Consider the following 111,324-nt stretch of genomic DNA (forward strand, 5'->3'; position numbering starts at 1 on the left):
GAAATCCACATCAATCACGCGGTATGACACGCCCGTGGCCCGCGCTGCGGTTTCAACCTGAAATTCGGTTGGGTCTTCCCGCCCGTCCGTGTCGATCAAGATCACCATGGGCGCGCGATCCAAGAGCGCGCCGTAAAACAAGGCCTGTTGCAAACTGTCGAGGGACGAGCGGCGATCATCCAGCCCGATTTCGATGGCATGGGTGTCTGTGACGCAATCCACCCGCACATAATGGGCGCTGTCGTTCAAGCTATAGGGCAGGCGCAATTCGGCCTCGCCGCCAAGCAGCATCGCGCAAATAATCGGGATCAGGTCAGCCTCGGTCATGGAGAGCATGTTAACATTTATTAACAGGCACGGCGAGGGCAATTGCCCGCTTTGGTTAAAGGGTTAACAGCCGCGCCGGCAGGTCGGCAAAGCGGCGCGCGCCAATCTGTGCCATGTTCGAAATCATGTCTTTGCGCAAGAGGTCAACCAAATGGTCAGGGCCATCCGCGCCAAGCGCACCTAGCGCGTAATGCCACGCACGGCCCATCATGACGAAATCTGCGCCAAGGGCCAAGGCGCGCAAAATATCCAATCCCCCTTCAATCCCACTGTCAAAAATGAGGGGCAGGGTGGTGGCGCGGCGAATGGCGCGTAGGGCGTCAAGCGCCGCAGGCGCACCATCAAACTGACGCCCCGCATGGTTCGATACCCAAATCGCATCGGCTAGATCATCGGCTTGGGCTTGGGCCGCGACCTCAGACTCCATCACGCCCTTCAGGATCAACGCGCCCTGCCATTCCTCGCGCAAAATGCGCAGATACTCCCAGTCGGGCGCGGCGCGCAGAAGGTAACCGATATGCGCGGTCGAGGGCAGGGTGCCGCCCGTCATTTCCTTGGGCGCATATCCATCCATCAGCCGCATCCGGGGCATCCCGTGTTTTAGGGTGCCAAATGCCCAAGACGGGCAGCGCGCCACCTGTAGCGCAAGGCGTGGGGTGAGGCGCGGGGGCTGTGTCAGCCCGCCCCGCGTCTGCCTTTCTCGGCGGCTGGCGGCAGGCACATCCACAGTCAACACCAGCGTGTGAAGCCCTGCCCCTTTTGCGCGTGCAAGCATATCGCGCCGAATGCCTGCATCGCGCGGCGGATACATCTGAAACCACCCTTGATCTCCAATGTGATCTGCCACCTCTTCGGGGGTGCGGGTGGCCACAGTCGAGAGGCAATAGGGCATCTGCGCCCGCGCGGCAGATGCCGCCAAAATCCGCTCTGCATCGGGCCAGACAAGGCCTGACATCCCTACGGGCGAGATGCCAAAGGGCTGGGGATAGTCCCGCCCCAAGAGGCGGCAGGACAGGTCAGGTGTAATTTCCCCGCGCAAGGCTGCGGGCTGCATCAAGACGGCATCAAGCGCGGCACGATTGCGCCGCAGCACGGACTCGCTGCCAGTGGCGCTGTCGAGATATTCCCAAACGAAATGCGGGATCCGCGCACGGGCACGCGATTTGAGATCGCTCAGGGCGGGATAGCGGCTGTGGAACTGTGTCATGGCGGCGATCCTGTGCGCAAAATTTAACCCTTGTAAACCCTGACATAAGGTTTTGCGAACAATTACAGAACATATCTTTTCGAGCCGCGCGAATATCGTTATGGTTCCGCTCATGAGCAGTTCTGAAAATAACACCCTTGCCGCCACCGTTCCCCTGTCGCAGAGGGCCGCTGCCCTGCGGCCCATGCCCTATCTGGAGGGGTTGAACCCAGAGCAACGCAAGGCCGTAGAAACCTTGGACGGCCCCGTGTTGATGTTGGCGGGCGCAGGCACGGGCAAAACCCGCGCCTTGACCGCGCGGATTGCACATTTGATCTCCACAGGCCGCGCCACGCCGCGCAGTATTCTGGCCGTGACCTTCACCAATAAAGCCGCGCGCGAGATGCGCGAACGCGTCAGCGCGGCCCTTGGTCATCCAACCGAAGGCATGGCCTGGCTTGGCACGTTCCATTCGATCTGCGTTAAACTTTTGCGCCGCCATGCAGAATTGGTTGGGCTGAAATCCAATTTCACGATTTTGGACACAGATGATCAAATCCGCCTGCTGAAACAATTGATCGAGGCCGAGGGCATTGACGCCAAGCGCTGGCCGCCACGGATGTTGGCGGGGATCATCGATCATTGGAAAAACCGCGCATGGCGTCCCGATACGCTGCCCGCCGCTGAAAGTGGGGCCTTTAACGGCAAGGGGCCAAAGCTATATGCGCTTTATCAACAGCGCCTTGTTGCGTTGAATGCCTGTGATTTTGGCGATTTGCTGTTGCATATGGTAACCATCTTTCAGGCGCATGAAGATGTTTTGCAGCAGTATCAGCGCCAGTTCGCCTTTATTTTGGTCGATGAATATCAAGATACCAATGTGGCCCAGTATTTATGGCTGCGTCTTTTGGCGCAGGGGCATTCCAATCTTTGCGTGGTGGGGGATGATGACCAATCCATCTACGGATGGCGTGGGGCCGAGGTGGGTAATATTCTGCGCTTTGAGGCAGATTTCAAAGGGGCCGCTGTGATCCGCCTTGAGCAGAATTACCGCTCGACTGGCCATATCTTAAAAGCCGCCTCTGCGGTGATCGCGGGCAATTCGCAGCGTCTTGGCAAGGAGTTGTGGACAGAAGGCGAGGACGGCGCGCCTGTGCGTCTGATCGGCCACTGGGATGGCGAGGAGGAGGCGCGCTGGATCGGCGAGGAGATCGAGGCGCTTGGTATTGGCACGCGCGGATTGCGTGCGATTGGCCCCGAGGAAATCGCCATTCTCGTGCGCGCCAGCCATCAGATGCGCGCCTTTGAGGATCGTTTCCTCACCATTGGCCTGCCCTATCGCGTCATCGGTGGCCCGCGCTTTTACGAACGGTTGGAAATTCGTGATGCCATGGCTTATTTCCGCCTTGTGATCAGCCCTGAGGATGATCTGGCCTTTGAGCGGATCGTGAACACCCCCAAACGCGGGCTTGGCGACAAGGCGCAGGCCACCATCCATGAGATCGCCCGCCGCAATGGCGTCAGCCTTTTGCAAGGGGCGGCGATGGCGGTGGAAAGTGGTGCGATTGGCGGCAAGGGGGGCAAGGAATTGGCCCGTTTCGTGCTGCAGATTGCCCATTGGCGCAATCTAATGCGCGAGGGTGTGGTTGCAGGCCCCGCCACCGATGATCTGATCGAGCGCGAAAATCCCGAAGGTCTGAGCCATATCGAATTGGCCGAAACGATTTTGGAGGAGTCGGGCTACACCGCCATGTGGCAAAACGACAAAACCCCCGAGGCCCCAGGGCGGCTTGAGAACCTCAAGGAATTGGTCAAGGCGCTTGAGCAATTCGAAAACCTGCAAGGCTTTCTCGAACATGTCAGCCTGATCATGGATAATGAGCAAGATGATGGTCAGGCCAAGGTCACCTTGATGACTTTGCACGCGGCCAAGGGGCTGGAATATCCCGCAGTCTTTTTGCCGGGTTGGGAAGATGGCCTGTTCCCAAGCCAGCGTGCGATGGATGAAGAAGGGATCAAAGGATTAGAGGAGGAGCGCCGCTTGGCCTATGTGGGTATCACACGGGCCGAGGAGCTTTGCACAATTTCCTTTGCGGGCAATCGCCGTGTTTACGGCCAATGGCAAAGCCAGATGCCCTCGCGCTTTATCGATGAATTGCCCGAAGCCCATGTCGAGATTTTAACCCCGCCAGGGCTTTATGGTCATCAAAGCCACGGAATGGGGCAGTCAGCGTCACCTGTTTCTCAAATGCAGATTGCCTCGAACCTGCCAGACCGCGCAGCGCAGGCAGATGCCTATAATTCACCAGGGTGGCGGCGCTTGCAGGCGCGGCAGGGGGAATATGGCCTCAGCCAACCCCGCGAAAGCAAGCGCGCGGGTTTTGACGAGGCGGCAACGGTTCCTTTTGATCTGGGCGAGCGCGTCTTTCACCAAAAATTTGGCTATGGGGCAATTACCGCGATTGAGGGTGACAAGCTTGATGTGGCTTTTGACAAGGCAGGCGTGAAAAAAGTGGTGGCGCGCTTTGTTGTTGCGGCGGACAGCGCGGGCGATCAGCCCTTTTAAACGCAGCTCATCTCAGCATTTCGAAAATAAAAAAGCGGTGATGCCAAGGGAGGAGGAGGCATCACCGCTTCTTTTTTTCAACCACACCCCCAAGGGAGGAGGGAGAGGGCGCAGTTGTGGCGGCGCGGATCCTAAGGGAGGAGCGGATCCTTGCCGTGATACGGCCCCAAGGGAGGAGGAGGGGCGCGTCCTTGCGGGTCTTTTGACCCTTGTTCTTGCGAGAACCACTAAGGGAGGAGGAAGTGGTTCCCGCTAAATCCCGCGCTTCAAGGGAGGAGGAGAAGCGAGAGATGTTCCCGTGTTTCAGGCGTAACGCCCGTAAGCAGCCTCAAGGGCGATGTTGCGCAGGTTGCTGCGCGCGATGCCCAAATCGGCCAGCTCGCGGTCGCTCAGGCTATTCAGCTCATCAAATGTGCGCTGATAGACGCGGCGGGCTTTGATCGCTGCGGTCAGGTGGGATTTCATTTCCCCCAGACGTTCGGCGAAGCTCAAGCTCGGTGCGTGGCGTGTGGCAAGATAGGCCATTTCAGTAATCCTTAGTTCATATTCATAACCGCTCGCGCTGTTGGGTTATCCGAAGCGCTTTGGTTCCAAGCCATGTTGGCCTGACACGGATGAATGTAGGTAATTGCTGCGATTGCACAATAGGCCTTCTTGTCAATTCTGCTATGCAGCAAATGCATGGCAAATGCTGACCTATTTCATAATTTTGTCACTTTCGTGTTTTTTGCCTATTTTATGAGCAAAAGAGGGGGTTGCAGCCGCGCATGCGCCGCGCGACATAAGGACGAGTGAGCCAAAACGTGGAGTTGCCACCCAATGTCGGACGGAAAGTCGCAGATCACCCGCGCAGAAGTTGATGCATTTTTGGCACAGTTTGCCCTTCCAGACGGCGGAAATCTGATTTCCCGCGATATGGTTCGGGCGTTGCGAGTCGAAGATGGCCGCATCACATTCATTATCGAAGCAGAAACGCCGCAGGCGGCGCGGGCTCTCGAGGGGTTTCGGGCCGCGTTGCAACAGGCCCTTGAAGCGCAGGCGGGGGTGAGCGCCGTTTCAATAGCCCTGACCGCACCGACCCAAGCCCCGCAACAAGCCCCCCAGCAGGCCCCGCACTCTGCGAAACCTGCGCCCGATGGCCCCCCAAGTCTGAAAATCGGGGGCCATGCCAAGCCGCAATCGGAGCCGATGAACCCCAAGGGCGTTGCGCGGATCATCGCGATTGGATCGGGCAAAGGGGGTGTTGGAAAATCCACATTATCTTCAAACCTCGCCGTGGCCCTTGCGCGGCAGGGGCGCAAAGTGGGCCTGTTGGATGCAGATATCTATGGGCCTTCACAGCCGCGCATGATGGGTTTGACCAAACGCCCCGCTTCGCCTGATGGCAAAACCATCCTGCCTTTGCACAATCATGGCGTCACATTCATGTCGATTGGTCTGATGCTGCCCGAAGAAAAGGCTGTTGTTTGGCGCGGGCCGATGTTGATGGGCGCGTTGCAGCAAATGATGACCCAAGTTGAGTGGGGCGAATTGGATATCCTTTTGGTCGACCTGCCGCCTGGAACGGGGGATGTGGCGATGACGCTGTGCCAGCGCTCAAAGCTGACAGGTGCGATTGTTGTCTCTACCCCGCAGGATGTGGCCCTTCTGGATGCGCGCAAGGCGCTTGATATGTTTGCCACTCTCAAGACCCCCGTTTTGGGTCTGGTCGAGAATATGTCGGGCTTTGTTTGCCCCGAATGTGGGCATGAGGCGCATATCTTCGGGCAGGGCGGCGTGGCGGCTGAGGCCGAAAAGATGGGCGTGCCGTTCTTGGGTGCTTTGCCGATCTCCCTTGAAACACGCTTGGCGGGGGATGCCGGCACGCCGATTGCCGCCAGCGAGGGCGCAGCCGCCGAGGCCTATGCACAATTGGCCGCCCGTCTTGTGGCCGGTGGCATGGCATAATCACCTAAAAACCAAAGGTGATTCGTGTAATTGGGCGCGAAAATGCGCTGATTTTGCGAGATCTGGCGCGGTTGGGTGGAAATTTCCCCCATTTCGCCCCAAATCGAAGGCCGCCCCGAAAATCAAGATATTGTGGTTGAGATTTTCCAAACCACCCCATGCAGGGGTGGTTTTTCCATTTTGGCACAAGATGCTGCAATTTTCAGACCTTTAGAGGCACATCTTGGGGAAAATTCCCAAAAAAAGGGATTGATTGGGAAATATTTCCATGAGACAAAGATGGCACAGCAAAAGAGACGCGCCCAGAACCTGAAACAGGCGGGCGCATATAATAAAAAAAGAACTCTAGGCAGGTGTTCATACAGGCATCTCAATTGCTGAAGCGCCGTTGCGTAAGCGAGCAGACCATCCCCCCAGATGTGCTGCGCAATCGGCCCCCGATGACGGGATGAGGGCGGCGGATCGGGCATAAAACTGTCTCGGTCCGCCGTTGTCGTTTCACGGGTCGGGAAAATTTGAAGATGTGACGGGGAAACGGCCATTGGGGCCATAACGAGGGCAGGGCAGTGGAGCGCAGGTTTCAGGGCGAGAGCCTGAACAAGGTGGACGGGAAGGGCCGAATTTCGATTCCGGTCAAGTTTCGCCGTGTGCTTGCCAATTCCGATGCCAAGGCAACGGCGGGCGCGTCTCCGCGCCTTTATATTGCCTATGGCGACAAATCGAAGAATTACCTTGAATGTCTGTCTGGTGACGCCTTCGACCAAATTGACGCGATGATCCGCCGCGCGCCCTTGGGCACGCCTGTGCGCCGCGCCTTGGAATTTCTTTATTATCAAAAATGTGATGAAACCACCGTGGATGACACGGGCCGTTTGGTTCTGCCTCAGGCCGCGCGCGACAAGATTGCGCTTGCCGATGAGGCGCTGTTCCAAGGCATGGGCGACAAGTTTCACATCCTCAACCCAAGCGATGCAAAAGACGCCGAGGCGCAAATTGATGCGCTGATTGACAGTCTTGCCCAAGGTGACGAGTTCTTTGATCCGCTGTCCCTCGTGGCTGGTGGTGTTGGAGCGATGGATCATGACGGGGGCGTATGATCATGGCGGCGGCCAAGCTCAACGAACCCGCGAGGGCAGAGGGGCCGCATATCCCTGTTCTATTGGATCGGATCTTGGCCGAGATCGCACCCGTGTCTGGGGACTGGCTCGATGGAACTTTCGGCGCTGGTGGCTACGCCCGTGGCTTGCTTGATCGGGGGGCGGCATCGGTGATTGGTGTCGACCGCGATCCTCTGGCGCTTGAGATGGCCGAAGCGTGGCGCGCTCAATATGGTGACCGTTTGAAATTGGTTGCGGGCGAGTTTGGCGATCTTGATGATCATGCCCGTTCTGTGGGCTATGATGCGCTTGACGGCGTTGTGCTGGATCTGGGCGTTTCGTCTATGCAGCTTGATTTGGCCGAACGTGGCTTTTCATTCATGCGCGATGGCCCGCTTGATATGCGCATGAGCCAAGCAGGGATGTCCGCCGAAGATCTGGTGAACGAGGCGCCCGAGGCGCATTTGGCGGATATTTTGTATCATTACGGCGAAGAACGCGCCGCACGGCGCATTGCGCGCGCGATTGTCGCCGCCCGCAAGGGCGCGCGCATCACCACCACTGCCGCCCTTGCCAAAATCGTTGAGGGCTGCCTGCCGCGCCCCAAACCCAATCAAAGCCACCCCGCAACGCGCAGCTTTCAGGCTTTGCGCATCGCGGTGAATGATGAATTGGGCCAATTGGTGAACGGCCTTTTGGCCGCAGAGCGTATCTTGCGCGAAGGCGGAATTTTGGCGATGGTCACCTTTCATTCGTTGGAAGATCGGGTGGTCAAACGCTTTATGCAATTGCGCAGTGATACGGGCGGCGGCGGGTCGCGCCACGCCCCAGAGCGCGCGCGCCAGACCCCCAGTTTCCTGCAAAATAACCGCAAGGCCATCGCACCAAGCCCCGAGGAAGCCGCGCAGAACCCCCGCGCGCGCTCGGCCAAATTGCGATTGGCTGTGCGCAGTGGGGAAGCCGCTCCCGCCCCCCTTGATTTTAGTGCTTTGGGCCTGCCCCCGTTAGAGGTGACATAATGCGCGCTTTGATGTCCTTATTCACAGCAATTGCCGTTATTGGCCTTGGATTTTGGGCCTATCAACAAAATATCCTAACCCAGCAAGCCGAACGCGAAGTGGCGCGCCTAGAGGCCGAGATTGCCGCCCATCATGAACGGCTTGCCATTTTGCGGTCGGAATGGGCCTTTCTCAATCGTCCTGATCGCTTGCGCGCGTTGGTTGATATGAATTTTGATCGCTTGGGGCTGTTGCCGATGCAGCCAGATCAGTTTGCCACCATTCATGAAGTGTCTTTCCCTGATCCTCTGGCCGCGCTGACGGAGGCAAGCCTTGTGTCGGATGAGGCCGTGCTGGAGGATCAACCATGAGCGGTCAACGCATCCCCTTGCGCCCGTTGTCACGGGTGATTGAAGCGCGCCAAAAGGGTGAAAACCCCGATTACATCGAGCGCGAAAACCTGCGCCAACGCCACGAAGCGGAGCGGGACAAATTGCGCCTGCGGGCCGAGGGGCGGATTTTGGTCGTGGCTCTGTGCTTTTTGCTTGGCTTTGGCGCGGTTGGCGTGCGCATGGGCGCCTTGGCCGCCTCCGAACCGCAAGAGCCTGGTGTGACCTCTGTTGCAAGCGCAATTCAGACCGCCCGCGCGGACATTGTCGATCGGCAGGGGCGCATTTTAGCCACCAATCTTTTGACCAATGCGCTTTACGCCCACCCCCATGAGATGGTCGACCCGCTTGCTGCGGCTGAAGGTTTGGTCGAAATCTTCCCTGAGATGGATTATGACCGCTTGGTTGCGCAACTGACCTCTGAGCGCCGCTTCCTTTGGCTGCGCCGCTCCATCAGCCCCGAGCAGGAACAAGCTGTGCATGATCTGGGCGAGCCTGGCTTGCTCTTTGGCCCGCGCGAAATTCGGCTTTACCCTAATGGCGCGATTGCGGCGCATGTTTTGGGTGGCGCAGGGTTCGGGCAAGAGGCTGTGAATGCCGCAGAAATCGTAGGTGTTGCGGGGCTTGAGGCGCAGTTTGACGCCGAATTGCGCGATCCTGCTCGCGCACATACGCCGCTGCGCCTGTCGATGGATTTGGCCATCCAATCCGCCACCGAGGAAGTTCTCGCCTCTGGCATGGGATTGATGAATGCGCGCGGCGCTTCGGCGGTGTTGATGGATGCCCATACGGGCGAGGTGATCTCCCTTGCAAGCCTGCCTGATTTTGACCCCAATGCGCGGCCCCGTCCGCTGACATCGGGCAATGATCCGAGCCAAAGCCCGCTCTTTAACCGCGCGGTGCAGGGCGTGTATGAGCTTGGGTCTGTGTTCAAAATCTTCACCATGGCGCAGGCTTTGGAATTGGACATGGTGACGCCTGAGACATCAATCGATACAACCAGCCCGTTGCGGATTGCAGGGTTTAACATCCGTGACTTCCATAATTACGGGCCACGCCAAACCGCGACTGAAGTGATTGTGCATTCGTCAAATATCGGCACGGCGCGTATTGCTGATGAGATCGGACCAGATCGCCAACGCCTGTTCCTCGAAGATTTGGGTTTGCTTGAACCAACCCCCCTAGAGATTGTCGAGGCCCCAACGGGCCGCCCGATGATCCCTGCGAGATGGGAACGCCTTTCAACTATGACTGTGTCCTACGGGCATGGTCTGTCGACATCGCCTTTGCATTTGGCGGCGGGATTTGCCGCGATGGTCAATGGTGGCACGCGGGTTGCGCCGACATTGATCGCACAGCGAGGCGCGCCGCAGACGGGGGCGCGCATCATTTCCGAAGACACCTCTGCACAAATCCGTGCCATGATGCGTGCCGTGGTCGATGGCGGCACAGCCAGCCTTGCCGAAGTCGAAGGCTATGAGATGGGCGGGAAAACGGGCACGGCCGATAAACCCAACCCATCGGGCGGCTATTATGAGGATCGCGTGATTGCGACCTTCGCAGGGGCCTTTCCAATGAGTGACCCGCAATATGTGATTGTCGTCACCTTGGACGAACCTGAAATTGTTGCCCTTGGCGAGACGCGCCGCACCGCCGGATGGACGGCTGCGCCAGTGGCCGCAGAAATCCTACGCCGCGTAGGCCCTTTGCTGAATCTGCAGCCGCGTGGTGCAGCAGAGATTGCGCAAAGTGGGGTTTCTCAGCTATCGAGCCATATCGAGTGATTTTGCCAAACCGACCAAAGGACTAACCCATGCCTGCGTCCCATCGCGATGAGACAATCCGCCTTTCATCGCTTGGGTTGACCCCAACGCGGGGTGGGGATGTGGCGGTGACGGGTTTGTGTCTTGATAGCCGCAAGATCAAGCAGGGCGAGGTCTTCGCGGCCCTTTCAGGCAGCCATGCCCATGGGGCCAGTTATGCGCAAGCGGTTCTTGCCGCGGGGGCTTCGGCGATTTTAACCGACCCTGAGGGCGCCAAGATCATTGGTGATCTCGCCGCTGACCAAAATGCCAGCCTGATTGTCGTGGCCGAGCCGCGCGCAGCATTGGCGCAGGCTGCTGCCCTTTGGTTTGGTGCGCAGCCCGATACCATGGTCGCAGTGACAGGCACCAATGGCAAAACCAGTGTCGCAAGCTTTACCCGTCAGATTTGGAACGCCTTGGGTTTTGATGCGGTGAATATCGGCACCACGGGCATGGAGGGCAGTTTTGCCGCCGCAGGCACCCATACAACGCCCGATCCTTTGACCTTACACGCCTTGTTGTGCGATATGGCCGAGGCGGGCGTCACCCATGCCGCGATGGAGGCCTCGTCACACGGGCTTGATCAATATCGCCTTGACGGTGTGCGCTTGGCCGCGGCGGGTTTTACCAATTTCACCCAAGATCACCTCGACTATCACGGCACGATGGAGGCCTATTTCGAGGCCAAAGCCCGCCTCTTTCGCCAAGTTTTGGATGAAAATGGCACTGTTGTGGTCAATCTCGATGATCCCAAAGGGGCGGCCATTACCGCCATCGCGGAGGCGCGAGAGATTGAAGTGATCACTGTGGGTGAGGATGCGCCAAATGCACGCCTGCGTATTACGGCGCGGCGCTTGGATGAACGGGGGCAGGATTTACTCTTTTCATGGCAAGATGACCCCTATCGCGCGCGGCTCTCCCTCATTGGTGGGTTTCAGGCCATGAATGTCTTGGTCGCGGCGGGTTTGGTGATTGCGGCAGGGGCCGCCCCTGACGCGGTTTTTGCTACGCTGCCGCGCCTAGAAGGCGTGCGCGGGCGAATGCAGCTTGCAGCAACCCGTGCCAATGGCGCGCCTGTTTTTGTCGATTATGCGCATACGCCCGATGCGTTGCGCACGGCGCTTTTGGCGCTCAGGCCGCATGTTATGGGGCGGCTTCATGTCGTCTTTGGTGCAGGCGGGGATCGCGACCGCGCCAAGCGCCCTTTGATGGGGGCCGAGGCCGCCGCCCATGCAGATTGCATCACTGTCACCGATGATAACCCCCGCAGCGAAGACCCCGCCGCCATTCGGGCCGCCATTCTTGAGGCCTGCCCGCAGGCCCGCGAGGTCGGCGATCGCGCCGAAGCGATTTTGCGCGCCGTGGCTGATTTGGCGCCAGGCGATGCGCTTTTGATTGCGGGCAAGGGGCATGAAACAGGGCAGATTGTCGGTGACGTTACCTATCCGTTCGATGATCTCGAACAGGCAAGTCTTGCCGTGAGCGCATTGGAGGGTCAGCAATGAGCGCGCTTTGGACATCAGCCGAGATTGCCGCCGCCACCCATGGTCGCGCGCATGGGCCAGATTTTGAGGTCACAGGCATCTCAATTGACACCCGCAGCCTTATGGCAGGGGATTTCTTCGTGGCCTTATCTGCCGCGCGCGATGGCCATGATTTTGTGGCGGATGCCTTGGCCAAAGGTGCCGCAGGCGCGTTGGTCAGCCGCATTCCTGACGGCGTTGCACAAGATGCGCCCCTGATCCTTGTGGAGGATGTGCAAACCGCGCTTGAGGATTTGGGGCGCGCAGGGCGCGCGCGGATGATGGGGCAGGTGGTCGCCATTACGGGGTCGGTTGGCAAAACCACCAGTAAAGAAATGATGCGCGCAGCCCTCGCACCCTTGGGGCGGGTGCATGCTTCGGTTGCCTCCTATAACAATCACTGGGGCGTGCCTTTGACCTTGGCGCGGATGCCGCGCGAGACAGATTTCGCGGTGATTGAAATCGGCATGAATGCGCCGGGCGAAATCGCCCCCTTAGCGCGCATGGCGCGGCCCCATTTGGCCATTGTGACCACTGTTGCTGCCGCCCATCTAGAGGCATTTGGCAGTCTTGAGGGGATCGCCCATGAAAAGGCGAGCATCTATGAGGGGCTTGAGACAGGTGGGATCGCCCTTGTTAATGCCGATGTTGAGACGCGCGCCATTTTGCAAGACAAAGCGACCGCCTGTGCCGCCCGCGTCCTTCGTTTTGGCGAGGCCAAAACCGCTGAGGCGCGCTTGGTTTCGGTCGAGATTATCGAGGATCGCACCATTGTCTCAATGGTCTTTGACGGGGAAACGCATCTGTTCAAGCTGAACACCGCAGGGCGGCATTTGGCGCTGAATGCGGTGGCCGTTATGGCCAGTGTTGCTGCTTTGGGCGGGGATGTGGCGCTTGCGGCCCTTGGTCTGTCGGATTGGCAAGCGGTAACAGGGCGCGGCACCCGCGAGCGTTTGACCCTGTCAAATCGTCATGCCCACGCAGGCGAGATTGAAATGATAGATGATGCCTATAATGCCAATCCCGCCTCTATCGCAGCGGCGCTTGATGTTTTGGCGTCTGCAGAGGCACGCCGCCGTGTGGCGGTTTTGGGCGATATGTTGGAATTGGGCGCACAAGGCCCCGCGATGCACGCAGAATTGGCTGATCTGCCGAGTATCGCCAAGATCGAGCGTATTCATACAGTGGGCGGCTTGATGGAACATTTGCACGAAGCCCTGCCAAGCGACAAGCGCGGGCTGCATTGCGAAACCGCCGATGAGATGGCGCGCGCCCTGCCCAAGACCCTAGAGGAGGGCGATATTGTCCTTCTGAAAGGTTCAAACAGCGTAAAACTTGCGCGCGTGGTTGACGCATTGCGCAATCTCGGGCAATCCGTTGAGGAACGCTAAGGGGAGAACCGCCATATGTTGTATTGGCTCAGCGAATTGTCAGATGGCGGCGACCTCTTTAACCTGTTCCGCTATATCACCTTCCGTGCAGGGGCCGCGTTTTTCACGGCGCTGATCTTTGGCTTTATCTTTGGCCGCCCGCTGATCAACGCGCTGCGCCGCCGCTATGCCAAGGGACAACCCATTCGCGAAGATGGGCCTGCGCATCATATCGCAACCAAGGCAGGCACGCCCACAATGGGGGGCTTGCTGATCCTTGCGGCGCTGACGCTGTCCACGCTGCTTTGGGCGCGGCTTGATAATGGCTTTGTCTGGATTGTCTTGGGGGTGACTGTGGCCTTTGGCCTGATCGGTCTGGCGGATGATTGGGCCAAGGTCAGCCGCCAAACCACGGCGGGGCTTTCGGGCAAATTGCGCTTGGCGCTTGGCTTTGTGATCGCGGCTGTGGCCAGCATTGCGGCCTCAGTTTTGCACCCTGATGATCTGACGCTGCAACTGGCCGTGCCTGTGTTCAAAGATGTGCTGATCAATCTGGGCTATGTCTTTATCCCCTTTGCCATGATTGTCATTGTGGGCAGCGCCAATGCCGTCAACCTGACCGATGGTTTGGATGGCTTGGCCATCATGCCCGTGATGATCGCCGCAGCCACGCTTGGCGTGATTGCCTATGCGGTGGGGCGGGTCGATTTCACGGAATATCTTGATGTGCATTACGTGCCGGGAACGGGCGAATTGCTGGTGTTTTGCGCGGGTCTTATCGGCGGCGGTCTTGGGTTCTTGTGGTATAATGCCCCGCCCGCAGCCGTGTTTATGGGGGATACAGGCTCGCTCGCCTTGGGCGGGGCTTTGGGCGCCATTGCCGTTGCCACAAAGCACGAAATTGTTTTGGCCATCGTGGGCGGCCTGTTCGTGGCCGAAGCGATGAGCGTGATTATCCAAGTTCTCTATTTCAAACGCACAGGCAAACGCGTGTTCTTGATGGCCCCGATCCATCACCATTTTGAGAAAAAAGGCTGGGCTGAGCCGCAAGTGGTGATCCGCTTCTGGATCATTTCCCTCATCCTTGCGCTTATCGGCCTTGCGACATTGAAACTGCGCTAACAAAGCAAGGAGCGGTCAGATGATCCCCGTCACTGGGTTTTCAGGTCAAAAAATCGCTGTTTTGGGCTTGGGCCGTTCGGGTCTTGCCACCGCGCGGGCGCTGCAAGCAGGTGGGGCCATTGCGCTTGTTTGGGATGATGGGCAAGAGGCGCGCGCGCGCGCCGAGGCGGATGGGTTTGTGGTCACTGATCTAACAAAGGCAGGCGCTTTTGAGGGCGTGTCGCGCCTGATCACCTCGCCCGGTATCCCCAATCTCTACCCTGCGCCGCATCCCGCAATTTTGGCCGCCTATCGCGCCAATGTGCCTGTTGATAATGATGTGGGCCTGTTTTTCGCGGCGCTTGGTCAGGCGGATTGGGCGCAATTTGACCGCCCCCCACGCGTGGTCGCGGTGACAGGGTCAAACGGGAAATCGACCACCTCGGCACTAATCGCCCATATTTTGGATGTTGCGGGCGTATCTGTGCAGCTTGCGGGCAATATTGGGCGCGGTGTTTTGGATATTGATCCGCCCGAAGATGGGGGGGTGGTCGTGTTGGAATTATCCTCCTACCAAACCGAGCTTGCCCGCGCCCTGACACCCGATATCGCGGTCTTTACCAACCTGTCAGCAGATCATTTGGATCGTCATGGTGGGATGGGTGGCTATTATGCGGCCAAGCGCAGGCTCTTTGCCGAAGGTGGCCCAGATCGCGCCGTGATCGGGATTGATGAGGTTGAAGGGCTGTCCTTGTCCAATCAACTGACCCAAGGGGCAGGGGATGATCGGGTGATCCGCATCTCCTCTGCGCAGAAATTAGACGGCACGAATTGGGATGTCTTTGCCCGTAAAGGCTGGCTGTCGGAATGGCGCAAGGGGCGTCAAGTGGCCTCTATTGATTTGCGCGATATCGCGGGGCTTGCGGGCGCGCATAACCATCAAAACGCCTGCGCGGCCTATGCGGTGGCGCGCGCGCTTGGCCTTGCGCCGCGCGTGATCGAGGACGCGTTGCATTCCTTCAAGGGCCTGCCGCATCGCAGTCAGGTTTTGGGCGAACTGCGCGGTGTGCGTTTCGTCAATGACAGCAAGGCCACCAATGCCGATGCCGCCGCCAAGGCGCTTGCCGCTTATCCTGCCATCCGTTGGATTTGTGGCGGGCTTGAGAAAGAGGGCGGGCTTGATGTGGCACGGCCACATTTCGGCTCGGTCAAAAAGGCCTATGTCATCGGGCGCGAAGCTGCAAAATTTGCCTTGAATTTGGGGGATCTTCCCAAAGAGATTTGCACCGATATGGCCACCGCCGTGGCCCGCGCTGTCGCCGAGGCCGAGGCGGGCGATGTAGTTCTATTGGCCCCTGCCGCCGCTAGTTTTGATCAATACGACAATTTTGAGAAGCGGGGCGATGATTTTGCCGCCCAAGTTGCGCAAGTTCTTGCGCAATTGTAAGGCTGATGCGGCTTTCTCTGGCTTTCGGGAATAAATTTCGCTAATTTGCCAATGAGACCCGAAAAATCGGGCGGTTGAGGCAGTATCGGGCGGTATATCCCATGACAGAAATGGCGCATGGCACAGTTCTTGTGCAATCAGGCGAAGCGGTTTTGCCCCGTTGGTGGCGCACCGTTGATCGCGGCACAATAGGCTGCATTTTGGCACTTTTTGCGATTGGCCTGTTATTGGGCTTTGCCGCATCGCCACCTTTGGCCGAACGCAATGGTCACCCGCCCTTTCACTATGTAACACGCCAAGCCATCTTTGGCGGCGCGGCGATGATCGGGATGCTGTTAGTGTCGATGCTGCCGCCGCTCATGCTACGCCGCTTTGCGGTGGTGGGGTTCGCTGGCGCGTTTCTATCCCTTTTGGCGCTGCCGATTTTCGGCACTGATTTTGGGCAAGGTGCTGTGCGGTGGTATTCGCTTGGGTTTGCTTCGGTGCAGCCATCCGAATTTCTAAAACCCCTCTATATCGTCACAGTCGCTTGGATGGTCGCCGCAAGCCAAGAATTGGCAGGCCCGCCAGGCAAGCGCCTGTCCTTTGGATTGACCATTCTCATTGTTGGCATTTTGGTGATGCAGCCTGATTTCGGTCAGGCGGCCCTGATCTTGATGGGGTGGTGCGTGATCTATTTCGTTGCAGGCGCGCCCATTATTCTCATGGTCAGCGTTGTGGCGCTTGCAGGGGTCGGGGGCATCTTTGCCTATCACGCCTCCGAGCATTTTGCGCGCCGTATTGATGGGTTCCTCAGCGCCGAAGTGGCGCCAAACACCCAGCTTGCTTATGCGGCCAATGCAATCCGTGAAGGTGGGTTTTTTGGCGCAGGCTTGGGCGAGGGTGCCGTGAAATGGACATTGCCTGACGCGCATACCGATTTCATTATCGCGGTCGCTGCCGAAGAATATGGTGTGATCCTTGTGTTGATCATCATTGCCCTCTTTGCGGCAATCGCCTTTCGCAGTTTCCTGCGTTTGCTCAAAGAACGCGACCCGTTCATTCGCCTTGCAGGCACGGGTCTTGTGACCATGTTCGCGCTACAGGCCTTCATCAATATGGGCGTTGCGGTGCGGCTTTTGCCTGCAAAGGGCATGACCTTGCCCTTTGTGTCCTATGGCGGCTCTTCTATCCTTGCAACAGGTCTTGCGATGGGGATGATTTTGGCCTTTACCCGTGCGCGGCCACAGGGTGATTTGGCCGATATCTTTAGCAAACGGGGGCGTTGATCCGATGGGGACTGGAGGCGCGCGTCACGCAATCATCGCGGCAGGGGGAACGGGGGGGCATATGTTCCCCGCCCAAGCTTTGGCCGAGGCCTTGGTGCGGCAGGGGTGGCAGGTGACGCTTTCGACTGATGCGCGCGGCGCGCGCTATGCGGGGGGATTTCCCCATGTGGTGTCTGTGCAAACAGTGGCGGCGGCCACATTCGCCCAAGGGGGGCTGGCCGATAAACTTAAGGCGCCCTTTAAAATCTTGGGGGGTATTCTATCGGCCTTGATGCTGCAGCGCCGCCTTCAGCCCGATATTGTCATAGGCTTTGGTGGTTATCCCACCATTCCCGCATTGGCCGCGGCGTGGATCGCGCGGCGTCCACGGGCCTTGCATGAGCAAAATGGCCTGCTTGGCCGCGTCAATCATCTGTTTGCGCGGCGCGTGGATCGGGTGGCCTGCGGCACATGGCCCACGCGCCTGCCGGAGGGCACAAGGGCGGATCATATCGGCAACCCTGTGCGGGCTGCGGTGATGGCGCGCGCAGGCGCCGTTTATACACCGCCCGGCGATTGGCCCCTGTCACTTGTGATCATCGGTGGCAGCCAAGGCGCGCGTATCCTGTCTGAAATTGTGCCAAATGCGGTGGCGAAACTGCCCAAAGGAATTTTGGCGCGCTTGCGCGTGGCCCAACAGGCCCGCCCCGAGGATATTGATCGCGTCATCCGTGCCTATGATTATTTGGGTGTCACCGCCGAGGTGCAGCCGTTTTTCGATGATATCCCTCGCCGGATCGCGGAGGCGCAATTGGTGATCAGCCGCGCAGGCGCGTCCTCGGTTGCGGATATTTCGGTCATTGGGCGGCCTGCGATTTTCATCCCCTTTGCCGCCGCCACCGCAGATCATCAAACCGCCAATGCCCGCCCTATGGTCGCCGCAGGGGCAAGCCTTGCGATTGCGGAACATGAGCTGAACGCCGACAGCCTATCAGAAGCTATGCTTGAGGTTTTGGCCGACCCCGCACAGGCCCAAGCCATGGCAAATGCCGCGCTTGCGCAATCCGTGCCAGATGCCACCGATCGTCTTGTTGCGATGGTCGAGGAAATTGCAGCGAAAGGAAGATCATGAACGCCGCCGCCACAAAACTGCCCACACAGCTTGGGCCGATCCATTTCACAGGCATTGGCGGCATTGGCATGTCGGGTATTGCTGAGGTGCTGTTGAACCACGGCTATGCGGTGCAAGGCTCTGACCTGAAAGAGAGCAAGATCACCGAACGTCTTGCGGCATTGGGCGCGCGGATTTTTATCGGACAGGCGGCAGAAAATTTGGATGGGGCCGAGGTGGTTGTGATTTCCTCCGCCATCAAACCGGGCAATCCTGAATTTGACGCAGCGCGCGCGCGGGGCTTGCCGATGGTGCGCCGTGCCGAGATGTTGGCCGAATTGATGCGCCTGCGCTCGAATGTGGCGATTGCGGGGACGCATGGGAAAACCACCACCACCACCCTTGTGGCGACCCTGCTTGATGCGGGCGGCATTGACCCCACTGTGATCAATGGCGGTATCATCCATGCTTATGGCTCAAACGCCCGCGTGGGCCAAGGCGAATGGATGGTGGTCGAGGCCGATGAATCGGATGGCACCTTCAACCGCCTACCCGCCACCATCGCCATCGTCACAAATATCGACCCCGAACATATGGAACATTGGGGCACAATCGAAAATCTGCGCAAAGGCTTTTACGATTTCGTCTCGAATATCCCCTTTTACGGGCTCGCGGTCTGCTGCACCGACCATGCCGAGGTGCAGGCACTGGTTGGGCGCGTCACGGATCGCCGCGTGGTGACATATGGCTTCAACGCGCAGGCCGATGTGCGCGCGGTGGGCTTGCATTACGTCAAGGGTGTCGCGCATTTCGACATCGCACTGCGCGGCGAGGATCGGGTGATTGCGGGCTGCACCCTGCCTATGCCCGGCGATCACAATGTCTCAAACGCGCTGGCCGCCGTGGCTGTGGCGCGTCATTTGGGCATGAAATCGGATGAAATCCGCGCGGCCCTTGCGGGGTTCAAGGGGGTCAACCGCCGCTTCACCAAATTGGGCGAGGTCGATGGCATCACCATCATCGATGATTACGGCCACCACCCCGTGGAAATCGCGGCCGTTTTGCGCGCCGCAAGGCAGGCCAGCGAGGGGCGCGTGATCGCGGTGCATCAACCCCATCGCTATACTCGCCTGTCCTCCCTGTTCGAGGATTTTTGCAGCTGCTTTAACGATGCTGATGTGGTGGGCATTGCCGAGGTTTACGCCGCAGGCGAGGCGCCCATTGCGGGCGCATCCCGCGATGATCTGGTCGCGGGCCTCACCCGCCATGGCCACCGCAACGCGCATGCAGTCGACAGCGAAGACGCGCTCGAGGCGCTTGTGCGCGCCGAGGCCAAAGCGGGCGATATCGTGGTCTGCCTCGGCGCAGGCACGATCAGCGCATGGGCGCATGGCCTTGTGGGGCGGTTGCAGAAATAGGTTTGCTATTTAGATCTGAATTGGGCCACTCTTGACTCGGGTAACGGAGTCAGGGGTTTGGCTGCATGGAGGCGGAAGATATTCAATCGGCAGATGATCTAGAGGCGTGGTTGAATGGGCTGCCTGACGATGCAGAGCGTGTCAAGCTTGTGACGCAAATAGTCTATCGCCAAGCTTGGACCAATTTAGCAAGGCTGTCCCACCAACTGGATTACGTGAAGGGCGCACGCCCAACGCTGATGCCGTTTTCTATAATGCTGTTTGCAACAGTAGCTTTGTATCAGTCAGCAAAAATTGTGAATCACAAGTCGTTAGAACTGGCGACTACCCAAGTGTTGTCTAGCCTCGATAGGATTAGCAACGCTGACGAATTAAATGTTTACTTGGCGCTATATTGCATATTGAAGTCCGCGTCCGCTGATACGCAATACGCGCTTTCCGATACTGATTTTGCCGTTTCCAAAGCGCTCATCGCGGGCAGAAACATTAATCCTGCGGCTCACTCGGAGAAAGAGCTGTTTTTAAGCAGTTATACCGATCACAGAAACATACCCGAAGAAATTCGTGCAGACTTACGTAGGTTTGAAAGTGGCGATATCCTATTGAGTCGGCCTCTCTGGGCATTTGATAATACTCATTTGTGGCCAGACAAAGCCCTTCCATCGGAGCTACTTTCCCGTTTCCCCGCATGGTCTGTCTTCAAAGACCTCTACGAAAACGCCCTAAACGCGCGCCCGCAAAACTGGCCGCTTTTGACTGCATTGGCGCAGAAGGACGAGGCGTTTTGGACGGGGACGGATACGGAGGTTCTGGATCGAATCGCGGAGGTGATGGAGGGGTTTGCTCTATCCGCCACCTATAATGGCGAACGCATTGAAGTTAATCCTCCCACTCAAAAGCTGATGCTTGTTGGGGAAGGCGCGCTTCCCGATGATCTGGGACATTACGCGCGCAGGAAGATGAGGCGGGCGATTGATTTGTTCGCTAAAAAACTGAGCAATCAATACAACCCCTTGACAGATGCTGTCATTACCGTTCGCACCGCGATTGAAGATGGCGAAAACATTCCTATGGAATTGTTTGACGCTTGCGGGAGCGCAACGCGCATGGTTGCGACTTTGGCTCGTTCAGAATCGATTCCGCGCCCCGAGGATGATCCACTTATTGGAGAGTTTGTTCAGATACTTCGCGAAGTTGCCGCCTATATTATCGCCAATGATCCAAAGTCTCAGGAAACCTTAGCGCGGCGCAACGCCATAGAAGGAAATAACGCCCTACAAGTGAATGCTCGGGTGATAAACATTACGGTTGGGCAGATTGTAAATGTTTCTGAAGGCGCGCTGGCGCGTGAATTGACGCTGAATGCCAAAGATGCACTTGAAAAAAATCCCGAGAGCGAAGATGCGAGAGACGGGGCATATAAGCTTTCGGGACGAATTATTCGGGCTCTTCGTGTCCTGCGTGAGTCCGCCGCCACATTTAAAGAATTCAAAGAACTGTATCCTGCGGCCATAGAAATTCTAAATAACCCACAAGTCCAACAGGCCGTGCAGGTGATATTGAAGTATCTCAGTATCGGCTAACCACAAAACCCGCCCAAAGCGGGTTTTGTCGCGCACGACCCGCCCCCACGGGGCGGGCGCGGCAGTGCCGCTCCCACCCCTAGGGCCGTGCGAGACAAAACCCTGACGGGGTTGCGCGATGGCCCACCCCTCGGGCCGTGCGCGACAACACCCTTGCGCGGGGGAATCGCAACCGCTACTTCCCCGATATGACCCACAGCCTTCCAACCCGCCTTCCAACCCCCCGTGGCCCCTTGACCCCAGATCGCCCTTTGGCGGATCTGACATGGCTGCGTGTGGGTGGGCCTGCGGAGTATCTGTTTCAGCCTGCGGATCTTGACGATCTGCAATCCTTCCTTGCCGCGCTTGACCCTGCCATTCCTGTTTTTCCCATCGGTGTTGGCTCCAACCTCATCATCCGCGATGGCGGGATGCGCGGTGTGGTGATCCGTTTGGGGCGCGGGTTTAACGATATTCGCATCGAAGGGGATCAGGTCATTGCGGGGGCGGCGGCATTGGACGCCCATGTTGCGCGGCGCGCGGGCGAGGCGGGGTTAGACCTGACCTTTCTGCGCACCATTCCTGGCACTATCGGCGGGGCCTGCCGCATGAATGCGGGCTGCTATGGGGCCTATGTGGCGAATCATTTGACCACGGCCCGCGCGGTGACGCGGGCGGGCAGGGTGGTCACGCTTGCCCCTGATGATTTCCAATTCGCCTATCGCCAGACGGGGCTTGACCCTGATCTGATCTTGATCGAGGCGCGGTTCACCGCGCCGCGCGCCAATCCCGATGATCTTGCCGCCAAGATGGACGACCAACTGGCCCGCCGTGATGCCAGCCAACCGACCAAAGACCGCACCGCAGGCTCGACCTTTCGCAACCCTGCGGGGTTTTCCTCGACTGGGCGCGCCGATGACAGCCACGAGATGAAAGCGTGGAAGCTGATCGAGGAGGCAGGTCTGCGCGGGCATCGTCTGGGCGGCGCGGTGATGAATGAGAAACATCCCAACTTCCTGACCAATGCAGGCGGGGCCACCGCCAAAGAATTGGAAGATTTGGGCGAATATGTGCGAAAAAAGGTTTTCCAAAACAGCGGATTGCAGCTAGAATGGGAAATTATGCGCGTGGGTGATCCGTAACGGATCAAAAGCGCGCCAATAACAGCCCGCCGCATAGATGCGGGCAACGCGGTGGCCAAGGGGCGCAAAGACCCTGAAGGCTGATTGAGGCAAGAGGCAAGATTTGGGCGGTTCTGCTGCAAAAGCATCCCCCCGTATTGCGTTATTGATGGGTGGCCCCTCGGTAGAGCGCGAGGTGTCTCTTTCATCGGGGCGCGAATGTGCCAAGGCACTGGCGGGCGAAGGCTATGAGGTGATCGAGGTCGATGCAGGCCCCGATTTGGCTATGCGTCTGTCTGAAATTTCCCCTGATGTTGTGTTCAACGCGCTTCATGGCCGCTTTGGCGAAGATGGCGTGGTGCAAGGCATGTTGGAATGGATGCGTCTGCCCTACACCCATTCGGGCGTTTTGGCCTCTGCGCTTGCCATGGATAAACAGCGCACCAAAGATGTGTTGCGCGCCGCAAACCTGCCCGTGATGGACAGCCAGATCGTGGCGCGAGACGATGTCGCGCGCGCCCATGTGATGCCGCCGCCCTATGTGGTAAAACCCAATAACGAGGGCAGTTCTGTCGGGGTGTGTCTGGTGATGGACGGGGCCAATAGCCCCCCCGTGCTTGGCCCTGAGATGCCAGATCAGGTGATGGTGGAAACCTATGCGCCCGGTCGTGAATTGACCACCACAGTGATGGGGGATCGCGCCCTTGGCGTGACCGAGATTATCACGACAGGGTGGTATGATTACGATGCCAAATACAAACCCGGCGGGTCGCGCCATGTGATCCCTGCCGATATTCCCGCCGAGATTACGCAAGCCTGCCTTGATATGGCGATTGCCGCGCATCGCGCGCTGGGTCTGCGGGGGCTGTCACGCAGCGATTTTCGTTGGGACGATACGCGCGGCTTAGAGGGTTTGGTGATGCTTGAGGTCAATACACAGCCCGGCATGACCCCAACCTCACTGGCACCCGAGCAGGCGCAGGCCGCAGGGATCAGTTTTGGCGCTCTGTGTCGTTGGATGGTGGAGGATGCCTCATGCGACCGCTAGGCCCCGCGCAGCGCCCAAGCGCGCCGCAACATGGCGCAAGCGCCCCAAGCCCGCGCCAAAAGCGCGACCCCGCCCCATCGGTGATGGCCTATCGTTTTCAGCGCCTTTGGCTGACCCCCGTCTTTCGCGTTTTTATGCGCTATGGTCTGCCTTTGATCATCGTCGTTGGGGGCAGCGCCGCCTATCTGTCGAACCCGCGCAATATGGATCAGCTGACCGCGCAGGTGGAAGATCTGCGCCGCACCATTGAGGCGCGCCCAGAATTTCGGGTGACGCTGTTGTCAGTGAATGGTGCCAGTCCCGCTTTGGCGGATGAAATCCGCGGGCGTTTGTCGCTTGATTTCCCGCTCTCCTCCTTCGATCTCGATTTGCCCCAGATCAAGGCGCAGATCGAAGACATGCCCGCAGTGCGCAACGCCCAACTGCGTATCGCGGCAGATGGGGTCTTGCAATTGGACATTGAGGAGCGGCGGCCTGAATTGATCTGGCAAACGCGCGAGGCGTTCTTGTTGATTGATGGCGATGGCGTGGTCATCGATGATTTGATCAGCCGACCCATTTCGCAGGCCTTGCCGTTGATCGGCGGGGAAGGGGCGGATCTTGCCGCGCGCGAGGCCTTGAACCTTGTGCGTATCGCGGCCCCTTTGGCCGATCAGTTGCGCGGTTTCGTGCGTGTGGGCGAGCGGCGCTGGGATGTCATCCTTTCTGATGGGCGCAAGATTATGCTGCCCGAGGAAAATGCCAGTTTCGTCTTAGATCGTGTGATCGCCTTGGATCAGGCGCAGGATATCCTGAGCCGCGATATCCTCAGTATAGATATGCGCAGGCCAGATCGGCCCACATTACGCCTCAGCGCAGGGGCCAAAGATAATTTCGACATGTTGCGTGGTCAGTTGGTGGTGAGTGGAGAACGGCAAGGATGATGAACAATCTGTATCATATGCAGCGCGCAATGCGCGCCAAACGCCAAGAGGCGCTCAAGCGCGGTGTCATGGCGGTTTTGGATGTGGGCAGTTATAAAATCTCCTGCCTCGTGCTGCGGTTTGATGAGACGGGCATGGCCTATTCCACAGATCGCCAAGCGGCCCTTGCGGGGCAGTCTGCCTTTCGGGTGATTGGCATGGGCACAACGCGCTCGCGCGGTGTGCGTTTTGGCGAGATCGACACGGTTCAAGAAACCGAACGCGCCATTCGCACCGCTGTCCAGACCGCGCAAAAAATGGCCCATACCCGCGTGGATCACGTCATGGTGGCTTTTGCAGGGGCGCGTCCGCGCTCCTATGGCATGGCGGGCGAGACGATTGTTCAAGACAAGACTGTGCAAGATGATGATGTGGCCCGCGCTTTGGCCAGTTGCGATTTGCCTGATTTGGGCGAAGGACGCGAGGTTTTGCACGCGCAGCCTGTCAATTTCTCATTGGATCATCGCACTGGCCTGTCCGACCCCCGCGGTCAGGTGGGCGAACGTTTGGCGGTGGATATGCATCTTCTGTCGGTCGAGGCCAATGCCTTCGAGGCGCTGCTCTACTGCGTGAAGCGCTGTGATTTGGAACTCGCGGGTCTGGCCTCTTCGCCCTATGTGGCGGGGGTGTCGAGCCTTGTTGAGGATGAACAGGAATTGGGCGCGGCTTGTGTGGATATGGGCGGCGGTGCCACGGGCCTGTCTATTTTCATGAAAAAGCATATGATCTATGCCGATACCGTGCGCATGGGCGGGGATCATGTCACCTCGGATATTTCGCAGGCGTTGCAAATTCCCATGACTCATGCCGAGCGGATCAAGACCCGTTTTGGGGGGCTTGTTGCCACGGGCATGGATGATCGTGAAATGATCGAATTGCAGGGCAATACAGGCGATTGGAATTACGACCGCCGTCATGTCAGCCGTGCGGAATTGATCGGCGTGATGCGCCCGCGCGTTGAAGAAATCCTTGAAGAGGTGCGCGCACGGCTTGATGCGGCAGGGTTTGATCACCTGCCCAGTCAGCGCATTGTTTTGACAGGTGGGGGCAGTCAGGTGCCGGGCCTAGATGGTTTGGCCTCACGCATTTTGGGCAATCAGGTGCGGCTTGGCCGCCCGATGCGGGTGCAAGGCTTGCCGCAATCGGCCTGTGGCCCCGCGTTCTCAACATCGGTTGGTCTGTCTCTGTTTGCGGCTTATCCGCAAGATGAATGGTGGGATTTCGACATTCCTGCCGAAAGCTATCCTGCCCGCTCGCTGAAGCGCGCGGTGCGTTGGTTCCGCGATAATTGGTAAGAAACCGCCCCGCTTGACGCGTCAAACCCTAGCGAAATTGCCCCCTCGCACCACAGAATGCGGGGGGTGTCAGCAAGATCACGCCGAATGTCACAGATAAGCCACTCTATTTTGTGGTAAATTTGCAATTTTCTGATGACGCGGCGCAGATTTATCGTTACTGTGATCCAAAAGAAACACGAGGCAGTCAAACCCCAAGATATCTGGCGCAAGATCAGATCAGGGACGACAAAACAGGTGGACCGAGCAGATGACCTTGAACCTTTCCATGCCCGACACAGGGACAGAGCTAAAACCACGGATCACCGTTTTCGGTGTGGGTGGCGCAGGCGGCAATGCCGTGAACAACATGATTGAGCAGGCCCTCGATGGCTGCGAATTCGTTGTCGCGAATACCGATGCCCAAGCCTTGCAGCAATCCAAAGCACCGCAGCGTATCCAAATCGGTGCGCGCGTGACCGAGGGTCTTGGGGCAGGCGCGCGCCCTTCGGTTGGGGCAAGCGCGGCAGAAGAATCCATCGAAGAGATCGTGGATCAATTGGCAGGCTCGCATATGTGCTTCATCACCGCGGGCATGGGCGGTGGCACAGGCACGGGTGCGGCGCCAATCATCGCGCAAGCGGCGCGTGAACTGGGTGTTTTGACTGTGGGTGTGGTGACAAAGCCCTTCCAATTCGAAGGCGCCAAGCGGATGCGCCAAGCCGAAGAGGGCATTGAGCAGCTGCAAAAGGTTGTTGATACGCTGATCATCATTCCGAACCAAAACCTGTTCCGTTTGGCCAATGAGAAAACCACCTTCACCGAAGCCTTCGCGATGGCGGATGATGTTCTCTATCAGGGCGTCAAAGGTGTGACGGATCTGATGGTGCGTCCGGGCCTGATCAACCTTGACTTCGCGGATGTGCGTGCCGTCATGAACGAGATGGGCAAGGCCATGATGGGCACGGGCGAAGCCGAAGGCGAAACACGCGCCATTCAGGCCGCTGAAAAGGCCATCGCCAACCCGCTCTTGGATGAAATCAGCCTCAAAGGTGCAAAAGGCGTCTTGATCAATATCACAGGCGGCTATGATCTGACCCTGTTTGAATTGGACGAGGCCGCAAACCGCATTCGTGAAGAGGTCGACCCTGATGCGAATATCATCGTGGGCTCGACCCTTGATACCTCGATGGAAGGTCGGATGCGTGTGTCTGTTGTGGCAACAGGTATCGATGTTTCTGAAATGCAACTTTATCAGCCAGAGCGCAGCTACACAGCCGCGCCTCAGCCTGTTGCAGAAGTTGTTGAAGAACAGCCTGCACCTGCCGAAGAATTCGCAGCAGATCAATCGCCTGAGCCGTTCTTGTTCGATGATCTTGAGCGTGACGTTGCCGCTGAGCCCGCCCCGATGATGGAGGCGGATCACAACGAGGTTCCCGCGCCTGTGTATGACAGCGCGATGAGCAGCCCCGCCCCTGTTGCGGCTGACCCTGAGCCTGTTTACGAGCCTGAAGCGGCCAGCTTTACCGCCCCGATGCGTCCTGCAGCAGGCACGCCAAGCCCGCAGGCCTTGGATCGTCTGAAAAATGCAATCGCAACGCATAATGCAACGACAGCCCGCCCAACTGCGCCGCGCCCCGCATTGACGGAGAAACCCGCCGCGCCCCGCCGTGCCTTTGGGATTAATTCGCTGCTTGAGCGGATGACGGGTCAAAGCAACACAGACTCCCCCGTGACTCGCAGTCGCCCTGACCTCAGCGCGCAGCATCAGCCGATGATGGAGGATGACGCAGTCGACCCAGAGCAGGAGCGCATCGAAGTTCCTGCATTCCTGCGCCGCCAAGCGAATTAAATTTTCGAAAATATGACAGCGAAAAGGCCGATCTTGCATCGGCCTTTTTCGTTTCTAATCAAATGATTAGATGAGTGTCCTGTGGTTTTTGGCAAGATTCTGCCGATGCGTTTTTGCATTGTTGCAGAGAGTCACAAAGCTTGAATTGTCTCGCCCCCGCTCAGTTTGTATCACAAGCTTGCGGTCAGATGGGGTGGCTGCATTGGGGGCGCCCACGATTGTGGGCACAGGACGACAGAAAGGTTTGCTGTGCAAGCAACGCTAAAAAAATCTGCAAGTTTCAAAGGTGTAGGCCTTCATGGGGGAAAGCCTGTTACCTTGACCATCCATCCAAGCGTGGCCGATAGCGGCATTTGGTTCAATCGGGTGGATGTGCGCGATGCGGATCCGCTGATCCCCGCGCGCTATGATGCGGTTCCAGAAAGCCGCCTTTGCACAAAGATTTCCAACGCTGATGGGGTTTCCGTCTCGACCATTGAACATTTGATGGCGGCACTTGCTGGCTGTGGTATCCACAATGCGCGTGTCGATATTGATGCCGAGGAAGTGCCCATTTTGGATGGCTCGGCGGTTGAATTTGTGCGCGGCCTTCTTGCCGCGGGTATCGCGCCGCAAGATCGCCCCATCTATGCGATTGAAATCCTTAAGAAAGTGACTGTGCGTGATGGCGACAGCGAAGCATCGCTTGCGCCTGCCTCGCATCTGACAATGGCCTTTTCGATTGATTTCCCTGATCCCGCGATTGGGGTGCAGCATCGCCACGCGGATTTGGCCAATGGGCGTTTCGTGCGCGAACTCTGTGACAGCCGCACATTCTGCCGCCAATCCGATGTTGAGGCGATGTGGAATGCGGGTCTGGCCCTTGGTGGATCCTATGACAACGCTGTGGTTGTGGATGGTGATGATGTGCTGTCCCCCGGTGGTTTCCGTCATGCGGATGAGGCTGTTCGCCACAAAATGCTTGATGCTCTTGGTGATTTGGCCTTGGCAGGCAACCCGATCCTTGGCCATTACGAAGGCGTGCGGGCAGGCCATATGTTGACCAATCGCCTGCTGCGCGCGCTTTTTGCGATGCCTGATGCGATGCGTTTGGTGCAATGTGACGCCCAGACGGCTGCCCGTTTGCCCGGTATGGGGGTCGGCCAACATGATTTGGCGCATGTTGCGTGAGGCAATCTGACGTTTTGCCCTTCCGATTAATGTGCTAACACCCTAGGAATAAGATACCCAAGATTTGGGGTTGGGCGGATTTCTACAGGGTAGATAGATGAACGACACGTCACGCGCGCATGGATTTTCACGAAAGCTTGGGCTTGGTCTGCTGATCCTGTCGCTTGGGGTGACGGCCTGTGGCCCGCGCGCCGATGGTGAGCCGCGCCGTGGTCTCTTTGGGCCGCGTGTGGTGGAACAGCCCCTTGAGGCCCTGACCGCCGAAGAAATTTACAACCGCGCTGAGTTTGAGCTTGAAAATAACGATGATCCAGAGGCAGCCGCGCCTTTGTTCCTAGAGGTTGAACGCCTGCACCCCTATTCGGAATGGGCCAAGCGCGGGTTGATCATGGCCGCATTCAGCCATCACGAGGCGCGCCAATACGAAGAGGCGCGGGTTGCCGCACAGCGCTTTATCGAATTTTACCCTGCCGATGATGATGCCGCCTATGCGCAATATCTTTTGGCGTTGAGCTATTATGATCAGATTGAACAGGTGGGCCGTGACCAAGGTTTGACCTTTCAAGCCCTGCAAGCCTTGCGCGCGGTGATCGAACTTTACCCTGATAGCGAATTCGCCAATTCCGCCGCTTTGAAATTCGATTTGGCTTTTGATCATTTGGCAGCAAAAGAAATGGAAATTGGCCGCTACTATTTTGAGCGCCAACATTACATGGCGGCAATCAACCGCTTTCGTGTCGTTGTCGAAGAGTTCCAAACAACATCGCACACGCCTGAGGCGCTGATGCGCTTGGTTGAGGCCTATCTTTCTTTGGGTCTGACGGATGAGGCGCAAACCGCGGGCGCGATATTGGGCTATAACTTCCAATCTTCGCCCTTCTATGAAGATGCCTATCGTCAATTGCAGGGGCAGGGCCTCGAGCCTGAACCGCAAGGTGAGGGTTGGTTGCGCGGCATTTGGAACAACACGATCCGTGGGGCGTGGCTCTAGGTCACTGAACGGGGGCATGGCCGATGCTGCGGCATCTCGAAATTCGCGATCTTCTGTTGATTGATCATCTCAGCCTTGAGTTTCAGGCGGGGTTGAATGTTTTGACGGGGGAAACGGGCGCGGGGAAATCCATTCTTCTTGACGCGCTTGGCTTTGTCTTGGGCTGGCGGGGCCGTGCCGATTTGGTGCGCCAAGGTGCAGAACAGGGCGAGGTATCCGCCGTATTTGATCTGCCCATGGATCACCCTGTTCAGGCGATTTTGGCGGAGGCGGGCCTGCCCTCTGGCCCCGAATTGATCTTGCGCCGTATCAACACCCAAGACGGGCGCAAGACCGCATGGGTGAATGATCGCCGCGCAAGCGGTGATGTTCTGCGCGCCCTGTCGGAAGTTTTGGTCGAATTGCACGGCCAACATGATGATCGCGGTCTGCTTGACCCGCGCGGACATCGTGCGCTGCTCGATGAGTTTGGCGACCATGGCGATGATTTGGCCGCGTTGAGCGCGCTGTGGCGGGCGCGCAGCAAGGCCGCATCCGCCCATAAATCGGCGCTAGACGATCTCGAAAAAATTCGCGCTGAGGAAGATTTCCTGCGCCACGCCGTAGCCGAGTTCGAATCCCTCGCCCCTGTAGCGGGTGAGGAAGATGCGCTTGATGCCAAGCGCCGCCTTATGCAAGGGGCCGAGCGGTTGCGGGAAGATGCGGCGCGGCTTGTCGCCACTTTGTCGGATCAGGGGGCAGAGCGGCAGATTGGCGATGCGCTGCGCCTTGTGGCTGGGTTGTCGGATCGTAGCGATGGCGCCTTGGACGAGGCACTGGCCGCCCTAGAGCGCGCCAACCTCGAATTGGGCGAAGCGCAACGCGTTGTGGGCGATTTTGCAGATCGTTTGATTTTCAATCCGCAGGATTTGGAAGAAACAGAAGATCGTCTTTTTGCCTTGCGCGCTTTGGCCCGCAAACACGGCGTTCTATGTGATGCCTTGCCAGAGATGTGGCAGGATTTGCAAACCCGCCTGAGCGCGATTGAAGGGGGGGATGCGCATTTGGCTGCCCTTGCCGCCGCCGAGGCCGCTGCAGATCAGGCTTATCACGCGGCAGCCGCCGCCTTGCGCAGCAAACGTGAGGCTGCGGCGCGCGCTCTTGATGCGGCGATGGCGGGGGAATTGGCCCCGTTGAAAATGGAACGCGCGGTCTTCACCACCGCGCTTACTGATGCCCCCGCAGGCCCAGAGGGGATTGACGCCGTGACCTTCACTGTGGCCACCAATCCTGGCGCGCCTGCAGGGCCCTTGAACAAGATCGCCTCGGGCGGGGAATTGTCGCGGTTCCTCTTAGCGTTAAAGGTGTGCCTCACGCGGCAAGAATCTGATATCACGATGATTTTTGATGAAATCGACCGCGGTGTTGGCGGGGCGACCGCCGATGCCGTAGGGCGCCGTTTGGCTGCGTTAGCGCAAGGGGGGCAGGTCTTGGTTGTGACCCACAGCCCGCAGGTTGCGGCCCTTGGCGCGCATCATTGGCGCGTGTCAAAGGCGGTTGAAAATGAGACCACACTCAGCACCGTGACGCCGCTTGATGCCGATGCCCGTGTCGATGAGATTGCGCGCATGATTTCTGGGGATGTCATTACAGATGCCGCGCGCGAGGCGGCGCGTGCCTTGGTGTTCCAAGCCCAGCTTTAGCGCGCTGCCCGCGCGCCAAGCCCCGCGCGCATCAAGATTTGGCGCACAGGTTTCACCGAGTAGAAACTGTTCAGCGCCTTCATCCGCAAATCGCGCAAGCCTTGATCATCGGCCATCGAGGCGCGATTGAGCGCATCCACCCCCGCCACGCGGGCGGCAATCTCGGCATGGCGTGCGCGTTCATATTTTTGCAACATGGCAGCCTCACCCAATCGGTCAGGCGCGGCCTTGGCCAAATCAAGCAGGGTCGCCATATCGGCAAGGCTCATATTGAGGCCCTGCGCGCCAATCGGGGGAACCACATGCGCGGCCTCGGCCACCAAGGCCAGACGCTCGCCTGTCAGGCGATGCGCCACTTGCGAAATGATCGGCCAGATCGTGCGCTGTGAAATCAGACGCAACGGCCCATAAAGGTCGGCAGAGCGCGTGCGCATTTTATCCTCAAATGCGGGTTGGGGGAGGGTATAGAGGCGTTCTGCCTCTGGCCCGCGTTCCATCCAAACCACGGCGGAGGAGGGTTTGCCTTCGTAATTTGGCAATGGCACAAGGGTAAATGGCCCGCCCGAGCGATGCACCTCGGTTGAGATATTATCATGCGGGTGATCATGGCTGACCGCAAATGCCAAGGCCTTTTGGCCATAGCGCAAGGTCGTCACAGGGATGCCCGCCGCCTTGCGCATGGGGGAATTGCGCCCGTCTGCCGCAATCACCAAACGCGCGCGCACACGGGTGCCATCGGTGAGGGTGACGCGCGCCTCTGCGCTGCGGGTGAGTAAGGATTTTGTGCCAACGCCCGCCCGAAAGGTGACATGATCCAATTCGGCAATCCGTGCCAAACCTTCACGGCGCAACAGCCAATTGGGCAGGTTCCACCCAAATGGCAAATCCGAGATATCGCTTGCGTTGAAATCATGCGCGCTGCGCGCCACGGCCTCGACCCCGCCTGCGTCCACGATGCGCATGATTTGCAAGGGCATTGCATGCGGTGCAAAATGCCGCCACAACCCCGCCTGATCGAGAAAGTCGCGCGAGGGCTGCAAAAACGCGGTGCTGCGCAGATCGGAACCTTCTGCATCGCGGGTGGTAATCGGCGCGCTTGGGTCTACGCAAAGAACGGAAAAACCTGCCGCATCAAAGGCAGAGGCGGCAATCAGCCCTGCAATGCCGCCACCCGAAATCAGAATATCTGTGTCGATCATATCGCTCATGATCTCTTAAATAGGCCGCACCCTGCCGCGCGTCCAAGCGTCATTTTCGCGCGGCCCATCGTGCCGCCCGCGGATCCATCACCCGCCGCCACAGCGGCGGCACCGTTGCCAAGGCGGCCATGACAGGAAGGCTGTAGGGCAGGCGCGGGTGATCTGGAGCATAGCTCAGTTCTACATAGCTGCGGTTGGGATTGAGGTGGTGGTCTTAATGCAGCGGCGCGGCCAAGAGCATTTTGGTGCTAAAGGGGCGCGGTGCGTTCCAGCTGTCTTGCGCAGATTGCGGCGCGGGGCGGCCATCTGTGCCAATGGCGCGGCGCAGCCCGTAATGTTGGATGTAATCGGATAACATCACTTGGATATGGAAGAGGGCGGCCACCAACAGATATGCGCCCAAAGCCAAACCACCCCCTGCGGCGAAGGCATAGATCAGGAACAGTGCCGCAAGCGCGATATGCCACGGATAGGGATGCGCCCATGTGACACCGCCACGGCGCGCGGTCTCGCAGCCAAGCGCTCCGTGAAAGGAGCCCCACCATGCCCTCGGAAGATAAGCCCAAAACCCAAGCCCAAGCGCGGGGCTATTTGGGTCGCGCGCGGTTGCAACATAGGGGTGATGGATCAACAAATGGGCCGAGGCGTGATGCCCCATCCCAAGGCTTGCATAGAGACCATGCCCCAAGCGCCGCGCGGCACGGCTGGGGTGGTGGATCAATTCATGCGCATTGGGGTGCGTGATTTGTCCTGCAAATGATGCAAGCGCGAGCGTGAAGATCAGGGACGCACCCCCCCCCCCGTTGCACCACAAAAGGCAGGGCAAGGATAAGACCAATATGACCGATCCCCAAAATCCATTGCAGGGCCAGTGCCCCATTTCGGTTGGGGCGCGCAGATACGCCGCTTGGGCGGGAGAGCTGCGGACTGAGATGGTCAACCAGACCCGCCACCACAGTCAGCACAATCAGCGCAAACAGCCCAAATGGGCTTCGTGCGAAAACCTCAAGCCACAATAGCCCAAAAGGCAGCAGCGTTGCGCCTGCGAATAGAACAATGGGCGGAAGTTTCATTCCCGCAAAACCCCGTTTGTGATCTGGCCAAATCAAGTGCTGAAAACTTACCCGCGGGGGCCAATCAGTGCAAAGCCTTTGCAATGCCCCGCGCGGCGTATTAGGGGAAGGGACGGAAGGTAAAAGGCGGTTTTTGAGCGAATGTCATTTTTCAAGAAAATGAAAGAACGGCTCTTTAAGTCTTCGTCCAAGATTGACGAAGGGTTAGAGGCTTTGGTGGCCGAAGGCGCCACTGATGATATGGCCCCTGAGATAGTCGAAGAAACTGCCGAAGCAGCCGAGCGCGGAAGTGAGGGGCAGAAGGCACCAGAGCTAGAACCTGCGCTAGAACCTGAACCACAAGTCGAGCCAGAGCCAGAGCAAAGCCAAGACCCTGAAGGTGCCCCTGAGGATGCTGCAGAACCTGCCGCGGTGGAAGAACCGCAGCCTCAACCAGCAGCCCGCCCCGCGACTGAGGGCGCGCAGGCAGAGGCGGCGAAAGCACCTGAATCTGCGCCCGAACCCGCACCCGCAGCGAAGCCAAGCCTGTTGCGCCGCTTGGTGGGGGGGGGCGCTGCGCCCGTTGCCAAGCGCGTGATTGATGATGAGATGATCGAGGAATTGGAAGAAATCCTCATCAGTGCGGATTTGGGGGTGGAAACCGCCCTTGCGCTTTCGTCAAATCTGGCCTCCGAACATTTTGGCCGCCGCATGAGCGTGGCCGAGATCAAAGCCGCGCTTGCCCGCGATGTGGCCCGCGTTATGGAAGCTGTGGCCAAGCCGATGCCGATTTACCCCAAACGGCCGCAGGTGGTGTTGGTGGTTGGTGTGAACGGGTCTGGCAAGACCACAACCATCGGTAAATTGGCCAGTCAATTCAAAGCTGCGGGGAAATCCGTTGTCATTGCCGCCTGCGATACATTTCGTGCGGCAGCGGTTGAGCAATTGGAGATTTGGGGCAATCGCGCGGGCGTGCCTGTGCTGCGTGCAGAAACGGGGGGCGACCCCGCGGCCTTGGCCTTTGATGCAATGGCACGGGCCGAAGCCGATGGGGCCGATTTGCTGCTTATTGATACGGCGGGGCGGTTACAGAACCGCGCGGATTTGATGGAAGAATTGGCCAAAATCGTGCGGGTGATCCGCAAAAAAGACCCTGATGCGCCGCATAACACGCTGTTGGTTCTTGATGCGACCACGGGCCAAAACGCGCTCAGACAGGTCGAAGAATTCCGTAAAATATCGGATGTCAGCGGGCTGATCATGACCAAGCTTGATGGCACGGCCAAGGGCGGTATTCTTGTGGCATTGGCTGATAAATTTGGCCTGCCCATTCACGCCATTGGCTTGGGCGAGCAGATTGACGACCTCGCCCCCTTTGATCCCGAAGAATTTGCAAACGCGCTTATGGGGTTGGAGAGCAATGCGTAACAGGGTGGAGGGTCGCCCTTGGGGGATCTGATCATCGCCCTTGAGGGCACGGCGGCGGGCGAACAATTGGCCCTGATCTTTGCCTTATGCGCGGCGCTGCTGCATGCGATTTTCGGCGCGCTGCAAAAGGGGCGGCATGACCCCCTGTTGTCACGCGGTGCGATTGATGCGGCGATGGTGGTTTTGGCAGGGCCTGTTGCCCTGTTCATCGTGCCATGGCCCGAGCCGCATATGTGGCCGATTTTTGCGGGCATGTTCATCATCCATGCAGGCTATAAATGGGCGGTGCTGTCGGCCTATCGGCGTGGGGCCTATACGGTGGTTTATCCCGTGATGCGTGGCACAGGCCCGCTCTTTACTGTGATCGGGGCGGGCATCTTGTTTGGCGAGGTCTTTACCCTTGGCCAATGGATCGGGGTGGGCGTTTTGATCACGGGGCTTTATGGGCTTGCCGCCTATAATATCGCCACGGTGACGATTGACCGCGAAACGCTGATCCCTGCCTTGGGATTTGCAGTGCTGACAGGGTTATTTGTGGCGCTTTACACCAATTATGATGCCTATGGCATTCGTGCCACCGCCGACCCTTTTACCTTTCTGGCATGGTTTTTCTTTATTGATGGCTTTGCCATGCCCAGTTTTGCCTATGTCGCGTGGCGGCGTATGGCAAACCCGCCCGCGCTCTCAGGGCTGGCTTTGCGCGGGGTCATCGGGGCCTTGGTGGCATTCGGGTCTTTTGGGTCTGTCATGTTGGCCACGCGCCTTGATCATGTGGGCGAGGCGGCTGTGCTGCGCGAGACATCCACCGTGTTTGCCGCGCTGATTGGCTGGATTTTCCTCAAGGAAACCGTTGGCCCGCGGCGTTTGGCCCTTATGGGGTTGATTGCAGCGGGCGCGGTGATAGTTGAGGCAGCAGGCTAGAAAAGGAACAGACCCATGCAAAACGGAAAACCCATCGCGCCATGGTTAAAAACCACGCTAGAGCTTGGGCCTGTTCTGGGGTTTTTCGTGCTGTATCTGTGGATCAAAGAGCAGACCTTCACCATTGCGGGGGTGGAGTATTCGGGCTTCATCATGGCGACCGCGCTGTTCATCCCTGTCATTGGGGCGGCAATCGCGGCCCTTTGGTATCTGACAGGGCATATCTCGCGCATGCAGATTTTCACCTTGGTTATGGTCGTGTTCTTTGGGGGGCTGACCATCTGGTTCAATGACGAGCGGTTTTTCAAGATGAAAACCACGCTTGTTTACACAGTGTTTGCGGCCTTGTTGGGGATTGGCCTTCTGCGTGGGCAAAGCTGGCTGAAGGTGTTGATGGGTGAATTTCTCAAGATGCGGGATGAAGGTTGGATGATCATCACCCGCCGTTTGACAGCCGTTTTCGCCGCAATGGCAGTTGCTAATGAGATCGTCTGGCGCAATTTTTCGGAACAGTTTTGGGTAACCTTTGAAACCTTCGCGCTGCCCGCCTTTTTGTTCGTGGCCTTTATGGCGCAAGCTAAGGTGATTGAGCGCTTCAGCGAGCCTTCGGACGAGGCTTGAACCCGCCCCGTTTGGCCGTCCCACCATCGCGCGTGGGGGGCGCAGATTTTTTGGGCGGCGCTTTGCGCAGCTTTCCCGTTTTGGGGCCAGTTTTGGCCTTCGCGTGCCCCTCAACCCGCACTTCTAGGCCCAGTTGATCCGCCAAGACGCGCGGTTTGATCTCTTCAACCTCGCCCGCTTTGAGTTCGCCCAAGCGAAACGGGCCGTAAGAGATGCGGATCAGCCGGTTCACCTCAAAACCAATCGCCTCCATCGCACGGCGAATTTCGCGGTTCTTTCCCTCGCGCAGGCCAATGGTGAGCCATGCATTGGCCCCTTGTTGGCGATCCAGTGAGACGCTCATGGGTTGAAATGTTTCGCCCTCGATGCTCAGGCCCTTGCGCAGAGGGGCAAAGGCCTCGTCATTGGGTTTTCCCTTAATGCGCACGCGATATTTGCGAAGCCATCCCGTAGAAGGCAATTCAAGTTTGCGCTTTAGGCTGCCATCATTCGTCAATAAAAGCAGACCTTCGGAATTCAGGTCGAGCCGCCCCACGGACATCACCCGTGGTAGTGTATCTGGCAAAGCGTCAAAGACGGTCTTACGCCCCTTTTCATCCGCGGCGCTTGTGATCAGCCCCGCAGGTTTGTGATAGAGCCACAGGCGCGGGGCAGCGATCTCGGGCAGGGGGGCGTTGTCCACCTCAATGCGATCTTGCGCGGTCACATTTAGGGCAGGGCTGTCGATGACTTTGCCATTCACGCTGACGCGACCCTCGGCAATCATCCGCTCCGCCTCGCGGCGCGAGGCAATCCCTGCGCGGGACAGGCGTTTGGCGATCCGCTCGCCCTGTGGTGTGCTTGTGTTCATGTGCCCTCCCTAAGGGTTTGGCTTCTGCTTGGAAAGAGGCAGAAACTGAGGCATGAAGGGAATATGAACGAATTTCATAGCCATATGCCCCGCGCGCTTGATCTGGCGCGACAGGCCGCCTTGCAGGGTGAGGTGCCTGTTGGTGCCGTGATCATCAAGGATGGTGTTGTGATCGCCGAAGCCCGCAACGAGATGCGCGCGCGCCATGACCCGACCGCCCATGCCGAGATGCTCGCCATTCGTGCCGCTTGTGCCGCATTGGGGCAGGAACGCCTTACGGGCTGCGATATTTGGGTCAGTCTTGAGCCTTGCCCTGCCTGTGCAGGGGCCATTGCCGCAGCGCGCCTGTCGCGTCTTTATTATGCGGCTTCTGATCCGAAATCGGGCGGCGTGGCGCAGGGGCCATGTGTCTTTGACCACCCCCAATCGCATTGGAAGCCTGAGATATATTCCGGCATGATGGAGAATGAGGCAGCCGCACTCTTGCGCGCGTTCTTCGCAGCCAAGCGAGACGGGTGATGGCCGACAGAATATGCGCGGAGGGCCTATAAGCCGGATTCTGTCTTGCCCCTTGCGGGGCATGGATGACCATTCCTCTGGGCGATCTGTTGCCAGATCACTCTAGCTGCCAACCCGGATCGCACGGGGCAGAAGCGGCCCTGAAAGGTTGCCCTTTCCAACGATCCCTATTTGGCATTGCTCCCGGTGGGGCTTGCCGTGCCGCCCGTGTCACCACGCGCGCGGTGGGCTCTTACCCCACCGTTTCACCTTTTCCCAAGGCCGAAGCCTTGGGTAGTTTCATTTCTGTGGCGCTTTCCGTCAGATTGCTCTGCCTAGGCGTTACCTAGCACCGTTGCCTCTTGGAGTCCGGACTTTCCTCGAACATTGCTGCCCGCAGTCATCCAGCCCTCCGCGCAAGAGGCGCTTTAGGTGACGCGGCCCGCGCGGTCAACGCCAAAGCGCGCCGCCAAATCAGCCGCAATCGCGCAATCCCATCCGTCAAGCGGCCCGGCTTTTGCCAACGCATGGGGGCGATACCTGCGCCGTAGCGTGTCGCGCATGAGGTCGAGATCATCCACATGGTATCCAATTTGCGCGCAATCCCGCATAAAGCGCTGCGGGTCAATCGCCAAAGCCCCGCGCGCCTTTGGCATAATGGCGAGGCCTTCATGCGCAAGCCGTGCCCAGTCAAATCTTGGGCCTGGGTCAATCTTGCGCCCTGCGGCCAGATCAGAATGGCCGATAACGTCTTCGGGCGGAATATCCCAACGGGCCATGATCCCGCGCAGCAGATCACCGAGGCAGGCCATTTGTGGTTCGGAAAACGGGCTAAATCCGCAGTTGTCCAATTCAATTCCGATAGAGTGGGAATTTACGTCCACGATCCCGCGCCAAGCCCCTGCGCCCGCATGCCATGCCCGCATCGCCTCATCCACCAAAGCGTGGCATGCGCCGTCACGCCCAATAAGATAATGCGCCGAAACCTCGCGGGATGGGTCGCAGAGCGCGCGCGCTGCCCCCTCGCAATCCTCCATCGCGGTATAATGGATTACGATCAAAGAGGGGGTTGCCCCCTCGCGCCTTGGCCCGAAATTCGGGCTTTGGCGGGGCAGGCTCATTGGGTCGCACGCGCGGCTTGGGCCGCCGCGCGATAGGGTGCAGGATCCCATCCGCAGGCATAGCCATCCCCATCAGGGTCAAGCACCATTGGGTCGCGATTGGGCCCGCCGCGCGCTAAGAAATCTTCTTGCGCGAGATCATCCCCGCGATAGGCCGCACAGTTTTCCGCATGTCGCCCCCGACCCAAGGGGGAACGGGCATAAACCCGTTGCCCCATCGGATGGCTCGTTGCCAAGGCGTAATTCAACACCGATGGGCCAACCGTTTGGGGGCGCTCAGGCACGGGTTCAGGTGCCACCACTACCAATTGTTGCTGCATCCGTGCGCGCCGTTCGGCGTCTGATTCAACAGTCTCACGCGCGGAGACCGCGTTGAAATCCTGTTCGTCAGAAATCCCACGGGGTGTTGCAGATCTCGGGGGTGCAGATACGGGTGCCGCCGAGGCAATGGGTGTCACCGCGACAGGTGGCGTGGATGCCGCAGGCGCGGGGGCGGCGATAGCGCGCGCGCCCTGTTGCGATGCCGCCTGTGGCGCGGCGGCGTCAATGGCCGCGCGGGCGCGGGCCGCCAAAATTTGATCTTGCGTCAAAACGGGTGCTGCGGGTGCGGCAGCATTGGCCACGATCGGTGCCGTTTGCGGCGCGGTGATTGCCTGTGGCGGTGTTCGCAAGGCCTCGCGCCGTGCAGCCTCGGCGGCGAGATAGCTTTGATAATCGTTGAACCCAACCCCTTGGGCGACATCATTGGGGGCAGAGACGCATCCAGCCCCCCCAATTCCTGCGGCCACAAGCAATGCCCCCACGCGCAGCTTGTCCCGCAAATTTGCGGAATGCCCGACCTTAAACCCCATCACTGCCTCATAAGCTTTTTGCATATTTATGCAGAAAGCTTACCACCATTTATTGGGTTTGGCTACAAATCCCGCCGCAGTTTCCAGCGCATAGGCGGTGTTGAGCAAATCACCCTCTTCAAAGGGGCGGCCGATCAATTGCAGACCCAAAGGCAGGCCTGCACTGCTCAACCCTGTCGGCAGGGCCACACCTGGCAGGCCCGCAAGGTTCACGGTGACTGTGAACACATCGTTGAGATACATCTCAACAGGGTCCGCCACCTCTTTCCCCAACTCAAACGCCGCCGATGGTGTGGCGGGTGTGAGGATTGCATCAACGCCTGCGGCAAATACCTCGTCAAAATCGCGTTTGATCAGGCTGCGCACACGGCGCGCGCGGTTGTAATAGGCATCGTAAAACCCTGCTGATAGCACATAGGTGCCGATCATGATCCGCCGCTTTACCTCGGCACCAAAGCCTTCGGCGCGGGTTTTCTCGTAGAGTTCTGTAATGCCGTCCCCTTGGGACAGTTCCGCGCGATAGCCAAAGCGCACCCCATCATAGCGCGCAAGGTTTGACGAAGCCTCGGCTGGTGCGATCACGTAATAGGCGGGCAGGGCGTATTTTGTATGCGGCAGCGATATGTCGCGCAGTTCCGCACCTGCATCTTTCAGCATCGCAGCGCCATCGGCCCAAAGTTTCTCAATCTCTTCAGGCATCCTATCAACACGATATTCGCGCGGGATGCCGATGGTTTTGCCCCGAATATCACCCGTCAGAAATGCCTCGAAATCGGGAACGGGCAGATCGGCGGATGTGCTGTCTTTGGGGTCATGCCCCATCATCGCGGCCCCCATGATTGCGGCGTCCCGCACCGTTTTGGTCATTGGCCCTGCTTGATCAAGGCTAGAGGCAAAGGCGACAATCCCCCAGCGCGAGCAGCGCCCATAGGTGGGTTTCAGACCTACTGTGCCCGTGAAGGCGGCAGGTTGGCGGATTGACCCGCCCGTATCCGTGCCAGTGGTCCCAAGGCAGAGGTCAGCCGCAACCGCGGCGGCCGATCCCCCAGAAGACCCACCGGGTGTCAGGTTTTGATCGCTGCCGTTCGCGCGCCACGGGTTGACCGCTGGCCCGTAAACAGAGGTTTCGTTGGACGACCCCATGGCAAACTCATCCATATTGAGTTTGCCCAACATGACCGCGCCTGCATCGCGCAATTGCGCTGAGACGGTCGATTCATATTCAGGCCGAAAGCCTGACAGAATTTTTGACGCGGCTTGGCTCTCGACCCCTTCGGTGCAGAACAGGTCTTTGATCCCAATAGGAATGCCGCAAAGGGCGGGCGCATCGCCCGATTTGATCCGCTGATCTGCGGCCTCGGCGCGGGCAAGCGCAAGATCGGGGGTGTTATGGACGAAGGCGCCAAGCGCGCTGCTGCCCTCAATCGCGCTGAGGCAGGCATTGGTCAATTCAACCGCTGTGGTCTCGCCACGGCGCAGGGCATCGCGCGCCTCGGCGATGGTCAATTTGTTCAGATCAGACATCACTCAACCACCTTTGGCACGGCAAAAAATCCTTCGCGCGCATCAGGCGCGTTCGACAAAACCTTGGATTGTTGATTGCCATCCGTCACCTCATCTACACGCGCCTTAAGGCGCTGTGGCGTGACCGATGTCATCGGCTCAACATCGCTGACATCCAGTTCTGAGAGTTGCTCAATAAAGCCCAAGATCGCGTTGAATTCGGACGCTAGGCTTGGCAATTCGGCAGGGTCAACCTTGATGCGGGCAAGTTTCGCCACGCGGGCTGCGGTGTCGGTGTCAATTGACATCGTAATATCCCTTCTGTTCTGTCAGGCGCGGGTTTAGCGGGGCAGGGGCAGCACTGCAAGCGGCCACGCGCAGAAAACCTGTTAGGTAAACCGAACACTTGGCGGGTCGTCATCTGCCTGTCACAGTGTCACGCCATAGCCGTGATCCGTAGTATAGGTGCGCCAGCATGAGCGAAAATCAACACCCCCCCAGTCTGAGCGCGCTTTTCGCGGTTTTTGCGCGCATTGGGGTTTTGTCCTTTGGCGGGCCCGCCGCGCAAATCGCCCTGATGCATCGTGAGTTGGTCGAGCAGCGCAATTGGCTGAGCGAACGACAATTTCTTGCGGCACTGTCCTTTACCATGCTTTTGCCGGGGCCAGAGGCCATGCAACTGGCGACCTATGCAGGGTGGCGCTTGCGCGGCACTTTGGGTGGCTTGATCGGTGGGGGGCTTTTCGTCTTACCGGGTGCTGTGGTGATCATGGCCTTAAGCGCGCTTTATGTGGGCTTTGGTCAGCTGCCGCTTATGGCGGCGCTGTTCTTGGGCATCAAGGCAGCGGTGATTGTGATTGTCATCCAAGCCTTTTCGAACCTGTCAAAGCGCGCCTTAAAGGGGGGCGTTGCCATCTGGATTGCGGGACTGGCATTTACGGCGCTGTTCGTATTTGATCTGCCCTTTCCTTTGGTGATCGCAGGGGCGGCGCTGATTGGCTATTTGGGTTGGATCACGCCAATTGCGGCGGCGGCAGACCTGCCCCAAGGGCGCCCGTCCAACAGCCTTGCTCATCTGGCGATCTGGGGCGGGTTGTGGGCCGCGCCCTTGGGGCTTTTATACCTGATAGCGCCTGAGGGGCTCTTGTTGGAGGTAGGGCTTTTCTTCTCGAAACTGGCGCTTGTGACCTTTGGCGGGGCTTACGCGGTCTTGGCCTATATGGTGCAGCAAGTTGTCGGGGATTTTGGATGGCTCACCACAGGGCAGATGATGGATGCTTTGGGCTTGGCTGAAACCACGCCCGGGCCGCTGATATTGGTGACGCAATTTGTTGGCTTCCTAGCAGGGTTTGGCGCCTATGGGTGGGCAGGTGCGGTCACTGCCGCGGTTTTGACCCTTTGGGTGACGTTCATACCCTGCTTCTTGTGGATATTCCTATTCGCGCCACAAGTGGATCGCTTGGTCGCATGGCCCAAGCTAAAAGCCGCGCTTGACGGGGTTATGGCGGCGGTTGTTGGGGTTATTGCCAATTTGTCTGTGTGGTTCGCGCTGCATGTTTGGTTTGAAACGGTCACGCGCGACAGCAGGCTGTGGCTGCCTGATTGGGCGAGCCTTGATTTGGCCGCCGTGATCTTGACCCTTCTCGCGGCAATCTTACTGCTGTGGCAGAAGATGGGCCTGATCCGCGTTCTTGTGATTATGGCGGGGGCGGGCGCGCTTATTTCCCCGTTTTTCGGTTGACACCTGCCGCCCCGTCAGTAAAAGCGCCCAAACAGAATTATCTCGCGCGCGGATTCTCGCGCCGATCAACGCCGTTCAAGGAGCAACGCCATGGCGAAGCCGACCACGATTAAAATCCGCCTGAACTCCACGGCGGGCACGGGCCACTTCTATGTGACCAAGAAAAACGCACGCACCATGACCGAGAAAATGACAGCGCGCAAATACGACCCAGTCGTGCGCAAGCATGTCGAATACAAAGAAGGTAAGATCAAATAAGATCTTCCTGTCTCGGATATACACAAAAAAGCCGCGCCTGATTGCGCGGCTTTTTTATTGGCGTGATACAGAAATGAAAAAGGGCCGCACTGTTCATGCGGCCCTTCATTTTTGGATATGTGCCCTGCAGGCTTATTCGCGGTTGCCCAAGAATTGCAGCAGGAACATGAACATGTTGATAAAGTCGAGATAGAGGCGCAACGCCCCCATAATCGCGGACTTGTTCAGCCATTCCTGATCGCCATGCACGGCATGGTCGATATATTCTTGTTTGATGGACTGGGTGTCATAGGCAGTCAGACCTGCGAAGATCAGCACGCCCAAGATGGTGATTGCGAAATAGATCGCGGGTGAGCCCAAGAAAATATTGATGATCGAGGCCACAATCAGACCGATCACACCCATCATCAAGAATGTGCCCCAGCCGCTGAGATCCTTTTTGGTGGTGTAGCCATAAAGGCTAAGCCCCGCAAAGGCGATGGCGGTGGTCAGGAAGGTCTGTGTAATGGACACGCCTGTGAACACAGCAAAGATCCACGAGATGGAGATACCCATCACGGCAGCGAAGGCATAGAAGAACAACTGCGCTCCTGCGGCAGACAGGCGGTTCACCGCCGCGCCGAAGGCGAAGACCATGATCAGCGGCGCGAACATCGCAATCCAGCCAAGGATATTGGGCTGCATCGTGATCGGGTCGCGGAACAGGGCGTTCAGCGCAGGGTTGCTGCCGATTGCCCAAGCAGCGCCTGCGGTCATGACCATGCCCACGGACATGGTGCCGTAGACCTTGTTCATATGGGCGCGCAAGCCCTGATCAATCTGCGCTGCATTGGCCGAGGCCGCCGCCGAGCGCATCGTTTGATATGGTGCCATTGATCCCTCCTACAGAGATAGCTGTGACGGTCAAAAAGGGTGGCAAAGCCGACCCTTGGGGTCGCAGGCGGCACTCTGCCGCCCGTCCTTGGCCTTAATATTGGCAAGAAGGGCTATTTTTTCAAGTGAAAGCTATGCAAAACACACTCAAAGGTTTGATAGTTTTTTCCTATCACGTAAGCCTGCGATAGGTATCAAAGCGTCTTTGCAATTTCGATCACCAGTTTGCCCGTGGATTTGCGCGATCTAAGCGCGTCAAGGGCTGCAGGCAGGGCGTCAAACGGGTAAGTTGCACCAATATGAGGCTTGAGGCCGCCTTGTGTATAAAGGCCAAAAACCTGCTCAAGGGAGTGGTGCAAGGCCTCTGGATTAAAGCGCAGATACCCCCCCCAATACAGGCCCATCACATCAAGATTTTTGACAAGCAGATGATTGGCGGGGATTTGTGGAACCGTGCCGCTGGCAAAGCCGATGCTTAAAATCCGCCCTTCGGGCCGCATAGCGCGAAATCCGGCCTCAAATCCCGCGCCGCCAACCGCATCATAAAGCACATCAACACCGCCAAGGGCGCGCAATTGGTCGCGCAGATCGGGGGTGTCTGCGTCAATCACATGATCCGCCCCAGCGCGTTTGGCAATTTCAAGCTTGGCTTGCCCGCGCGCCACCGCAATGACCTTGGCCCCAAGGCTTGCGCCGATTTCCACCGCGGTCAGGCCGACCCCACCTGCCGCACCTAACACGGCAAGGGTTTCCCCCGCAGCCAGACGCGCACGCCGCGTCAATGCCAGATGTGAGGTGCCATAGGCGATCAAAAATCCTGCGGCCTCGGTCAAGGGCATGTGATCTGGCAGGCGCAGGGCGCGCTGTGCGGGAAAGCATCCATATTCTGCCAAACCGCCTTGGCCCGCATAAACGGCCACAGAATCCCCCACCGCGTGGGTTGTCACCCCATCCCCAAGCGCATCCACCACGCCCGCCAACTCCAAACCCATTACGAAAGGCGGGGTCGGGGTATCTTGGTATTTTCCCTCAATCATAAGCAGATCGGCAAAATTCAGACCACAGGCCGCAATGCGCACCCTGATCTCGCCTTGGTTTGGGCGTGGCATTGGAAGTTCACGGATTTCTGGCGCGGTGTTAAAGGCGCTTAACTCCCATGCTTGCATGGCAAAATCCTTTCCCAATCATCCAAGCCCCTGATCTTGCACAGTTAAGACATCGCGCCAAGCCGTCAAAGCGCCGCGCGCTTTTTCATTAGGAAAAATTCGCCTTATGCGGTATCATAGGGCTCCGAACGCAGGTTGTGTGACCGGCTTTGGCGCGTGAATTATCAGGTCTGCCTCTCCCCTTTCTTGACCGATATTCGTTGCGCCCTATCTTGCACTCGGTGCCGCATGGGTTGAGTGATGTCTTGCGAACTCGCTTGGCTTTTGTGGTCGTTTGTTGCCAAACACCAATCGCAGTCGCAGGAGTAACCAAGTGACACATCCCGTAGACATTCATGTCGGCAAGCGCGTTCGTCATCGCCGTTGGATGGTGGGTATGACCCAGCAACAGCTCGCGGCCCATGTTGGGATCAAATTCCAACAGATCCAAAAATACGAAACTGGCATGAACCGCATCAGCGCCTCGCGCCTTTGGGATATTGCGGCAACGCTTGGCGTGCCTGTGCAGTATTTCTTTGAGGGATTGGACGAAGCCAACACCACCGCCGCAAATCAGCCCGATGATCTTTTGGCGGATAAGGAAGCGTTGGATTTGATCCGCTCTTATTACGCGATCCCAGAAAATCAGCGCCGCCGTTTGTTTGATTTGGCGCGGGTTCTGTCGGACGCAGCCGCTTGACCTAGGGCGGTTTTGCGTGGCACTGCGCGGGGGCGGGGCAGAAGGCCCTGCTGCCACCAGTGAGATGCCATCATGACCGCGACCCGCAATGTGCCCAATTTGACCGATGTCGAGGCGGCCGAGCTGATTGCCTTGGCCCATGATCTGGCGGATGCTGCGCGCAAAGCGACCTTGGCCCGTTTTCGTCAAGCGGGGCTTTTAACCGAAAACAAGGCCAGCGCGGGATTTGATCCCGTAACCGAAGCCGACCGCGAGGCCGAGGCAGCCATGCGCGCCTTAATCGAGGCACGCCGCCCACAAGATGCGATTTTGGGCGAGGAATTTGGCGCAAAATCGGGGCAATCGGGCCTGACATGGGTGCTAGACCCAATTGACGGCACGCGTGGATTTATGACGGGCACAGCCAGTTGGGGGGTGTTGATTGCCCTGTTGAATGAGACAGGCCCAATTTTTGGCGTCATTGATCAACCCTATATCGGCGAGCGTTTTATTGGCGGTTTGGGGCAAAATTCCCTGACTGGCCCGCAAGGCGAAATGATCTTGCGGACAAGCGCGCGCAAAACTTTGGCTGAGGCGCGGCTGTTTTCGACTTTTCCAGAAATCGGCACGATCTCCGAGCGTCTCGCCTTCGAAGCGGTGCGCGATCAGGTTCTTTTGACGCGCTACGGGATGGATTGTTACGCCTATGGTTTGGTGGCCTTGGGTCAGGCAGATTTGGTGATTGAGGCGGGTCTGCAATCCTATGACATCGCCGCCCCGATTGCCGTGATTGAGGCGGCGGGGGGCATTGTCACCAATTGGCAAGGCGGCCCTGCCCATCAGGGCGGGCAGGTCTTGGCTGCAGCCAATCGCGATTTACATCAGGCGGCATTGGTGCTTTTGTCTGAGCATTCTTGATCCTTTATGGGGGGCGTCATGCGTAAATTTCTTTCGCTTGGTCTTGTGGTTGCGGCCCTTGCGGCCTGCGCGCCAAACGCGCCGCGAAACGGGCCTGATCAAGATGGTCGTCTCTCCCTGCGCCAATCCTCGGAAATTGGGCGTGTGGGCACCTATTTGGCCATCGCGCGCGCGGATGCGGGGCTGACTATTCCGTTGCGCCATTCACCTAAATTGCAAGGTGTCGCCGCCGCGCGTGCGGTTGATCTCGCCTCGGGTGGGCTTGCCCCCCTGTCGGATCGCATTGCGCAAGCGGGCTATTCTGCCTGTTTCAGTGCCGAGGCGGTGGCACGCGATGCAGCCGATTTGCGCACGGGCGTAGATCAAATGTTGGCAGATCCTGCCGCCCGCGCAGCGATCCTATCCGCAAGCCCAAGCGAGTTTGGCTTCTTGCGCAATGGGGCAGAGCAAATCTTGATCCTTGCGCGCCCCTGTTAAAGGGGTCAGGCGCGTGGGCCAAGGATGCGGATCACGGTTTTCCATTGGCTGATTGCGACCCCGCACAAGATTAATCCAAGCGCCACAAAAAAGCGCAAAGGCAGATCTTCTGACAGGATCAGCCAGCCAAAAAACACCGACCACAGCGGCACTTGATAATTGACCAAGGTCATAAACACCGCGCCCGCGCTGCGGATCACCGATACCCGCAAAAGCGCGGCAAGCGCGGTGGGAAAGAGGCCAAGCACGATAATGGCCCCCCCTGAGCGAAGGCCTTGCCATTGCGGCAGACCTTCAACGATCAGCATCGCAGGCAGGATCAAAACCGCCCCAACAGCCAGGGTGGTTCCCGCAAGGCTGATGGGGTCAACCGCAGGGCAGGTGCGGGTCATCACCGAGGACACGGCGTAGGAAATGGTCGCGGCCAAACAGGCGAGGGGGGCCAATACCTCCCATCCTTGTGAGGTGCCCATTTGAAACGCCGCACCAAGGTTTGGGCCCACTAAAGTCAGCGCGCCAAGAAAGCCCACTGTCACGCCAATCACGCGGCGGCGATCCATTTTTTCATCGCTAAAGACATGTGCCAAAGGCAGCACGAACAGGGGCAGCGCGGCCATGGAAATACCAGCAAAGGCCGAAGGCACATATTGCTGGCCCCACGACAGAAGTGAGAAGGGCAGCGCGGAATTGAGCGCACCAATGATCAGAATATAGGGCCATGCGGCGCGGGTGGGCAGGGGGCGGCCAAGGGCCACCATCAATCCAAGCAAGGCCAACGCCCCCAATGTGGTGCGCGCAGCCGCAACAGTCAGCGGGCCATAGCCCTCAAGCGCGATGGAGACGACCATAAATGTGCCGCCCCAGATCACGCCAAGCGCGGCGATTGAGGCCCAATTAGAGGCACTGGGGCTGTCGGATATACGGATTTCGGTCATGATATTCTGCTCCTGCCAAGGCAGGTTCTGCCGCCTTCAGGGGGCATGTGCAATGGGGCGACAGAAAAAAGGCCCGTCTTTGCGGACGGGCCTTTGATCGTTTGAGCTGCAAAGCGACTTAGTTCTTCGCTTTGTCCACCATCTTCCCTGCGGAAATCCAAGGCATCATGCCGCGCAGTTTTTCGCCCACTTCTTCGATCTGGTGTGCGTCATTGATGCGGCGTGTCCCTTTGAAGAAGGGCTGACCCACGGTGTTTTCGGTCATGAAGTCACGAACGAATTTACCTGTCTGAATATCGGTCAGAACCTCTTTCATGCGCGCCTTGGTTTCATCGTAAGGCAGGATGCGGGGGCCCGAGACATATTCGCCATATTCGGCCGTGTTCGAGATCGAATAGTTCATATTCGCGATGCCGCCTTCGTAGATCAGGTCAACGATCAGCTTCACCTCGTGCAAGCACTCGAAATAGGCCATCTCAGGGGCGTAGCCCGCTTCGACCAAAGTCTCAAAGCCCATGCGGATCAACTCAACCAAGCCACCGCACAACACGGCCTGTTCACCGAAGAGGTCGGTTTCGCACTCTTCTTTGAAATTGGTTTCGATGATGCCCGAACGGCCACCGCCAATGGCGGAGCAATAGGACAAGCCGATTTCCAAGGCTTTGCCGCTTGCATCATTGTGAACGGCCACAAGGCAAGGCACGCCGCCGCCTTTGGTGTATTCGCCGCGCACTGTGTGGCCTGGGCCTTTGGGGGCCATCATGATTACATCAACGCCAGGCTTAGGCTCGATGAGGCCGAAATGCACGTTCAGGCCGTGGGCGAATGCAATCGCCGCGCCTTCGCGCAGATTGTCATGGACGTATTTCTTATAGGTTTCGGCCTGCAATTCATCAGGCATGGTGAACATGATCAGGTCGCACCAAGCGGCGGCTTCTGCGATCCCCATAACCTTGAGGCCTTCGCCCTCGGCCTTCTTCGCAGAAGGGGAGCCCTCGCGCAGGGCCACAACCACATTCTTCGCCCCGCTGTCGCGCAGGTTCAGCGCATGCGCATGGCCTTGGCTGCCATAGCCCAAGATGGCAACTTTTTTGTCTTTGATTAGGTTCACATCGCAATCGCGATCGTAATAGACGCGCATCGGCTTTCTCCTTGCTGGCTGCAAATTACATCTGCCGTTGGTATAAGCGCGGTTTGCTGCGAAGTGCGGATGAATATTTGATTATTTTGATCATTATATGATAAGATCATTCGCGAATATTTATTTTTGGATTATTTCATGCTCGATGATCTGGATCGCCGCATTTTGCGCCATCTACAGTCTGACCCGGACCAACCCGTGGCGCGGGTGGCCAAAGCGGCGGGTGTGCCTGTGGCGACCTGCTATAAACGGCTTGATCGGATGCAGGCGATGGGCGCGTTACGCGGGACGCGCGCTGTTATTGATTGGCGGGCACTTGGCTATGCGGTTCAGGTGTCGTTGCGGATCTCATTGGATAAAACAGATCCACGCGCCTTTGATGAATTTATCGCCGCCGCGCGCGCCGTGCCAGAGGTGACCGAAATTCAAACATTCTTGGGCCGTGTTGACGTGCGCCTTGAGGTGATTGCGCGCACCATGCCGCATTACCAAGAAATTTACCGCGACCGCATTCTAAGCCTGCCGCATATCGCGGATATCGAGGCCCTGATGCATGTCGCGGCAATCAAAGACAGCGAAAGCTTGCCCCTATGATTGATCTTGATCCGATTGACCGCCAAATTCTGCGCGCTTTGCAGGAGGACGCCACGCAAAAGGCCGCCGAGATCGGGCGGCGCTTTGGCCTAAGCCAACCCGCAGCATGGCGGCGCATTAAGCGCCTGACTGATGCAGGTGTGATCACCACCCGCCGTCTTGATCTTGATGCTGAAAAGCTGGGCTTTGGCGTGACAGTGTTTTTGGGGGTGAAATTGGCCACCAAGGGGCGCGTCAGCCTTGAGGATTTCGAGCGCGCGGTGACCGCCATCCCTGAAGTTCAATTGGTGCAGCATGTTTTGGGCCTCTATGATTACAGGCTGCGCATTATTGCCCGCGATCTGCCAGATTTTGAACGGGTGTTGCGCCGCCGTATCATGACCCTGCCTGGGGTTGGGAATGTCGAGGCGAATGTGCTGTTGTCAGAAGAACGCCGCCCTGGCCCCTTGGGGTAAGCGCGCTATTTTTCACCTATGCCCAAAATGAAACGCAAATCAGACCTGCCTCAAAAAACCTGTGCCACCTGTGGCCGCCCCTTCGTTTGGCGGCGCAAATGGGCCAAGGATTGGGAGGAGGTGCGCTATTGCTCGGACAAATGTCGCGCGGCGCGCAAGTCGGTCAAAGCGTAATTTACCTTCCCTCGATAATTGGTCTGTTTATTTTACCAGATCGCTTGCCTCTCGTCTGATTTTTGGCTAACGCGAGGGAAGGGACGCGGGCTGCTTTTGTGCAGCATGAAGAGAGGAGACCCCGCAAATGACGAAACGTGTAGAGCGTGCAGGCCTGCAAGTGGCGCAGGTTTTGGCGGATTTCATCGAAACTCGGGCCTTGGATGGCACTGGCGTGGCCGCTGATGCATTTTGGACGGGGTTCTCTGATCTTTTGCATGGCAAAGCTGACAAAAACCGCGCCCTTTTGCAAAAGCGCGAAGATTTGCAGCGTCATATTGATGAATGGCATATTGCACGCCGTGGTCAGCCCCATGATGGCGATGCCTATCAGGCCTTTTTGCGTGAGATCGGGTATCTCTTGCCTGAGGGAGAAGATTTCCAGATCGACACAGATCGCGTTGACCCTGAGATCGCCACAGTGGCAGGCCCGCAATTGGTGGTGCCCATCACCAATGCGCGATTTGCCTTGAACGCGGCCAATGCGCGTTGGGGCAGTTTCTATGATGCGCTTTACGGCACGGATGCTATGGGCAGCCTGCCCCCCAAAGGCGGCTATGATCGCGGTCGTGGATCGCGCGTTGTGGCGCGTGCGCGGGTTTTCCTTGATGACAGCTTCCCCATCGAGGGGGCAAGCCATGCCGATATCCGCCGCTATAGCGTGGATAAGGGGCAGTTAATGATGGATGACAAGCCCCTCGCAGATCCTGCGCAGTTCAAGGGCTATACGGGCAATGCAAAGGCGCCTGATACCATCCTTCTGTGCAACAATGGCCTGCATGTTGAATTGGTCTTTGACCGCGCCCATCCGATTGGCAGCCGTGACCAAGCCTTGCTTGCGGATATCCGTCTGGAATCTGCGGTTTCGGCTATCATGGATTGCGAAGATTCGGTGGCCTGTGTCGATGCCGAGGACAAGGTTTTGGCCTATTCCAATTGGCTTGGTTTGATGCAGGGCGATTTGGTGGAAAGCTTTGAGAAGGGCGGGCAAACCATGACCCGCCGCTTGGCCGCCGATAAAACCTATACCGCGCCCGATGGCAGCACGTTTGACGTGAAAGGCCGCGCCTTGATGTTGGTGCGCAATGTGGGTCATTTGATGACCAACCCTGCGATTTTGCTCAAAGATGGCAGCGAGGCTTACGAGGGCATGATGGATGCGATGATCACCGCATTGATCGCCATGCATGACCTGAAGAAAGCGGATGGTCTGCGCAACAGCCATGCAGGGTCGGTCTATGTGGTGAAGCCCAAGATGCACGGGCCTGAGGAAGTTGCCTTTGCGGACGAGATTTTCACCCATGTTGAGGGCGTTTTGGGTCTGAAACCCAATACGGTCAAACTGGGTGTCATGGATGAAGAGCGCCGCACCTCGGTTAACCTCAAGGAATGTATCCGCGCAGCCAAGCATCGCTTGTGCTTTATCAACACAGGTTTCCTTGATCGCACGGGTGATGAAATTCACACCTCCATGGAGGCAGGGCCATTCAGCCGCAAGGATTTCATCAAGCGCAAATCATGGATCACCGCCTATGAAAACCAGAATGTGGATATTGGTTTGGAATGCGGGTTGCGCGGTCGCGCGCAGATCGGCAAGGGGATGTGGGCCATGCCCGATGCCATGGCCGCGATGCTAGAGCAAAAGATCGAGCATCCGCGCGCGGGCGCAAATTGCGCTTGGGTTCCAAGCCCGACTGCCGCGACCCTGCACGCCACCCATTATCACCGCGTGAATGTGGCTGCGGTGCAGGAGAAACTGGCCGCAGGTGGTCGCCGTGCCTATGTGACGGGTCTGTTGGATATTCCAATGGCCAGCTATCGCCGTTGGTCGCAAGACCAGATCACCCGTGAATTGGACAATAACGCCCAAGGGATTTTGGGCTATGTTGTGCGTTGGGTGGATCAGGGTGTTGGCTGCTCGAAAGTGCCTGACATTAACAATGTGGGCCTGATGGAAGACCGCGCCACCTGCCGCATTAGCGCGCAGCATATCGCGAATTGGCTGCATCATGGTGTCGTCAGCGAGGATCAGGTCATGGCTGCCATGCGCCGTATGGCCGAGGTGGTTGATGGCCAAAATGCAGGCGACCCTGCCTATAGACCAATGGCGCCTGGGTTTAACGGCATCGCCTTTGCGGCGGCTTGTGATCTGGTATTCAAGGGCCGTGTGCAACCCTCTGGCTATACTGAGCCAGTCTTACACGCCCGCCGCCTTGAATGGAAAGCGGCCTAACGCGACCCGATTTTATCGGTTTATCTCTGCCCCCCGTGCCTGTCTGATCGCTGGCGCGGGGGTTATTTTATCGTGGAACCCGCGCGAAAAAGGGGGGGCTTACCTGCCACAAGACGGGTGTCTTTACTTTCGATAGACCGCCGCGCGTCTTTTGAGGGGTCGTGATACCTCTGCGCGGCAGACCTAACCCTCCGCCCATCTGCACAAAGCCCGAAAATGTCGTTGTCACTGTCAAGCACTGTGTTTGAAGGGTGCAAGTCATGGATCGTTTTGCCTTTCAGCTAGAAGGGCTATCGGTGATGGAGGCGTTGAGCCTCTCGTGCGAAGAAACGGATTTGATTTTGAACTACGGCCTAGGCTCGGTCGTTTTATCAGATCAGGCTGAGGCAGAGCTGACAGAAGACCATTTCCTCTTTGTTTGAACGCGCTATCTGAAGAGGCGGGGGCTATGGCCCCAAGATCTAGACAAGAGGGACAAGACCAAGATGATCACACTCGATCAGGCACGCACAATCATTTCTGCAACCCGCGCCAAAGGCGGCGAGATGGGGCTAAAGCCCCTTTCGGTCGTTGTTCTCGATGCAGGCGGCAATATTCAAGCCTTTGAGCGCGAGGATGGCGCAAGCCCAGGTCGGTTTGAGATTGCGCGCGCCAAGGCCTATGGCGCGGTGATGTTGGGCATGGGCGGCAAGGCGCAAATGGCGCGGGCCGAGGCGCAGGCCTATTTCGTCAATGCGGTCAACGGGGCCTTTGGGGGCCGTGTCGTGCCTGTGCCCGGTGGTGTTCTGGTCAAGCGGGATGGCGTTGTGATCGGCGCAGTTGGGGTCACCGGTGACACATCCGATAATGACAGCGATGCGGCTGTGGCGGGTATTGCCGCAGCAGGGCTTGACGCAGAACCATGAGCGCGGATGCCCCATCAGGGCGGCGCCTGATTTCCTCAGGCTCGCCCTTTGAGGCCGAGATCGGATATAGTCGGGCAGTTGTGCAAGGTGATTGGATTTTCGTGTCGGGAACCACGGGATTTGATTACAGCACCATGCAAATTGATGCCGATATCGCGGCCCAAGCCGAGCAATGCTTTGCCAATATTGACAGCGCCCTGCGGGCAGGCGGTGCGTCAATCTCCGATGTGGTGCGGGTGCATTACATCGTGAACGATGCCGCCCTTTGGCCCGCGTGCTGGCCTGTCACGCAAAAATGGCTTGGCGCAGTGCGCCCTGCGGCCACAATGTTTGTGGCAGGCCTGCAAGACCCACGCATGAAGATTGAGATCGAGGTGACAGCCTATCTTGGCTCAAAATGAGGATAAATTTATCGAAAGCAGCCCCGCTAAATTCTTGCGGCGAGTTGGGCGAAGGCCTATAGATTTGAGGACAAGATTTTTCCTAATGGCGTCCCCAAAAGCCTGAAGGAGAGGATATCATGGCCCGCCCGGTCATTGGAATTATTGGAAATTTTCATCTGATCAATGATCAATACCCCGCGCATACAGTGGGGGCTATGGACTGTTGTGCTGTATCGGATGTCGCCAAATGCACGCCTTTGGCCATTCCTGCCAATCCAAATTTCGTCAATTACGAAGACCTGCTTGAGATTTGTGATGGGTTTTTGTTCACGGGCGGTCGCCCGAATGTTCATCCCGAGGAATATGGCGAGGAAGAAACAGAGGCGCATGGCGCCTTTGATCGCAATCGTGATGCCGTGACATTGCCCCTGATCCGCGCGGCGGTCGAGCGGGGCTTGCCTATCCTTGGTGTTTGCCGTGGGTTCCAAGAGGTGAACGTGGCCATGGGGGGCAGTCTTTACCCCGAAATCCGCGATTTACCCGGACGGATGAACCACCGCATGCCGCCCGATGGCACCTTGGAGGAAAAATTCGCACCGCGCCATGTCGTGCGCTTCACGCAAGGAGGGCCGTTTCAGCGGCTCTATAACAGCGCCGAGGTGACCACCAACAGCTTGCATGGTCAGGGGTTAAAGACCTTAGGCCGTGATGTGGTGGTTGATGGATGGGCCCCTGATGACACGCCTGAGGCCATCTACATCAAAGGCGCGCGGGGGTTTACCCTCTCGGTGCAATGGCATCCTGAATATCGCGCCGCAGAAGACCCTGTCTCGCGCCTATTATACGAGGCCTTTGGCCGCGCGGCCCATGCATGGCAGGCCGATGGCAAGCCCATGCCAGTCGCGGATGTGGCTTAATCGAGGTCACCCAATATATGGCCTAAAAACCATGATAGATCGTGGGTCTGATGATGGATGTGGGCACTTGGGCCCTCATGGCTACCCTCTTCGTCAATCAAGATCGTCCGCAGGCCCAATTCATGCGGCACGGCCAGATTGCGCGGGTCATCCTCGAACATCGCGGCGCGCGTTGGGCTGAGCCCGTCTTTGCTAAATATCATTGCAAAGGCATCAGGGTCTGGTTTTGGGCGATAATTGGCGTCCTCGACCCCGTAAATTGCGTCGAATAGGCCCGACAAACCCCGATGGTGCAAAACATTACGGGCATAATCAGCGGTGCCATTGGTGTAGACGATACGCCGCCCCCTCAGGCGCGTGATACGGTCTGCCAAAATCGGATCTGGTTTGAGGATGCTGAAATCTATCTCATGCACCTCGTCCAAATACGGATAGGGCGGGATATTATGCTGTGCCATCAGCCCCGCCAGGGTTGTGCCATGGGCTCGCCAATAGGTGTGGCGGATACAATCTGCCTCCTGCGCATCGACATTCAAGGCGCGCATGACAAACGCGGACATGCGGATATTGATCTGATCAAACAGTGCCATTGAGGCGGGATAAAGCGTGTGATCGAGATCGAACACCCATGTGTCGACATGTTGGAAATCTGCGTGTTTCATGGCCGCTACACTAGCCTTATGTGCTTTTGCTTGCCAAGGGGGGCGGGGCTGCTTAGCTTTGGCAGCGTTAAGAATTGGAAAGACCCCACGCGATGCACAGCAAGCCACAGCAAAAAGACGCCTATGACATGATTTTGGATGCGATAGATGGCGGCATCTATCGCCCTGGATCGCGTTTGGTGGAATCGGAATTGGCCGAGCGGTTCGGTGTCAGCCGCACACCCGTGCGCGAGGCGTTGCAGCGGTTGGAAACCCAAAGCCTGCTCACCCGCGATGGGCGCAGTCTGATTGTGGCCTCATTGGATCATGCACAGATGGCCGAACTTTATGCCGTGCGCACCGAGTTAGAGGCCTTGGCCGCCCGTTTGGCCGCGCAACATGCCGCAACCGAGGAGGTGCGCGTCTTGCGCGAAATGGCACAGGCGGATCGCAAATTATTGAATGATCCGCAGGCGCTGAGCCGTGCAAACCGCCGCTTTCATAAGCAAATCCATCTTGCCAGCCATAATCGTTATTTGGTGCAGCAATTGGATCTTGTGCATCGCTCAATGGCGTTGATGGCCACCACATCCTTGGCCGCAAAAGGGCGGGGCGAAAAAGCCTTGGACGAGCATGATGATATCGTCAACGCCATTGCCGCGCGTGATGGGGATGCAGCGGCAGATGCATTGCGGCGACATCTTTCCATTGCCTTTGAGGTGCGCCTCAAGGAGGAGGCGGGCGCGGTCAGCTAGGTTTGCGTGCCACCACCGTGCCACCAAAAACCCCATGCTTTGTTTTCGCCCAATGAAACGGGGGCCCGCACCCCTGATGGCCGACTTGAAATCTTCGCGTTTCAAGCCCCGTTAGGGAAGCGCTGCGATGGTTAACAAAATCCTAATCGCGGATAATTTTTTACGAAAATTCAAAGATTTCCGCGTTATACAGCCTTGGGTTTAGGGGGCTTTTACCCCCCCCTTCAACTTTAGCGTGTTGCCATGGCGGCTGCGAAGCGCTCGAACAGGTAATAGCTGTCTTGTGGGCCGGGGCTGGCTTCGGGGTGGTGCTGAACGGAAAAGATCGGGCGATCCTTGACGCGGATGCCGCAATTTGACCCATCAAACAAGCTGACATGAGTTTCTAAAACATCATAAGGTAGGGTTTGGCTGTCGACAGTGAACCCGTGGTTCATCGAGGTGATTTCGACTTTGCCCGTTTCCAAATCTTTGACCGGGTGGTTTGCGCCATGATGCCCGTGGTTCATTTTCACGGTTTTCGCTCCAAGCGCCAAAGCCAGCATTTGGTGGCCAAGGCAAATCCCGAAAACGGGCAGTTCTTTTTCCAAAATCGCACGGATCATCGGCACGGCATATTCCCCCGTTGCGGCAGGGTCGCCTGGCCCGTTCGACAGAAATACACCATCGGGGTTTTGCGCAAGGATTTCTTCGGCGGTGGTGCTGGCGGGCATCACGGTGACATCACATCCGGCACTTGCGAGACAGCGCAGGATATTGCGCTTGGCACCGTAATCAATCGCCACCACTTTGGGGCCAGTGCCCGTGCGCTTGCTATAGCCCTCAGGCCATGACCAACGCATCTCGTCCCAACGATAGGATTGCGCGCAAGTCACCTCACGGGCGAGGTCGAGTCCCTCCAGACCCTGCCATGCGCGCGCCTCCTTCAGCATCGCCTCAATGTCGAAATTACCCTCAGGATCATGCGACAAGCAGACATGTGGCGCGCCTTGTTGGCGGATCGCGCGGGTGAGGCGGCGGGTGTCAACACCGCCCATTCCGATGCGGCCCCGTGCGGACAGCCATGTGGTCAGGTTCTGTTCCATTCGCCAATTGGAGGGCTCTGTTGGATCGCATTTCACAATCATCCCTGCCGCGACTGGATCGGTGGTCTCGTCATCCTCGGCGGTGATGCCTGTGTTGCCAATATGCGGGAAGGTGAAGGTTACGACCTGCCCAGCATAGGAGGGGTCGGTCATAATCTCTTGATAGCCCGTCATCGCGGTGTTGAAGCACAGCTCGGCAACGGTCTGGCCTGTGGCGCCAAAACCCTTGCCGTAGAACACGGTTCCATCAGCCAAAACAAGACATGCAGTGGGGCGTTCAGTCATGGCGCTGCTCCGATTACGGCGATGTTGAAATTCGCGGCAACCTAAGTGTCCAAGCGTGCAGGGTCAAGCACCTTGCGACACCAAGATGCAACCACCGCTCTGCCCCCTATTTCAAAGGTTGTTGCGCGGCAAAAAATGCCTTAAACGGGCGGTCTGGTGCGGGTCAGATGGCCCGTTGCAATCTGGGGATAAGACCATGAGTTTGCGAGAGCGTATCACCAACGGCCTAAAAGACGCGATGCGCGAAAAGGATGCGGCGCGTTTATCAACCCTTCGTTTGATCAATGCGGCGATCAAGGATCAAGACATTGCCGCGCGAGGCGCAGGCAAGACCGAGGGTGTCGATGAAGGTGAGATTCTCGCCATCCTTGCCAAAATGGTGAAACAACGGATCGACAGCGCCAATGTCTATGAAGAGGGCGGGCGGCTTGAATTGGCCGAAAAAGAGCGTGCAGAGATCAAAGTGATTGAAGGGTTCTTGCCGCGCCAACTGTCCGAGGCGGAAATCGCCGCAGCGATTGATGCCGCGATTGACCAGACAGGGGCGAGCAGCATTCGCGATATGGGCCGTGTGATGGGGGCGCTGAAGGCGGCCTATGCAGGGCAGATGGATTTCGGTGCCGCAGGGGCGCTGATCAAGGAGCGGTTGGCCTAAACAGCCCTTGACCCTTAGGCCCTTGCCTGCGCCAAGGCCTGTTCTAATGCGAATTTCAGCTTGACCCTTTCGGTGGGCGTCAGAAACGCGCCAAGCTCGATTTCGCGCGTTGCCTTGTCGCCGCGTAAGGTCAGGTAATTGGGCACAGGCCCGCCCGTTTTATGCAAGGTCAGCCGCACCCAATAGGGGTTTGCTTCCCAGATTTTCGTTTCTTTGCGGGGCTCTTTGCGCTCAACCCTTATGTGATCAGGCCACAATGTCAGGGTTTCTGTGATTTCCTTATCGCGCCATGAGCGTTTCAGCGCGGTCCAAATGGCCCAAATCGCCGCCAATAGAAAGGGCAGCAGCGCCCAGAACACGGCCGTGCCTAGAATGCCGAAAAGCGGCAGGGCAATTAACGCGGCGGTCGCACCGACAAACCAAACGAACCCTTCAGGAGTCAGCGATTTATGCGGCGTAATCCGCATCAGCATGTGAGGTGCGCCACGATCAGGATGAGCAAAGGCCCCGAATTTCTCCGGGGCCTTCTCTATTTGCGGCGTCTCTATATGAAACGGCATATTTTCTCTCAACTGTTCAAAAAGCGGCCAGATTAGTGGCTTGGCTGTTTGTCCCACATTTCGCGTGTGGGCAGTTCCTCGAACGTGTGCTCGGGCGGTGGGTTTGGCAATGTCCATTCCAAGGTATCGGCATGCTCGCCCCAATAGGCAGGTTCGCTCAGTTTGCGGCCTGCAAGCAGGGTGTAGGCGACAATGCCAAGGAAGAAGAGGAAGGACGCGAATGCGATAAACGCACCGATCGAGCTGACGTAGTTCCACGTTGCAAATGCATCAGGATAATCGATGTAGCGGCGTGGCATGCCCTGACGACCCAAGAAGTGCTGTGGGAAGAAGGTCAGGTTTGCGCCGATGAAGAACAACCAGAAATGCAGCTTGCCCGCCCATTCAGGGTATTGGCGACCTGACATTTTGCCGATCCAGTAATAGATGCCTGCGAAGATACCGAATACGGCACCCAAGCTCATCACATAGTGGAAATGCGCCACAACGTAATAGGTGTCGTGATAGGCGCGGTCAACGCCCGCTTGGCTGAGCACAATCCCCGTTACACCGCCAACGGTGAACAGGAAAATAAAGCCAATCGCAAACAGCATTGGGGTTTCAAACGTCATCGAGCCTTGCCACATCGTTGCAATCCACGAGAAGATTTTGACGCCTGTTGGCACCGCGATCACCATGGTTGCGACCATGAAATAGGCCTGCTGGTTCAGCGTCATGCCCGTCGTATACATGTGGTGCGCCCACACAACGAAGCCCAAACCACCGATTGCGATCAACGCCCAGACCATCGGCAGATAGCCAAAGACGGGCTTGCGCGAGAAGGTCGAGATCACATGGCTGACAACGCCAAAGGCGGGCAGGATCACAATGTAAACTTCGGGGTGGCCGAAGAACCAGAAAATGTGCTGGAACAAAAGCGGGTCACCGCCGCCTGCCACATCAAAGAAGGTTGTGCCAAAGTTACGGTCGGTCAGCAGCATGGTAATTGCGCCTGCCAAAACGGGCAAGGACAGCAAGAGCAACCAAGCGGTCACAAAAATCGACCATGCAAAAAGCGGCACTTTGAACAGGCTCATGCCAGGGGCGCGCATATTGAGGAAGGTCGTGATAATGTTGATTGACCCCAAGATCGAGCTTGCACCCGAGACGTGAACCGCGAAGATCGCGAAATCCACCGCGCGGCTTGTGGGGGCATCTTGCCATGACAAGGGCGGGTAGAATGTCCAACCTGGGCCTGCACCACCATCCACGAACACTGCGCAGAAGGCCAAAGCCGTGCCTGCAACGTAAAGCCAGTATGACAGGTTGTTCAGACGGGGGAAGGCCATATCAGGCGCACCGATCATCAGCGGCATGAAGAAGTTACCAAAACCACCGAATAGGGCAGGAATGACCACAAAGAACATCATCAATACGCCATGGCCCGTGATCAAAACGTTCCACAAATGCCCATCAGGGGTACATTCGCCTGCAGCAGCTTGGCTCAAGACGCGTGCGCCTTCAGCACACATGTATTGAACGCCAGGCTCCATCAACTCGAGGCGCATGTAAACGGTGAAAGCAACCGATACGAGACCCACCAAACCTGCAGTGATGAGGTAGAGAATCCCGATATCTTTATGGTTTGTGGACATGAACCAGCGGGTAAAGAAGCCCGGCCGTTCGTGATCATGTCCAGAAATGGCTGCATCGGCCATGTCTGTCTCCTGTTCATAATTATGAGGGGCAGGGGTCTGGCCACCTGTCCCTTTGACGTTCCACTGCCCCCCGTTCTACTGCGCCTCGCGCGTGCGATCAATTGCGATCACGCCTTTCAGGTGGGAAAAATTGCCTCATGCCAGATCAGCAAGTTTCGCGCCGAAATCTTACGAAAATGGAAAAGGGGGCGGTTGCAATGATCTTTAGGGGTTAGCTGGGTCAGCCAGATCCGCGTCCTGCGTTGGCCCAAAGCGCCGTTCAAATTCTTGGCGCAAAGCGACATCAAGGTCATCTAGGCTCACGGGCAGGCCTAAATCCACAAGGCTTGTCACGCCGTGATCACGGATCCCGCAAGGCACGATTCCCTCAAAATGGCTCAGTTCAGGATCGTGATTGATCGAGATGCCATGAAAGGACACCCATTTGCGCAAGCGGATCCCGATGGCTGCAATCTTGTCCTCACGCGGGCTGCCATCGGGCAGGGCGGCTTTGTCGGGCCGCGCAATCCAGACTCCAACGCGCCCCTCTCGAATTTCCCCGCGCAAGTTAAAGCTTGCAAGCGTGTCAATCACCCAATTTTCCAGATCTTCGACAAAACGGCGAACATCACGACCGCGTTTGTTGAGATCTAGCATGACGTATATAACCCGCTGACCTGGGCCGTGGTAGGTATATTGCCCCCCGCGGCGCGCCTCGTAGACAGGAAAGCGATCAGGGTCAGTTAAATCGTCGGGCTTGGCCGAAGTGCCTGCGGTGTAAATCGGTGGATGCTCCAGCAGCCAAATCGCTTCGGCTGCATCCCCTGAAGAAATTTTTGCGATGCGAGCCTCCATAACGCGAAGTGCATCCTCATAATCGGTCAGCTTATCTGATATTATCCAATCAACCAATTTAAGGCTCTTTAACTTAATAATTTCTTTGCAATGGTGTATGCGGGAGACGAGAGGCACGGTCATCGCCTTTCAGTCATACCCTTGTGTTAATAGCAAGTAGGTGTTTCATACTAAACAGAAAAATCAGCTTGGCCAAAATCCACAATTTTAACCCTTGAGCACGGCGCCTGCTTGGTCTAGACAGCGGCATATTAAGCGTCAGACAGTGCGGTCGTGGCGGAATTGGTAGACGCGCAGCGTTGAGGTCGCTGTGGGGTAACTCCCGTGGAAGTTCGAGTCTTCTCGACCGCACCATTCCCTTTAAGTGTTGCCTAAAGATCGCGCCGCAATCATTTGATAAAATTTATAATTTTAAAAATGCATGCTTAAATTTTGTCGGGATTTTAATTGATACAATGATTAAACGGCTTCTCCGTATGTATAAGTGTGTGTGGCCTTTTTTGCTACTTCCGTCGAGTTCAACAACGCCTGCTTAAACAAAAATCGTGCGGCTGCATTGTTTAGCCTCATTCTATAAAAACTAGTCGTTCGTGCCCAGCGAATTTGCGTGTACGTAATAGCAGTAAGAAACGCCTCTGTGGCGGGGCTGGTACAAAGTCAACAAACCAAGGCCGCCAAAAGACGAGCCCGAGCAAACAGCGTAAAATCAGCCTAAGGTGAAATCAGGCCGCGCGATCTAGATCAAAGGCGTCATGCAGGGCCTGCACCGCCAATTCCAGATATTTGCGATCAACAAGAACCGAGACTTTGATTTCGGATGTGGTGATGACTTTGATATTGATGCCTTCATCGCGCAAAGTCGCAAACATCTTCGCGGCCACGCCTGCATGGCTGCGCATCCCGATCCCTACGATTGATACTTTGCAAACATCGCTGTCGATCAGCAATTCGGAAAAGCCGATTTCATTGCGGGCTTTCGCCTCTTCAAGGGCCTTTTCCGCGCGTTTGACCTGATCAATCGGCAGTGAGAAGGTCATATCGGTTTTGCCTTCTTCCGAGATATTTTGCACGATCATGTCGACATTGACCGCGGCCTCGGCGAGGGGGCCGAAAATAGCGGCTGCAATGCCTGGGCGATCTTCGACCTCCGTCAGGGTCATCTTTGCCTCATCGCGCGAATAGGCCACGCCCGCCACAGCTTTGCTTTCCACGATTTCCTCCTCATCACAGACCAATGTGCCTGCGCTGTCATCCATTTCTTCAAAACTCGACAAAACCCGCAAGCGCACCTTATAGCGCATCGCCAGTTCAACCGAGCGCGTTTGCAGAACCTTCGCACCGAGGCTTGCAAGCTCAAGCATCTCTTCAAACGAGATTTTCTCAAGTTTGCGCGCCTTATTGGTGATGCGCGGGTCGGTCGTGTAGACCCCGTCCACATCTGTGTAGATATCGCAGCGCTCCGCCTCGAAAGCGGCGGCAAAGGCCACGGCAGTCGTGTCTGACCCGCCGCGGCCCAATGTGGTGATACGCCCTTCAGGGCTGATGCCTTGGAACCCCGCAACCACGGCAACCTTCATCCCTTCGCCAAATTTGGCCATGATGTTATCGGTTGGGATTTCTTCAATCCGCGCACTGGCATGGGCGGAGGTGGTTTTGACGGGCACCTGCCATCCTTGCCATGACCGCGCAGGAATATCCATTTCTTGCAAAGTCAGCGCCATCAGGCCGGCTGTAACATTCTCGCCCGAGGAGACGACCGCATCATATTCGCGCGCGTCATAGAGCGGCGAGGTTTCGCCCACATATCCTACGAGCTTGTTGGTTTCACCCGACATCGCCGAGACAATCACGATCACATCATACCCATTGGCCACCTCGCGCCCCACACGTTTTGCGGCGCGGCGGATGCGATCAAGGGTGGCCACCGATGTGCCCCCGAATTTCATGACCAAAAGCGGCATAGCACTTCCCACTTATAAAGTTGCGCCGAGGCTTTACGCGCCAACGCAGGCGGGCGCAAGTGGAAGCGCTATTCCACCGTCACAGTTATAGGCAAGTTGCGACGCTGGTCACCCAAACTCATCAGAGGTTGAAATACCAAAACCATATTAACATTAGTTTCAATACTTAAATAATCGTTGTAAATCAGAAAAACATAAACAATATGCTAGATATTCACTGGTGTTTTTGAGGGTTAACAACATGATATTCGTTCGTAAATTAGATAAGTCTGATTTTAATTCTTGGTTAGATGTATATCGTTATTACGCTAATCATTACCAGACTGAACTTACTGATAACGGCATTGCAACGACTTGGGATTGGTTGATGGATACTCAACATCCATTGACGGGTATTGTTGCAGAGAGCAACAACGAGTTGATCGGTCTAGCACACTTCAGAGCAATGCCAAATCCGTTGAGGGGTGTAAACGTGGGTTTTCTGCATGATTTGGTGGTGAAACCCCAAGAAAGAGGTAGTAACGCCGCCAGACTATTATTGGATGAATTGAAATCTATTGGCAAAAAAGAGAACTGGGCAAAAATCCGCTGGATTACGGAGGATGATAATTATCGTGCCCGCTCTCTCTATGATAAAGTTGCAACAAAAACTAATTGGACAATTTATGAAATGGAAACTGATGTTTAGCGTTAATCATTTAATTCAACCTAGATGGTAACCGCTTAGTTATTCTGGACTTGTGTCCAACAGAATCATTGATAACTTACCCATCTGTAATTCATAACGCTTATTCTGGCGTTCATCCCTCACCTTCTTCTTTTTCAAAATAGAAAAGACATGAGTATTTTTGAACTCATGTCCTCTTGGTGTGGTGTATCCATGTTCATTCAACCAGTAGGCAATCCTACGATAACCTATGCCTGAATCATGCATTGTCTTGATTAGATGGTGCAGTGATTCTTGGTAATCAGAATAGTTTGAATACCAAAGGTGAGATGCCCTCAAAGTCACTGTAAAACATAACAAACCTTCAATATTATGTCGTCCGTTGGAAACTACTCCACGGTGACCGATTTCGCCAAATTGCGCGGTTGATCCACATCGGTGCCTTTGGCGATTGCGCTGTGATAGGCCAAAAGCTGCGCAGGCAGGGCGTAGAGGATGGGCGCGCTCAGCGGCGTGGTCGCGGGCAGGGCCAATGTGGCCGCGGTGCCCTCAGCGGCGGCTTTGCGCCCCATCTCATCGGTGATCAAGGTCACTTGGCCGTGGCGCGCCATAACCTCCTGCATGTTTGAGATGGTTTTATCAAACAGCGCATCATGCGGCGCGAAGACCACCACAGGCAGACTGCGATCAATTAGGGCAATCGGGCCATGTTTCAGCTCACCTGATGCATAAGCTTCGGCGTGTATGTAGCTGAGTTCTTTTAACTTTAAAGCTGCCTCAAGGGCTGTGGCATACATCACGCCACGGCCCAAAAACAGGGCGGATTTTGCATCACTCAAGCCTTCGGCCAGATCGGCAATCTCGCCTTCCATCGCCAGAACTTGGCGCATTTGATCGGGCAGTTTTTCCAAGCTTTGGATGTGATCCCGCACCTCTTCGGTGGACAGCGCGCCGCGCTGCGCCGCGGCCTGCACCGCCATCAGCGCAAGGATGGTCAATTGGTTCACATAGGCCTTGGTTGAGGCCACCGAGACCTCGACCCCTGCTAGAATGGCCAAGGCCAGATCGCTTTCGCGGGCGATGGAGGATGTGCCAACATTGACAAGGCTTGCCACCATGGCAGCGCGTCCGCGCATATACCTTAGGGCCGCCAATGTGTCGGCCGTCTCGCCCGATTGACTGACGAAAAGCGCAAGGGTGCGGGGCGCCACGGGCGGTTCACGATAACGGAATTCCGATGCGATATCGACATCGCAAGGCATCCCTGCCACCTGTTCAAACCAATATTTGGCGGTCAGGCAGGAATAATAGCCTGTCCCGCAGGCCACCATTACAACGCGGTCGAATTGGGTGAAATCCAAGGCTTCGGGGAAGGCAGGCACACCTTTGGGGGCATAGCGCCCCAAGGCCTCGCTCATGGTTTGGGGCTGTTCATGGATTTCTTTTGCCATGAAATGCTTGTAACCCGCCTTGTCGATCACGGCGGCCCCTTGTTCAATGCGGGTTTTGGCGCGGCTAACAGCGTGGCCCGCCTCATCAAAAATCTCGATGCTGCTGCGGGTCAGGATGGCGCAATCGCCCTCCTCAAGATAGGTGATTTCATGGGTGAGGGGGCCAAGCGCGATTGCGTCCGAACCGACATAGGTTTCACCATCGCCATGACCGATGGCCAAGGGCGACCCTTTGCGCGCGGCGATCATCAGATCATCTTCGCCCTCAAACAGGAAACAAAGCGCAAACGCGCCTTCAAGCCGTGACAAGGTTTTTCGTGCGGCCTCAGCAGGGCTTAGACCTTGGGCAAGGTAATGCGCGCAGAGCTGAGAGACGGTTTCCGTATCGGTTTCGCTTTCAAAATTGCGGTCTTTTAATTCAGCGCGTAATTCGCGAAAATTCTCGATAATGCCATTATGCACCACCGCAACCTGACCCGATTTATGCGGATGCGCATTGGTTACAGTGGGCGCGCCATGCGTGGCCCAACGGGTGTGCCCGATACCAGACTTGCCTGCCAAAGGGTGATGCACTAATTCATCCGACAGGTTCACAAGCTTACCCACCGCGCGGCGGCGATCAAGCGCACCATTTTGCACAGTCGCAATGCCTGCGCTGTCATAGCCGCGATATTCCAGACGTTTGAGCGCCTCAACCAATGTGGGCGCAACCTCGTGGCTGCCCAAAATGCCAACGATCCCGCACATAGCCCTTACCCCTTTTTGGTCTTTTCTTTCAGCGCCAGCAGCCGCGCACGCAGGCGTGTGGCAAGCCCCGCTTTGTTTTCTTGCCGTCCACGCGCCACCGCCAAAGCCCCCTCTGGCACGTTTTCGGTGATCACCGAACCTGATGCGGTCAGTGCATCCGCACCAATGGTCACAGGGGCCACAAGCATCGTGTTTGACCCAATAAAGGCCCGCGCGCCCACTTCGGTGTGATGTTTGAACACGCCATCATAATTGCAGGTGATGGTTCCTGCGCCGATATTGGCCCCTTCGCCGATGGTCGCATCCCCGATATAGGACAGGTGGTTGACCTTAGCCCCTTCTTGGATTTGCGCTGATTTTACCTCAACGAAATTGCCGATCCGCGCACCATTGTCGATTTCAGCGCCAGGGCGCAGGCGGGCATAAGGCCCCACAACAGCCCCTTGCGAGACATGTGCGCCCTCAAGATGGCTGAAGGCGCGGATATGCGCGCCCGATTCAACAGTCACATTGGGGCCGAAGACCACAAATGGCTCGATCACCGCATCGCGGCCAATATAGGTGTCATGGGCAAAATAGACTGTCTCAGGCGCGTGCATGGTGACGCCCAAATCTAGCATCTCGGCGCGGCGGCTTGCTTGAAAAATCCCTTCGGCGCGCGCCAGTTCCGCACGGCTATTGATCCCCAAGGTTTCCGCTTCTGGGCACGTCACATAGCCTGCTTTCAGGCCCGCCTTATGCACCAAAGCAGGCACATCTGTCAGGTAATACTCGCCCGCGGCATTCGCGTTATCGACCTGTTCCAAAAGGTCGAATAATTGCGCGGCATCTGCGGCCATGAGGCCAGAATTACACAAAGTTATGGCAAGCTCGTCTGGGGTCGCATCCTTGGCCTCGACAATTTTATGCAAGGCCGTGCCCTTGGTCACCAAGCGGCCATAGCGCGCAGGGGTGTCTGCCTCAAATCCCAAAACGACCACATCATGATCAGCGCGGGCTGCGATCAATTTGGTCAGGCTGTCTTCGCTGACAAAAGGCGTATCGCCGAACAACACCACCGCATCGCCCGTGAAATCCGCCAACGCGGCGCGGGCCTGCGCCACGGCATGACCTGTGCCCAATTGTTCATTTTGGCGAATGCAGGTCACAGGGTGGTCGGCCAAGGCCGCCTCAACTTGATCCGCGCCATGACCTGTGATCACCACAACCCGCGCGGGCTCGAGGCTGAGGCCGCTGGCAAGGCTGTGTTCAATCATCGGAACGCCGCCCAAAGGATGCAGCACCTTGGGCAGGTCGGAATTCATCCGCGTCCCTTGGCCTGCGGCCAGAATGATCAGGGCAACGGGGCGTGTGCTCATGAGGGTGCCTTTTGGGATTTATGCCTGTTTGGTGTTCTCTTAACCTTCTTCACTTGATCTGCAAAGCCCGCAGGCGGTCACTTCCTCTTTCGATTTGTTACGATGTGCCATCGGCCCTTGGCGAAAATCCGCCTTTAGGTCATAAGCGGGGCACATCTGAGGCATGAGGACAGAATGGGCGCGCATATTATCGTTTTCGATTTGGATGGCACTTTGGCTGATACCAGCGCCGATCTTCTTGCTGCGGCCAATCAGGCGGTGGCAGAGGCGGGATGGCCCGCGATTTTGTCTCATCCAAAAGACGCGCTTTGTGCCTTTCGGGGCGGGCGGGCGATGTTGAAGCTTTCCCATGCGCGGCTTGCGGCGCAGGGCGGGTCTGACCTGCCACAGGAGGAGGCCTTCATCGAGGCGGGCTATCCCCGTCTGCTTGCCGCTTATGGGGCCGCGATTGACAGGCATACAAGGCTTTATGAGGGTGCGGTTCAGGCGGTGCAGGCGTTGCGTGCCGCAGGCCATGCAACGGCGATTTGCACCAATAAGCCCGAGGCGCTGGCCGTGGATTTGGTCGCGAAATTGGGTGTTTCTGATCTTTTTGATGCTTTGGTCGGGGCCGATACATTGCCCACACGAAAGCCAGATGTGGCGCCCTATCATGAAACGCTGCGCCGCGCGGCCAAGCGGCGCTTTGGCGTGGATTTGGGGGCGGATGTGCGCGATTTTCCGCAATCCTGTTTGATCGGCGATACAGTCACTGACCGCGAAACGGCGCGCGCGGCAGGGGTGCCTTCTATTCTCGTGGGCTTCGGGCCAGAGGGGGGCGATATTGCACGGCTCAGCCCTGAGGCGATTTTGGATCATTACAGCGATCTGCCTGCGCTGATTGAGCGGGTCTTATCGGCGTGAATTCAATTGACCTGCCGCGTGAGAACCCTAACCTGTGCGCTATGAGCGACAAACCCATTTTCACCCGGTCTTTCACCCAACAAGAGCCAATCCCAGAGGCGGCGATTGAGGCGGCCAATCGGGTTTTGCGAACGGGCAGGTTGCACCGCTATAACACCGCCCCTGATGAGATTGCCGAAACCGCCCTTCTGGAGGAGGAATTCGCCGCGATGACAGGGGCAAGATATGCGCTTGCCGTGGCCTCGGGTGGCTATGCAATGGGGGCTGCCTTGCGTGCAATTGGCGTGGGGCAGGGGGATTTGGTTCTCTCAAACGGATTTACGCTTGCCCCTGTGCCTGGTGCCATCGCCTCGGTGGGCGCTGTGCCTGTCTTTGTCGAGGTGACCGAAAACTTAACAATTGATCTTGAGGATTTGAACACCAAAGCCCAAGCCAGCGGTGCGCGCGTGTTGCTGTTGTCGCATATGCGCGGGCATATCTGCGATATGGGCCGCTTGATGGACATATGCGATGCGGCGGGCATCACCGTGATTGAGGATTGCGCCCATACAATGGGGGCCGCATGGGATGGTCTGGCCTCGGGGCGGCATGGCAAAATCGCCTGCTATTCCACCCAGACCTATAAGCATATCAACTCAGGTGAAGGTGGTTTCCTTACCAGTGATGATGCCGATGTGATGGCGCGGGCCATTCTGCTGTCGGGCAGCTACATGCTTTACACCCGCCACCGCGCCGCCCCCCCGCCTGAGGCTTTTGCCCAAGCACGTTTTGAGACGCCCAATGTTTCGGGGCGGATGGATAATTTGCGCGCCGCCATCCTGCGCCCGCAATTGGCCGATCTGCCGCGCCAAGTGGTGCGTTGGCGCGAGCTTTACGAGCGGATGGAGGCGGGGCTTGCCAATCTGCCCCATCTGCGCTTGACCGAGCGCGATCCGCGCGAAGATTATGTTGGATCCTCGTTTCAATTCCTTTTGCCCGATTGGTCGCCCGATAAAATCACGGCATTCGTCCAAGCGGCCGCGCGGCGGGGTGTTGAACTGAAATGGTTCGGCGCGGCCGAGCCTGTTGCCTTTACCTCGCGCTATGACAGTTGGCGCTATGCGCCTGCGCAAACCCTGCCCAAAACGGATCATATTTTGGCGGGGTTGATTGATTTAAGGCTGCCTTTGACCTTTGCGCCCGAAGATGTGGATCTTCTCGCCGAGATTTTGCGCGATGAGGTGATCGCGCATGCCCCCTGATGCCTCAGGCGGGTTTGGCAAGGCTTGTGCGATTTCGACCATCGGCCTTTGAGGCGTAAAGCGCCGCATCTGCGGCCTCAATTAGGCGGGGCGCGGTTTGGTTATTCTGTGGATGGGCCACTGCAAGACCGATACTTGCGGTAATAGTCAGCGGGCTTTCCATCGTATCAATTACAAACCCTTGCCCCGAGATCACCTCGCGCAGCGTGTCCGCGAGATGATAGGCCGCGCTGCCATCGCGCACGGGTGTGGCGACCAAGAATTCTTCCCCGCCCATGCGGGCGATGACGCAGCCATCGGGAGGGAATGATTTCATACGCAGGGCCAAATCCGTCAGGATTGCATCCCCTGCGGCGTGGCCAAAGCGATCATTCACCGATTTGAAATGGTCAATATCAATCACCATCACCGCCAGATTGCCGCTTATATCGCACAGCAATCGGTCAAGCTGAAACATGGCATAACGCCGATTGAACAATCCTGTCAGCGGGTCCGTGGTGGCCATTTGCATCCCTGCAGAGAGGCCCGCGCGCAAACGGTCTGCTTGGCGTTTGCGGCGCAATTGCGTTTTAAGACGCACCGCCATTTCTGCGGGATCAAAGGGGTCATAGATGATGTCGCCCGCCCCCAAATCCAACGCAATCGCGGCGCGTTCGGCGTCATTGGCAGGCAGAACCGTCATCATGCCCGCATGGCGCGTGGCAGGGCGCGAGCGCAGATCAGACAATAGGCGCAACCCCTCGTTGCGATGGGATAGGTCTGTGGCAATGACAAAAATATCAGGAACGGATTGACTGGCCGAAAGATCAGAGAGCGCTTCACTGCGTGTCATGATGCGAATGTTCAGGCCCCGAAACCCAGCCAAACCTGCACGCCAGAACAGTCCCGTTTCAGGGCGGGGTGCAATCAGGGCGATTGTGTTTTCTGTCTCATTCGGGGCGGGGGTCGCCTCAAGCGCCAGATCAAGGGCGCTTGCCCCTTGTTGGCGCAGTTCCGCTGTGCCGTTCGTTTCGCGCAAAAGCGACCGCACCCGCGCCAGAAGTTGGTTTTCATCAACGGGCTTGGTAAGATAGTCATCCGCCTCCGAATTCAGCCCCTCAAGTTTTGAGGCGTGATCAAGGCGCGAGGTGATCAAGATGATTGGAATATCGCGCGTGGCGGGGTCACGTTTGAGGCGCGCACAAACCGAAAGCCCGTCAAGATCGGGCATCATCACATCCAACAAGATCAGGTCAGGGGCTGCATGACGGGCCATGCGCAGCGCCTCATGGCCAGAGCTTGCCTGCAAAACCTCGTAACAGGCGCTGCGCAGCTTCACTTTTAGCACGATGCGATTGGTCGCGACATCGTCCACGATCAAAATACGCTCGCCCATATAACCTCTATCCTCGTTAGATCGCGCGGGGTTTGCCCGCGCCTATGTTTTGACCTTCACCATCAGGTCTTGTCTTGGGTTATGCATGGCCCAAGTGATATGTGCATTGATACAAGAGGAATGGTTAACAAATTCTTTCTATGCGCGAGGAATGCAAAGAATGAAGAAAGAAATCGCACAGGAAAAGGCGATTGCAGCCCTTGTGTGGCTTTCGTCCGATGACGCGCTGACGGGGCAGTTCTTGGGCGCATCTGGCCTGTCGGTCGAAGATATGCGGGCCGCTATCGCCAAAGGTGATCACGGGTTCTTATCCGCCGTGGTCGAATTCATCTCGCAAGACGATGCTTGGGTGGTTGAGGCTGCGGGGGCAATTGGCCTCACGCCAGATGAATTTGTCACCTTGCGGCAGGTGATGCTTGGGCGCTCTGCCACCCATTGGACATAAGTTTATCTGCCCCCTTTGGGGGCTTCATTCCCGTTGAGCTTGCATAAGAGATAGCGCAGCTGATCCAGCTCTTCTGGGGTTAATCGCCCCTCAATCATCTGCAAATGATCGCGGCAGGGGGGGTGTTAATAAGCCATCAATTCCACCCCGCGCTTTGTCAGTTTGACTTGGGTCATACGGCGATCAGAAGGATCGATGCTGCGCTTGATTGTGCCCAACTCCTCTAATTGCCGCAGCGCCCGCGAGGTGGCAGTGCGATCAATTCCGACAAAGTCGGAAATTTCCGAGGGGCTTGTCAAATTATGTTCATGCAGGGCCAATAAAATGCACCAATTCACCCGCGACAGACCACTATGGCGTAGGGATAGTTCGATGCATTTTTCAAATACACGCGCCGTTCGCTGTAGTTTAAAACCAACACTAGAATGCAAACGCCCCGTGGGCGTCTCATCAGTCATTTGCATGGCGGCTACCATATGTTCTGGGTCTGACAGAAGTTATTATTAAGTGGTCATTTATCTCATTTTAGCCGAATTTATGGGAAAATAAACAAGGGGGCAGCAAAAATATGCAAGAAAATTACTTCCAATTGTTAATATTTGACAAAGATGGAACACTGTTTGACTTTGCTAAATCTTGGGAAAATTGGGCAAAATCGGCTCTGCTTGCGCTCGCGGGGGGTGATGAAATTTTATTTCGCGCCCTTGCAAATCGCTTGTCTTTTGATGCGGAGCGTGGCGTGTTCTTGCCCGATAGTGTCGCTATTGCAGGCACGCTGGACGAGACTGCGCACCACTTGGCCCCGCTTTTGGGGGCTGATTTTACCCCGCAGCAGATCGCGGCGCGTCTGAATCACCTTGCACAATCTGCTGTCATGGTCGAGGCGGCCCCGTTAGCGCCGCTGCTCACGGGCTTGCGGCAGGCGGGCTACATCTTGGCTGTTGCGACCAATGGACAAAAGGACGAGGCCGAGGCCCATTTGGCGGCACATGAGATCCGCCCCTATTTTGCCGAGGTCATCGGGTGCGACAGTGGGCATGGTGCGAAACCTGACCCAGCCATGTGCGCCCATATCGCACAGGCCTGTGGTGTTGCGCCTGCGCGCGCGGTAATGGTGGGCGATAGCCTGCATGATCTACGGGCGGGCCGCGCCGCTGGTATGGCGACAGTGGGCGTTCTCACGGGCCTTGCCGATCATGGCACGCTCATGCCGCATGCTGATGCCGTGTTGCCAGACATTGGCCATCTTCCCGCTTGGCTGGGGCATTAAGGCTGCGTTTGTCTGTTCGCGTCAAAATGGCGGGGGGTTTGGTCGGAATTTGTCGGGTTTTTCCCGCCCTCGCGCGGGCAGTCTAAAGGGGCTTTGATCTCCCTTTTTGTAAGATCCGATCCTATGACCGAAACCACAGTTGATCCAAAACGCCGCCGTTCCGGGGGCACGCGCGCTAAACATCAAGGTGTCAGCCAACATGCGATTGCGCAAATGCCGTGGCGTATTCCGCAAAATATAGATCAACCAACCGAACCCTTGCCGTCTGAGGGCGTCTTGGCCATCCACAACAACGCTCTGCGGATTCTGTCCGAGCTTGGGCTTGAGATGCTGCACCCTGAGGCGCGGCAAATATTGGTGCAGGCAGGCTGCCGCCAAGAGGGCGAGACGATCTTTTTTGACCCTGATTTTGTGACCGAGATGGTCGCGCGTGCGCCTCAAAGCTTTACAGTGACGCCGCGAAACCCTGCGCGTCAGCTGACCATTGGCGAGGGGCATATTCTCTTTGGCAATGTGTCCTCCCCCCCCAATGCATGGGATATGGTACGCGGCAAACGGGCGGGCGATTTTGCGACCTTTCGCGAATTCATCAAATTGACGCAATATTTTAACTGTATCCACTTTGCAGGCGGCTACCCTGTTGAGCCGATAGATATTCATCCTTCAATCCGCCATTTGGATTGTTTGCATGAAAAGCTTATCGCGACTGACAAGGTCGTGCATACCTACTGCCTTGGCAAAGAGCGGGTTGAAGACGCTATGGAGATGGTGCGGATCGCCGCAGGCCTAAGCCACGAGGAATTCGAGGCGACACCGCGGTTTTACACCAATATCAACTCGGTCAGCCCGCTGAAACATGACTATCCAATGTTGGACGGGGCGATGCGTATGGCGCGGCGCGGGCAGCCTGTGGTGGTTACACCCTTCACCTTGGCGGGGGCGATGGCGCCTGTGACCCTTGCGGGGGCTGTGTCCTTGTCCATTGCCGAGGCTTTGGGGGCGATTGCCTTGTTGCAATATATCGCGCCGCACGCGCCTGTCGTGATTGGAACCTTCACCTCAAATGTCGATATGAAATCAGGTGCGCCTGCCTTTGGCACACCTGAATATATTCGTGCCACCCAAATGACTGGGCAGATGGCCCGTTTTTATGGGCTGCCTCTGCGCTCTAGCGGGGTTTGCGCGGCCAATGTGCCCGATGGGCAGGCCCAAGCCGAAACCCTGCAAAGCCTGTGGGCCGCGGTGCAATCTGGCACAAATATGGTCTATCACGCCGCAGGTTGGTTGGAAGGGGGGCTGATCGCAAGCCCCGAAAAATTCGTGATGGATTGCGAATTGCTGCAACAATTCCAACGCTATTTTGACCCCGTTCTGACCCAGACCAATGCGGATGATCTGGCCTTTGAGGCCGTGCGCGATGTTGGGGCGGGGGGGCATTATTTTGGCACGGCGCATACCCAAGCCCGTTATAGCACGGCCTTTTATCAGCCGTTTCATTCTGATTGGCGCAATTTCGAGGCGTGGGAAAAAGACGGCGCCGTTTGGAGCGCCGAGCGCGCGCATGGGATTTACAAGGCAATCTTGGCCGAGGCGACAGACCCACCCCTTGATCCGAGTATCCGCGAAGAACTCGATGCCTTTGTCGCCATGCGCAAGGAGGAGGGCGGCGCGCCCACCGATTTCTAACGCGCAGATCCTGCTGCATGCATCAGCATCTTGTTAATCTTTTGCGCTTAAGCGTGGAAAGAGTGATGTTTGATGTTGCAAGGTAAATCGGTGCGATGCAGGGATTTGTAAACCGCGCATTTCAGCAATATGTGCAAGATATGCACGGCGCTGCCGCGTGGGAGGAAATACGGGTCATTGCCGGCGCCCCCCTTGATGGGTTCGAGCCCATGTTGCCCAGCGATGCGCAATCCACGCGGTATCTTTTGGATGCTATGACAGGTCATTTGGGCCATAGCGAAGACGCGCTGTGGGAGGAGTTGGGTCTTTACCTCGTCACCCACCCCCGAATGGAGGGGCTGCGCCGCCTTTTGCGCTTTGGGGGGCGGGATTTTGTCGAATTTATTTGGTCTTTGGCAGATTTACATGATCGCGGGCAGCTTGCCTTGCGCCTGCTTGATTTGCCCAAGATCAATATCCGTTGCATGGATGGCCCAAACCAGATGCGCTTTGATCTCGACATCACATGGATGATGGAGGGGGGGGTGTTCTTGATCTATGGCGCATTGCAGGCCATGGCAGATGATTACGGGGCCTTGGCCGTGATCCGACCCAATCCGGGCTGCATTACGATTGAGCTGCACGATTTGGGCTTTGGCCCTGCGCGCAGCTTTGCCCTGATTGGTCAGCCCCCCCTGTCCGAGGCGCGGGCATGATGGCGCGTGCCCCTTCATCACTTGCGGCGCATGGCCCCTATGCCTTGCCTTGGGCGGGCTTGGCCCCGCTTTTGCCGATGCATCTGGCCTGCGATGATCAGGCGCGGATTGTTTCGGTCGGGCCAACTGTGTCGAAAATGTTAGAGGTTCCGCCTGATCAGCTTATTGGGCAGCCTTTGTTTGACTTGGTTCAGATCAAATCCCCGCAACTGGCCAATAGTTTTGAGGAGCTGTGCGCCATAACGGGGCAGCGTTTGCAGCTATGTCTGCGCAGCGCGCCCGAGATTATGTTGCGCGGCGTGATGAGCGCGTGGGGGCAGGGCGCAGTTCTCAGCCTGTCATTGGGGCTGAATTTCACCCAAGGCATCGCGCGCTGGGCTTTGCATATGTCGGATTTTCCGCACACGGATCAGACCGTGGAATTGCTCTATTTGCAGGAGGCCAATACCGCTGTCGCGGCCGAAAGCCGCGCGTTGACAGAGCGCCTTTTTACCGCCCGCGCGTTGGCCGAGCGCGAGGCATTAACAGATCCGCTCACGGGGCTTGCCAATCGCCGTGCCTTGGAACGCGCGCTGCCGCGCCTCTTGTCGCGCATCGAGCGGCCCTTTGCCCTGCTGCATATTGATCTGGATTATTTCAAGGCGGTGAATGATCAATATGGTCATGCGGCAGGTGATCTTGTGCTGACCCAAGTTGGGCGTATCTTGCGCAGTGACATCCGCGCGGGTGATTTCGCCGCGCGTTTGGGGGGCGATGAATTTGTGGTGATGATCGCCAATGCCATTGATCCCACGATCCTTGCAGATCTCGCAGCGCGGCTGATTGCCCATCTTGAGGCCCCCATCACAGTCGAAGGCGGGGTTGCGCGCATCTCGGCCTCTGTTGGGATCGCGATTTCAACGGATTTTGCGCAAGATGCCCGCGCCATGCTGCAGGCGGCTGATGAGGCGCTCTATAACGCCAAGGCCGCAGGGCGGGCAGGATTTGCCTTTGCTGCCCCGCCTCAGCTGGGGGTGGCATCGCCTGTGGCTATTGCCTCATCGGGCTGATCCAATAATTCGGGATACCAAACCGCCAACCCCAATTGTCGCGCTGCGGGCAGAGATAAAATCGGGCTGTCGAGGCCTTGCCCGCGTTGAAAGGCGCGAATGGCGGCCTTGGTCGGGGTGTCTAATTGCCCTGTGATTGCGCCTTGATACTGCCCGCGGGCCTGCAGCGCGCGCTGCAAGGTGGTCAAAAGCTCAGGGTTGCGCTCAAGATCGCAAATGGTTTCAAACCATCTTTCGCGCCGTTCCTCAACAATCACCTGACGGGTTTCTGTGCGATAGGTTGCAGGGGTCACCACCTGACCCTCCGCACCAAGGCGTGCGGGGCGGGTGATGATCTGCTCGGTCACAGTTTCAATCACCGCAGGCGTCACCTGTAGCCCATAACAGGCCTCGGGACGGGCATCAGGTGGGCCTGATCCGCGCTGCACTTCTGCAATATGGGGGGCAATTTGACCACGCTGTTCAGGGTCAATCTCGAAAGGCGCGCCCATGACACAGCCCGAGAGGCCAAATGCCACCCCAATCATGCCGCAAAGAACACTGCGCGCCATAAATTTATGCCTCAAGGTTATTCTTATTTTTCCAAAACAATAGGCAAACTGGCTCAAAGGGCAATGGCTTTGCGCAGGCTGTGACGCTCTAGGGGGCGGTGTGGTGCAAAACAATCTCATCCAGCAGGGGCGATATATCTTCGATCTGCTCGGCGATGATATGGGTGATGCCCGCCTGCCGTTGCAGCCGCCCCGTCACGCGCATCAGCCGCGCTGCGATAACCGCACGGCGAAATTGCTGATATATTTTCTGCCAGATGATCACATTGCAGGTGCCAAACTCATCTTCCAAGGTGATGAAAATCACACCTTTGGCCGTGCCTGGTCTTTGGCGCAGCACCACCAAGCCCGCCACCGCAACCCGCGCCCCCTCATGGGGCAGATGCAGCAAATGATGGGGCAGGCAATCGGGCGGTTTGGGCCAAACGCGTGGGGCGAGATCGGGTTCCATGGCAGATATCCTGTTTAAGAACAAAAATAGAACATTTGCCTTGAGATGCAAGCGCGACTGCATGACATAAATTTCGGGGCTAGAAAGCGGCAGCAAGGAACGCTACCTAGACAAGATCCGAGGTTAACAGCAAGAAAGTGCGCGTTTATGGCTAAGATCACTTATATCGAACATAACGGAACCGAGCATGTCGTTGATGTGCCAAACGGGTTGACCGTGATGGAAGGCGCGCGCGACAATGGCATTCCTGGCATTGAGGCTGATTGCGGCGGCGCCTGCGCCTGTTCGACCTGCCATGTTTATGTGCATCCTGATTGGGTCGCAAAACTGCCAAGCATGGACGCGATGGAACAGGATATGCTGGAATTCGCCTATAAACCAGACGAGGGGCGTTCGCGCCTGACCTGCCAGTTGAAGGTGACAGATGCGCTTGATGGTCTGGTCGTGCAGATGCCAGAAAAACAAATTTGAGCCAACAGGCCTCAGAATGACACCAAAGCCCGCGCTGTGCAGTCGCGGGCTTTTCGCTGCTTGGGGTTGACTTCGCGCCCCGCTCCATGTGTATCGGCGGCACAGAGATGACAGGCCAAAAACAAGGCCAATATATAGGATATTTCGTGATGCACGCTTTCCGCAGCCATACCTGCGCAGACCTGACCAAGGAAAATGTCGGTCAAACGATCCGCCTCTCGGGCTGGGTTCATCGGGTGCGCGATCATGGTGGGGTTTTGTTCATTGACCTGCGCGACCATTATGGGATGACACAAGTTCTCTGTGATCCCGACAGCCCCGTTTTTGCCGAGGTTGAAAAACTGCGTGCGGAATGGTGTATCCGCATCGATGGCGAGGTGAAGGCCCGTGATGCCAGCCTTGTGAACCCAAAAATTCCTACAGGCGAAATTGAAGTTTTCATTCGGGATCTCGAGGTTCTGGGTGCGGCGAATGAATTGCCCCTGACGGTCTTTGGCGATCAGGAATATCCTGAGGAAACCCGCCTGCGCTATCGCTATCTCGATTTGCGCCGCGAGGTGATGCAAAAGAATATGACCTTGCGTTCTGATGTTGTGGCCTCAATTCGCAAGCGGATGTGGGACAAAGGCTTTCGCGAATTCCAGACCCCAATTATCACGGCCTCTAGCCCTGAGGGCGCGCGCGATTTTCTTGTGCCTTCGCGTCTGCATCCTGGCAAATTCTACGCGCTGCCACAGGCGCCACAGCAGTTTAAGCAGCTGTTGATGGTGTCGGGCTTTGATAAATATTTCCAAATCGCCCCTTGTTTCCGCGATGAAGACCCGCGCGCGGATCGCTCGCCGACTGATTTCTATCAGCTCGACATGGAAATGAGCTTTGTGACACAGCAAGATGTGTTTGATACGATCCAACCCGTGCTCAAAGGCCTGTTCGAGGAATTTGGTGGCGGCAAGAAGGTCGATCAAGACTGGCCGCTGATTTCTTATAAAGATGCTGCGCTATGGTATGGCACCGATAAGCCAGACCTGCGCAACCCGATCAAAATGGAAGTTGTGAGCGAGCATTTCAAAGACTCGGGCTTTGCGATTTTTGCAAAAATCCTCGAGCAGGACGGCACCGAAGTGCGCGCCATTCCTGCCCCCACAGGCGGCAGCCGCAAATTCTGTGACCGCATGAATTCATGGGCGCAAGGTCAAGGCCTGCCTGGGATGGGGTATATGTTCTGGCGCGAAGGCGAGGATGGCACGATGGAGGCCGCAGGCCCCTTGGCCAAAAATATTGGCCCTGAACGCACCGAGGCCATCCGCACGCAATTGGGCCTTAGTGTCGGTGACGCGGTGTTCTTTATGGCAGGCAAGCCCGCGGATTTCGAGGCCGTTGCAGGGCGCGCGCGCACCGAAGTGGGCCGCGAATTGGGGTTGATTGACGAGAACCGCTTCGCCTTTGCATGGATCGTGGATTTTCCGATGTATGAAAAGGACGAGGAAACGGGCAAAATCGATTTCAGCCACAACCCGTTCTCGATGCCCCAAGGCGGGATTGAGGCGCTTGCGGGTGACCCGCTTGAGGTGCTGGGATATCAATATGACCTAGCCTGTAACGGCTATGAATTGGTGTCGGGTGCGATCCGCAACCACAAGCTTGAGATCATGTTCAAGGCGTTTGAACTTGCATGCTATGGTGAGGACGAAGTCCGCCGCCGTTTTGGTGGTATGGTCAATGCGTTCCAATTCGGCGCGCCGCCTCATGGCGGCTGTGCGGCGGGGATTGACCGCATCGTGATGCTCTTGGCGGAAACGGCGAATATCCGCGAGGTGATCCTCTTCCCGATGAACCAACGCGCGGAAGATGTGATGATGAATGCACCCTCCGAGCCGATGCCAGATCAGCTGATGGAATTGGGTCTGCGGGTTTTGCCGCGCGACTGATCCCGTTTCACCCTTGCCAATTTTTGTGGCCTCTGCCCTGATGGGTGGGGGCCTTTTCGCGTTTTGATGGGGGTTACGATGCAGGATTTGTCAAAATATGTGCCGCCCGCGCGGCCCGAATTCCAACAACGGCAAGGGCGCTATGCGCGGCTTGAACGGCTCAGGGCGCATTTGCACGCGGATGAGCTGTTTCGGGCCTATGACGGCGCGCAAGAATTGTGGCAGTTTCTGCCCTATGGCCCTTTCATTTCTGCCGCCGCCTATCATCGCTTTTTGCGCGGCTTTGAGGCGGGCGAAGATCCTGTGTTTTACGCAATCCGCGACATGGCGCGGGGACAGGTGATGGGCGTGGCCTCTTATTTGCGTATCGCGCCTGAGAAAGGATCGATTGAATTGGGGCATATCTGCCTTGGCCCCGCCTTGCAAAAAAGTCCCGCCGCGACCGAAGCGTTTTTTATGATGATGTCATGGGCCTTTGAGGCGGGGTATCGGCGGTTTGAGTGGAAATGCGATGCGCGCAATATCCCCTCGCGCCGCGCGGCGCAGCGTTTGGGCCTGAGTTATGAAGGGGTGTTTCGCCAAGACAATATCGTCAAAGGCAAAAATCGTGACACCGCATGGTTTGCCGCCATTGATGCGGAATATCCCGCGCTGAAAGAGGCCTTTACCGCATGGCTTTTGCCGCAGAATTTCGATGCGACAGGGCGCCAGATCGAACGTCTTTCTGACCTGACGGGATTGGTGCGGGTGGCGCGCGACCCCGCGCTTGGCTCATAGTCGTGGGCTGATTTCCGCGATTTTTTGTGTCAGCGCATGGCGCAGCGCCGCGCGGGTGTCGCGCATCAGACCGCGCGCGGCTTCGGCCAATTCGCGGTCGCCCGCCTCCTGCGCGATGCCCATTAAGAAGGGGCGCAGATAGGGCAGGGGCGGGTCTGGCTGATCCAAGAGATCAATCGCATGGGTCAAATCCTCGCGATAGGCAATAGGGTCGGGGATCACGGTGTCGCCTGCCACAGCATGGGGGGTTTTAGGGGCCAAATCGGGGGGCAAATGGCGCAGGATTGTTTCTTGGAAATGCGCGAGGGTGCCGATGGGTTTGGCCAAAAACCCATCGGCACCTGCGGTCTTTGCCTCGGCGGCGCTGTCATGGGGGTCAGCGGCGGAACAGGCCAAGATCACGGGCAAGCGGGGGCTTGCCATGGCCAAATCTTGGATCAAATCCAAGCCAGACCCATCTGGTAGACCGAGGTCGATAATGGCCACGCTGGGGCGATAGACCTGCAGGTGACGCCGCGCGGAGGACAGGCAATCGGCCCGCCTGATCCGCGCGCCCGAACGCAGGCTCAGCAATCGCAGCGATTCCGAGGCGTATCGGCTATCCTCAACGATTAAAATGGTCAGCCCCATCAGCGGATTTAGCGCCTGCATTTTCGCCTGACGGGTTGGCGGCAATTTGAACTCATCCATTTCAGGCACCTCGAATTTGTGATTCCCTCCCCCGATTACAGCCTGTCGCGGTTACCGAAGGGTAAACGGGGCGCGACCACACGCCTCTTGCCCACAGGATTTTGCGCAGGCATATCGTGGGGCGAGTGACCCAAGGAGATGAAAATGATCGGTAGATTGAACCATGTGGCCATTGCTGTGCCTGATCTCGAGGCCGCGTCAGCGCAATATCGTGATACGCTTGGCGCAAAAGTTGGCGCGCCGCAGGACGAACCTGATCACGGGGTGACGGTGGTCTTCATCGAATTGCCCAATACCAAGATCGAGTTGCTCTATCCTTTGGGCGAAAATTCCCCCATCGCGGGTTTTCTAGAGAAAAACCCCTCAGGCGGCATTCACCATATTTGCTACGAGGTCGAAGATATTTTGGCGGCGCGCGATAAGCTTCAGGCCAGTGGCGCGCGCGTTTTGGGCACGGGGGAGCCGAAAATTGGGGCACATGGCAAGCCCGTGTTATTCCTCCACCCCAAAGATTTCACAGGCACATTGGTCGAATTGGAGCAGGTCTAATGGGTATTGTCACAGGCCTCGTGGTTTATGCGATTGTATGGTTCATGTCGCTGTTTGTGACATTGCCGTTTTTCGTGCGCACCCAAGGGGATGAGGGCGAGGCCGCGCGCGGCACATCGCAATCTGCCCCCGCCTCAAGCTTTAACCTGCGCCGCAACCTGTTGATCAACACAGCCATTGCCACGCTGATCTGGGCCGTGATCGCGGGGATCATTTTATCGGGTCGTGTCTCTATCGAAGATATTAACCTCTTTGCCCTCTTTGGCATGGGCGACAGCACCTATTGACGCGCCCCCGTCAGGCCCACCCGATGGGCTATATGGGTAAAGGTCGCAGCTCCCAATATGGGCACGATGAGGTTCAAGATTGGCACGCTTAAGGGGAGTGCCATCATGACCCCGCCTGCAAAAAATGTCAGGCGATTTTTGCGCCGAAATTCAATCGCCGATACGCGATCGAGGCGGCGCTGTGCCACCATCTGCGAATATTCACGCCCCAAGAGAAACCCGTTAAACCCCCAGAATACAAAGGGGGCGAAGGGCGTGAAATAAAGAACCAAGGCCAATGTGTTGGCCAATAGGATCACGCCCAAAAATCGTAGGCTGTCACCGATGGCTTCGGCCAATTTCACATGGCGGGCGGGCGGCAGCTGGGGGTAATGTTCTGCTTCAACCGCATCTGCGATTTCGTCTAAGAAAAACCCCGTAAAGGCCGAGGCCACAGGCACCATCATCACCGATGACAGCAAGATCAAAAATGGCACGGCCGCCCATGAGAGTGCCGCCCCAAAGAAACTGATTGTGCCAATCCAAGGCAGGGTGATTGCATCAGGCAAGAGCCATCCCAAAAAGATCAGAACCGCCGCTGAGATCGCAACCAGCAACGCAATGGTCAACGCCACGCCGATCAACAAAACGCGCAAAAAGCGCCTGTCGCGGAATTGCAAAACGGATTTTAGGAAATCAGCAAGTAATGCGGCCATGTTGAGATGGCTCCTTTTGGGGCAGGTCTGTGCTTAGGTGGGGCAGGCCCCATCGTGGCGCAAGGGCAAGGTCACGCCCTAATCGCGATATGTGACGATATCGCCCATCTCGGGGCGGGGGCGTTCTGGGGCCTTGGCGCTTGGCGTTCCAAGATGAATGAACCCTGCCACGAATTGCGGCGCTGTAATGCCATAGGCACGGGATAAAAATTCGGGATCAAAAGCCATCCAACCGCTCAGCCAATTTGCGCCAAACCCGTGGGCCATCGCGGCATGCATCATTTCAAGACAGACTGCCCCTGCCGACAGCTGCTGTTCCAACAGGGGGATCGCATCATGCGCAACGGGGTGAGACAGAACCGCGACCACAAGAGGGGATTGGTCAAATGCCGCGGCGGATTTTTCGACCTTTTCGGGCACGCGGCCTGCGCCATGGCCCAATTCGCGGGTGAGCGCGGCCAAGCCCGCACGGCTTTCTGGCCCATGAACAACGATGCGCCACGGGGCCAATTTTCCGTGATCTGGCACCCGCAGGGCGGATGTGAGGATATCTTCCAACACCGTCCCCGCAGGCGCGGGGGCATTGAGCAGCTGCGCAGGGGTAGATCTGCGCAGGCGCAAAAATTCCGCCAATTCTGGCCAATGCGGGGGCTGATAGGGGGCGTCCGTCATGATTTTTTCGCCGCAGCCTTTTTCGGGGCTGCCTTCTTTTTGGCAGCGGCTTTGGGGGCGGCTTTCTTGGTGGCGGCCTTGCGCGGGGTTTTCCCGCCTTTGGCGGCCTTGGCCGCGATCAGCGCCAAGGCCTCCTCCATCGTGACGGCTTCGGGTTCGGTGCCCTTGGGCAGGGTCGCATTGATTTTGGCCCATTTCACATATGGCCCATAGCGGCCATTCATCACCTGAACCGCCCCGCCCTCAGGATGCTCGCCCAACTCTTTGAGAGGGGCGGCCGTGGCCCCACGGCCTGCACCGCGCGAGGCGGCCTTGGCGGCCAAAACCTCAACCGCGCGGTTCATGCCGATCTCGAACACCTCATCCACCTCGGGCAGGTTTGCGTAAAGGCTGCCATGCTTGACATAAGGCCCGTAACGGCCAATGCCCGCCTCGACCAAAACGCCATCCTCAGGATGCGCACCAATCGCGCGGGGCAATGACAAGAGGCGCAGCCCTTTCTCCAAATCCATGCCCGCAGGGGGCCATGTTTTGGGCAGTGAGGCGCGCGGCGGTTTTGGGTTGTCTTCGGTCGCTTCGTCCAATTGAACATAAGGGCCAAACCGCCCTGCTTTCAGCCAAACGGCCTGTCCGCTCTCGGGTTCGACCCCCAGCATTTTATCGCCCTCGCTTTCCTCGCCATTGGGGGCGAGGGGGCGGGTATAGCGACATTCAGGGTAATTGGAGCAGCCGATAAACGCCCCGCCAGAGCGCGCTGTGCGCAACGAAAGACGCCCTTCACCACATGCCTGACATTGGCGTGGATCACCACCATCGGGGCGCGGACGGAAGAGATGCGGTTCCAACACCTCGTTGATTTTTTCCAAAACATCGGTGATCCGCAACTCGGCGGTTTCATCGACCGCCGCTTTGAAATCGCGCCAGAAACGGGTCAGCAAATCGCGCCAATCGCGCGCGCCTGCACTGACCTCATCCAGTTGGTTTTCCAAATCCGCGGTGAAATCATAGCCCACATATTTCTGGAAATAATTGCTGAGGAATATTGTGACCAAGCGCCCCTTATCCTCGGGGATCAGGCGCCCCTTATCTTTGAGCACATAGCCGCGATCTTGGATCGTGGTGACGATAGAGGCATAGGTGGACGGGCGGCCAATGCCCAATTCTTCCATCCGCTTGACCAAAGTGGCCTCGGTGTAGCGGGGGGGCGGTTGGGTGAAGTGGCGCTGTCCGAATACTGCGCCTGAATTGTCGATGATGCCCCCTTCCGAGAGGCGCAAGCCGCCGCTTTCGCTGGCTGTGGCCCCATCCAAGGCCTTGGTGAAATCATCCATCAAACTGCTTTGATCAAAGTCAAGCTTGTCGCCAACCGCCATATTGGGCAGGCGATTTGCGTCTTGCTCATCGGTGTCATCGCGCCCTTCTACATAAACCTTGAGGAAACCCTCAAACTGGATCACCTGACCGCTTGCGCGCAGCACGACATTCTCATCGTTTGAGGAAATATCAACCGTGGTGCGTTCAAGGCGGGCGGCTTCCATCTGGCTTGCGATGGTGCGTTTCCAGATCAGTTCGTAGAGTTTTTTCTGATCCGCATCCGTGATGCGCAGCTTTTCTGGCCCCATGGACATATCGGTGGGGCGGATACATTCATGCGCCTCTTGGGCGTTTTTCGCCTTGTTCTTATATATCCGTGGGGATTTTGGCAGGAAGTCTTCGCCAAATCGTGCGCGGATTGTGTCGCGGGCGGACATCACCGCCTCGGGGGCCATGTCGATCCCGTCTGTTCGCATATAGGTGATATGCCCCGCCTCATAGAGACGCTGTGCCGCGCTCATGGTTTGGCGCGCGCCCATGCCAAATTTGCGGCTGGCCTCTTGTTGCAGGGTCGAGGTCATAAAGGGCGGGCTTGGATTGCGGGTGGCAGGTTTCGCCTCGACACTGGTCACAGTGAGCGCGCGGCTTGCCACCGCACTAACCGCCATCTGGGTCGAGGATTGCGTGGCCAAGTCGAATTTATCCAACTTCTTGCCCCCAAAATGGGTCAAACGCGCCTCAAACCCCTGTCCGCGCGGCGTCACAAGGCCCGCGCGCACTGACCAATATTCTTGGGCGCGGAAGGCCTCGATTTCCATTTCGCGCTCAACGATCAGACGCAGGCAGACGGATTGCACACGGCCTGCTGATTTTGATCCGGGCAATTTGCGCCACAAAACGGGGCTAAGGGTGAACCCTACCAAATAATCCAACGCCCGCCGTGCCAAATAGGCATCGACCAATTCCATATCGACCTCGCGCGGGGCCTCCATCGCTTGGGTCACAGCGGTTTTCGTGATTGCGTTGAACACAACGCGGCGCACGGGCGTGTCTTTCTTAAGTGCCTTTTTCTGCGTCAACGCCTCAAGCAAGTGCCAAGAAATCGCTTCACCCTCGCGGTCAGGGTCGGTGGCAAGGATCAAATCGGGGTCAGATTTCAGCGCATCCACAATCGCCTTGATGTGCTTTTTGCTATCGGTGGCGACCTCCCATTTCATCTCAAACCCTGCGTCAGGATCGACTGAGCCATCCTTGGGGGGCAGGTCGCGCACATGGCCGTAGGAGGCCAAAACCGTATAATTCGCGCCCAGATATTTATTGATCGTCTTGGCCTTGGCGGGCGATTCGACAACGACAACGGGCATGAGTGGCAACCTAACTTTTTATGGAAATGTAATCGGTCTTAGGTCGCGCAACATTTGGTCTTGTGCAGGGTTTGTCAATGCACCCCTGTCACGATCACCCTATTTTTGTGGCATCTAGGCTGCGGTTTGGTGTCTCTGTGCGGCAGGTTCTGCGGCGCTATGATCACTGCGCGCCACCATGCCGCCTGCGCTGCGGGTGATCTCACCTGCAAGCTCCAACTCGGTCAAATGGCGGGCGAGATCGGCGCTGGACAGGGCGCTCACACGGGCCAGATGATCCTCGCTGACCGCGCCTGCGCCGATGAACGACAGGATCATTGCGTGGGGGCTGTCGTGATGGGTGATGTCGCGCGCTGCTGCAGGGTCGGGCGGCTCTGCGCTGGCAGGGGCGCGGGTAAAAGCCCCCTCCAGATCAAGCGCCACGAGGACATCGCGCGCCTCGCGGATGAGATGCGCCCCTTCGCGCAGCAAAAGATTACACCCCGATGCGCGGGTGTCGAGCGGATGCCCCGGCACGGCCATCACCTCGCGCCCCTGTTCAGCGGCGATGCGCGCGGTGATCATCGACCCTGATCTTAATGCGGCCTCAATCACCACAATGCCCCGCGATAGCCCTGAAATGATGCGATTGCGCCTTGGGAAATGGCGCGCTTGGGGCGCGCGGCCCATCGGCATCTCAGACAGGCGCAAACCGATTTGCGCCGCAAGTTCGGCGTTTTCGGGCGGATAGATCACATCCACCCCGCCTGCCATGACCGCGACCGTGCCTGTGCCGAGGCTTGCTTGATGCACAGCTGTATCAATGCCGCGGGCAAGGCCTGAGGCGGTCACAATCCCCGCTTGGCCCAAGTCGCGTGCCACCGCGCGCGCCATCCGCAACCCAAGCGCTGACGCATTGCGCGTGCCCACCATGCCGACCATTGGGCGGGTGAGCAGATCAAGATCGCCAATGGCCCACAGAAAAGGCGGGGCATCGGACAGTGCGGCAAGGGTTGCAGGATAGGCCGCCTCACCCAAAAACAGGGCGCGGGCCGCACAGCTTTGCGCCGCGCGAATTTCGACCTGTGCCGCAGATTTGGAATAGACCGCATAGCCTGACACACCCGCCTTGGCCGCAATCTGTGGCAGGGCCGCCAAGGCATCGGCCCCCGATCCATATTCGGCAATCAATCGCCGATAGGTCACAGGCCCAACTTTTGGCGAGCGGATCAACCGCAGCCGCGCCAAGCGTTCGGCCGTGTCATCGGACGGGGGAGGGAGAGCAGCAGAAGGGGCGGCATGATCTGTCATGCCGCAGCCCTACACGCAGCTTGGTTGAGAAGGCGTTAATGCAGGATCAGGCCGAACCGCCGACTGTCAGACCGCCAATCATCAATGTGGGTTGACCGACCCCCACAGGCACCCATTGCCCCGCTTTGCCGCAATTCCCCATGCCCGGATCTAGGGCCATATCATTGCCAATCGCGCGGATTTGCTTCAGCGCAGTGGCCCCATCCCCGATGAGCGTGGCCCCTTTGACAGGCGCCCCGATCTGGCCGTTTTGCACGCGATAGGCCTCGGTGCAGGAAAAAACGAATTTGCCATTGGTGATGTCAACCTGCCCGCCGCCAAAGCCAACCGCATAAATCCCGTCTTTCAAATCCGCCAAAATATCGGCAGACGCGCTGTCGCCGCCAAGCATATAGGTGTTGGTCATCCGCGTCATCGGGGGGTGGGCATAAGATTCGCGCCGCCCATTCCCTGTCGCAGCCACACCCATCAGGCGGGCAGATTGGCGGTCTTGCATGTAGCCAACCAAAATTCCGTCCTCAATGAGCGGGGTGGCTTGGCTTTGCGTGCCCTCATCATCAATCGAAATGGATCCACGCCGATCAGGCAGCGTGCCATCGTCCAAAACAGTCACGCCTTTGGCCGCCACTTGCTGCCCCATCAGACCTGCGAAGGCGGATTGGCCTTTGCGGTTGAAATCCCCCTCTAGCCCATGCCCCACAGCCTCGTGCAGTAGGATACCCGGCCAGCCTGGCCCCAGCACCACATCAATCACGCCCGCAGGGGCAGGGACGCTGTCGAGGTTCACGCAGGCCACGCGCAGGGCCTCACGTGCAACCGATTGCCAATGCGCAGGGGCCATGACGCGGTCAATCGCAAACCGCCCCCCACCGCCTGCCGAGCCACTTTCACGGCGGCCCTTTGCCTCGACAATAACCGAGATATTCAGGCGCACCAAAGGCCGTGCATCGCGCAACACTTGTCCCTCAGGGCGCAGGATTTCGACCTCTTGATGCGAGGCGGCAAGCGATACAGACACTTGCACAACGCGCGGATCAAGGGCGCGGGTATAGGCGTCAATCTCGCTCAATAGATCAATGCGGGCCTCAAAGCTGCTGCCATCCATTGGGTCATTGGGCATGTAGAGGTGGCGGTTGGTGCCTTGTGGGGGGGCGGCCATGATCCCGCCGCTTTGGCGAATGGCCATGCGGGCAGTGTCACTGGCGCGGGACAGGGCCGCTTCGCTTAACTCGGTCGCATGGGCATAGGCCGAAACCTCCCCCAAGACCGCGCGCAGCCCGAATCCCTCGCTTGCGTCATAAGAGGCGGTCTTGATCCGCCCATCATCGAAAACCAAGGCCTCAGATCGTTTTCTTTCGAGAAATAACTCTCCGTCTTCTGCCCCTGTCAGGGTTGCGCGCAACAGTCGCAGGGCGGCCTCTTGGTCGAGGGATGTCTCGAAGGGACGGAAGCTACTGGCACGATCAGACACGCAAATTCCTTTCAAAATTGGGCACTTGGCCCGCGTTCCGCCGCCGCGACGGCAGCATAATCACCCCATGTGAGCCGTGAAAATGATCCAAATCAACTTTCCCAAGGGTGAGACATTTTTATCCAATGTCTTGTAATGTAACCCTCTATATGGTTCTTGCAGCTTTGAACGCAACGGGATGTCACAGACCTTAAACGGGCATCACGAAAAAACAGGACGACATGACAATGGCACTTCGTACCAAGCTCTCAAGCTTTTGGGCCGCAGCAGCGGCAACATTTGCCCTGACGGGTGGTGCATCTGCGCAGGCGTTGCGCGATGGTTTGGAGATTATCGGCGCACCCCATCTAGGTGGTGTGAATATGCAAACAGGCGTGACCGAATTGGCGCATGACGTTCGCATGTTAGATACTCTGCTTTTGGTGATTATCACCGCGATTGTTATCTTCGTGACCGCATTGATGGTCTATTCCATCCTGCGCCACAATCGCCGTGCGAACCCAAAACCTGCAACTTTCACCCACAACCGCAAGATCGAGATCATCTGGACAGTCGTGCCAATGATCATCTTGTTTGTGATCGGCGGCTTCTCACTGCCTGTGTTGTTCAAGCAGCAGACCATTCCTGATGGCGAAGTGGTGATCAAGGCAACAGGCTACCAGTGGTATTGGGGCTACGAATACCCGCAGCATGACATTGTTTTTGACAGCTTCATGTTGGCCGAAGATGAATTGGCCGATTATGGTTACACAAGCGATGAATATCTGCTGGCCACCAACACAGCGATGGTTGTGCCAACAGGCCGCGATGTTGTGGTTCAGGTCACGGGCGCAGATGTGATCCATTCTTGGACAATTCCCGCCTTCGGTGTGAAGCAGGACGGAATCCCGGGCCGCCTTGCGCAGCTGTGGTTCAATGTTGAGCCTGGCCGTGAAGGCATCTATTTCGGGCAGTGTTCGGAGCTATGCGGCGTGAACCACGCCTACATGCCCATCACCGTCTTCGCAGTGACCCCTGAGGAATATGACGCATGGACACGCGGCGAGATCAGCGATTTCGCCTCCGTAGATGCGCGTGCGCCACAGGTTGTGGAACTGGCCGCGGCGCAATAAGCGCAGCAAAGCTTCTGCCAAGCCACCCGCGCAATCAGGTGGCTTGGCGATTTCGCAAATAACCCCCCAAAGGACGCGCCCGCAGATGAGCGATGCATCCATTGATATCACCACCAAATCGGCGAAACCCGCTGAACTGGAACCCAAAGAAGCAAGCTTTGGGGATTATGTGCTGCTGCTTAAGCCACGCGTGATGTCTTTGGTGGTGTTCACCGCTTTTGTTGGCATTGTCGCGGCGCCCGAGGCGCAGTCTTTGTTCATCTCTTTCTGTGCCATTTTGTTCATCGCCATTGGTGCGGGGGCGTCTGGCGCGCTGAATATGTGGTATGATGCCGATATTGACCGCGTTATGAAGCGCACCGCCTCGCGCCCTGTGCCGTCTGGGCGTGTCACCGCGCAAGAGGCGTTTCAGATCGGTCTTGCGCTCTCGGTCATGTCGGTCGTGTTCCTTGGCCTTGCGACCAATTGGGTTGCGGCGGGGCTCTTGGCCTTTACCATCTTTTTCTACGTTGTGATTTACACGATGTGGCTGAAACGCGCGACCCCGCAAAACATCGTCATTGGTGGTGCGGCAGGGGCCTTTCCCCCTATGGTGGGATGGGCGGCTGTAACGGGTGATGTTTCGCTGGCCTCTATGCTGATGTTCGGCTTGATCTTCATGTGGACGCCGCCGCATTTCTGGGCCTTGGCCTTGTTTATGAAGTCGGATTACCACAAGGCCGATGTGCCGATGCTGACGGTGACCCATGGGCGCGCGGCGACCCGCCGCCATATCTGGATTTACACTGTGCTTTTGGCGCCTGTGGCGCTTGGCATTGGTGTGACGCAAATTGGCGGCCCGCTCTACATGGCGGCAGCGGTGGTTCTGAACCTGATCTTCTTGAAGGGCGCATGGGATATCCGTGCCCGCAGCGAAGATGCGGCAGAGGCCGATGGCTATGCGACTGAAAAGAAATTCTTCCGCTTTTCCCTCTATTACCTTTTCCTGCATTTCTGCGCGATCTTGGGCGATATTGCCCTGCGCGCCGCAGGTCTGTCATTGGGGGGGTGGTAAGCTATGGCGATCCGTGAGCAAAGCGATATGCACAAGCGCCGCCTGAGCCGTAATATCGGCGTGGGGCTGAGCCTTGTTGCCTTTTGCGTGATCGTTTTTGGGATGACGGTGGCAAAAATCCGTGAAGGCTCCAAGATGGAGGCCTTTGATCATCAACCGCGCGTGTCGATGACCCCTGCGCAAGAGGGGCAATCAGGAGGCACGCAGCAATGACACAAAACCGTAAAACTGTTTACAGCCTGCTGGGTGTCATCGTCTTTATGGGGGCGATGGCATGGGCGGCTGTGCCGCTTTACGATCTCTTTTGCCGTGTCACGGGCTATGGCGGCACCACGCAAGTTGCGGATACTGAAAGCGCGGTGGTGTCTGATCGCATCGTCACTGTGCGCTTTGATGCAAGCACCGCGCGCGACATGCCGTGGGAATTCCGCCCCATGCAGCGCGAAATTGATGTCCGCTTAGGCGAAACAGCCTTGGTGTTTTACGAGGCCTATAACCCGACCGATGAAGTGGTGGCAGGCACTGCGAGCTATAACGTGCTGCCCTATACGGCGGGCGCTTATTTTGCGAAAATCGCCTGCTTCTGTTTCACCGAGCAGGTGCTACAACCAGGTGAGCGGGTCGAAATGCCTGTGACCTTTTTCGTAGACCCCGAAATCCTTGAGGATGACGAGGCCTATGACACACAAGAAATTACCCTGTCCTATACATTTCATGTTATGGATATAACCGAAGACCTTGCCGCCCTGAGCGGCACAACTGAATGACCGAAAGCGAAGGACCAAAACAGATGGCCCATGCAAAGAACCATGATTATCATATCATTTCGCCCTCGCTCTGGCCGCTGATTGCTGCCGTTGGGGCTTTTGTAATGCTTACGGGCGGCGTGCTGTGGATGCACGGTTCTGGCCCGTGGATGTTCCTGATGGGCCTTGTGGCCGTCCTTTACGTGATGTTCGGCTGGTGGTCGGATGTGGTCGCGGAAAGCAACCAAGGCGATCACACCCCCGTTGTGCGGATTGGCCTGCGCTATGGCTTTATCATGTTCATCATGTCCGAAGCCATGTTCTTTGTCGCATGGTTCTGGGCGTTCTTTAAACACGCGATTTACCCGATGAATGAATATGTCGGGTCGCAATATGTGCAGCCAAGTTTCTATCAGATGGATGTCTGGCACTTGCCTTTGATCAACACGCTGGTGTTGCTTCTGTCGGGCGCGGCGGTGACTTGGGCGCACCACGCGTTGGTGCACAATGAAAGCCGCAAGGATGTCGAATGGGGCCTTTTGATCGGTGTTGTGCTGGGCCTGTTCTTTACGGCGCTTCAGGCCTATGAATACTGGGAATTGCTGGTTCACAAAGACTGGACATTCGGCGGGGATAAGTTCTTCTCGACCTTCTTCCTTGCAACGGGTTTCCACGGGATGCACGTGATCATCGGCACAATCTTCCTGTTCATCTGCTATCTGCGCGTGCGCAGCGGCCATTTCACCGCAGAGAAACATATCGGCTTCGAAGCGGCTGCATGGTATTGGCACTTTGTTGATGTGGTCTGGTTGTTCTTGTTTGCCGCAGTCTATATTTGGGGCATTGGCGGCTGAGCTGATCCCGCGTGATCACCTAATTTTGGAACGGCCCGCCATCACAAAGGCGGGCCGTTTCTCGTTCGACCCGCCATCTATGAGAGGTGCTATGACACATTCGCGCGTTGCGATTTTCTCGGTTCTGTCATTCGGGGTTGCGGGGGCCGCTATCCTGATTGCGCTTGGCGTGTGGCAGAGCCAACGTTTGTCTTGGAAGCAGGGCGTGTTGGCCGATATCGAGGCGCGGATTGTTGCCGAAGCAGTGACCTTGCCCGAAGCGCCCGATGCGATCCGTGATCGGTATTTGCCTGTGATGCTTGAGGGGCAGTTTATCCGCGGGGCAGAGGACACGCTGCGCGTCTTGGTCAGCCGCAAGGGCGTGGGGGCGGGCTATCGCCTGATCTCAGGGTTTGAGGATGATCTGACGGGGCGCCGTATCCTGGTGGATCGTGGGTTTTTGCCCGTAGCCGATGAGATGCGTTCTGCGCAAGAAGGCCGCTTTGCCCTCACGGGTAACCTGCATTGGCCAGATGACCGCAACAGCTCGACCCCCGATAATGACCGCGCCGCAAATATCTGGTTCGCGCGCGATGTGGCGGATATGGCCGCGGTGCTTGGCACAGACCCCTATCTTGTGGTGCTGCGTGACGGCACCCCGCCAGAGGCAGACCTGACACCGATGCCCGTGGACACATCCGCCATCCCCAATGACCATTTGCAATATGCGGTGACATGGTTTTCGCTTGCAGCGGTATGGTTGGGGATGACAGCCTATCTTCTGTGGCGTATCAGGCACAGAACGCTTTGAAGGGACAATAACCATGCGCTACATCTCGACACGCGGCACAGCGCCTGAACTGACATTTGAGGACGCCATGTTGACGGGGCTTGCCCGTGATGGGGGGCTGTATGTGCCCGCAAGCGTCCCACAGTTGAGCCATGCGGAGATCGCCGCAATGGCGGGTCTGCCTTATGAGGAGGTCGCCTTTCGCGTGATGCGCCCCTTTGTGGGAGATACATTCAGCGAGAGTGAATTTGGCGATATCATCACCCGCGCCTATCAGGGCTTTCGCCACGCAAGCCGCGCCCCGCTCAAGGAATTGGCACCCAATCATTTCCTGATGGAATTGTTCCACGGCCCCACCTTGGCGTTCAAAGATTTTGCGATGCAGCTGATTGGGCAAATGTTTGAGCATAGCCTGACCAAACGCGGGCAGCATGTGACCATTGTGGGGGCAACGTCCGGCGATACAGGCTCTGCCGCGATGGAGGCATTTCGTGGGCTTGATGCGGTGTCGGTGTTCATCCTGTTCCCCCATGGCCGTGTGTCCGAGGTGCAGCGCCGCCAAATGACCACTGTCACCGAGGCCAATGCCCATGCGTTGGCCATTGACGGCACATTTGACGATGCGCAGGCGCGGCTCAAAGATATGTTCAATGATCTCACCTTTCGCGATGAGGTGCGCTTGGCAGGGGTGAACTCGATCAACTGGGCGCGTGTCATGGCGCAGGTTGTTTATTATTTCACCGCCGCAGTCAGCCTTGGCGCCCCACATCGTGCCGTCAGCTTTACCGTGCCGACTGGCAATTTCGGCGATATTTTTGCGGGCTATATCGCGCGCCAAATGGGTCTGCCGATTGATCGTCTTGTGGTGGCGACCAATAGCAATGACATTTTGGATCGCGCCTTGCGCACGGGCGGCTATCATATGGGCGGTGTGCAGGCCACAATCAGCCCTTCGATGGATATCGAAGTGTCATCCAACTTTGAGCGGGCATTGTTTGATGCATATGGTCGTGACGCAGGCGCGGTTGTGCAGTCCATGGCTGCGTTGAAATCTGAAGGCGGGTTTGACATCAGCCAAGGCGCGCTTGAGGCTTTGCGGGACATCTTTGCCTCGGGTCGTGCAAGCGAGGATGAGACATCCGCGATGATCACATCTTGCCTGTCAACATCGGGTGAGCTGCTTTGCCCCCATTCCGCAGTCGGGGTTCATGTGGCCCAAGAGCACCTTGGGACGACCCCGATGGTTACATTGGCCACAGCGCATCCTGCGAAATTCCCCGATGCGGTCGAGGCGGCAACGGGCATCCGCCCCGCATTGCCGCCCCATATGGCAGATTTGTTCGAGCGTTCCGAACGGGTGCAGCGCGTGCCAAATGACCTTGCCGCCCTAGAGGCGTTGATCCGCGAAAAGGTGGCCGCATGAGTGTTGAGATGCACCAACTCTCCAACGGGTTGCGGGTGATCACCGAACGGATGGAGGGGCTTCAATCCGCGGCAATCGGGGTTTGGGTGTCCGCAGGCGGGCGCCATGAGCGGGTCGAGCAAAACGGCATCGCGCATTTCCTTGAACATATGGCGTTTAAGGGCACGAAACGGCGCAGCGCGCTGCAAATCGCCGAGGAGATCGAAGATGTAGGCGGCTATATCAACGCCTATACCTCGCGCGAAGTCACCGCCTATTACGCGCGCGTTCTGGAACAAGATGTGGCCCTTGCCCTTGATATGATTGCCGATATCGTGCTGAACCCTGTGTTTGATCCGCGCGAGATCGAGGTTGAGCGGGGCGTCATCCTGCAAGAAATCGGTCAGGCGAATGACACGCCTGATGATGTGATTTTCGACTGGCTTCAGGAAACGGCCTATCCCAACCAACCGCTTGGGCGCACCATTCTTGGCCCCAGTGAGCGGGTGCGCGGCTTTGGTCGCGAGGATTTCAGCCAATTCGTGACCGAACATTATGGCCCCGATCAGATGATCCTATCGGCCGCAGGGGCGGTGGATCACGCGCAGATCGTGCGACTGGCCGAAGAGAATTTTGGCCATTTGCCCTCACGCCGCGCGGCCCCAGCACCTTTGGCGCAATTTGCAGGCGGAGAATTCCGCAAGGTCAAGAAACTGGAACAGGCCCATATTGCGATGGCCTTTGAAACACCAGGATATCGGTCTGACGACATCTATACCGCGCAGATTTACGCAAGCGCGCTTGGCGGGGGCATGTCCTCGCGCCTTTTCCAAGAGCTGCGCGAAAAGCGTGGTCTGTGCTATTCGATTTTTGCCCAAGTAGGGGCCTTTGATGAAACGGGCCTTCTCACCATTTACGCAGGCACGGGCGGCAAGGATGTGGGGGATTTGGCGCTTTTGAGCATGGATGAGATCAAGCGCGCCGCGAGTGATTTGAACCAAGCCGAGCTTGATCGCGCGCGCGCGCAGATGAAAGCGGGGCTTTTGATGGGGCTTGAAAGCCCATCTTCCCGCGCTGAACGTCTGGCACGGGTTTTGGCCATCTGGGATCGCGTGCCGCCCCTAGAGGAAACTGTGGCGCGGATTGATGCGGTCAGCCTTGCGCATATTCGTGACTTTGGCGCAGGGATTGCCGAAAGCGGTGCGCTTGCCTTGGCGCTTTATGGGCCCGTCAGCAAAGCGCCTGATTACGCGCAATTGACGCAGCGTTTGGCGGCTTGATGCTGAGGCGGCGGCCGAAACTTGCCATTGAAACCGAGCGCATGACCCTGCGCCTGCCTCTGCATGAGGATTATCGCCACTGGGCGGGATTGCGCGAGGCATCAGCATCCTTTCTGCAGCCATGGGAGCCTGCTTGGTCATCGGATCATCTGACCCGAAAAAGCTTTTCTGCGCGGGTCTATTGGGCACAGCGTGCCTCATCGGAAGAAAGCGCGCTGCCGCTGTTTTTGATCCGCCGCGAAGACCAACGCCTGCTTGGCGCGGTCACATTGGACAATATTCGCCGTGGCCCCGCGCAGGCGGGAACGATTGGCTATTGGATTGGGCAGCCATATGCGCGCAACGGATATATGCGCGAGGCGGTGGTGGCCTTGATCCACTATGCTTTTACCCGTCTTGATCTCTCCCGTATCGAAAGCGCCTGTTTGCCTGAAAACACCCCTTCCCGTGGTCTTTTGGAGAAATGCGGCTATAAATATGAGGGGGTCGCGCAAAGCTATTTGCAGATCAATGGGCGCTGGCGCAATCATGTGCTTTACGCCAATTTGCGCAGTGACCGCCGTGGCCGCACCGAAGTGGGCTAAGGCTTTGTGGGTGTAAGGGGGACAGGCGTGACAGCTTCATCAAAACTTGACGCGGTGAAGGGCGATTTGCCCGCAGATATCTGGCGCGAGGCGACCCCGAACTATCTTGAGGAACCGCGTGGGCGGTGGCAGGGCCAAGCTGCGGCTGTTTTGGCACCGCGCTCTACCGAGGAGGTTGCTTTGGCCCTGCGCGCCTGTGCGGCATATGGGGTGGCGGTGATCCCCTATGGTGGCGGCACGGGCTTGGTCGGTGGGCAGCTGTCTGAAAATTTTGATCATGGCGTGATTTTATCACTCGAGCGGATGCGCGCGATCCGCGCCATGGACGAAGATGGGCGCAGCCTAACCGTTGAGGCGGGTGTTATCTTGGCTGATATTCACGCGACCGCGCAAAAGGCGGGGCTGCTTTTCCCCTTAAGCCTTGCAAGCCAAGGATCGGCGCGCATAGGCGGCCTTTTGGCGACCAATGCGGGCGGGGTGAATGTTCTGCGTTATGGCAATGCACGGGATTTGGTTTTGGGCATTGAGGCGGTGATGCCCGATGGAAGCATTTTTCACGGGCTGTCGCCTCTGCGTAAAAATAACACGGGCTATGATCTGCGCCATTTGTTGATTGGCTCTGAGGGCACATTGGGCATCATTACAGCGGCCAGTTTGCGGCTTTTCCCTGAGCCTGCGGCACAAGGCGCGGCGCTGATGGCGGTGCCTGATCCACGAGCGGCCCTGTCTTTGTTGCGAATGGCGCAGGATATGGTGGGCGAGGGGCTTTCGGCCTTTGAATTGATGCACCGCCAAGGGTTTGATTTCTTGGCCGAGGTCGGGCCAGATTTGCGTCAACCTTTTGATGACATCCCCGAATGGTGCGTCTTGATCGATTTGGGCCTTGGCGCGGGGCAAGATCCCGCCGCGCTGTTGGAGGGGCTATTTGCCCGTGCTTTTGAGGCGGATTTGGTCAGTGATGGGGTGATTGCCCAATCCATGGCGCAGCGGGATGATTTCTGGGCCTTGCGTGAAAATATCCCCGAGGCCAATCGGCGCATCGGCGCGGTCAGTTCCCATGACATTTCCTTACCCGTGGGGCTGGTGCCGCAATTCATTGCTGACATTCCTGCGCGCATCGCCGAGATCGGGGATTTCCGCCATAATTGCTTTGGCCATATGGGGGATGGGAATTTACATTACAACATCTTCCCCATGCCAGGCAAAACGCGTTCCGATCATCTGGCCGAGCGCGATGTGATCAAGCGCGCCATGCATGATCTGGTGCATGAGATGGGCGGATCCGTATCTGCCGAACATGGGATCGGGCGGCTGAAGGTCGATGACCTTGAGCGCTATGGCGACCCTGCCAAATTGGCCGCCATGCGCGCGATCAAGGCCGCGCTTGACCCGCAAGGCATCATGAACCCTGGTGCCGTGCTGCGCAGTAACGCGGGCTAAGGGCGTTTATTCCTCGGGCGGGATTAGGCGCAATTCGCCTGCCTCCTCCAAGTCACGGATCGCGGCAATGACGCTGTTCATTGCGGCCTCCCCTTCCTCAAGGCGCGGGGTTTCGCGGGAATTGGCATCTTCGCGGATTTGTTCGGCCAAGCGTTTGGACATATTGCCAAGCAAGAACTCCACCACCGCGGGGCAGGATTTCAAACCAGCGGCCAAGGCGGTCAGCATGGTTTCACCATCCACTTTACGCATAACCTTGGCCACATCTTTGGCATCCAAACGGCGTGGAATATGCTCGAAGGTAAAGATGGCACGCTTCACATCCTCGCCGAAGGCGGCATCGCGTTCCATCAACCCTTTGAGGATCGCCTCGCGCGCTGTGCCGCGCGCAGCGTTGAGCATGGCCCCAACACGTTCGACTGCGGATGCCTTGAACACTGAACGTGGCTGAGATTGCATTTGTTTTAATAGGGCCTTGCCGATTTTCTCAACCATCGTTGGGGTCACAGTCGATGTGAGGGAGATTGCATGGGCCACTTGTGGCGCGCGATCCTCGGGCAGGCCTTCCAGAATTTCGGCGGCCTTAGCCACGCCAATTTTTGAAAGCAAAATGGCGCAAACCTCGGCGCTTTCATGCACCAAAAGCGGGGCAAGCCGTTCGGCGGGCATGGCGGCCAAAATGGGCCACGGGTCTGACCCATCCCCTGCGGCAGCTTTGGATTTCAGGTTCTCTGCGGCATTGGGGGAGAGGTGCTGTTCCAACAGTTGCACGGCATCGGGCAGGGCACTGGGAAAGGTCAGTGCCAGATCATCCAAGGCTTCGGCAAATTCGCGGATCACGGCATAAAGCGTGTCGCGGTTGATCGGCCCCAAACGCGACATGGTCAATGCAAGGGTTTCTTGGTGTTCTGGGGGCAGGCGGTCAATCGAGGGGGTAAGTCCCTGCGACAGAAGCAGACGCACAATCACTGCCGCCTTTTGCGAGGGTTTCAGCGGCCGCACCCGCGCGGCGCGCGAAGGCAGGCCTTGGATTGCCATCGCGGCAGGCCCAAGGATTTCTTCCTCCTGCGTTTCTGAAAAACTTGCACCGCTCAAGGGGTCTTTGACCCGCCCTGCAACGGCCATATTCTCTGTATCATCCGACAGCATATCCATGCGCATCACCCAGATCTCGCTTCACCCATGGGCGAATGTGGCGGCAAATCCTTAATCATTGCCTAGCATGCAGAGGTCAAAACGTGATGTTATGTGCAGGATTTTACACGATTTAAAATGAAAACCCCGCCTTTGAGGGGCGGGGTTTGTCACTGGTGCTGCCGTCTTTGGCCCTTAGCCAAAAACGCGCTTGAAAATCGTGTCTACGTGTTTGGTGTGATAGCCGAGGTCGAATTTCTCTTCGATTTCTGCGGCGCTCAATGCGGCGGTCACTTCGGCATCTGCGAGAAGTTCGGTTTTGAAATCAGCCCCTTGCTCCCAGACTTTCATCGCGTTGCGTTGGACAAGGCGATAGGCGTCTTCGCGGCTGACGCCCGCTTGGGTCAACGCCAAAAGCACGCGCTGCGACATCACCAAACCCTTAAACTTGTTCATATTGGCAAGCATGGTTTCGGGATAGATCACCAGTTTTTCGACAACGCCCGCCAAGCGGTTTAATGCGAAATCCAAGGTGATGGTGGCATCAGGGGCAATCCCGCGCTCTACTGAACTGTGCGAGATATCCCGCTCGTGCCAAAGCGCGACATTTTCCATTGCGGGGATCACCGCCATTCGCACAAGCCGCGCAAGGCCTGTCAGGTTTTCGGTCAAGACAGGGTTGCGCTTATGCGGCATTGCAGAGGAGCCCTTTTGCCCCGCAGAGAAGAATTCTTCTGCCTCAAGCACTTCGGTGCGTTGCATATGACGGATTTCGATTGCGATATTCTCAATGCTGCTTGCAAGGACGCCAAGCGTGGCAAAGAACATCGCGTGACGATCGCGCGGGATCACTTGGGTTGAAATCGGCTCAGGCGAAAGGCCCATCATTTTGCAGACATGCTCTTCAACGGCGGGGTCGATATTGGCGAATGTGCCAACTGCGCCTGAAATCGCACCCGTTGCGATCTCGGCACGCGCGGCTTGCAGGCGGGCCTTGTTGCGATCCATTTCTGCATAGAAGCGGGCAAAGGTCAGGCCCATTGTGGTGGGTTCTGCGTGAATGCCGTGGCTGCGGCCAATCCGAACGGTGTCTTTATGCTCCATCGCGCGGGTTTTGAGCGCGGCTAAGACCTTATCCAGATCCGCCAGCAAAATATCCGCCGCGCGCACAAGCTGCACGTTCAGCGTGGTGTCCAGAACGTCTGATGAGGTCATGCCCTGATGCACGAACCGCGCATCCTCAGACCCGATATGCTCGGCCAAATGGGTAAGAAAGGCGATCACATCATGCTTGGTGACAGCTTCAATCTCGTCAATGCGGGCCACATCGAATTCTACATCCTTGGCCTTCCAAACGGCGGCGGCGTTTTCGCGGGGGATCACGCCAAGCTCGGCCTGCGCATCGCAGGCATGGGCTTCGATCTCATACCAGATGCGGAATTTGGTTTCGGGCGACCAAATGGCAACCATTTCAGGGCGGGCATAGCGGGGGATCATGGGCGAACCTTCTGTAATGCAGTTTCAAAGGGGTTGCGCGCCTTCTAATCTAAATGTCACAGAAGGGGAAACCGCTTTTCGACCGCCTGCGACCATGAGGGAGGCCAAATTGGATCATTGCGCCTTGATACCAGAAAGTGACGCGCTGGCAGGAGCGTGGCGGGTCGCGCGCGAGATCCACGACCACCGCGCAGAAATGCAAGGTCATTTCGAAGGGCATGCGCGGTTCACCCCCGCTGAGGATGGTGTCCTGCACTATCACGAGGCAGGGCGTTTGAACTATGGCGCGGGTCAAATCTTTGAGGCGGAGCGGCGCTATATTTGGCGGCGCGTCCCAGAGGGTTGGCAAGTGGATTTTGACGATACCCGCCCCTTTCACCTCATTCGCGCCGCGGATCACCCTGCGCGCCATGACTGTGCCCCTGATCTCTACATCTTACGCTATCAGTTTGAGGCACTGCCGCGGCAGTGGCAGTGCCAATGTCGTATTACGGGGCCGCGCAAAGATTTGGATTTGGTGACGAATTATTATCGCGACTGAGCGCGATTGACCCGTTCGGCCTTCTTGCGCACCAAAACGCTGCGCAGATCATGCATCGCCAAAAGCAAGCGATCGGTGAAATCCTCGAGATCCTCATCATCGGCGCGGGATTGCGCCCAATGTGCCGTTTCGTTGAGATGGTCGATGGTGCGGTGAATGTCATCGAGGTCACGGCGCTTGAGCAGGGCGCGGCGCGCCTCCATCCATTGGGTTATGGCGGTGGTCTCGTCTGCGGTTAACTCATGCGCGCCATGCGCTTTGATATTGCCATTGCGGATATTCACCATGGCAATCTCGTGCATTTCAATACGGCGGTGGCGGTTTTCGGTATCGACCCGAAACACCGATGCCCCGTTTTCACGCACACGGAAATAAAATTCAGGCAGCTCGGCCATGGCCCCCCAACGACACAGATACCCCAGTTATACAGCCGTATGACCCTGCGCGGCTTTGGTCAAAAGGTCAAGTGACCTTGCGCTGTGGCGTTGATTTATGGGGGATTTGTGTGCCACCCGCAGCAGGCGCTTGCGGCGCTGCTGCGGGTGGGGAGTTGTTCACAGAACAAAGATTATTTCAGGCCTGCGCAGAAGCGTTGGATGCGGCTGCACGCCTCGCGTAGATTGTCATCCGATGTCGCATAGGACACGCGGAAATTGGGCGATAGGCCAAAGGCCCCCCCAAAGACCACAGCCACGCCTTCTTCCTCGAGAAGGGCTGTTGCGAAATCTTCATCCGTTTCGATCTTTTTGCCAGCGGGGCTGGTCTTGCCGATGCAGCCTGCAATGGACGGATAGACATAAAATGCCCCGTCTGGTGTTGGGCAGGTGATGCCCTCTGCCGCGTTCAGCATCTCAACCACCAGATTGCGGCGGCGCAAGAACAGCGCAACGTTATCCGCCAAGAAATCCTGCGGGCCATTGAGCGCCTCAACAGCGGCCCATTGGCTGACCGATGAGGGGTTCGAGGTGGACTGACTTTGGATTTTGCGCATCGCGCCAATCATGTTCTCGGGGCCTGCCGCATAGCCGATCCGCCACCCAGTCATCGCATAGGCCTTGGAGACGCCGTTACAGGTCAAGGTGCGCTCGTAAAGGGCGGGCTCCACTTCGGCGGGGGTGCAGAATTCAAAGCCGTCAAAGACCAGATGCTCATACATATCATCCGACATGATCCAGACATGAGGATGGCGCAGCAACACATCGGTCAGCGCCTTCAACTCAGCGCGGGTATATCCCGCACCTGTGGGGTTCGAGGGGCTGTTGAAAATGAACCATTTGGTCTTAGGGGTGATGGCCGCCTCAAGCGCCTCGGGTGTCAGTTTGAAATTCGTTTCAATCGTGGCCGTTGCGATCACAGGGGTGCCGCCTGCAAGCAGAACCATATCGGGGTAGCTCACCCAATAGGGGGCAGGGATGATCACCTCATCGCCGGGGTTCAAGGTGGCCATCAGCGCATTGTAAAGAATTTGCTTGCCGCCCGTGCCCACCGACACTTGCGAGGGTTTATAGCTTAGGCCATTTTCCCGCTCGAATTTCTTGCAGATCGCCTGCTTGAGTTCGGCAATACCATCCACCGCAGTATATTTGGTCCGACCCGCATCAATCGCGGCTTTGGCCGCGTCTTTGATGTTTTGGGGGGTGTCAAAATCAGGCTCACCCGCGCCAAGCCCAATCACATCTTTGCCTTGCGCCTTCAGCTCTGCGGCGAGGTTGGAGACGGCGATGGTGGGGGAGGGTTTGACCCGCGAAAGCGTGTCGGACAAAAAGGCCATTGGATTTCTCCAGTTCTGCGGCGCACGCATCAAAGGCGAGGGCCTGCGGTTTACTTCACTGCGGCACAGCTTTAGGGTTTGGCGCAAGGCTGTTCAAGCGCGGAATTGTTGGGCGAAGTGCCGCATATATGCATTTCCTGCGCCTTTATCCCTTTTAGGTTGAACAGTGAGAGCTGCGCGCGCCCGCGCTGTGCAGCGTGAAAATAAGTTGGCCGATTTGAAAAGGAGCCTCCGCAATGAGCGATGATGTGATCACCCATGAGCCCCAGACAGATGCAAGCTGGTATGACGAAGATACAGCCACATTTGGGGATCGTATGGCAGGGGCGCGCGAAGCGGCAAATATGGGTCAAGCAGAACTGGCGCGGCGCATGGGGGTCAAAGCCAAGACGATCCGTGCATGGGAAAATGACCAAGCCGAACCCCGCGCCAATAAGTTGCAGATGTTGGCAGGGGTTTTGGGCGTGTCGATTATGTGGCTGTTGACAGGGCGCGGCGATGGGATTGATGGCCCGTTTGAGGCATCTGCCCTGAGCGAAGACACCAGTGCGATCCTAAAAGACCTGCGCCGCATTCGTGCTGAGCAAGCCCAACTCTCCGAAGCCTTGGGTCGGTTGGAAAAAAGATTGCGTCAAACTCTGGTGCAAGAGGCAGGTGGGCAGTAGACAGGGGCAAGTTTGCCCCCAGCGAAGAGGCCGCCTATGTCCCAATCAGCCCCCCAAGAGACCCGCGAAATCCGTCTCAAGCGTCTTCGGATGCGGGCATGGCATCGGGGTATCAAAGAGATGGATTTGATCTTGGGTGGATGGGCAGATGCGCATTTGGCCTCTGCTGATGATGCCACGCTCGATCAGTTTGAGGCGGTGCTCGAGGAGGCGGATCAAGACCTTTATCAATGGGTTTCTGGGCAAAAACCCGCGCCTGATCATATCGCAGAATTCCTCGAACAAATCAGCCGCGAGTTTCGCGCCACATTAAACCGCAGCACTTAACAGTTTTTTGTTTTTTGCCGTCATTTGTTGGGTCGTGACTGAATCACGGAGTAGCAGATGAGTATTGAGACCCCCATTGTTCCCGCAGGATCGCGTGCCTTGGCCGCGGGCTATCTTGAATCCCTCGCCTTGGTGGAGCGGCTTCATCGTCTGCTTCTCGATGTGATCAAGGACGAATTTGAGCGTCTGGGGATGTTGGAGGTCAATTCCGTTCAAGCCCTGCTTTTGTTCAATATCGGCGAGCATGAGGTGACAGCAGGCGAGTTGAAAAGCCGCGGCTATTATCAAGGCTCGAACGTGTCTTATAACCTCAAGAAACTTGTTGATATGGGGTTCATGCACCACCAGCGCTGCGATATTGACCGCCGTTCCGTGCGGGTGCGCCTGACGCCCAAAGGGCGCGAAGTGCGCAATGCCGTGGCCGAACTTTTTGAACGGCATGCAGGGCAATTAGAGGCGCAAGGCTTTCTCATGGCGGATGGTGTTGGTCAAATCAACCATTCGTTAAAGCGATTGGAGCGGTTCTGGACGGATCAAATCCGCTATATTTATTGATTAGCCCTCAGTGGCCTCGAACCCTTCGGGTATGACCAGGTCATAGCCTTTTTCCTGCAAAGAGGGCAGCACTTGATTGGCCAAGACCCGTTGCGTGATCGGGCCTCGGAAATGCAGAACCACTACACCTTCGGAATTGATAAAGAAGGTTTCGGGCATCGCAACCACGCCCCAATCGCGTCCATTTCGCGCTTCTTCATCGCGACCGATGCGGTCATAGGGATTGCCCAATTCAGATAAAAAGGCACGCGCTTGGCCCAATTGATCGCGATAATTTACGCCAAATAGCGGGTTTCCGGCCTCGGCCAATGCGGTGAGGGTTGGATGCTCGGCGCGGCAAGGTGGGCACCAACTGGCAAAGAAATTCAGAATAATTAACCCGTTGCCCTCAAGATCGGCACGGGTCAGAAGCGGCGTGTCGTCAAGCGCCGCTAGATCAAGATGGGGGGCTACGCGGCCTTCACGCGTGGAGGGGAGGGCGGCCGTGTCAACGCCGATACTGCGCGCGTCCTCCGTGCGGCTTAGCTGCACCGCCGCAAGCCCAAAAAACCCAAGCGTTACGGCCAAAGGCACAATCATCATCGGACGAAATTTCATCACAGGTTTTCCGTAGATTTTTGACGCTTGGCCGTGCGGCGCGCTTCGAATTCCTCAAGCCTGATCCGCGTTTTGCGCCCCTGCCAAACAGAGCCTGCCACCAAGATCAGCAAAAGCGCCAATGTCCCTGCATAGGCAGATAAGACCTCGACCGCATATGGCCCCAGATCGGGAAAGATGAAAGCTGTCATGCCATCCGCTCCTGCGCAATCAGGGCGCTGAGGCGGCGGGCGCGAATTTCAGTGCGCGTGCGCAACAGCACAAGGCAGATAAACAAAAGGCCAAAGCCGATAATGCAAATCCAAAGCGGATAGGCAAAGACATCAGCGACATTTTCCTCGGCATCCATCGACAGCGATGCGCCTTGATGCAGGCCTTGGTTCCAGAACAAAATCGCATAGCGCGAAATCACCGCAAAGACCGTGCCAACAAGGCAAAGAACGGCGGTCAGATCTGCGGCCGTATCGGGGTTTTCGACCGCCGCCCACAGCGCCATATAGCCCAGATAGAACAGAAACAGGATCAAGAAGGCGGTCAATCTTGGGTCCCATTCCCACCATGTGCCCCACATGGGTTGCCCCCAGACCGCGCCTGTGAACAGGCCGATCAGCGTAAACACCATCCCAACGGGGGCTGCGGCCTTGGCCGCGAGGGCGCTGACATGGTGGCGGCGAATGACCCAAACCAGCGAGGCGGCCAACATCATAAACCATGTGCCCGAACCCATAATCGCGGCAGGCACATGGATATAGATGATTTTGACAGTCGCGCCTTGGCGAAAATCATTCGGGGTGAAGAAAAACCCCCAGATTAGCCCACCCACCACCATCGCAACGGCAAGGGCCGTCACCCATGGCAGAACCGCGCCCGACAGCGACATAAATTTTCGCGGATTTGCGTATTCCCAGATGCTCATAAGCGCGGAGATTAGTCGCAGCGCCGCAAGGCCACAAGGGGCTGAAAGAGCGGCAGCCTAGCGCAGATTGACGCGGAGGACAGAGGCCGAAGCAAAGGGCAAAATCGCCAAACTGCCCAGACTGATGGCCGCCAATAGGGCCAAAGGGGTGCCAACCGCCTCGCCAGAGGCCCCGTTTGAGACGACCATCGACCCAAAAAGCAAACTGGGCACATAAAGTGGCAGCACCAATAGCGACAGCAACAATCCGCCCCGCCGCATCCCCACCGTCAAAGCGGCGCCAAATGTGCCAATGGCCGAAAGGGCGGGCGTTCCCACCAAAAGCGAGATGACAAGCCACAGAAACCCGTCTTCGGGCAAATTCAACAACAGCCCCAAAAGCGGCGCCACCAAGGCCAAGGGCAGCCCCGTGGTGATCCAATGCGCCGCAGATTTGGTGATTGCGACCATCTCAAGGGGCAGGGGGGAGGTTGCCAGAAGCTCAAGACTGCCATCTTCCCAATCAAGGGCAAAGATCCGATCCAGTGATAAAAGGCAGGCCAAAAGCGCGCCAAGCCACAAAACGCCCCCCGACACCTCGCGCAGCAAACCCGTTTCTGGCCCGATCCCGAACGGCACCAGAACCGAAACGATCAAGAAAAAAGCAAGCGCAAGGCCAAAGCCGCCCCCCGCTTTTACGGCCAATCGCAAGTCGCGTATCAAAAGACCGATCATGCCGCCCCCCAATCCGAAAACGGGTCAGTCTCGGCTAGCTTTTTGCACATGAAAGGTTTGATGTCGAAAATCCGCGCCTCGGCCAGCCCGAGATCAATATGGGTGGCAATCAATGCGGCCCCGCCACGGGCCAAATGTGCCTGCACGGCGGCAGCAAAGCGCGCGACATTTTCTTGGTCAAGCGACACTGTCGGCTCATCAAGGCACCAAATGGGGCGCCCCGTCACTAAGAGCCGCGCAAGGCTGAGGCGGCGTTTTTGACCCGCACTCATTTCGCCTGCGGGGCGGTCACGCAGATCATGCAGATCAAACGCATCCAGCGCAGGCGTGATGTCACGCTGTCCAAATACACCTGCCCAAAAATTCAGGTTTTGCGCCACGGTTAGACTGGTTTTGATCCCGTCTGCGTGACCGCTATAGGCGATGCTATCGCTGGCGCAACTGATCTGCCCCGACAGGGCGGGGGCCAGCCCCGCGATGATCCGCAACAGCGTGGTTTTGCCCGCCCCATTCGGCCCGCGCAGCACCACGGCCTCGCCCGCACAGAGGGTAAGGTCGACATTTTGCAACACTTGCACAGCGCCGCGCGCGCAGGCCAAAGAGGTGATTTCCAACATCATAGCTTCACAGCTAAACGGAATTTAAGAATTTGGAAAGCGTGCAAACAGGAATGCTTGCGCCTGCCTGTGAAAAAATGTATGCAACGGCATACAAACGCGACCAACCCCCATTGCCACATCCAAAAGCAAGGGCTAAGGCCGTGACCGTTCAACCCGTTTTTTCGATGAGGGAGGCAAATATGCCCATCACCGTAGGCCACGATAGCGCCGCGACCCGCAAGACCCTGACGGCAGGGGGAAAAACCTATGCCTATTATTCCATCGCCGCCGCTGAGGCCGCGGGGCTTGGCGATTTCTCGAAATTGCCTGCCGCGTTGAAAGTGGTGCTTGAGAATATGCTGCGATTCGAAGATGGTAAGACGGTCAGTGTCGATGACATCAAGGCCTTTGCTGAATGGGCCAAGTTGGGTGGTCAAAACCCGCGCGAGATCGCCTATCGCCCCGCCCGCGTTTTGATGCAGGACTTCACGGGCGTGCCTGCGGTGGTGGATCTGGCCGCGATGCGGGACGGGATCAAGGCGCTTGGCGGCAACCCTGACAAGATCAACCCGCTGAACCCCGTGGATTTGGTCATTGACCACTCCGTGATGATTGACGAATTTGGCAATCCGCGCGCCTTCCAGATGAATGTGGATCGCGAATATGAGCGCAACATGGAGCGTTACACCTTCCTCAAATGGGGTCAGAACGCATTCAACAATTTCCGCGTTGTGCCTCCTGGCACGGGGATTTGTCACCAAGTAAACCTTGAATATCTGGCCAAAACGGTTTGGTCGGATGTGGATCAGAACGGCGATTTGGTCGCCTATCCTGATACGCTTGTTGGCACAGACAGCCACACCACCATGGTCAATGGCGCGGCTGTTTTGGGATGGGGCGTTGGCGGTATCGAGGCAGAGGCCGCGATGCTTGGTCAACCGATCTCGATGCTGATCCCCGAAGTGATTGGCTTTAAATTGACGGGCGCAATGGTGGAAGGCACGACAGGCACTGACCTTGTGCTGAAAGTTGTGGAAATGCTCCGCAAGAAAGGCGTGGTTGGCAAATTCGTTGAATTCTACGGCGAAGGTCTGGATCGCCTGCCTTTGGCGGATCGTGCGACCATCGCCAACATGGCGCCTGAATATGGCGCGACATGTGGCTTCTTCCCAATTGATGATGAAACCCTGCGTTACCTGCGCAACACGGGCCGCGAGGAAGAGGTTATCGCCTTGGTCGAAACCTATGCCAAGGAAAACGGGTTCTGGCGCGATGCGAATTACGCGCCCGTTTATACCGACACGTTGGAATTGGACATGGGCACGATCGTGCCTGCCATTTCGGGCCCAAAACGCCCACAAGATTACGTGGCGCTGTCGAGCGCAAAATCCGCCTTCCGCAAGGAAATGGAAGAGACGTTCAAGCGTCCTTTGGGCAAGCAGGTCGCCGTCAAAGGCGAAGATTACAGCATGGAATCAGGCAAGGTGGTAATTGCGTCCATCACCTCCTGCACCAACACATCGAACCCTTATGTGATGATTGGCGCAGGTCTTGTGGCGCGCAAGGCCGCTGAATTGGGCCTGACCCGTAAGCCATGGGTCAAGACATCGCTTGCGCCAGGCAGCCAGGTTGTATCTGCCTATCTTGAGGCCGCAGGCCTGCAAGAAGATCTTGATAAGGTTGGCTTTAACCTTGTGGGCTATGGCTGCACCACCTGTATCGGTAACTCTGGCCCGCTGCAGAAAGAGATTTCCGAGGCGATTGCCGAGGGTGATTTGGTCGCCACCGCGGTGCTGTCAGGTAACCGCAATTTCGAGGGCCGTATCAGCCCCGATGTGCGCGCAAACTATCTCGCCTCGCCGCCGCTGGTCGTGGCTTATGCGATTGCAGGCACGATGGATATTGATCTGGCCAATGACCCGATTGCCCAGACCCCAGATGGCCGTGATGTTTATCTCAAGGATATTTGGCCAACCACGCAAGAAGTGGCAGCAACAGTTGAGCGCACTGTGACGCGCGAAGCGTTCCAAGCCAAATACGCCGATGTGTTCAAAGGCGATGAGAAATGGCAGGGCGTCAAAACCACCGATCAGCAGACCTATGATTGGCCTGCGACCTCGACCTACGTTCAGAACCCGCCTTATTTCCAAGGCATCACGATGGACACCAAAAAGATCGAGAATATCGAAGGGGCCAAGGTTCTGGCGCTTTTGGGCGATATGATCACCACAGACCACATCAGCCCTGCAGGGTCGTTCAAGGACACGACCCCTGCGGGTCAATATCTGATCGAGCGTCAGGTGCCTGTGCGCGAGTTCAACTCTTATGGCGCGCGCCGTGGCAACCACGAGATCATGATGCGCGGCACATTCGCCAATATCCGCATCAAGAATGAGATGTTGGATGGCGTTGAAGGCGGCTATACCAAAGGCCCAGATGGCGCGCAGACCTCGATCTTTGACGCGGCAATGGCCTATCAAGAGCAAGGCACGCCCTTGGTGATCTTTGGGGGCGAGCAATATGGCGCGGGCTCAAGCCGTGACTGGGCTGCAAAAGGCACCGCCCTTTTGGGTGTCAAAGCCGTGATCGCAGAAAGCTTTGAGCGCATCCACCGCTCTAACCTCGTTGGTATGGGGGTAATCCCGTTCGAATTCACAGGCGGCGACACCCGCAAGACCTTGGGTCTGACGGGCGATGAAACCGTGGCAATCAAGGGCTTGGATACAATCACACCCATGGCCGAAGTGCCCTGTGATATCACCTATGCCGATGGCAGCGTGAAAACGATCACGCTGAAATGTCGGATCGATACGGCGGTTGAGATCGAATATATCGAGAATGGCGGCGTCTTGCATTACGTTCTGCGCAACCTCGCCCGCGCGGCGTAAGCCTCGCCCCAGCAAAACCAAAAGCCCCGCGTATTCCGCGGGGCTTTTTTATTTGGGTGGATTTTCAGCGAACCCCACCTCCACAATCCGCCCCCGCCCCGTGGCCCATTGCCAGATTTGGCGGGGGGCTTGGTTAATCTCGGCGCTGCCGCGTTTGAGTTTGCGCCATGTTTTGGCCCATCCTTTGGGGCGCACGGCTTTGCCAAGGCCTGAGATATCAGAATTATAGGCATAGGCGCGCTGTGTCGCCATCGCGGGCACAATGATGCTGGCGGCCAAAGCGCGGCGAATGGGGCTGACTGTGTCATTGAACAGGAAATGGTCAATCGGCACCCGCATCTTGCCGCGCCAAGACAGGGCCAGCTCCGCCCCCCGCCGCGACAGGATATAGGCCCCACCCCCCACATGGCGCGAACGCATCGGGTGGATTGCGCGGCCTGAGGGGGTTTGACCAATTTGCGCGCCAAGAAATAGTTTTGATATGCCTTCGTTGAATTTCTCAAGTTTGACCGCCTCGGTGCCGCGCGGGATCCAATCAGAGGTCATCACCACAGAGGCCAGATCAGCGGCGAGATAGATGTCATCCTCTAAAAAGAGGGCGAATTGCGCGTCTGTTTGCAGAAAGGCGGCCCAAGCCTCGGTATGGCTGACGGTGCAGGCGCGGTCACCCAAACCAAGCCGTCCCAAGGGGCCATATTCGGCAATCACAGCATCTATGCGGGCGGCATCCGCGCTTTGTGCATCACAGGCGGAATGACGAATGAAGGTCACGCCGCGCGCGCGCAGGTGATCCCCGATCCGCTCGAGCCGATCGGGGCGGCGGTCGAGATTAATGACATAGATTGGGATATTTTGCGCCATGCGCGCCTCTGGGGTGATTTCTGCCTGCGGCGCATTTGTCATG

Annotated in this window: 115 protein-coding genes, 1 tRNA gene and 1 other RNA gene (2 of these 117 running past the window's edge); 72 read left to right on the forward strand and 45 right to left on the reverse strand. The window is 57.4% G+C overall.

Translation table 11 applies throughout. The features are described from left to right. On the reverse strand, positions 1–327 hold the 5' portion of the coding sequence (locus AAC620_RS00275; RefSeq protein ID WP_340242210.1) for a hypothetical protein. 66 nt of this gene lie to the left of the window's left edge; 327 of the gene's 393 nt are visible here — the first part of the coding sequence; its start codon is at positions 325–327; its stop codon lies beyond the left edge, outside the window. A 55-nt stretch (positions 328–382) separates the two neighbouring features. Next, positions 383–1,534, reverse strand: a complete 1,152-nt coding sequence (locus tag AAC620_RS00280; protein ID WP_340242211.1) for an alpha-hydroxy acid oxidase — start codon at positions 1,532–1,534, stop codon at positions 383–385. A 112-nt stretch (positions 1,535–1,646) separates the two neighbouring features. Here AAC620_RS00280 and AAC620_RS00285 point away from each other — a divergent pair, with 112 nt between their 5' ends. Continuing rightward, on the forward strand, positions 1,647–4,079 hold the full coding sequence (locus AAC620_RS00285; protein ID WP_340242212.1) for an ATP-dependent helicase: 2,433 nt from the start codon (positions 1,647–1,649) through the stop codon (positions 4,077–4,079). Between the two features lie 303 nt (positions 4,080–4,382). On the opposite strand, the gene AAC620_RS00290 is transcribed toward AAC620_RS00285, so the two are convergent. After that, on the reverse strand, positions 4,383–4,604 hold the full coding sequence (locus AAC620_RS00290; protein WP_317655235.1) for a DUF1127 domain-containing protein: 222 nt from the start codon (positions 4,602–4,604) through the stop codon (positions 4,383–4,385). Between the two features lie 294 nt (positions 4,605–4,898). Here AAC620_RS00290 and AAC620_RS00295 point away from each other — a divergent pair, with 294 nt between their 5' ends. From AAC620_RS00295 to recN, 22 genes are all read left to right on the forward strand, one after another. After that, a complete protein-coding gene (locus AAC620_RS00295) occupies positions 4,899–6,026 on the forward strand; it encodes an Mrp/NBP35 family ATP-binding protein (RefSeq protein WP_340242213.1) in 1,128 nt (375 codons plus the stop codon). Positions 6,027–6,101: 75 nt separating this feature from the next. Further along, positions 6,102–6,407, forward strand: coding sequence for a hypothetical protein (locus AAC620_RS00300; RefSeq protein WP_340242214.1), 306 nt, complete (start codon positions 6,102–6,104; stop codon positions 6,405–6,407). A gap of 185 nt (positions 6,408–6,592) precedes the next feature. Further along, positions 6,593–7,123 (forward strand): division/cell wall cluster transcriptional repressor MraZ, encoded by a 531-nt coding sequence (locus AAC620_RS00305; protein WP_317655233.1) that lies wholly within the window; start codon positions 6,593–6,595, stop codon positions 7,121–7,123. Positions 7,124–7,125: 2 nt separating this feature from the next. Then, positions 7,126–8,142, forward strand: a complete 1,017-nt coding sequence (gene rsmH, locus AAC620_RS00310) for a 16S rRNA (cytosine(1402)-N(4))-methyltransferase RsmH (protein WP_340242215.1) — start codon at positions 7,126–7,128, stop codon at positions 8,140–8,142. Between the two features lie 11 nt (positions 8,143–8,153). Next, on the forward strand, positions 8,154–8,492 hold the full coding sequence (gene ftsL / locus AAC620_RS00315; RefSeq protein WP_340242216.1) for a cell division protein FtsL: 339 nt from the start codon (positions 8,154–8,156) through the stop codon (positions 8,490–8,492). Further along, the gene (locus AAC620_RS00320) at positions 8,489–10,294 is read left to right on the forward strand and encodes a peptidoglycan D,D-transpeptidase FtsI family protein (RefSeq protein WP_340242218.1); all 1,806 of its coding nucleotides are present in this window, start codon (positions 8,489–8,491) and stop codon (positions 10,292–10,294) included. The genes ftsL and AAC620_RS00320 overlap by 4 nt, the downstream gene beginning before the upstream one ends. Positions 10,295–10,323: 29 nt before the next feature. Then, entirely contained in the window at positions 10,324–11,820 is a 1,497-nt protein-coding gene (locus AAC620_RS00325; RefSeq protein WP_340242220.1) for a UDP-N-acetylmuramoyl-L-alanyl-D-glutamate--2,6-diaminopimelate ligase, read from the forward strand. Beyond that, complete coding sequence (locus AAC620_RS00330; RefSeq protein WP_340242221.1) at positions 11,817–13,229, forward strand: UDP-N-acetylmuramoyl-tripeptide--D-alanyl-D-alanine ligase; 1,413 nt, start codon at positions 11,817–11,819, stop codon at positions 13,227–13,229. The genes AAC620_RS00325 and AAC620_RS00330 overlap by 4 nt, the downstream gene beginning before the upstream one ends. A 15-nt stretch (positions 13,230–13,244) precedes the next feature. Continuing rightward, positions 13,245–14,330 carry a phospho-N-acetylmuramoyl-pentapeptide-transferase gene (gene mraY / locus AAC620_RS00335; RefSeq protein ID WP_340242222.1) on the forward strand — a complete coding sequence of 362 codons (1,086 nt, stop codon included), beginning with the start codon at positions 13,245–13,247 and terminating at the stop codon, positions 14,328–14,330. Positions 14,331–14,349: 19 nt separating this feature from the next. Continuing rightward, positions 14,350–15,756: a UDP-N-acetylmuramoyl-L-alanine--D-glutamate ligase gene (gene murD / locus AAC620_RS00340; RefSeq protein ID WP_340242223.1), complete on the forward strand. Its 1,407-nt coding sequence runs from the start codon at positions 14,350–14,352 to the stop codon at positions 15,754–15,756. A 101-nt stretch (positions 15,757–15,857) separates the two neighbouring features. After that, complete coding sequence (locus AAC620_RS00345; RefSeq protein WP_340242225.1) at positions 15,858–17,024, forward strand: peptidoglycan glycosyltransferase FtsW; 1,167 nt, start codon at positions 15,858–15,860, stop codon at positions 17,022–17,024. A gap of 4 nt (positions 17,025–17,028) precedes the next feature. Further along, on the forward strand, positions 17,029–18,135 hold the full coding sequence (locus AAC620_RS00350; protein WP_340242226.1) for a UDP-N-acetylglucosamine--N-acetylmuramyl-(pentapeptide) pyrophosphoryl-undecaprenol N-acetylglucosamine transferase: 1,107 nt from the start codon (positions 17,029–17,031) through the stop codon (positions 18,133–18,135). After that, positions 18,132–19,532 (forward strand): UDP-N-acetylmuramate--L-alanine ligase, encoded by a 1,401-nt coding sequence (murC, locus tag AAC620_RS00355; RefSeq protein ID WP_340242227.1) that lies wholly within the window; start codon positions 18,132–18,134, stop codon positions 19,530–19,532. The genes AAC620_RS00350 and murC overlap by 4 nt, the downstream gene beginning before the upstream one ends. 65 nt (positions 19,533–19,597) lie before the next feature. Further along, on the forward strand, positions 19,598–21,115 hold the full coding sequence (locus tag AAC620_RS00360) for a hypothetical protein (protein ID WP_340242228.1): 1,518 nt from the start codon (positions 19,598–19,600) through the stop codon (positions 21,113–21,115). 188 nt (positions 21,116–21,303) lie between these two features. Further along, positions 21,304–22,236 carry a UDP-N-acetylmuramate dehydrogenase gene (gene murB, locus AAC620_RS00365; RefSeq protein ID WP_340242229.1) on the forward strand — a complete coding sequence of 311 codons (933 nt, stop codon included), beginning with the start codon at positions 21,304–21,306 and terminating at the stop codon, positions 22,234–22,236. A 136-nt stretch (positions 22,237–22,372) separates the two neighbouring features. Continuing rightward, positions 22,373–23,263, forward strand: coding sequence for a D-alanine--D-alanine ligase (locus AAC620_RS00370; protein WP_340243552.1), 891 nt, complete (start codon positions 22,373–22,375; stop codon positions 23,261–23,263). Then, entirely contained in the window at positions 23,251–24,186 is a 936-nt protein-coding gene (locus tag AAC620_RS00375) for a cell division protein FtsQ/DivIB (RefSeq protein ID WP_340242230.1), read from the forward strand. Before AAC620_RS00370 ends, AAC620_RS00375 begins: the two co-directional genes overlap by 13 nt. After that, positions 24,186–25,520 (forward strand): cell division protein FtsA, encoded by a 1,335-nt coding sequence (gene ftsA / locus AAC620_RS00380; protein WP_340243554.1) that lies wholly within the window; start codon positions 24,186–24,188, stop codon positions 25,518–25,520. Before AAC620_RS00375 ends, ftsA begins: the two co-directional genes overlap by 1 nt. A 250-nt stretch (positions 25,521–25,770) precedes the next feature. After that, on the forward strand, positions 25,771–27,351 hold the full coding sequence (gene ftsZ / locus AAC620_RS00385; RefSeq protein WP_340242232.1) for a cell division protein FtsZ: 1,581 nt from the start codon (positions 25,771–25,773) through the stop codon (positions 27,349–27,351). 249 nt (positions 27,352–27,600) lie between these two features. Then, positions 27,601–28,521 (forward strand): UDP-3-O-acyl-N-acetylglucosamine deacetylase, encoded by a 921-nt coding sequence (lpxC, locus tag AAC620_RS00390; protein WP_340242233.1) that lies wholly within the window; start codon positions 27,601–27,603, stop codon positions 28,519–28,521. 97 nt (positions 28,522–28,618) lie between these two features. Then, on the forward strand, positions 28,619–29,512 hold the full coding sequence (locus AAC620_RS00395) for an outer membrane protein assembly factor BamD (RefSeq protein ID WP_340242234.1): 894 nt from the start codon (positions 28,619–28,621) through the stop codon (positions 29,510–29,512). Between the two features lie 23 nt (positions 29,513–29,535). After that, positions 29,536–31,194, forward strand: a complete 1,659-nt coding sequence (gene recN / locus AAC620_RS00400; protein WP_340242235.1) for a DNA repair protein RecN — start codon at positions 29,536–29,538, stop codon at positions 31,192–31,194. Here the strand turns inward: recN and AAC620_RS00405 are convergent. The 3 genes from AAC620_RS00405 to AAC620_RS00415 all read right to left on the reverse strand — a co-directional run bounded on the left by AAC620_RS00405 (position 31,191) and on the right by AAC620_RS00415 (position 33,466). Then, complete coding sequence (locus tag AAC620_RS00405) at positions 31,191–32,402, reverse strand: UbiH/UbiF family hydroxylase (protein WP_445322418.1); 1,212 nt, start codon at positions 32,400–32,402, stop codon at positions 31,191–31,193. The genes recN and AAC620_RS00405 overlap by 4 nt on opposite strands. 205 nt (positions 32,403–32,607) lie before the next feature. Further along, positions 32,608–33,114, reverse strand: coding sequence for a fatty acid desaturase (locus AAC620_RS00410; protein WP_340242236.1), 507 nt, complete (start codon positions 33,112–33,114; stop codon positions 32,608–32,610). A gap of 1 nt (position 33,115) precedes the next feature. After that, positions 33,116–33,466, reverse strand: a complete 351-nt coding sequence (locus AAC620_RS00415) for a hypothetical protein (RefSeq protein ID WP_340242237.1) — start codon at positions 33,464–33,466, stop codon at positions 33,116–33,118. 141 nt (positions 33,467–33,607) lie between these two features. Between AAC620_RS00415 and ftsY the strand changes: the two genes are divergently transcribed. Genes ftsY through AAC620_RS00430 form a run of 3 tightly spaced genes read left to right on the forward strand, consistent with a single transcriptional unit; the run spans position 33,608 to position 36,415 of the window. Beyond that, on the forward strand, positions 33,608–34,873 hold the full coding sequence (gene ftsY / locus AAC620_RS00420) for a signal recognition particle-docking protein FtsY (protein WP_340242238.1): 1,266 nt from the start codon (positions 33,608–33,610) through the stop codon (positions 34,871–34,873). Between the two features lie 18 nt (positions 34,874–34,891). After that, entirely contained in the window at positions 34,892–35,794 is a 903-nt protein-coding gene (locus tag AAC620_RS00425) for an EamA family transporter (protein ID WP_340242239.1), read from the forward strand. Positions 35,795–35,809: 15 nt separating this feature from the next. Then, positions 35,810–36,415, forward strand: coding sequence for an inner membrane-spanning protein YciB (locus tag AAC620_RS00430; RefSeq protein WP_340242240.1), 606 nt, complete (start codon positions 35,810–35,812; stop codon positions 36,413–36,415). Here the strand turns inward: AAC620_RS00430 and AAC620_RS00435 are convergent. Then, the gene (locus AAC620_RS00435; protein WP_340242241.1) at positions 36,390–37,265 is read right to left on the reverse strand and encodes a pseudouridine synthase; all 876 of its coding nucleotides are present in this window, start codon (positions 37,263–37,265) and stop codon (positions 36,390–36,392) included. The genes AAC620_RS00430 and AAC620_RS00435 overlap by 26 nt on opposite strands. A gap of 63 nt (positions 37,266–37,328) precedes the next feature. On the opposite strand from AAC620_RS00435, the gene AAC620_RS00440 reads away from it, so the two are divergent. Further along, complete coding sequence (locus AAC620_RS00440; RefSeq protein ID WP_340242242.1) at positions 37,329–37,784, forward strand: nucleoside deaminase; 456 nt, start codon at positions 37,329–37,331, stop codon at positions 37,782–37,784. A 13-nt stretch (positions 37,785–37,797) separates the two neighbouring features. Here the strand turns inward: AAC620_RS00440 and rnpB are convergent. The 5 genes from rnpB to gatC form a co-directional block, all read right to left on the reverse strand. Continuing rightward, positions 37,798–38,179: RNase P RNA component class A (rnpB, locus tag AAC620_RS00445), an RNA gene on the reverse strand. Between the two features lie 12 nt (positions 38,180–38,191). After that, complete coding sequence (locus tag AAC620_RS00450) at positions 38,192–38,884, reverse strand: N-acetylmuramoyl-L-alanine amidase (protein ID WP_340242244.1); 693 nt, start codon at positions 38,882–38,884, stop codon at positions 38,192–38,194. Continuing rightward, complete coding sequence (locus AAC620_RS00455) at positions 38,881–39,759, reverse strand: hypothetical protein (RefSeq protein ID WP_340242245.1); 879 nt, start codon at positions 39,757–39,759, stop codon at positions 38,881–38,883. Before AAC620_RS00455 ends, AAC620_RS00450 begins: the two co-directional genes overlap by 4 nt. Positions 39,760–39,774: 15 nt before the next feature. Continuing rightward, positions 39,775–41,259 (reverse strand): Asp-tRNA(Asn)/Glu-tRNA(Gln) amidotransferase subunit GatA, encoded by a 1,485-nt coding sequence (gene gatA, locus AAC620_RS00460; RefSeq protein WP_340242246.1) that lies wholly within the window; start codon positions 41,257–41,259, stop codon positions 39,775–39,777. Beyond that, positions 41,259–41,546, reverse strand: a complete 288-nt coding sequence (gene gatC / locus AAC620_RS00465) for an Asp-tRNA(Asn)/Glu-tRNA(Gln) amidotransferase subunit GatC (RefSeq protein WP_317655207.1) — start codon at positions 41,544–41,546, stop codon at positions 41,259–41,261. The genes gatA and gatC overlap by 1 nt, the downstream gene beginning before the upstream one ends. A 167-nt stretch (positions 41,547–41,713) precedes the next feature. On the opposite strand from gatC, the gene chrA reads away from it, so the two are divergent. Together chrA and rpmG are read left to right on the forward strand one after the other, a co-directional pair. Beyond that, entirely contained in the window at positions 41,714–42,979 is a 1,266-nt protein-coding gene (gene chrA / locus AAC620_RS00470; RefSeq protein ID WP_340242247.1) for a chromate efflux transporter, read from the forward strand. A gap of 90 nt (positions 42,980–43,069) precedes the next feature. Continuing rightward, positions 43,070–43,237 (forward strand): 50S ribosomal protein L33, encoded by a 168-nt coding sequence (gene rpmG, locus AAC620_RS00475; protein WP_111731977.1) that lies wholly within the window; start codon positions 43,070–43,072, stop codon positions 43,235–43,237. A gap of 132 nt (positions 43,238–43,369) precedes the next feature. Here rpmG and AAC620_RS00480 read toward each other — a convergent pair whose 3' ends face one another. Both AAC620_RS00480 and AAC620_RS00485 read right to left on the reverse strand, forming a co-directional pair. Continuing rightward, complete coding sequence (locus AAC620_RS00480) at positions 43,370–44,110, reverse strand: Bax inhibitor-1/YccA family protein (RefSeq protein ID WP_340242248.1); 741 nt, start codon at positions 44,108–44,110, stop codon at positions 43,370–43,372. A 194-nt stretch (positions 44,111–44,304) separates the two neighbouring features. Beyond that, on the reverse strand, positions 44,305–45,276 hold the full coding sequence (locus AAC620_RS00485) for an NADPH:quinone oxidoreductase family protein (RefSeq protein WP_340242249.1): 972 nt from the start codon (positions 45,274–45,276) through the stop codon (positions 44,305–44,307). A gap of 313 nt (positions 45,277–45,589) precedes the next feature. Between AAC620_RS00485 and AAC620_RS00490 the strand changes: the two genes are divergently transcribed. The 3 genes from AAC620_RS00490 to AAC620_RS00500 all read left to right on the forward strand — a co-directional run bounded on the left by AAC620_RS00490 (position 45,590) and on the right by AAC620_RS00500 (position 47,329). Beyond that, the gene (locus AAC620_RS00490; protein ID WP_317655204.1) at positions 45,590–45,955 is read left to right on the forward strand and encodes a helix-turn-helix domain-containing protein; all 366 of its coding nucleotides are present in this window, start codon (positions 45,590–45,592) and stop codon (positions 45,953–45,955) included. 72 nt (positions 45,956–46,027) lie between these two features. Then, positions 46,028–46,852 (forward strand): histidinol-phosphatase, encoded by an 825-nt coding sequence (gene hisN, locus AAC620_RS00495; protein ID WP_340242250.1) that lies wholly within the window; start codon positions 46,028–46,030, stop codon positions 46,850–46,852. A gap of 18 nt (positions 46,853–46,870) precedes the next feature. Then, complete coding sequence (locus AAC620_RS00500) at positions 46,871–47,329, forward strand: CAP domain-containing protein (protein ID WP_340242251.1); 459 nt, start codon at positions 46,871–46,873, stop codon at positions 47,327–47,329. A 5-nt stretch (positions 47,330–47,334) separates the two neighbouring features. Here the strand turns inward: AAC620_RS00500 and AAC620_RS00505 are convergent, their stop codons facing one another. Together AAC620_RS00505 and ilvC are read right to left on the reverse strand one after the other, a co-directional pair. Continuing rightward, a complete protein-coding gene (locus AAC620_RS00505; protein ID WP_340243558.1) occupies positions 47,335–48,249 on the reverse strand; it encodes a DMT family transporter in 915 nt (304 codons plus the stop codon). Positions 48,250–48,382: 133 nt separating this feature from the next. Further along, positions 48,383–49,405: a ketol-acid reductoisomerase gene (gene ilvC / locus AAC620_RS00510; RefSeq protein ID WP_317655201.1), complete on the reverse strand. Its 1,023-nt coding sequence runs from the start codon at positions 49,403–49,405 to the stop codon at positions 48,383–48,385. 138 nt (positions 49,406–49,543) lie between these two features. Between ilvC and AAC620_RS00515 the strand changes: the two genes are divergently transcribed. The 8 genes from AAC620_RS00515 to AAC620_RS00550 all read left to right on the forward strand — a co-directional run bounded on the left by AAC620_RS00515 (position 49,544) and on the right by AAC620_RS00550 (position 55,105). Continuing rightward, positions 49,544–49,999, forward strand: a complete 456-nt coding sequence (locus AAC620_RS00515) for an Lrp/AsnC family transcriptional regulator (protein ID WP_340242252.1) — start codon at positions 49,544–49,546, stop codon at positions 49,997–49,999. Beyond that, positions 49,996–50,454: an Lrp/AsnC family transcriptional regulator gene (locus AAC620_RS00520; RefSeq protein ID WP_340242253.1), complete on the forward strand. Its 459-nt coding sequence runs from the start codon at positions 49,996–49,998 to the stop codon at positions 50,452–50,454. Before AAC620_RS00515 ends, AAC620_RS00520 begins: the two co-directional genes overlap by 4 nt. Before the next feature lie 18 nt (positions 50,455–50,472). Beyond that, positions 50,473–50,628, forward strand: coding sequence for a DUF2256 domain-containing protein (locus AAC620_RS00525; protein WP_340242254.1), 156 nt, complete (start codon positions 50,473–50,475; stop codon positions 50,626–50,628). 127 nt (positions 50,629–50,755) lie between these two features. Continuing rightward, entirely contained in the window at positions 50,756–52,900 is a 2,145-nt protein-coding gene (locus AAC620_RS00530) for a malate synthase G (protein ID WP_340242255.1), read from the forward strand. A 260-nt stretch (positions 52,901–53,160) separates the two neighbouring features. Beyond that, positions 53,161–53,322 carry a hypothetical protein gene (locus AAC620_RS00535; protein WP_340242256.1) on the forward strand — a complete coding sequence of 54 codons (162 nt, stop codon included), beginning with the start codon at positions 53,161–53,163 and terminating at the stop codon, positions 53,320–53,322. 63 nt (positions 53,323–53,385) lie between these two features. Further along, on the forward strand, positions 53,386–53,805 hold the full coding sequence (locus AAC620_RS00540; RefSeq protein ID WP_340242257.1) for a GlcG/HbpS family heme-binding protein: 420 nt from the start codon (positions 53,386–53,388) through the stop codon (positions 53,803–53,805). Further along, positions 53,802–54,206 carry a RidA family protein gene (locus tag AAC620_RS00545; protein ID WP_340242258.1) on the forward strand — a complete coding sequence of 135 codons (405 nt, stop codon included), beginning with the start codon at positions 53,802–53,804 and terminating at the stop codon, positions 54,204–54,206. Before AAC620_RS00540 ends, AAC620_RS00545 begins: the two co-directional genes overlap by 4 nt. 119 nt (positions 54,207–54,325) lie before the next feature. Continuing rightward, a complete protein-coding gene (locus AAC620_RS00550; RefSeq protein ID WP_340242259.1) occupies positions 54,326–55,105 on the forward strand; it encodes a gamma-glutamyl-gamma-aminobutyrate hydrolase family protein in 780 nt (259 codons plus the stop codon). On the opposite strand, the gene AAC620_RS00555 is transcribed toward AAC620_RS00550, so the two are convergent. Beyond that, positions 55,102–55,767 (reverse strand): pyrimidine 5'-nucleotidase, encoded by a 666-nt coding sequence (locus AAC620_RS00555; protein ID WP_340242260.1) that lies wholly within the window; start codon positions 55,765–55,767, stop codon positions 55,102–55,104. The two genes, AAC620_RS00550 and AAC620_RS00555, sit on opposite strands and share 4 nt — an antisense overlap. Before the next feature lie 92 nt (positions 55,768–55,859). Between AAC620_RS00555 and AAC620_RS00560 the strand changes: the two genes are divergently transcribed. After that, positions 55,860–56,501: a GntR family transcriptional regulator gene (locus AAC620_RS00560; RefSeq protein WP_317655191.1), complete on the forward strand. Its 642-nt coding sequence runs from the start codon at positions 55,860–55,862 to the stop codon at positions 56,499–56,501. 230 nt (positions 56,502–56,731) lie between these two features. On the opposite strand, the gene carA is transcribed toward AAC620_RS00560, so the two are convergent. After that, entirely contained in the window at positions 56,732–57,871 is a 1,140-nt protein-coding gene (carA, locus tag AAC620_RS00565) for a glutamine-hydrolyzing carbamoyl-phosphate synthase small subunit (protein WP_340242261.1), read from the reverse strand. A gap of 196 nt (positions 57,872–58,067) precedes the next feature. Here carA and AAC620_RS00570 point away from each other — a divergent pair, with 196 nt between their 5' ends. After that, positions 58,068–58,526, forward strand: a complete 459-nt coding sequence (locus tag AAC620_RS00570; RefSeq protein WP_340242262.1) for a GatB/YqeY domain-containing protein — start codon at positions 58,068–58,070, stop codon at positions 58,524–58,526. Positions 58,527–58,540: 14 nt separating this feature from the next. On the opposite strand, the gene AAC620_RS00575 is transcribed toward AAC620_RS00570, so the two are convergent. The 3 genes from AAC620_RS00575 to lipB all read right to left on the reverse strand — a co-directional run bounded on the left by AAC620_RS00575 (position 58,541) and on the right by lipB (position 61,740). Further along, on the reverse strand, positions 58,541–59,086 hold the full coding sequence (locus AAC620_RS00575) for a DUF2244 domain-containing protein (RefSeq protein ID WP_340242263.1): 546 nt from the start codon (positions 59,084–59,086) through the stop codon (positions 58,541–58,543). Between the two features lie 32 nt (positions 59,087–59,118). Then, positions 59,119–60,783 (reverse strand): cytochrome c oxidase subunit I, encoded by a 1,665-nt coding sequence (gene ctaD / locus AAC620_RS00580; protein ID WP_317655186.1) that lies wholly within the window; start codon positions 60,781–60,783, stop codon positions 59,119–59,121. 204 nt (positions 60,784–60,987) lie between these two features. Then, the gene (lipB, locus tag AAC620_RS00585; RefSeq protein WP_340242264.1) at positions 60,988–61,740 is read right to left on the reverse strand and encodes a lipoyl(octanoyl) transferase LipB; all 753 of its coding nucleotides are present in this window, start codon (positions 61,738–61,740) and stop codon (positions 60,988–60,990) included. A 144-nt stretch (positions 61,741–61,884) separates the two neighbouring features. Between lipB and AAC620_RS00590 the strand changes: the two genes are divergently transcribed. Continuing rightward, positions 61,885–61,971: transfer RNA gene (locus AAC620_RS00590), tRNA-Leu, on the forward strand. A gap of 368 nt (positions 61,972–62,339) precedes the next feature. Here AAC620_RS00590 and AAC620_RS00595 read toward each other — a convergent pair. After that, on the reverse strand, positions 62,340–63,578 hold the full coding sequence (locus tag AAC620_RS00595; RefSeq protein ID WP_340242265.1) for an aspartate kinase: 1,239 nt from the start codon (positions 63,576–63,578) through the stop codon (positions 62,340–62,342). Between the two features lie 241 nt (positions 63,579–63,819). Here AAC620_RS00595 and AAC620_RS00600 point away from each other — a divergent pair, with 241 nt between their 5' ends. Next, positions 63,820–64,266: a GNAT family N-acetyltransferase gene (locus AAC620_RS00600; protein ID WP_340242267.1), complete on the forward strand. Its 447-nt coding sequence runs from the start codon at positions 63,820–63,822 to the stop codon at positions 64,264–64,266. 39 nt (positions 64,267–64,305) lie between these two features. On the opposite strand, the gene AAC620_RS12360 is transcribed toward AAC620_RS00600, so the two are convergent. The 3 genes from AAC620_RS12360 to glmU all read right to left on the reverse strand — a co-directional run bounded on the left by AAC620_RS12360 (position 64,306) and on the right by glmU (position 67,801). After that, positions 64,306–64,512, reverse strand: coding sequence for a recombinase family protein (locus AAC620_RS12360; RefSeq protein WP_445322419.1), 207 nt, complete (start codon positions 64,510–64,512; stop codon positions 64,306–64,308). Between the two features lie 122 nt (positions 64,513–64,634). After that, positions 64,635–66,443, reverse strand: coding sequence for a glutamine--fructose-6-phosphate transaminase (isomerizing) (gene glmS / locus AAC620_RS00605; RefSeq protein WP_340242269.1), 1,809 nt, complete (start codon positions 66,441–66,443; stop codon positions 64,635–64,637). Positions 66,444–66,448: 5 nt separating this feature from the next. Continuing rightward, complete coding sequence (gene glmU / locus AAC620_RS00610) at positions 66,449–67,801, reverse strand: bifunctional UDP-N-acetylglucosamine diphosphorylase/glucosamine-1-phosphate N-acetyltransferase GlmU (protein ID WP_340242270.1); 1,353 nt, start codon at positions 67,799–67,801, stop codon at positions 66,449–66,451. A 174-nt stretch (positions 67,802–67,975) separates the two neighbouring features. Between glmU and AAC620_RS00615 the strand changes: the two genes are divergently transcribed. Together AAC620_RS00615 and AAC620_RS00620 are read left to right on the forward strand one after the other, a co-directional pair. Next, positions 67,976–68,704, forward strand: coding sequence for an HAD hydrolase-like protein (locus AAC620_RS00615; protein WP_340242271.1), 729 nt, complete (start codon positions 67,976–67,978; stop codon positions 68,702–68,704). A gap of 41 nt (positions 68,705–68,745) precedes the next feature. Continuing rightward, on the forward strand, positions 68,746–69,945 hold the full coding sequence (locus AAC620_RS00620) for a DegT/DnrJ/EryC1/StrS family aminotransferase (protein ID WP_340242272.1): 1,200 nt from the start codon (positions 68,746–68,748) through the stop codon (positions 69,943–69,945). 4 nt (positions 69,946–69,949) lie between these two features. Here AAC620_RS00620 and AAC620_RS00625 read toward each other — a convergent pair whose 3' ends face one another. Continuing rightward, a complete protein-coding gene (locus AAC620_RS00625; protein WP_340242273.1) occupies positions 69,950–71,320 on the reverse strand; it encodes a diguanylate cyclase domain-containing protein in 1,371 nt (456 codons plus the stop codon). A gap of 160 nt (positions 71,321–71,480) precedes the next feature. On the opposite strand from AAC620_RS00625, the gene AAC620_RS00630 reads away from it, so the two are divergent. After that, positions 71,481–71,765 (forward strand): DUF3572 family protein, encoded by a 285-nt coding sequence (locus AAC620_RS00630; protein WP_317655174.1) that lies wholly within the window; start codon positions 71,481–71,483, stop codon positions 71,763–71,765. Between the two features lie 125 nt (positions 71,766–71,890). Here AAC620_RS00630 and AAC620_RS00635 read toward each other — a convergent pair whose 3' ends face one another. Continuing rightward, positions 71,891–72,223 carry a MarR family winged helix-turn-helix transcriptional regulator gene (locus tag AAC620_RS00635; protein WP_340242275.1) on the reverse strand — a complete coding sequence of 111 codons (333 nt, stop codon included), beginning with the start codon at positions 72,221–72,223 and terminating at the stop codon, positions 71,891–71,893. A gap of 110 nt (positions 72,224–72,333) precedes the next feature. Here AAC620_RS00635 and AAC620_RS00640 point away from each other — a divergent pair, with 110 nt between their 5' ends. From AAC620_RS00640 to AAC620_RS00655, 4 genes are all read left to right on the forward strand, one after another. Then, positions 72,334–73,035, forward strand: a complete 702-nt coding sequence (locus AAC620_RS00640) for an HAD family hydrolase (protein ID WP_340242276.1) — start codon at positions 72,334–72,336, stop codon at positions 73,033–73,035. A 123-nt stretch (positions 73,036–73,158) separates the two neighbouring features. Next, positions 73,159–74,721 carry a trimethylamine methyltransferase family protein gene (locus tag AAC620_RS00645; protein WP_340242277.1) on the forward strand — a complete coding sequence of 521 codons (1,563 nt, stop codon included), beginning with the start codon at positions 73,159–73,161 and terminating at the stop codon, positions 74,719–74,721. A 95-nt stretch (positions 74,722–74,816) separates the two neighbouring features. Further along, a complete protein-coding gene (locus tag AAC620_RS00650; RefSeq protein ID WP_340242278.1) occupies positions 74,817–75,416 on the forward strand; it encodes a heme NO-binding domain-containing protein in 600 nt (199 codons plus the stop codon). After that, positions 75,413–76,465, forward strand: coding sequence for a GGDEF domain-containing protein (locus AAC620_RS00655; protein WP_340242280.1), 1,053 nt, complete (start codon positions 75,413–75,415; stop codon positions 76,463–76,465). The genes AAC620_RS00650 and AAC620_RS00655 overlap by 4 nt, the downstream gene beginning before the upstream one ends. Here AAC620_RS00655 and AAC620_RS00660 read toward each other — a convergent pair. Together AAC620_RS00660 and AAC620_RS00665 are read right to left on the reverse strand one after the other, a co-directional pair. Then, positions 76,420–77,016: a peptidoglycan-binding domain-containing protein gene (locus tag AAC620_RS00660; RefSeq protein WP_340242281.1), complete on the reverse strand. Its 597-nt coding sequence runs from the start codon at positions 77,014–77,016 to the stop codon at positions 76,420–76,422. The two genes, AAC620_RS00655 and AAC620_RS00660, sit on opposite strands and share 46 nt — an antisense overlap. 88 nt (positions 77,017–77,104) lie before the next feature. Beyond that, complete coding sequence (locus tag AAC620_RS00665; RefSeq protein ID WP_317655167.1) at positions 77,105–77,467, reverse strand: OB-fold nucleic acid binding domain-containing protein; 363 nt, start codon at positions 77,465–77,467, stop codon at positions 77,105–77,107. Positions 77,468–77,614: 147 nt separating this feature from the next. Between AAC620_RS00665 and AAC620_RS00670 the strand changes: the two genes are divergently transcribed. The 3 genes from AAC620_RS00670 (at position 77,615) to AAC620_RS00680 (ending at position 80,643) form a co-directional block, all read left to right on the forward strand. Continuing rightward, positions 77,615–77,938: a 2Fe-2S iron-sulfur cluster-binding protein gene (locus AAC620_RS00670; protein ID WP_317655166.1), complete on the forward strand. Its 324-nt coding sequence runs from the start codon at positions 77,615–77,617 to the stop codon at positions 77,936–77,938. 149 nt (positions 77,939–78,087) lie between these two features. Next, positions 78,088–79,866, forward strand: a complete 1,779-nt coding sequence (gene aspS / locus AAC620_RS00675) for an aspartate--tRNA ligase (RefSeq protein ID WP_340243559.1) — start codon at positions 78,088–78,090, stop codon at positions 79,864–79,866. A gap of 78 nt (positions 79,867–79,944) precedes the next feature. Further along, positions 79,945–80,643, forward strand: a complete 699-nt coding sequence (locus AAC620_RS00680; RefSeq protein WP_340242282.1) for a GNAT family N-acetyltransferase — start codon at positions 79,945–79,947, stop codon at positions 80,641–80,643. Here AAC620_RS00680 and AAC620_RS00685 read toward each other — a convergent pair. After that, positions 80,638–81,333 carry a response regulator gene (locus AAC620_RS00685; protein ID WP_340242283.1) on the reverse strand — a complete coding sequence of 232 codons (696 nt, stop codon included), beginning with the start codon at positions 81,331–81,333 and terminating at the stop codon, positions 80,638–80,640. The genes AAC620_RS00680 and AAC620_RS00685 overlap by 6 nt on opposite strands. A gap of 144 nt (positions 81,334–81,477) precedes the next feature. Here AAC620_RS00685 and mce point away from each other — a divergent pair, with 144 nt between their 5' ends. Both mce and AAC620_RS00695 read left to right on the forward strand, forming a co-directional pair. Continuing rightward, positions 81,478–81,882, forward strand: coding sequence for a methylmalonyl-CoA epimerase (gene mce / locus AAC620_RS00690; protein ID WP_317655163.1), 405 nt, complete (start codon positions 81,478–81,480; stop codon positions 81,880–81,882). Beyond that, entirely contained in the window at positions 81,882–82,169 is a 288-nt protein-coding gene (locus tag AAC620_RS00695) for a DUF1467 family protein (protein ID WP_340242284.1), read from the forward strand. Before mce ends, AAC620_RS00695 begins: the two co-directional genes overlap by 1 nt. Here the strand turns inward: AAC620_RS00695 and AAC620_RS00700 are convergent. From AAC620_RS00700 to tldD, 5 genes are all read right to left on the reverse strand, one after another. Next, a complete protein-coding gene (locus AAC620_RS00700; protein WP_340242285.1) occupies positions 82,163–82,864 on the reverse strand; it encodes an EI24 domain-containing protein in 702 nt (233 codons plus the stop codon). The two genes, AAC620_RS00695 and AAC620_RS00700, sit on opposite strands and share 7 nt — an antisense overlap. A gap of 78 nt (positions 82,865–82,942) precedes the next feature. After that, positions 82,943–83,536, reverse strand: coding sequence for a nitroreductase family protein (locus tag AAC620_RS00705; RefSeq protein WP_340242287.1), 594 nt, complete (start codon positions 83,534–83,536; stop codon positions 82,943–82,945). Next, entirely contained in the window at positions 83,533–86,214 is a 2,682-nt protein-coding gene (gene topA / locus AAC620_RS00710) for a type I DNA topoisomerase (RefSeq protein WP_340242288.1), read from the reverse strand. Before topA ends, AAC620_RS00705 begins: the two co-directional genes overlap by 4 nt. A 114-nt stretch (positions 86,215–86,328) precedes the next feature. Beyond that, positions 86,329–87,504: a DNA-processing protein DprA gene (gene dprA / locus AAC620_RS00715; RefSeq protein WP_340242290.1), complete on the reverse strand. Its 1,176-nt coding sequence runs from the start codon at positions 87,502–87,504 to the stop codon at positions 86,329–86,331. 46 nt (positions 87,505–87,550) lie between these two features. Beyond that, entirely contained in the window at positions 87,551–88,975 is a 1,425-nt protein-coding gene (gene tldD, locus AAC620_RS00720; protein WP_340242291.1) for a metalloprotease TldD, read from the reverse strand. A gap of 227 nt (positions 88,976–89,202) precedes the next feature. Between tldD and coxB the strand changes: the two genes are divergently transcribed. The 10 genes from coxB (at position 89,203) to AAC620_RS00770 (ending at position 98,216) form a co-directional block, all read left to right on the forward strand. Then, the gene (coxB, locus tag AAC620_RS00725; RefSeq protein ID WP_340242292.1) at positions 89,203–90,087 is read left to right on the forward strand and encodes a cytochrome c oxidase subunit II; all 885 of its coding nucleotides are present in this window, start codon (positions 89,203–89,205) and stop codon (positions 90,085–90,087) included. A gap of 85 nt (positions 90,088–90,172) precedes the next feature. Next, positions 90,173–91,141, forward strand: coding sequence for a heme o synthase (gene cyoE / locus AAC620_RS00730; RefSeq protein ID WP_340242293.1), 969 nt, complete (start codon positions 90,173–90,175; stop codon positions 91,139–91,141). 3 nt (positions 91,142–91,144) lie between these two features. After that, positions 91,145–91,354 (forward strand): hypothetical protein, encoded by a 210-nt coding sequence (locus AAC620_RS00735; RefSeq protein WP_317655154.1) that lies wholly within the window; start codon positions 91,145–91,147, stop codon positions 91,352–91,354. Continuing rightward, on the forward strand, positions 91,351–91,908 hold the full coding sequence (locus AAC620_RS00740) for a cytochrome c oxidase assembly protein (protein WP_317655153.1): 558 nt from the start codon (positions 91,351–91,353) through the stop codon (positions 91,906–91,908). The genes AAC620_RS00735 and AAC620_RS00740 overlap by 4 nt, the downstream gene beginning before the upstream one ends. Positions 91,909–91,931: 23 nt before the next feature. Then, entirely contained in the window at positions 91,932–92,741 is an 810-nt protein-coding gene (locus AAC620_RS00745) for a cytochrome c oxidase subunit 3 (RefSeq protein WP_340242297.1), read from the forward strand. 91 nt (positions 92,742–92,832) lie between these two features. Next, the gene (locus AAC620_RS00750; RefSeq protein ID WP_340242299.1) at positions 92,833–93,531 is read left to right on the forward strand and encodes an SURF1 family protein; all 699 of its coding nucleotides are present in this window, start codon (positions 92,833–92,835) and stop codon (positions 93,529–93,531) included. Positions 93,532–93,544: 13 nt separating this feature from the next. Then, the gene (gene thrC, locus AAC620_RS00755; protein ID WP_340242301.1) at positions 93,545–94,933 is read left to right on the forward strand and encodes a threonine synthase; all 1,389 of its coding nucleotides are present in this window, start codon (positions 93,545–93,547) and stop codon (positions 94,931–94,933) included. Continuing rightward, positions 94,930–96,192 (forward strand): M16 family metallopeptidase, encoded by a 1,263-nt coding sequence (locus AAC620_RS00760; RefSeq protein ID WP_340242303.1) that lies wholly within the window; start codon positions 94,930–94,932, stop codon positions 96,190–96,192. The genes thrC and AAC620_RS00760 overlap by 4 nt, the downstream gene beginning before the upstream one ends. Continuing rightward, positions 96,192–96,776 (forward strand): GNAT family N-acetyltransferase, encoded by a 585-nt coding sequence (locus tag AAC620_RS00765; RefSeq protein ID WP_340242305.1) that lies wholly within the window; start codon positions 96,192–96,194, stop codon positions 96,774–96,776. Before AAC620_RS00760 ends, AAC620_RS00765 begins: the two co-directional genes overlap by 1 nt. A gap of 27 nt (positions 96,777–96,803) precedes the next feature. Continuing rightward, positions 96,804–98,216 carry an FAD-binding oxidoreductase gene (locus tag AAC620_RS00770; protein ID WP_340242307.1) on the forward strand — a complete coding sequence of 471 codons (1,413 nt, stop codon included), beginning with the start codon at positions 96,804–96,806 and terminating at the stop codon, positions 98,214–98,216. A 6-nt stretch (positions 98,217–98,222) separates the two neighbouring features. Here the strand turns inward: AAC620_RS00770 and AAC620_RS00775 are convergent, their stop codons facing one another. Together AAC620_RS00775 and purB are read right to left on the reverse strand one after the other, a co-directional pair. Beyond that, on the reverse strand, positions 98,223–99,371 hold the full coding sequence (locus AAC620_RS00775) for a FliG C-terminal domain-containing protein (RefSeq protein ID WP_340242309.1): 1,149 nt from the start codon (positions 99,369–99,371) through the stop codon (positions 98,223–98,225). A 174-nt stretch (positions 99,372–99,545) separates the two neighbouring features. Further along, entirely contained in the window at positions 99,546–100,847 is a 1,302-nt protein-coding gene (gene purB, locus AAC620_RS00780) for an adenylosuccinate lyase (protein ID WP_340242311.1), read from the reverse strand. 109 nt (positions 100,848–100,956) lie between these two features. Between purB and AAC620_RS00785 the strand changes: the two genes are divergently transcribed. Further along, positions 100,957–101,388: a DUF6314 family protein gene (locus tag AAC620_RS00785; protein ID WP_340242313.1), complete on the forward strand. Its 432-nt coding sequence runs from the start codon at positions 100,957–100,959 to the stop codon at positions 101,386–101,388. Here the strand turns inward: AAC620_RS00785 and AAC620_RS00790 are convergent. Then, positions 101,376–101,783 carry a hypothetical protein gene (locus AAC620_RS00790; protein WP_340242315.1) on the reverse strand — a complete coding sequence of 136 codons (408 nt, stop codon included), beginning with the start codon at positions 101,781–101,783 and terminating at the stop codon, positions 101,376–101,378. The two genes, AAC620_RS00785 and AAC620_RS00790, sit on opposite strands and share 13 nt — an antisense overlap. A gap of 173 nt (positions 101,784–101,956) precedes the next feature. Then, a complete protein-coding gene (locus AAC620_RS00795; protein ID WP_340242317.1) occupies positions 101,957–103,159 on the reverse strand; it encodes a pyridoxal phosphate-dependent aminotransferase in 1,203 nt (400 codons plus the stop codon). A 236-nt stretch (positions 103,160–103,395) separates the two neighbouring features. On the opposite strand from AAC620_RS00795, the gene AAC620_RS00800 reads away from it, so the two are divergent. From AAC620_RS00800 to AAC620_RS00810, 3 genes are read left to right on the forward strand one after another with little or no spacing between them, the layout of a single operon-like run. Next, the gene (locus tag AAC620_RS00800; protein ID WP_317655141.1) at positions 103,396–103,824 is read left to right on the forward strand and encodes a helix-turn-helix domain-containing protein; all 429 of its coding nucleotides are present in this window, start codon (positions 103,396–103,398) and stop codon (positions 103,822–103,824) included. A gap of 36 nt (positions 103,825–103,860) precedes the next feature. Further along, a complete protein-coding gene (locus AAC620_RS00805) occupies positions 103,861–104,151 on the forward strand; it encodes an FAD assembly factor SdhE (protein WP_340242321.1) in 291 nt (96 codons plus the stop codon). Positions 104,152–104,208: 57 nt separating this feature from the next. Beyond that, on the forward strand, positions 104,209–104,706 hold the full coding sequence (locus AAC620_RS00810; protein ID WP_317655139.1) for a MarR family winged helix-turn-helix transcriptional regulator: 498 nt from the start codon (positions 104,209–104,211) through the stop codon (positions 104,704–104,706). Here AAC620_RS00810 and AAC620_RS00815 read toward each other — a convergent pair whose 3' ends face one another. Genes AAC620_RS00815 through ccmA form a run of 5 tightly spaced genes read right to left on the reverse strand, consistent with a single transcriptional unit; the run spans position 104,707 to position 107,553 of the window. After that, positions 104,707–105,303, reverse strand: coding sequence for a DsbE family thiol:disulfide interchange protein (locus AAC620_RS00815; protein WP_340242323.1), 597 nt, complete (start codon positions 105,301–105,303; stop codon positions 104,707–104,709). Further along, positions 105,303–105,494 (reverse strand): heme exporter protein CcmD, encoded by a 192-nt coding sequence (gene ccmD, locus AAC620_RS00820; RefSeq protein WP_340242326.1) that lies wholly within the window; start codon positions 105,492–105,494, stop codon positions 105,303–105,305. The genes AAC620_RS00815 and ccmD overlap by 1 nt, the downstream gene beginning before the upstream one ends. Continuing rightward, positions 105,491–106,219 carry a heme ABC transporter permease gene (locus AAC620_RS00825; RefSeq protein WP_317655136.1) on the reverse strand — a complete coding sequence of 243 codons (729 nt, stop codon included), beginning with the start codon at positions 106,217–106,219 and terminating at the stop codon, positions 105,491–105,493. The genes ccmD and AAC620_RS00825 overlap by 4 nt, the downstream gene beginning before the upstream one ends. 57 nt (positions 106,220–106,276) lie before the next feature. Continuing rightward, the gene (ccmB, locus tag AAC620_RS00830) at positions 106,277–106,933 is read right to left on the reverse strand and encodes a heme exporter protein CcmB (RefSeq protein WP_340242328.1); all 657 of its coding nucleotides are present in this window, start codon (positions 106,931–106,933) and stop codon (positions 106,277–106,279) included. Then, positions 106,930–107,553, reverse strand: a complete 624-nt coding sequence (ccmA, locus tag AAC620_RS00835) for a heme ABC exporter ATP-binding protein CcmA (protein ID WP_340242330.1) — start codon at positions 107,551–107,553, stop codon at positions 106,930–106,932. The genes ccmB and ccmA overlap by 4 nt, the downstream gene beginning before the upstream one ends. A 179-nt stretch (positions 107,554–107,732) precedes the next feature. Between ccmA and acnA the strand changes: the two genes are divergently transcribed. Then, positions 107,733–110,420 carry an aconitate hydratase AcnA gene (gene acnA / locus AAC620_RS00840; RefSeq protein WP_340242333.1) on the forward strand — a complete coding sequence of 896 codons (2,688 nt, stop codon included), beginning with the start codon at positions 107,733–107,735 and terminating at the stop codon, positions 110,418–110,420. Between the two features lie 48 nt (positions 110,421–110,468). On the opposite strand, the gene AAC620_RS00845 is transcribed toward acnA, so the two are convergent. After that, entirely contained in the window at positions 110,469–111,323 is an 855-nt protein-coding gene (locus AAC620_RS00845) for a glycosyltransferase family 25 protein (protein ID WP_340242335.1), read from the reverse strand. Between AAC620_RS00845 and AAC620_RS00850 the strand changes: the two genes are divergently transcribed. After that, positions 111,322–111,324, forward strand: the 5' portion of a protein-coding gene (locus AAC620_RS00850; RefSeq protein ID WP_340242337.1) for a glycosyltransferase family 25 protein. The gene runs 858 nt beyond the window's last position; the window shows 3 of its 861 coding nt (coding positions 1–3); its start codon is at positions 111,322–111,324; its stop codon lies beyond the right edge, outside the window. The two genes, AAC620_RS00845 and AAC620_RS00850, sit on opposite strands and share 2 nt — an antisense overlap.

The sequence above is a fragment of the Roseobacter sp. HKCCA2468 genome (assembly GCF_037805105.1).
Classification (GTDB): domain Bacteria; phylum Pseudomonadota; class Alphaproteobacteria; order Rhodobacterales; family Rhodobacteraceae; genus M30B80.

Excerpts from the sequence above, each read along its gene's own strand:
- rpmG (WP_111731977.1), top strand. The coding sequence starts at position 43,070 with ATGGCGAAGCCGACCACGATTAAAATCCGCCTGAACTCCACGGCGGGC.
- AAC620_RS00760 (WP_340242303.1), top strand. The coding sequence starts at position 94,930 with ATGAGTGTTGAGATGCACCAACTCTCCAACGGGTTGCGGGTGATCACC.
- acnA (WP_340242333.1), top strand. The coding sequence starts at position 107,733 with ATGCCCATCACCGTAGGCCACGATAGCGCCGCGACCCGCAAGACCCTG.
- AAC620_RS00640 (WP_340242276.1), top strand. The coding sequence starts at position 72,334 with ATGCAAGAAAATTACTTCCAATTGTTAATATTTGACAAAGATGGAACA.
- AAC620_RS00285 (WP_340242212.1), top strand. The coding sequence starts at position 1,647 with ATGAGCAGTTCTGAAAATAACACCCTTGCCGCCACCGTTCCCCTGTCG.
- AAC620_RS00745 (WP_340242297.1), top strand. The coding sequence starts at position 91,932 with ATGGCCCATGCAAAGAACCATGATTATCATATCATTTCGCCCTCGCTC.
- AAC620_RS00620 (WP_340242272.1), top strand. The coding sequence starts at position 68,746 with ATGAGCGACAAACCCATTTTCACCCGGTCTTTCACCCAACAAGAGCCA.
- AAC620_RS00540 (WP_340242257.1), top strand. The coding sequence starts at position 53,386 with ATGATCACACTCGATCAGGCACGCACAATCATTTCTGCAACCCGCGCC.
- mce (WP_317655163.1), top strand. The coding sequence starts at position 81,478 with ATGATCGGTAGATTGAACCATGTGGCCATTGCTGTGCCTGATCTCGAG.
- AAC620_RS00570 (WP_340242262.1), top strand. The coding sequence starts at position 58,068 with ATGAGTTTGCGAGAGCGTATCACCAACGGCCTAAAAGACGCGATGCGC.
- AAC620_RS00630 (WP_317655174.1), top strand. The coding sequence starts at position 71,481 with ATGAAGAAAGAAATCGCACAGGAAAAGGCGATTGCAGCCCTTGTGTGG.
- murB (WP_340242229.1), top strand. The coding sequence starts at position 21,304 with ATGACCCACAGCCTTCCAACCCGCCTTCCAACCCCCCGTGGCCCCTTG.
- AAC620_RS00555 (WP_340242260.1), bottom strand. The coding sequence starts at position 55,767 with ATGAAACACGCAGATTTCCAACATGTCGACACATGGGTGTTCGATCTC.
- ccmB (WP_340242328.1), bottom strand. The coding sequence starts at position 106,933 with ATGATCGGTCTTTTGATACGCGACTTGCGATTGGCCGTAAAAGCGGGG.
- AAC620_RS00560 (WP_317655191.1), top strand. The coding sequence starts at position 55,860 with ATGCACAGCAAGCCACAGCAAAAAGACGCCTATGACATGATTTTGGAT.
- hisN (WP_340242250.1), top strand. The coding sequence starts at position 46,028 with ATGACCGCGACCCGCAATGTGCCCAATTTGACCGATGTCGAGGCGGCC.
- recN (WP_340242235.1), top strand. The coding sequence starts at position 29,536 with ATGCTGCGGCATCTCGAAATTCGCGATCTTCTGTTGATTGATCATCTC.
- AAC620_RS00375 (WP_340242230.1), top strand. The coding sequence starts at position 23,251 with ATGCGACCGCTAGGCCCCGCGCAGCGCCCAAGCGCGCCGCAACATGGC.
- AAC620_RS00625 (WP_340242273.1), bottom strand. The coding sequence starts at position 71,320 with ATGGGCGAGCGTATTTTGATCGTGGACGATGTCGCGACCAATCGCATC.
- AAC620_RS00455 (WP_340242245.1), bottom strand. The coding sequence starts at position 39,759 with ATGCAAAAAGCTTATGAGGCAGTGATGGGGTTTAAGGTCGGGCATTCC.
- murC (WP_340242227.1), top strand. The coding sequence starts at position 18,132 with ATGAACGCCGCCGCCACAAAACTGCCCACACAGCTTGGGCCGATCCAT.
- glmU (WP_340242270.1), bottom strand. The coding sequence starts at position 67,801 with ATGAGCACACGCCCCGTTGCCCTGATCATTCTGGCCGCAGGCCAAGGG.
- gatA (WP_340242246.1), bottom strand. The coding sequence starts at position 41,259 with ATGTCTGATCTGAACAAATTGACCATCGCCGAGGCGCGCGATGCCCTG.
- AAC620_RS00545 (WP_340242258.1), top strand. The coding sequence starts at position 53,802 with ATGAGCGCGGATGCCCCATCAGGGCGGCGCCTGATTTCCTCAGGCTCG.
- AAC620_RS00815 (WP_340242323.1), bottom strand. The coding sequence starts at position 105,303 with ATGAAATTTCGTCCGATGATGATTGTGCCTTTGGCCGTAACGCTTGGG.
- ccmD (WP_340242326.1), bottom strand. The coding sequence starts at position 105,494 with ATGACAGCTTTCATCTTTCCCGATCTGGGGCCATATGCGGTCGAGGTC.
- AAC620_RS00480 (WP_340242248.1), bottom strand. The coding sequence starts at position 44,110 with ATGGCACCATATCAAACGATGCGCTCGGCGGCGGCCTCGGCCAATGCA.
- AAC620_RS00360 (WP_340242228.1), top strand. The coding sequence starts at position 19,598 with ATGGAGGCGGAAGATATTCAATCGGCAGATGATCTAGAGGCGTGGTTG.
- topA (WP_340242288.1), bottom strand. The coding sequence starts at position 86,214 with ATGCCCGTTGTCGTTGTCGAATCGCCCGCCAAGGCCAAGACGATCAAT.
- AAC620_RS00695 (WP_340242284.1), top strand. The coding sequence starts at position 81,882 with ATGGGTATTGTCACAGGCCTCGTGGTTTATGCGATTGTATGGTTCATG.
- mraY (WP_340242222.1), top strand. The coding sequence starts at position 13,245 with ATGTTGTATTGGCTCAGCGAATTGTCAGATGGCGGCGACCTCTTTAAC.
- AAC620_RS00440 (WP_340242242.1), top strand. The coding sequence starts at position 37,329 with ATGAACGAATTTCATAGCCATATGCCCCGCGCGCTTGATCTGGCGCGA.
- AAC620_RS12360 (WP_445322419.1), bottom strand. The coding sequence starts at position 64,512 with ATGCATGATTCAGGCATAGGTTATCGTAGGATTGCCTACTGGTTGAAT.
- AAC620_RS00660 (WP_340242281.1), bottom strand. The coding sequence starts at position 77,016 with ATGGCGCGCAGTGTTCTTTGCGGCATGATTGGGGTGGCATTTGGCCTC.
- AAC620_RS00535 (WP_340242256.1), top strand. The coding sequence starts at position 53,161 with ATGGATCGTTTTGCCTTTCAGCTAGAAGGGCTATCGGTGATGGAGGCG.
- AAC620_RS00615 (WP_340242271.1), top strand. The coding sequence starts at position 67,976 with ATGGGCGCGCATATTATCGTTTTCGATTTGGATGGCACTTTGGCTGAT.
- AAC620_RS00670 (WP_317655166.1), top strand. The coding sequence starts at position 77,615 with ATGGCTAAGATCACTTATATCGAACATAACGGAACCGAGCATGTCGTT.
- dprA (WP_340242290.1), bottom strand. The coding sequence starts at position 87,504 with ATGACAGATCATGCCGCCCCTTCTGCTGCTCTCCCTCCCCCGTCCGAT.
- AAC620_RS00775 (WP_340242309.1), bottom strand. The coding sequence starts at position 99,371 with ATGGATATGCTGTCGGATGATACAGAGAATATGGCCGTTGCAGGGCGG.
- glmS (WP_340242269.1), bottom strand. The coding sequence starts at position 66,443 with ATGTGCGGGATCGTTGGCATTTTGGGCAGCCACGAGGTTGCGCCCACA.
- AAC620_RS00405 (WP_445322418.1), bottom strand. The coding sequence starts at position 32,402 with ATGAGCGATATGATCGACACAGATATTCTGATTTCGGGTGGCGGCATT.
- ilvC (WP_317655201.1), bottom strand. The coding sequence starts at position 49,405 with ATGCGCGTCTATTACGATCGCGATTGCGATGTGAACCTAATCAAAGAC.
- lipB (WP_340242264.1), bottom strand. The coding sequence starts at position 61,740 with ATGACCGTGCCTCTCGTCTCCCGCATACACCATTGCAAAGAAATTATT.
- AAC620_RS00735 (WP_317655154.1), top strand. The coding sequence starts at position 91,145 with ATGGCGATCCGTGAGCAAAGCGATATGCACAAGCGCCGCCTGAGCCGT.
- AAC620_RS00595 (WP_340242265.1), bottom strand. The coding sequence starts at position 63,578 with ATGCCGCTTTTGGTCATGAAATTCGGGGGCACATCGGTGGCCACCCTT.
- AAC620_RS00635 (WP_340242275.1), bottom strand. The coding sequence starts at position 72,223 with ATGACTGATGAGACGCCCACGGGGCGTTTGCATTCTAGTGTTGGTTTT.
- AAC620_RS00320 (WP_340242218.1), top strand. The coding sequence starts at position 8,489 with ATGAGCGGTCAACGCATCCCCTTGCGCCCGTTGTCACGGGTGATTGAA.
- AAC620_RS00550 (WP_340242259.1), top strand. The coding sequence starts at position 54,326 with ATGGCCCGCCCGGTCATTGGAATTATTGGAAATTTTCATCTGATCAAT.
- AAC620_RS00700 (WP_340242285.1), bottom strand. The coding sequence starts at position 82,864 with ATGGCCGCATTACTTGCTGATTTCCTAAAATCCGTTTTGCAATTCCGC.
- ftsY (WP_340242238.1), top strand. The coding sequence starts at position 33,608 with ATGTCATTTTTCAAGAAAATGAAAGAACGGCTCTTTAAGTCTTCGTCC.
- AAC620_RS00345 (WP_340242225.1), top strand. The coding sequence starts at position 15,858 with ATGACAGAAATGGCGCATGGCACAGTTCTTGTGCAATCAGGCGAAGCG.
- aspS (WP_340243559.1), top strand. The coding sequence starts at position 78,088 with ATGCACGCTTTCCGCAGCCATACCTGCGCAGACCTGACCAAGGAAAAT.
- AAC620_RS00450 (WP_340242244.1), bottom strand. The coding sequence starts at position 38,884 with ATGAGCCTGCCCCGCCAAAGCCCGAATTTCGGGCCAAGGCGCGAGGGG.
- gatC (WP_317655207.1), bottom strand. The coding sequence starts at position 41,546 with ATGTCAATTGACACCGACACCGCAGCCCGCGTGGCGAAACTTGCCCGC.
- AAC620_RS00650 (WP_340242278.1), top strand. The coding sequence starts at position 74,817 with ATGCAGGGATTTGTAAACCGCGCATTTCAGCAATATGTGCAAGATATG.
- AAC620_RS00575 (WP_340242263.1), bottom strand. The coding sequence starts at position 59,086 with ATGCCGTTTCATATAGAGACGCCGCAAATAGAGAAGGCCCCGGAGAAA.
- AAC620_RS00795 (WP_340242317.1), bottom strand. The coding sequence starts at position 103,159 with ATGGCCTTTTTGTCCGACACGCTTTCGCGGGTCAAACCCTCCCCCACC.
- AAC620_RS00290 (WP_317655235.1), bottom strand. The coding sequence starts at position 4,604 with ATGGCCTATCTTGCCACACGCCACGCACCGAGCTTGAGCTTCGCCGAA.
- ctaD (WP_317655186.1), bottom strand. The coding sequence starts at position 60,783 with ATGGCCGATGCAGCCATTTCTGGACATGATCACGAACGGCCGGGCTTC.
- AAC620_RS00740 (WP_317655153.1), top strand. The coding sequence starts at position 91,351 with ATGACACAAAACCGTAAAACTGTTTACAGCCTGCTGGGTGTCATCGTC.
- coxB (WP_340242292.1), top strand. The coding sequence starts at position 89,203 with ATGGCACTTCGTACCAAGCTCTCAAGCTTTTGGGCCGCAGCAGCGGCA.
- AAC620_RS00520 (WP_340242253.1), top strand. The coding sequence starts at position 49,996 with ATGATTGATCTTGATCCGATTGACCGCCAAATTCTGCGCGCTTTGCAG.
- AAC620_RS00645 (WP_340242277.1), top strand. The coding sequence starts at position 73,159 with ATGACCGAAACCACAGTTGATCCAAAACGCCGCCGTTCCGGGGGCACG.
- chrA (WP_340242247.1), top strand. The coding sequence starts at position 41,714 with ATGAGCGAAAATCAACACCCCCCCAGTCTGAGCGCGCTTTTCGCGGTT.
- AAC620_RS00485 (WP_340242249.1), bottom strand. The coding sequence starts at position 45,276 with ATGCAAGCATGGGAGTTAAGCGCCTTTAACACCGCGCCAGAAATCCGT.
- AAC620_RS00415 (WP_340242237.1), bottom strand. The coding sequence starts at position 33,466 with ATGAAACTTCCGCCCATTGTTCTATTCGCAGGCGCAACGCTGCTGCCT.
- AAC620_RS00810 (WP_317655139.1), top strand. The coding sequence starts at position 104,209 with ATGAGTATTGAGACCCCCATTGTTCCCGCAGGATCGCGTGCCTTGGCC.
- AAC620_RS00530 (WP_340242255.1), top strand. The coding sequence starts at position 50,756 with ATGACGAAACGTGTAGAGCGTGCAGGCCTGCAAGTGGCGCAGGTTTTG.
- AAC620_RS00680 (WP_340242282.1), top strand. The coding sequence starts at position 79,945 with ATGCAGGATTTGTCAAAATATGTGCCGCCCGCGCGGCCCGAATTCCAA.
- ccmA (WP_340242330.1), bottom strand. The coding sequence starts at position 107,553 with ATGATGTTGGAAATCACCTCTTTGGCCTGCGCGCGCGGCGCTGTGCAA.
- AAC620_RS00790 (WP_340242315.1), bottom strand. The coding sequence starts at position 101,783 with ATGGCCGAGCTGCCTGAATTTTATTTCCGTGTGCGTGAAAACGGGGCA.
- AAC620_RS00330 (WP_340242221.1), top strand. The coding sequence starts at position 11,817 with ATGAGCGCGCTTTGGACATCAGCCGAGATTGCCGCCGCCACCCATGGT.
- AAC620_RS00600 (WP_340242267.1), top strand. The coding sequence starts at position 63,820 with ATGATATTCGTTCGTAAATTAGATAAGTCTGATTTTAATTCTTGGTTA.
- AAC620_RS00500 (WP_340242251.1), top strand. The coding sequence starts at position 46,871 with ATGCGTAAATTTCTTTCGCTTGGTCTTGTGGTTGCGGCCCTTGCGGCC.
- AAC620_RS00800 (WP_317655141.1), top strand. The coding sequence starts at position 103,396 with ATGAGCGATGATGTGATCACCCATGAGCCCCAGACAGATGCAAGCTGG.
- AAC620_RS00845 (WP_340242335.1), bottom strand. The coding sequence starts at position 111,323 with ATGACAAATGCGCCGCAGGCAGAAATCACCCCAGAGGCGCGCATGGCG.
- cyoE (WP_340242293.1), top strand. The coding sequence starts at position 90,173 with ATGAGCGATGCATCCATTGATATCACCACCAAATCGGCGAAACCCGCT.
- AAC620_RS00685 (WP_340242283.1), bottom strand. The coding sequence starts at position 81,333 with ATGGATGAGTTCAAATTGCCGCCAACCCGTCAGGCGAAAATGCAGGCG.
- thrC (WP_340242301.1), top strand. The coding sequence starts at position 93,545 with ATGCGCTACATCTCGACACGCGGCACAGCGCCTGAACTGACATTTGAG.
- AAC620_RS00435 (WP_340242241.1), bottom strand. The coding sequence starts at position 37,265 with ATGAACACAAGCACACCACAGGGCGAGCGGATCGCCAAACGCCTGTCC.
- AAC620_RS00525 (WP_340242254.1), top strand. The coding sequence starts at position 50,473 with ATGCCCAAAATGAAACGCAAATCAGACCTGCCTCAAAAAACCTGTGCC.
- AAC620_RS00665 (WP_317655167.1), bottom strand. The coding sequence starts at position 77,467 with ATGGAACCCGATCTCGCCCCACGCGTTTGGCCCAAACCGCCCGATTGC.
- AAC620_RS00395 (WP_340242234.1), top strand. The coding sequence starts at position 28,619 with ATGAACGACACGTCACGCGCGCATGGATTTTCACGAAAGCTTGGGCTT.
- AAC620_RS00765 (WP_340242305.1), top strand. The coding sequence starts at position 96,192 with ATGCTGAGGCGGCGGCCGAAACTTGCCATTGAAACCGAGCGCATGACC.
- rsmH (WP_340242215.1), top strand. The coding sequence starts at position 7,126 with ATGGCGGCGGCCAAGCTCAACGAACCCGCGAGGGCAGAGGGGCCGCAT.
- carA (WP_340242261.1), bottom strand. The coding sequence starts at position 57,871 with ATGACTGAACGCCCCACTGCATGTCTTGTTTTGGCTGATGGAACCGTG.
- ftsA (WP_340243554.1), top strand. The coding sequence starts at position 24,186 with ATGAACAATCTGTATCATATGCAGCGCGCAATGCGCGCCAAACGCCAA.
- AAC620_RS00750 (WP_340242299.1), top strand. The coding sequence starts at position 92,833 with ATGACACATTCGCGCGTTGCGATTTTCTCGGTTCTGTCATTCGGGGTT.
- ftsZ (WP_340242232.1), top strand. The coding sequence starts at position 25,771 with ATGACCTTGAACCTTTCCATGCCCGACACAGGGACAGAGCTAAAACCA.
- AAC620_RS00280 (WP_340242211.1), bottom strand. The coding sequence starts at position 1,534 with ATGACACAGTTCCACAGCCGCTATCCCGCCCTGAGCGATCTCAAATCG.
- AAC620_RS00430 (WP_340242240.1), top strand. The coding sequence starts at position 35,810 with ATGCAAAACGGAAAACCCATCGCGCCATGGTTAAAAACCACGCTAGAG.
- purB (WP_340242311.1), bottom strand. The coding sequence starts at position 100,847 with ATGATCCCCCGCTATGCCCGCCCTGAAATGGTTGCCATTTGGTCGCCC.
- murD (WP_340242223.1), top strand. The coding sequence starts at position 14,350 with ATGATCCCCGTCACTGGGTTTTCAGGTCAAAAAATCGCTGTTTTGGGC.
- ftsL (WP_340242216.1), top strand. The coding sequence starts at position 8,154 with ATGTCCTTATTCACAGCAATTGCCGTTATTGGCCTTGGATTTTGGGCC.
- AAC620_RS00805 (WP_340242321.1), top strand. The coding sequence starts at position 103,861 with ATGTCCCAATCAGCCCCCCAAGAGACCCGCGAAATCCGTCTCAAGCGT.
- AAC620_RS00350 (WP_340242226.1), top strand. The coding sequence starts at position 17,029 with ATGGGGACTGGAGGCGCGCGTCACGCAATCATCGCGGCAGGGGGAACG.
- AAC620_RS00515 (WP_340242252.1), top strand. The coding sequence starts at position 49,544 with ATGCTCGATGATCTGGATCGCCGCATTTTGCGCCATCTACAGTCTGAC.
- AAC620_RS00325 (WP_340242220.1), top strand. The coding sequence starts at position 10,324 with ATGCCTGCGTCCCATCGCGATGAGACAATCCGCCTTTCATCGCTTGGG.
- AAC620_RS00705 (WP_340242287.1), bottom strand. The coding sequence starts at position 83,536 with ATGACGGACGCCCCCTATCAGCCCCCGCATTGGCCAGAATTGGCGGAA.
- AAC620_RS00295 (WP_340242213.1), top strand. The coding sequence starts at position 4,899 with ATGTCGGACGGAAAGTCGCAGATCACCCGCGCAGAAGTTGATGCATTT.
- AAC620_RS00655 (WP_340242280.1), top strand. The coding sequence starts at position 75,413 with ATGATGGCGCGTGCCCCTTCATCACTTGCGGCGCATGGCCCCTATGCC.
- AAC620_RS00825 (WP_317655136.1), bottom strand. The coding sequence starts at position 106,219 with ATGAGCATCTGGGAATACGCAAATCCGCGAAAATTTATGTCGCTGTCG.